We start from the raw sequence: 114114 nt of genomic DNA, 5'->3' as shown, positions 1-114114 counted from the left end.
TAGTGCAGCGGAACCTGCTGCCGCCTACCTCGACTTCCTCTTTGCCATCCACAGCGAGCATGTCGACATGCGCGGCAAGGGTGCCGCGAAACCGCGCCGGAGCGACGCCGCATTCCGCAACTTCGTCGATGCGCAACTGCTGTGGGACCGCGCGATGGCCGAAGCGCTGGCGCGTCCGCTGACCAACCCGGCCCGCGACGGCGCCGAAAGGCCGCTCGTCGTCGGCATCATGGGGAGCGGGCACATCCGCTTCGGCCATGGCGTACCGCACCAGTTGCGCGCGCTCGGGGTCCCCCGGATCGGGACCCTGTTGCCGCTGTCTGCCGCCACCCCATGCACCGAGATCCCAGCCGGACTGGCCGATGCCGTGTTCGCCGTGCCTGACCAGCCCGCGGTGCCGCCACCGCCACCGCGTCTGGGCATCGGCCTCGACGCGCACCGGGACGGCGTGCGCGTGGCCGAGGTGACCGCCGGCGGTCTTGCCGACACGACCGGCCTGCGCATCAACGACCTCATTGTCGAGGTGGCCGGCACCCCGGCGCATAAGGTGACCGCGCTGGTCGCCTCGATCCGCGGCCAGCCGGCCGGCACCTGGTTGCCGCTCAAGGTCAGGCGTGGCGCGGAAACGCTGGAGCTGGTGATCAAGTTTCCGGCGAAGTCATGATCGCCCGGTGCACGGCTGATCGCCCGCCATGCCGTGGGCTTGTCACGCTGGCCGTGGTGTTCCTGTTGGCATGGGTCGCGGCGCTGCCCGCACGCGCGGCACCCTTGCCCTCGATCGAGCTCGACATCGAGCTCGACCCCGCGACGCGCAAGTTCAGCGCGGTGGCAACGGTTCGGCCGGAGACCACGGACTTCCGTTTCGCGCTGCACGAGTCGCTCGCCGTCACCGCGGCAAGCTTCGACGGTCGGGCGCTGGCCGCAAGGCCCGCCGGGGGCGACGGCGTGCTCCGCGGCTGGCGGGTCAGGCTGCCTGCGCCCGGGCCGCTACGGCTGACCTATGGCGGAACCCTGCCCGCGCTCGACCGCAGCCTCGACCATCGCGACGTGCTGCGCCGGCTGATGCCGATGGCCGCGGCCGAAGGCAGCTTCCTGCCCGCGGGCGGGGCCTGGTATCCACAACCGGGAGCCTTGTTCACTTACCGCGTCACGCTGTCGGTGCCGGCCACGCAACGCGCACTGGTCGCCGGACGACTGGTGGCCGAGAGCTCACCCGAGGCCGCCAGCGGACGCTACCGGGCGAGCTTCGAGTTCGACCGGCCGGCCGACGGCATCGATCTGATGGCCGGCCCGTGGCAGATCCGCGAACAACTCGCCCCGCGCGCGAACGGCGCGCCGCTGCGGCTGCGCACCTACTTCAGCGCCGATCTCGACGCCATCGACGGTCTCGCGACCGCCTACCTCGACGACAGCCGGCGCTATATCGAGCGCTACAGCCGGACCATCGGGCCCTACCCGTTCGACGGTTTCTCGATCGTCGCCAGCCCGCTGCCCACCGGTTTCGGCATGCCGACGCTGACCTACATCGGCGCCGAGGTGCTGAAACTGCCCTTCATCCGCGCCACCTCGCTCGGTCACGAGGTCTTGCACAACTGGTGGGGCAACGGCGTGTTCGTCGACTATGCGAGCGGCAACTGGTCGGAAGGACTGACCACCTTCATGGCCGACTACGCCTACAAGGAGGATGAGTCGGCCGCGGCAGCGCGCGAGATGCGCCTCGGCTGGCTGCGCGATTTCGCCGCGGTGCCGGCCGCCGACCAGCAGGCGCTCGCGGCCTTCCGCTCGCGCACCCATGGCGCGGCGGCGGCGGTGGGCTATGGCAAGTCGGCAATGCTGTTCGTGATGCTGCGCGACCTGATCGGCGAAGACGCCTTCGGGCACGGGATCCGCGCGTTCTGGGACCGCCACCGGTTCGGCGTGGCCGGCTGGCATGAGCTGCGCGCCGCGTTCGAGCGTTCATCGGGGCGCGACCTGGGCGCATTCTTCGCTCAATGGCTGGAGCGCGCGGGGGGGCCGACAGTGCGCATCGAACGGGCGCGCGCGACGACCCGCGGTGCGCAGGCCCGCCTCATGCTGGACCTCGCCCAGGCCGCTCCGCCGTATGCGCTGCGGGTGCCGCTGGAGCTCGTTTTCGCCGACCGCCGCGAGACCCGGCAGATCGAACTGCAGGACGTGCGCCAACAGCTCACCCTCGATGTGGCATCGATCCCCGAGAGCGTGCGGCTCGACCCCGAACTGCGCCTGTGGCGCACGCTCGCCGCCGACCAGCTGCCCCCCATCCTGCGCCTGTGGATGACCGCACGTGCGCCGCGCATGGTGATCGCCGAACCGCCGTTCGACGGACACCCGGAGCGGAACGGCAGCACGCGCCCCGCTACCGGGGGCGTCGGCGTGGCCGCGCGGACGCTGGCGCAACGCATCTTCGAACGTCCGCCGCAGGAGATTGGAGCCGACAGCGTGGACCGTGACCACGGTCCGGTGCTGATCGTCGGGCTGCATGCTGCGGTCGATGCGGCGCTCGCGCGGGCCGGCCTGCCGCCACGGCCGGCCACGCCCGGGCTGGGTGGCAGCGCGCAGGTGTGGACGGTGATGCGCACCACCGGCACGCCGGTTGCGGTGATTTCGGTACGCGACCTCGACTCGATGCAGGCCTTGCTCCGCCCCCTGCCGCACTATGGTGGCCAGAGCTGGCTGGTGTTCGAGGGCAGTCGCGCCGTCGACCGTGGGGTATGGCAGGCACCGGGCGCCGGCGTCGCGGTGCGCCGCGACTGAGCACGGTGGCGGGCCAGCCCGACGGCGGCGCGGTCGCGGTGCCGAAGCTCGCCCGCCGGGAATCGGCGGGCAATGCGCTCGACCCGGGTTCAGGCCATGGCCTGACGGCGGCGGGCGCGGGCGGTGCGGGTCAGTTCGCCCTGCGCGTCGGTGAGCACCTTCGCCACGTAGTCGAGATGGTCGCTGGCGCAATGACGGGCATCGTCGGCTCGCCCGTCCATGATCGCGCGATACAGGTCCGCATGCTGCTGCATCAACATGCCCCGCACCTCGCTGCTTTGCGGATACATGCCGCCGATGTTGGTCACCACGTTGCGCTTGAGCAGTTCGAACAGGCTGCGGATGGTGTGCAGCAATACCGCGTTGTGGCTGGCCTCGGCGATCGCGAGATGGAAATGTGCATCGGCAGTGCCCTCCTCGGCCCGGCTGACCTTGCCCTCGCGCGCATAGCATTCGGCGAGGCGGTCGAACGCCGCGGTCAGGCGCTCGCGGTCCGGCGCGGTGGCGCGCAGCGCGGCATAGTAGGCGCACGAGCCCTCGAGCGTATGCCGGAACTCGATCAGGTCGCGCTGGGCCTCGGGGTGCTTTTCCAGTAGTTCGAGCAGCGGATCGCGAAACGACGAGCCGAGCGCGTCGGCAACGAAGGTGCCGCCACCGTGACGGCTTATCAGCAGACCACGCGCACCCATCTTCTGGATCGCCTCGCGCAGCGACGGCCGCGACACGCCGAACTCCTCCGCAAGCGCACGCTCGGCGGGCAGACGTTCGCCGGCCGCCAGCGTGCCCTCCAGAATCATGCTTTCCAGCCGCTCGACGATATCGTCGGACAGGCGACGCTGCTGCACTTGACCCGGCTTCATTGACGTTCTCCCCTTTCACCCGCACACGACGGTCCGCAGCGCCTTCGCGCCTCTCCCGCGGATCGCGGCGCGGCTATCCATTCATCGTGAGCGTACATCGCAACACGGACGCCCGCTTAATCCAGGCATCGAATTAATTGATCAAAACAATTGACAGCCCTGATGCGCTCTTCTAGCCTAAGCCATCAAATTGTCAATTGGTCTTACCACTTTAGACCAGTTCGAGACGCCAGATCAAGCCAAGGAGACCGAAGATGACTGTTTCGCCGCACCCGATCCCCACCCCTAGCGCGCCTCGAGCGCGATCCTGAGCGGAGTGCCCGCGATGCAAGCAGGTACCCTCGCCCTCCTGGCGTTCTCACCGATCCTTCTCGCCGCCATCCTTCTCGTCGGCCTGCGCTGGCCGGCCAAGCATGCGATGCCGGCCGTCTATCTGGTCACGGCGGCAATCGGACTGCTCGCCTGGGACATGAGCTTCAACCGCATCCTGGCCTCGACCCTGCAGGGACTGGTGATCACCGTCGGGGTGCTGTGGATCATCTTCGGCGCCATCCTGCTGCTCAACACGCTCAAGTACTCGGGCGGGATCAGCGCGATTCGCAGCGGCTTCGCGACCATCAGTCCCGATCGCCGGATCCAGGCGATCATCATCGCGTGGCTGTTCGGCTGCTTCATCGAGGGCGCCTCGGGCTTCGGCACCCCGGCCGCGATCGCCGCGCCGCTGCTGGTGGCGATCGGCTTTCCGGCGATGGCCGCGGTGATGCTGGGCATGCTGGTGCAGAGCACGCCGGTGTCGTTCGGTGCGGTCGGCACGCCGATCATCATCGGCGTCAATAGCGGGCTGGATACGGCGACGATCGGCGCGCAGCTGGTCGAGCAGGGTTCGAGCTGGCCGGCGTTCCTGCAGCTCATCACCAGCAACGTGGCGATCATCCACGCCATCGTCGGCACCGCGATCCCGCTGATCATGGTCCTGATGCTGACCCGCTTCTTCGGCAAGGAGAAAAGCTGGAAGGCCGGCTTCGAGGTGCTGCCGTTCGCGATCTTCGGCGGCCTCGCCTTCACCCTGCCCTATGCCGCGACCGGCGTCTTCCTAGGACCGGAATTTCCGTCGTTGCTCGGCGGCCTGGTGGGCCTCGCAATCGTGACCACGGCCGCGCATTACGGCTTCCTGGTGCCGAAGACGAAGTGGGATTTCGCCGACCCGAAGGACTGGCCGGCCGAGTGGCTGGGCACGGTCGAGATGAAACTCGACCAGCTGCCGCGGCATCAGCAGATCAGCGCCCTGCGCGCCTGGCTGCCGTATGTGCTGGTCGGTGCGCTGCTGGTGATCAGCCGCGTGTTCCCCGAAGTCGGCAGTGCACTCAAGTCGGTGGTGATGGTGTTCCCCGACATCCTCGGCGAGAAGGGCATCAAGGCCGACTTCATGCCGCTCTACCTGCCCGGCGGCATCCTGGTGACGGTGGTGATCGCCACCGTGTTCCTGCACCGGATGCATGCGCGCTCGCTGGTCAAGGCGGTAAACGAATCCTCCCGGGTGCTGCTCGGCGCCGGCTTCGTGCTGCTGTTCACCGTGCCGATGGTGCGCATCCTGATCAACTCCGGGGTCAATGCCGGGGCGCTGCCGAGCATGCCGATCGCGATGGCGCAGTGGGTGGCCGACAGCGTGGGCAACATCTACCCGCTGCTGGCACCGAGCGTCGGTGCATTGGGCGCCTTCATCGCCGGCTCGAACACGGTGAGCAACATGATGCTGAGCCAGTTCCAGTTCGGCGTCGCCACCAGCCTGGGCATCTCCGGCGCGCTGATCGTGGCGGTGCAGGCGATCGGCGCGGCTGCCGGCAACATGGTCGCGATCCACAATGTGGTCGCCGCCTCGGCCACCGTCGGCCTGCTCGGACGCGAAGGCGCGACCCTGCGCAAGACCTTCTGGCCGACGCTGTACTACGTGCTTGCCACCGGCATCATCGCGCTGCTCGCGGTCAACGTGTTCGGCGTGAGCGATCCACTGGTCGGCACGTGACGATCAGGCGCATCATTGGCGGACAAGAAATCGGCGGCCCCGTGCATGCGGGGCTGGTCGCGGTGTGCCCGCCACGGCGGCCGGCGCCCCCGGCGGCGGTGCCGGCCCAAAGACAATAGACAGACGGAGACAACGCCCATGAGCCACCTCCCCGCGGCCGACGCCGCCAACGCCACCCGCGTGGCCCCGACGCCCGCGCCGCCGCGACGCTATCCGGACCAGAAGCCGGGCGACGTCTACCTGTTCGGCACCTGTGTGCTCGACCTGTTCTTTCCCGATGCGGGCATGGATGCGATCCGCCTGCTCGAGCGCGAGGGCATCCGCGTGCATTTCCCGCAGGGCCAGAGCTGCTGCGGCCAGCCGGCCTACACCTCGGGCTACACCGACGAGGCGCGCGAGGTGGCGAGGGCGCAACTGGCACTGTTCGGCGGCGACTGGCCGGTGGTGGTGCCCTCGGGTTCCTGTGCGGGGATGTTCCGCCATCACTATTTCGACCTGTTCCGCGACGAACCGGACACGCTGAAAGAGGTCGCGTCCTTGTCCGAGCGCACCTTCGAGCTGGCCGAATTCCTGCTCGAAGTGTGCCGCATCCGGCTCCACGACAGCGGCGCGCCGGTCAAGGTGGCGCTGCATACGTCCTGTTCGGCGCGGCGCGAGATGAATACCCATGTGCACGGCCGCGCGCTGCTCGCGCAGCTCGGGCAGGTCGAGCGCGTCGACCACGATCACGAGAGCGAATGCTGCGGCTTCGGCGGCGCCTTCAGCGTACGCATGCCCGACATCTCCGGCGCCATGGTGCGCGACAAGACTGCGGCCCTGGTCGATTCGGGTGCGGCGGAAGTGGTGAGCGCCGACTGCGGCTGTCTGCTCAACATCAACGGCGCATTCGAGAAGCAGCAGGACACGCTGCGCGGCGAACACCTCGCCAGCTTCCTGCTGCGGCGCTCGGGCGGCGAGACGACGGGAGAACAATCATGAGCGCAGCGGCCGATACGCCCGCGATCCCGGTCAGTTTCAAGCGTCGCGCGCACGACGCGGTCCATGACGCCCAGCTGCGCAAGAACTTCCGCGGCGCGATGGACTTCCTGATGGCCAAGCGCGCGGCGCAGTTTCCCGACGGCGACGAGATGGAGCGCCTGCGCACCTTCGGCAACGCGGTGCGCGCCCGCGCGCTGTCCAAACTGCCCGAACTGCTCGAGCGTCTCGAGACCAACCTGACCCGCAACGGGGTCAGGGTGCACTGGGCCGAGACCGTGGATGAGGCCAACGCCATCGTCCATGACATCGTCCGCGCGCACGAGGCGAAACAGGTGATCAAGGGCAAGTCCATGGTCAGCGAGGAAATGGAGATGAACCATTACCTCGAAGGCTATGGCGTCGATTGCCTGGAATCCGACATGGGCGAGTTCATCGTCCAGCTCGGCAAGGAGAAGCCCTCACACATCATCATGCCGGCGATCCACCTCAACGCCGGCCAGGTCGCCGCGCTGTTCCACGACAAGCTCGAGGTCGATTACACCGAGGACGTCGACCGCCTGATCCAGATCGGGCGCGAAACCCTGCGACGCAAGTTTTTCGAGGCCGACATCGGCGTGTCCGGAGTCAACTTCGCGATTGCCGAAACCGGCTCGCTGCTGTTGGTCGAAAACGAAGGCAATGGCCGCATGTCGACCACGGTGCCGCCGGTGCACATCGCGGTGACCGGGATCGAGAAGGTGGTCGAGAACCTGCGCGACGTGGTGCCGCTACTGTCGCTGCTGACCCGCTCCGCGACCGGGCAGCCGATCACCACTTACGTGAACGTGGTCTCCGGCCCGCGCAAGGCCGAGGAACTCGACGGCCCGCAGGAGGTGCACCTGGTGCTGCTCGACAACGGCCGCAGCCAGGCCTTTGCCGACGGCGAGCTGCGCCAGACCCTGAACTGCATCCGCTGCGGCGCGTGCATGAACCACTGCCCGGTGTATACCCGGATCGGCGGTCACGCCTACGGCACCGTATATCCGGGCCCGATCGGCAAGATCATCACCCCGCACATGCTCGGCCTCGAAGAAACGCAGGATCTGCCCAGCGCCTCGTCGCTGTGCGGCGCGTGCGGCGAAGTGTGCCCGGTGAAGATTCCGATCCCTGCCATCCTGCGCCGCCTGCGCGAGGAGAACGTGCGTTCGCCCGACGCGGAACCGCATCACATGCGCGGCCAGGGCAGCAAGTATTCGCGCACCGAGCGCGCGGTGTGGAAGGTGTGGCGTACGCTCAACACCTCGCCCCGCCTCTATCGCGCCCTCGGTCTCGCCGCGACCCGGCTGGGCGGGCTGATGCCGGCGAAGATCGGTCCCTGGACCGAGCATCGCAGCGCCCCCAAACCGGCCACGCGCACGCTGCACGAAATGGCCCGCGACCACCTGGGAGACGAATGATGAGCGCCAGGGACAAGATCCTCGCCAAGCTCCGCGCCAGCCTCGCCGGCACCACGCCGCTGGCCGACAGCTACGACCAGGCTCTGGTCACCGAGCCATGGTCCTACGCGCCGGAGCAGCGCATTGCGCGCCTGCGCGAACTGCTCGAGGCGGTGCACGGGGAGACCCACCTCACCACCGCCGCCGGCTGGCCGGCGCTGGTCGCCGAAGCGCTCGCCGAGCGCGCCATCGACGAACTGCTGATCTCGCCGGAGACCGCGCACGGTCAGCAGTTTGCCGGCTACCAGGCACTGCACGCCGGCACCATCCGGCTCAAGGCCTACGACAAGCCGGTGGAGGCGTGGAAGGAGGAACTCTTCTTCGCGACCCCGGCGAGCCTGACCGGCACCCTGGGCGGAATCGCCGCCACCGGCAGCCTGATCCTGTGGCCGACCCCGGCCGAACCGCGGCTGATGAGCCTGGTGCCGCCGTTGCACATCGCGCTGCTCAAGGCGAGCGAGATCCACGACAACCTCTACCAGGTGCTGCAGGCGCAGCGCTGGGCGGAGGGCCTGCCGACCAACGCGCTGCTGGTGTCGGGTCCGTCGAAAACCGCCGACATCCAGCAAACCCTGGCCTACGGCGCGCACGGGCCGAAAGAACTGATCGTGCTGATCCTCGAAGACGCCTGACCGCTCGGCCGGCACCGTGCAACCGGAAGAGCCCTCCACCAGCGACTCGTGGCGGAGGGCGCCCTGGTCGACGAGGCGTGCCGGAGGCGCTCAGGCGATGCGATAGACCCGCGCCTCGAACGGCCGCAGCTTGCAGGCGTTGATGTCCGGATGCGGGGCCACGTCGTGGTTCGCCAGCACCAATTGGTCGTGGCGCAGCGCGAAGCCGCGATGCCGGTAACGCGCGTCCCGAGCGCTCAGATTGCAGATGATCATGAACGTGGCGCCATCGAGGTCGCGGGTATGGACGCACAGCTGCGGATGGTCCTTCAGCAGCATCCGATAGCGGCCATGCACCAGCGCCGGATGGGTGCGGCGAAGGGCGATGAGTTCGCGGTAGAAGTTCAGCACCGACCGCGGCTCGCTTTGCTGGCGGGCGACGTTGGTCTCGGGGTAATCGGGGTTGAGCAGCAGCCACGGCTTGCCGGTGGTGAACCCCGCGTTGGGGCCGTCGTTCCATGGCATCGGCGTACGGGCGTTGTCGCGCGCGGTCAGCGCCATCTCGGCCAGGATCTCGGAATCGCCCATGCCGGCGGCACGCATCCGGGCGATCCGGTTCTTTGCAAACACGTCGTCGAAGTCGCTCAGCTGCTCGAACCGGGCATTGGCCATGCCCAGTTCCTGCCCCTGGTAGATGAAGGGCGTGCCCTGCATCAGGAAGTACATCGCCGCCAGCGCGGTCGCGCTCTCGTAACGATAGCGGACCGGGTCGCCCCAACGCGACACTACGCGCGGCTGATCGTGGTTCTCGAGGTAGAGCGCATTCCAGCCGCGGCCCTCGAGCGCGTTCTGCCAGCGCGCGAAGATCTTCTTCAGGGCGCGCACGTCCAGCCCCGCGCGCGGGTTGCCCGACCACAGGTGCCAGTGCTCGAACTGCAGGATCATCGATAGCCGGCCGCGCGTGGTCCCGACCCAGGCCTCGGCCTGACGTGCCGACACGCCGTTGGCTTCGCCCACGGTCATGATGTCGCGATCGCGCCACGCGGCGCGCGCGAGTTCGTCGACATAGTCGAGCACCCCCTCGACCCCCATGTTGAAGGCGTGCCCGGGAACCTGCTCCAGTCCCTGCGGATTGGGTGCGTCAGGCAGACGGGGGACCTTTTTCAGGTGGGTGATGGCATCGATGCGGAAACCGTCGACGCCCTTGTCCAGCCACCAGCGCACCATGTCGTGGAATGCGGCGCGAACCGCCGGATTGTCCCAGTTCAGATCGGGCTGGCGCGCGGTGAACAAATGCAGGAAATACTGCCCGGTGCGCGCATCCCAGGTCCACGCCGGGCCCTTGAAGACGCTCTCCCAGTTGTTCGGCGGCCGGCCGTTGCGCCCATCGCGCCAGACATACCAGTCGCGGCGCGGGTTGGCACGCGAAGCCCGCGACTCGACGAACCAGGGATGCTCGTCGCTGGTGTGGTTCATCACCAGATCGAGGATCAGGCGCATGCCGCGGCGATGGACCTCGGCCAGCAGGCGGTCGAAATCGGCCATGGTGCCGAACTCCGCCATGATCGCCTGGTAGTCGCTGATGTCGTAGCCGTTGTCGTCGTTCGGCGACTGGAATATGGGACACAGCCAGATCACGTCGATACCCAGCCACTGCAGGTAGTCGAGCCGGGCGAGGATGCCGGGCAGGTCGCCGATGCCATCGCCGTTGGTGTCGAGGAAACTGCGCGGGTAGAGCTGATACACCACCGCGTCGCGCCACCATTCTCGTCCCATCATCGGGTTTCCTGTCGTCATGCCGGACACGACCGATTGTAGGCCCGGCGAGCGCGCAAAAAGGGCGCGACAGGCGTAATCTTTGACCCTGGCCGCGCCCGCTGCGAGGCGGACCGACAAGCACCCGGGGAGGTGAAAAATGGAAGCGACGGGAGTCAAATTGCGTGGCGTCAACCTGGGCAGCTGGCTGCTGCTGGAGCGGTGGATGGTGCCCAGCCTGTTCGACGGCCTGGAGGCCACCGACGAGACCACCTGGTGCGCCGAACTCGGTCCGGCGGCCACCGACAGGCTGCGCCGCCACTGGAACAGCTTCGTCACCTACGAGGATTTCGCCTGGATCGCCGAGCGCGGGCTCAATGCGGTGCGCATCCCGGTGGGGCACTGGATCTTCGGCCCGGACTATCCCTATCATCCCAAGTACGGCGACAACCGCCACCCCTTCGTCACCGGCGGCATCGATGTCCTCGACCGCGCGCTGGACTGGGCGGCGAAGCTCGGCCTGCGGGTCATGCTCGACCTGCATGCCGCGCCCGGCTGCCAGAACGGCTTCGACAACGGCGGCATCATGGGCGTGGTCGAATGGCACACCCGCCCCGAATACCTCGAGCACTCGCTGTCGGTGCTCGAGCGCCTGGCCGAACGCTACCGGTCCCACCCCGCGCTGCACGCGATCGAGGTGTTGAACGAACCGCGCTGGGACGTGCCCACCGACTACCTCAAGGCCTACTACCTCGCCGCCTACGACCGCATCCGCAAGCACTGTCCGCCGGACCGGGTGGCGGTCGTGTTCCACGACGGTTTCCGCTCCTATCGCGAATTTCTCGGTTTCATGCAGCCGCCGTTGTGGCAGAACGTGATCTACGACTACCACCGCTACCAGTGCTTCGACCGCCGCGACATCGACACCGACATCTATGGTCACCTGCACAAGGCGGGCGGCGAATGGCGCGACGAGGCGGACTCGATCAATGCCGCGCTCGGCCTGCCCGCGGTGTGTGGCGAATGGAGCCTGGGGCTGGACCTGCGGGTGGTGTCCTTGTGGGCCGAAGGGCCCTACAACCACGCACTGGAGCACATGGACGCATTCCAGCAGGATGTCGCCAGCCGGGGCTACGCGGCGGCGCAGATCCTCGCCTTCGAGAAGCTCTTCGGCTGGTTTTTCTGGAGCTACAAGACCGAGACCACACCGGCGTGGTGTTTCCGCGACTGCGTCGAGCGGGGCTGGCTGCCGTCACACTTCCGGTAGCACGGTCGGCTCGCCACGGGCGGCCGTCGCTTGTTGCCCGCGCTGCCGGTTGAGGCTGAGCTTGCGGTCGTAGAAGTGATCCACGCCGTTGTGGCGGCTGATGTTCAACAAGGTCGAGCTGGGCAGTTCATGGTGCAGCAACTCGATGGTGTCGACCTCGTCCTTCGAATCGAACGCATCGGTCGCCTCCTCGATGAACACCCAGCCCGGCTGCTGCAGGAACAGGCGGGCGATGCCGAGACGCTGCTGCGCACGGAGCGGCAGCGCCCGGCTCCAGTCCTCGTAGTCGTCCAGGCGCGGCGTGAGCCATGCAATGCCGGCACATTCCATGGCCCGGTGCAGGCAGGCGGTGCTGTAGTTCACGGCATCCTGCGGGTAGCTCAGCACGGCGCGCAGCGTGCCTTCGGGCAGGAAGGGACGCTGCGGGATGAACATCATGTCGCGCCCCGCCGGCAGATTGATCTCGCCGTGTCCCCACGGCCACAGCCCCGCCACCGCCTTGAACAGACTGACCGTTACCGCCGGATCGCCGGTGATCAGGATGCGCTCGCCGTGACGGACGCGCAGGTTGAATCCGTCGAGCAGAATCTGACCGGAGGGCGAAGCCAGTCGGAGGCCGCGGATGTCGAGTTCGGGGCGGCCCGACTGGTGGCGCTCGATGCGGAGTTCGCCGTGGCCGTGTTCGCGGTCTTCTTGCTCGAGCACCTGCATGTCCTCGTGCAGGGTCACGATGCGCTCGATCGAGGCGCGGCAGCGGGCGATCTCGCCCAGGTTGTCGATCGGCCACGACAGCGCCGAGGTCAACCGCTGAAAGGCCTGCGCCGCCTGCATCAGCAGCCCCAGACTCATCGCCCCGGCGATGTATTGCGGCGCAGCGATCAGGATCGGAAACACCGGCAGCAAGGCACCGTAGCCGGTGGAGAAGGAGACGATGCCGAGATAGGCCAGGGTCTGCCGATTCCAGCCGCGGCCGACGTCGGCGAACAGGCGGTCGGCATTGCGCCGCTCGGACGGCTCGCCATGCAGCAGCGCGATCGCTTCCGAATGCTCGCGCGCCCGCGCCAGACCAAAGCGCAGGTTGGCTTCGACCGATTGCAGCCTGTTGGTGGTGCGGATCAGCGGGCGCCCGAGCATCAGGCCGAACACGGTGCCCACGCCGGCGTACAGAAAAGCCATCAGCACCAGGTAGCCTGGCACCGCAATCGAGGTACCGGGCAGGGTTGCGCTACCGGAGACGCTGAGCAGGATCTCGATGAAACTTCCGAGCACCAGCAGTGAGAACAGCAGCGAATGCGCCAGCCCGATCGCCGCCTCGGTGGCGATCCGGATGTCCTCGGCGATGCGGCCGTCGGGGTTGTCATGTTCGCCGACGGTATATTGCAGACGATAGTGATGGGCATGGTCCATCCACTGATCGAGCAGCAGGCTGGTCATCCATCGTCGCCAGTCGAGTTGCAGCCAGCGCTTGATGTGCATGTGCAGCGCAGTGACCGCCATGGTCAGCGCAAAGATCAGCACGAAGGTCATCACCAGCCGCAGCAGTTCGGCCAGCGAGCGCGCTTCGAGGGCATCGAACAGTTCGCGGTGCCAGTAACTCACCCAGATCGCCAGCGCTACCTGCGCCACCGTGAGCACGACCAGCAGCAGCACCGCACCGCGCACCACCCACTTGCGCTCGCCGTTCCAGTAGTCGCGCGCCATGCGTACGAACTGCCGGCCGGATCGGCGGGGGTGGGTGGTGGGCATGGTCGGGGCGGATTGCATGAGGATCTCAGGCCGGCGTGCGCGTGGCCGGCGCGGCGACCGTGCCAGGCGCCGGAGCGGATCGTCGACCACCCCCTGCACCGGCCCGGGTCGGCCGGCACGGCGCCTGCCAAGGTTCGGCCGGCACCTCGACAGGCAATCGGCGCAACCGGAAATCGCCGCTGACGGCTGCCACAACGATCATCGCATCCTCGCCATCCACGCCTAAAGAATGTATCAGTGCTCAGGGTAGCGCAACCCGGCACTATTTCCGCACGCGCTGCAGATGGGCGGTTCGCGCCGCCCTGGGGCTGAAACGGCCCATGACGGACGGGCACGGTCGAATGCGATCGACCCTCCGCAACCACCCCGCACCTTGGTAACATGGCGGGCGCGCGGGGCGGCCCTGCCCGCGACCTCCGCCTTCGACCCGCGCCAGGACTACACCATGTTTTACGGCATCAGCGACATCACCACCTTCATTCTCGGCACCGTCCTGATCGTGTTGCTGCCGGGACCGAACTCCCTCTACGTGATGGCGGTGGCCTCGCGCTGGGGCGTGGGTGCCGGCTACCGCGGGGCGTGCGGCATCTTTCTCGGCGACCTGATCCTGATGGTGCTTTCCGCCTCCGGCGCAACCTCCCTGCTGAAGGCGACACCGGAGCTGTTCATGGCGATCAAGTACGCCGGGGCGGCCTATCTGGCCTGGATGGGGATCGGCCTGCTGCGGGCGGCGATCGCGATGTGGCAGGGCAAAGTCAAGGCCGGCGACGCCGGACAGCCGGTCCGCGATGCCTCGCGCCCGTTCCGTACCGCACTGCTGATCAGCCTGATGAACCCGAAGGCGATCCTGTTCTTCGTTTCCTTCTTCATCCAGTTCGTCGACCCGGGCTACGCTCACCCGGTGCTGTCCTTCACCATCCTCGGCGTGATCGTCCAGCTGTGCAGCGCGCTCTATCTGTCGGCGCTGATTTTCGGCGGCGCCCATCTGGCCCGACAGTTCCGGCGCCGGCGTCGGCTGTCGGCCACTGCAACCGGCGGGGTCGGAGGGCTTTTCATCGGGTTCGGGGTCAGGCTCGCGGATGCGACCCTGAGTTAGCGCTGCGCGTTCTCAATGCCGGCCGCCGGAACTTCCCTGGCGGTCGCATTCGTCGACGCTGCACCCGGCCTCGATTCCGGGATAATGCGCGACCGGGTGCATCCGCCCCGGGCACCGAGCATACTGATCCCGCCCCATGTCCGACACCGCACACGTCCGCACCATCCAGCGCAAGGTCGCCGTCGCCGCCTGCTTCGGCACTTTTCTCGAATGGTACGACTTCCTCACCTTTGCCACCCTGGCGACCTATTTCAGCGTGCTGTTCTTCCCGCCGGACGATCCGGTGACCGCGCTGCTGGCGAGCCTGGGGACCTTCGGCGTGGGCATGATCGTGCGCCCGCTCGGTGCCGCGCTGTTCGGCTCGCTCGGCGACCGCTACGGACGGCGCACGATCTTCCTCGTCACCATCATCATCATGGGGCTGTCCACCTTCCTCGTCGGCCTGCTGCCGACCTACGCCCAGATCGGCATCGCCGCCCCCATCCTGCTGCTCGTGCTGCGCATGCTGCAGGGCCTGTCGGTGGGCGGTGAGATCGGCGGGGCGGCGGTCTACCTGACCGAGCATGCGCCGGCAGAACGGCGCGGCATCTATACCAGCGTGCTGCAGCTGATGGGGCCGCTGGGCATGCTCGCCTCGATGCTGCAGATCGTCGCGCTGCAGTACCTGCTGTCGGATGCCGAGTTCCGCGAATGGGGCTGGCGGGTGCCCTTCCTGATTTCCATCGTGCTGCTGGCGATCTCGATCAAGAGCCGGCTCAACCTGCACGAGTCGCCGGTGTTCAGCCAGCTGCGCGCGCGCAACGGGCTGTCGAAGACGCCGCTGCGCGAGTGCTTCACCGACCGCCACACGCTGGGCCGCATGGCGCTGCTGTTCTTCTGCATCTCGGCCGGTGGCTCGCTGCTGTTCTTTTCGTCCCAGGTCTACACCACGGTGTTCCTGAAGAACGTGGTCAAGATCGACGCCCGCACCGCGAGCACGCTGGTGATGATCGCCACGATCGTGCTGTTTCCGCTGACCATCTGGTGCGGCTGGCTGTCCGACCGCATCGGCCGCCGCCCGGTGCTGCTCGGCGGACTGATCCTCGGCAGCATGGCGGTGCTGCCGGTGTTCCACGGCCTGCTCGCCTACGGCAATCCGGCGCTGGAGCGCTTCAACCGCGAGGTGCCGGTGATGCTCAGTGGCGAGGCCTGCCACTACGACCCCTTCACCGGCGTGCGCAACGACTGCGAACGCTATCAGGACCTGTTCGCCCGCCTGGGCGTGCTGCACCAACACGAGGAAGGCGCGCTCGCGGTACGGATCGGATCCGAGACCGTGGAAGGCTTCCATCCGGACCAGGTGAGCGCCGCCCTGATCGCCGCCGGCCGGCCCGAGCAGGCCGACCCGGCCACCATCAACCACGCCGCGATCGTCGGCCTGCTGCTGGTGCTGGTGGTGGCGCTGGCCTGCATCACCGGCCCGCAGACCGCCACTCTCGCCGAACTCTTCCCCGCCCGCACCCGCTACTCCGCGGTGGCCCTGCCCCACAACCTTTCGGCGGGCTGGATCGGCGGCATGTCACCGTTCATGGTGACCTGGCTCAGCGTGCGCGCCGGCGACAGCCTGGGCGGGCTGTGGTATCCGGCAGGCCTGTTGATCATGGCGACGATCATCGGCCTGCTGTTCCTGCCGGAGGTGCGCAACCGGGTGCTGGAGACTTAGTTCAGCGGCCGTTGCTGAACAGCGCCTTGAGCTGGGCGCCGTACTGCGGACTGGCCTGCTCGACCCCCTTCCAGCCCGCCTCGTAGGCCTGGGCGCGGAACAGGTTGACCTGCTCGGCCGGCAGCGCGACGGTTTCGATCCCGGCCTTGGCCTGGCGCGCCTTCTCTTCCCCGGCAGTCTTCAGGTCCTCGGCGGTCAGCGCTTCGGCCCAGGCGATCTGCTTGTCGAGGAAGGCACGCTGGCCGGCATCGAGCTTCTTCCAGGTGTTCTGGTTCATGAAGAAGCTGACCTCGACATTGTAGAAACCGGGCTCCACGCGGTACTTCGTCTTCTCCTGCCAGCCGAGGTCGAACACGCCGATCGACGGCCAGCCGTAGCCATCGACCACGCCGCGCTCGAGCGCGGTATACACCTCACCCGGCGGCACTTGCAGCGGGGCGGCACCCACCGCCTGGAAGAAGGCGCGGTACACCGGCACGCTGCGCAGCTTGAAGCCGGAGAAGTCGCTGCCGGCGGGCTTCTTGTTGGTATAGATGTGGTATTCGAGGCCATCCGACACCCGGCCCAGCCACACCATGTTGGCCTTTTCGCGGTGGATCCGGTCGAGCAGCGCGTAGCCGCCATTGGCACGGATCTCGGCCATCGGTTTCTCCGCCAGGGTCATTGCCAGCGCCTCGGGCACCAGGTTGGCATGAAACACGCCTGTGCTGTTGGACAGGTCCACCACCCCGGCGCGCACCGCATTGCCGACTTCGAACGGCGGCATCGACTCGGGGCCGCCGACCACCTGGATCTTCATGATCCCCTTGCCCTCGGCATTGACCTTGGCGACAAAGGCATTGAAGCGCTGCGAGAAGAAGGTGTCCTTGCCGAAGGCGGTGACCGCCTTGAGGGTGATCTCGGCGCCTTGTGCGCCAGACATGGCGAGGGCGAGGAATACGCCCGCGGCGAGCTTTCCGGTTGATTTCTGCATCTTGTTTCTCCGTGGGGTTGGGTACGGGTGAAGACTTCAGCCCATCAGACGCGGCAGGCCGACGGCGAGCCAGGGGATGGAAACGATCAGGCCCAGCACGACCAGTTCGATCGCGAGAAAGGGCACTGCGGACGCGTAGATCTGCTGCAGCCGGATGTGCGCCGGCGCGACGCTCTGCATGACCATCAGCAGCAGGCCGAAGGGCGGTGTGAGCAGGCCCATCTCCATCGCGATCAGCATCATCACGCCGAGCCACACCGGATCGATGCCGGCGGCGTTGGCCAGCGGCATGAAGAAGGGCAGCGTGATCATCATCATGCTCACCTGGTCGATCACGCAGCCCAGCACCAGCAACAGCAGCAACATGCCGAACACCAGCATCAGCGGCGACAGTTCGAGTTCGGTGATCAGGCCGAGCAGGCCGGTAGTGGCACCCGAAAAGCTGAGCAGCTGCGAGAAGGTGGTCGAGGCCACCAGCACGAACAGGATGATCACCGAGATCCGCGCGGTCTCGATCAAGGCCTTGTACAGGCCGTGCGCGCTCAGCACGCGATAGGCCGCGGTCGCCACCACCGAGGCGAGCGCACCGATCGCGGCCGACTCGGTCGGCGAGGCCCAGCCGGCGAGCATGCTGCCGACCACGGCGACGAAGATGCCGAGCAGCGGCACCACGTCGCGCACGAACGGCCACCATTTGGCCCAGCCGGTGAACGCCTGCAGGCTCTCGTCGGCGGGCGCGAGATCCGGATTGGCACGGCAACGCAGGATCACGTAACCGAGAAAGCCGATCGCCATGATCAGGCCGGGCAGGATGCCGCCGATCAGCAGCTGCGCGATCGAGATCCCCGCGAGGCTGCCGAGCATCACCGCCAGTGCCGAGGGCGGAATCAGCATCGCGATGCCGCCGACCGCCATGATCGGGCCCATCGCCAGGGTCGGGTGATAGCCGCGACGCAGCATCTCCGGCAACAGGGTGCCGCCCATCATCGCGGTGTTGGCGATGGTCGAGCCCGACAGCGCGGCAAAGGTGGTGCCACCGAGCACCGACACCAGCGACAGTCGTCCCGGCACGCGGGCGATCAGGCGCTCGATCGCCTCGATCGCACGATAGGCCAGGCCGGTATGGAACAGCACCTCGCCCATCAGCACGAAGAGCGGAATCGGGGTCAGCGAGAAACTGCTGATCGAACCCACCGAGTTGCGCACCAGCTGGCCGAGCCCCGCCTCGCCGCCGAGAAAGACCCAGGCCCCGAGCAGATTCACCCCGAGAAACGCAAACGCGACCGGCACCCCGACCAGCATCAGCGCGAACAGACTGCCCAGCATCAGGGCAAGTGCGGCCTGCCATTCCATGTCAGCGGCCCTCGGTGCGGAACAGCGCCCCATGCAGGCGGCGGACGAACTCAACCGCGAGCAGGATGCAGGCGAAGGCCATCGGCAGGTTCAGCCACCATTCGGGGAAGATCAGCACCTTGAACACCATGCCGCCCTGCGCGGACGCGTCGATCGCCACCGCCACGCACTGCCAGGCAAGCACCAGGCTGATCGCCAGGCCGAGCACATCGGTCGCCGCCTCCAGCCACCAGCGCCCGATCGGCGACACGGCGCGCAACAGGATGTCGATACGGATGTGGTCGCCGAGATAAAGGAGCCAGGGCGCGGCGACAAAGGTCGCGATCATCAGCATGTACTCGGTGACCTCGACGCTCCACGCCATCGTGCCCCAACCGAGGTTGCGCACCAGCACATCGGCACAGACCAGCAGGCCCATGCCGCCGAACAACAGCGCAGAGGCAAGTCCGCAGGCCGACATCAGGGCGTGATAGGCGCGATTACCGGGAGACCGGAACGAGGCGGAGGCGTGCTGCGTCGACATGCTGTCACTCCCGATATTTATTTACAACTAAACATATCAGCAGTGAACTTTTCTGTCCACGCATTTAGGTGCTTCAGGAAGACAACAAAACCCGCTTTTAGATCATGGTATTAGACCAGGCATGCAGCGCACGCACCGTACCGGTGCAAGCTCCGTGACGATGCACCATAACGAGCCGCCAAAAGACCGGCAATGCATTCATGCGGCATCGCACAAAAAGCGAAATTTTTGTTAAAAATCAAAAAGATATATGACAGACAGCGACTCGCCCGCAGCTGGCACGGTTGAAGCTTGAAAAACCCTGCCCCGGTTCGTTCGGCAGTCCGACACTGCATCCACCCGGCACCTGGAGTCGCCATTGCCATTCAGCGATGCGCGGCGTACTGGCGGGCCCACCGGTCGATCTTCCGCTTCCCCTCAATAACCAGCAGGAGACAGATCATGCCCAGCCGTCCGATTCATCAGGTCATTGCCGATCGAGATTTTGTCTGCGTACCGTTTGAAATGCCGGTACGTGAAGTCACCCGCCTCATGCTCCAGGCCCACCAGAGCGCAGCCCTGGTCACCGAGCACGGGGTGTTGACCGGCATCTTTACCGAGCGTGATGCCACGTTCCGGATTCTCGCCGCCGGACTGGATGCCGACCACACCCCGGTCGGCGCCGTGCTGACCCACAATCCCCAGGTCATCGGCGAAAACAAGCCCTTCGGCCATGCGCTGCACCTGATGTACGAGGGCGGCTTTCGCCATGTACCGGTGGTCACCCCCGACGGCAGGCCGCTCGGCGTCATCACCGCCCATGACGCCCTCGGGCTGGATGCAGTGGCGTTCAGCGAAGAGCTGGTGCGACGGGAAGAGATCACCGTCATTCTTTGAGCAAGGGCGAAAGCCCTTGCAATCGCACCGGGCTTCGCCGCATCACCGACCCAACCCGGTCCTGTCGAACCCGAACCGGCAGGAAACGGGCTTGCGCCGGCGAGTTGCGCTCCTGCTACCGGCAACTCGCGAACGACTGCGCGATCATTGGCCGTGGGCGAGGATCCAGTCGACCAGACGGCGCGCGTTGCCTTCGGTGATTGCCACCGCATTGGGCGGCATCGCAAGGCCGCTGACCTTGCCCTTCCAGTGGCTGCTGTACGGGCTCGATCCCTCCAGCACGATACGGGTCAGGAACTCGCTCGCGCCCGGCTTGCCGGCATACTGCTGCGCGACATCGTCCCAGGCGGGCCCGATCGGCGCCATGCCGTTGGGGCCCTTCTTGCCGGCCTCGACGCTGTGACAGGTCAGGCAACCACTTGCCGACGCCAGTTTCAACATCTCGGCGTCGGCCTTTGGATCCGCCGCGTGCGCGCTTGCGGTCAGTGCGACCATTGCGGCGCCGGCGAGTAGTCGAATGGAAATCATGATGAAACTCCTCTTGGATGAAAGGTCAAGTTAGCGAACGGGGTGTCGCCAGCCGTCCGGGTTCGTGCCTGGTACGGAGTGGGAAATGTGGGTGGTCGATGATGCTCTTGCTTCCGGTCAGGCGTGGATCTCGTGTGACATGCTTTCGTCTGCCGCGCGCCGCATATGCGGTGGACTCGACCGCCACGTCAGGGCCGTCATCGACGTCATCTGTCAGCCTCGGTCTCAAAGCAATCATCACGCCAGCAGGGTTCCTCGTCCAACCGGAGCGGGCGCCGACCGCTTCCCGCCGCGGGTACACCGTCCGCTTCACGCTTCCGCGGGCACGCTCCACCAAGCCAAGCGGCACACGCATCGATTCGAGTGTAGTCGTCAACATGGGACATCCGCTGAAAAATCCACCAATCCGTGGCGCCCCCCCAGGCGCAGGAGCTTGAAGTCGCCATCGGCCTCCAGCCTGGAACGGACAATCGTCCGGTGATTGAGGATGGTCTTGTGGCTCAGGTGCATTTGCGGACGGGGCGACTCAGCGGAATTCGATCAGTTCGAATCCGGGCAACGCCGGTCGCGGCTCGCCACGGGCAAGTTGCGCAAGCGCTTCCTCGAGTGGGCGCTCTGGACGCAACGCCCGATCCGCGGCCTGTCAGGGCGCCATGATCGAGCCCAGTGCGAACAGCAGTACGCCCAGCATGAGCGCCGCATCACCCATGATCCCGTCAAGCTCTCGCTGCCGGGGTCTGCGCGGATGACGACCGCGCTGTCCGCTCCGCGTTCGATTCGATGGGCCGGCGGCATATCACGATCGGCTCCGGCCACGCGGCAGGCCAATCCGGCAAGCTCCTCATGTGTCACGGAAGGGAGCGGGTGTCCCATATCTGAACGATCGAGCACGACATCGACATGGCGCAAGCGGTCTCCGGCGATCAGCTCGTCGACCCGCTTACTTCCCTGCCCGCGCACCTCTGAGCTGGGGGGACGACATCTCCAACGGTCATCAGAGCGCCGGCGACGGGCTGTCCTGCGGGCTCGGCCTGAAAGCGCAGCGACCCACCATGAAAAAACGGCACCGGCGCTGCCGCGCCGATGCCATTACCGTCTGCATGCCACCCGGCGGTTGCGGCCGGGCAGGTTTCAGATCAGGACTTGTGCAGCTTGAACACCCACACCGAGCCACCCTGCTCGAGGAAGTTCACGCGCTTGGCGACGTCGCCGCCCCACAGCGGAACCGCACCGCCCCAGCCGGACACCACGGCGATGTACTGCTCACCGTCCTCTTCCCAGCTGACCGGGGGCGCGATCACGCCGGAGCCGGTCTGGAACTGCCACACTTCTTCACCGGTGGTGGCGTTGACCGCCTTCAGGTAGCCCTCGGGCGTGCCGTAGAACACCAGGTTGCCGGCAGTGGTCATCACCCCGCCCCACAGCGGCGCGTTGTTCTTGACCTCCCACACGATCTTGCCGGTGACCGGATCGAGCGCGCGCAGCGAGCCGATGTAGTCATCATGCAGCGGCTTGATGGTGAAGCCTGCGCCCAGGTAGGCGGCGCCGCGCTTGTACGACACCGGCTCGTTCCAGATGTCCATGCCCCATTCGTTGGCCGGCACGTAGAACAGGCCGGTCTTCGGGCTGAAAGCCATCGGCATCTGGTTCTTGCCGCCGAGGAAGGACGGTGCGACGAACACGTCCTTGCCCTTCTTGCCGTCGCCACCGGCTTCGACGAACGGGTTGCCCGGACGGTTCTCGTCGATGGTGATCGGCTTGCCGGTCTTGAGATCGAAACCCTTGGCCCAGTCGATCCGGTTCACGAACGGATAGGCGCCGAGCAGCTTGCCATTGGTGCGGTCGTTGACGAAGAAGAAGCCATTGCGGTCGGCCTTGCCGCCGGCCTTGACCACCTTGTTGGTCTTCGGGTCGGTGAACTCGAAGGAGACGAATTCGTTCACCCCGTCGAAGTCCCAGCCGTCATGCGGCGTGCCCTGGAAGTGCCACACGATCTTGCCGGTATCCGGGTCGATTGCGAGGGTGGACGACGAATACAGGTTGTCGCCCGGGCGCAGCCAGCTGTTCCACGGCGACGGGTTGCCGGTACCGATGTAGATCAGGTCGACCTCGGGATCGTAGTAGGCAGCCTGCCACGGTGCCGCACCGCCGGTCTTCCACAGGTCACCCGGCCAGCTTGCATTGGTGGTGCCGGAAATGCCGTTGTCAGCCGCCTTGCCATCCTTGTCGAACTTCTGGCCCATATGGCCCTCGACCGTCGGCCGGGTCCATACCAGTTTGCCGGTCTTGGCGTCGCGCGCATCGACACGACCGACGATACCGAACTCGCCACCGGAGTTGCCGGTGATGACCATCCCCTTGACGATCTGCGGCGCCGCGGTGAAGGAATAACCGGCCTTGTAGTCCTCAATCTTCTCCTTCCAAACGACCTTGCCGGTGTCCTTGTTCAGCGCCACCAACTGGGCGTCCAGGGTGCCGAAGATCACCAGGTCGCCATACAGCGCGGCGCCGCGGTTGATCACGTCGCAGCAGGGCATGATGCCGTCGGGCAGGCGATGCTCGTACTTCCACAGCTTCGCGCCGGTCTTGGCGTCGAGCGCGTACATGCGGCTATAGGACGCGGTGACGAACATCTTGCCGTCGTGGATCAGCGGCTGCGACTGCTGTCCGCGCTGCTTTTCGCCACCGAAGGAAAAGGACCAGGCCGGAACCAGGTTCTTTACCGTATCGGCGTTGACCTGGGTCAGCGGGCTGTAACGCTGCCCCTTGGTGCCCATGCCGTGAGTGACCACCTGGGTGGTGTTGGTGGCGTCATTGACGATGTCGTCATCGGTCACCTCCTTCGCCGTCACCTGGGTCGCCCCCAACACCATCAGCGCGGCCGCCACAACGGTCAGCCTGCGCGGCATGGTCGAATTTCTTGTGATTTTGGTCATCCGTTTTCCTCCTGGGTCTCTCGGTATATGTGACATGCGACCTCCGCCGTGCAGCACCGGCTCGACGGAAATCCAGTCATCTCCTTTGCAAGCGGCATGCCATACCGAATGCCCCCTCGCCAGCTGAGGACACCGGTCGCAGCGCTGTACCAAACCGGTTCACATGCTCCACAAATGAACACCTGCTTGCGACAGGCACGCCGCAGGTCAGGTACGGTGCGCTACCCTGGAAGCAGTAGCGCACTGTTTACACCTTGGCACAGCGTTTGCATTATGCAAGCTCACAACAGGCGCGGCATGCACTGCGCCCCGAGGAGACGAGATGAGATTCACCCGGCTGATCGCGGGTGCCGCCCTGGCGCTCGCCCTGATCCCATTTGCAACGGCCACCCCGGGCGCGACCGCGACCCCTGATCCGCTCGCCTCGCCGCGCTGGGGCGACATGCAGCGCGAGTTTTTCCGCGACGCGCGGGTCGTGTTCGACGACCGGGTGAAGGTTTCCGCACCGACCACGGCCGAGGACGCGCTGAACGTGCCGGTCGCGGTCGATGCCAGCGCCCTTGCCGGGGTCGAGGAGGTTCTGGTGTTCGCCGACTTCAACCCGATCGTGAGGGCGCTCAGTTTCGAACCCGGCCGCGCCCGCCCCAGCCTCGGCTTCCGCCTCAAGCTGCAACAATCGACGCCGGTACGCGCGGCGGCACGCACCGCCGACGGCCTGTGGCATGTCGGCGGCACCTGGGTGAATACCACCGGCGGCGGCTGCACCCTGCCTTCCACCGGCACCGGCTCGCCGGCGTGGCAGCAGCGCCTGAACGAGGTCAGCGCTCGCCGCTGGGCGCGGGTCGACGGCGGCACCCGGCTGCGCCTGCAGATCATCCACCCGATGGATACCGGACTGGCGGCCGGCATCCCGGTATTCCATATCGACGAACTGAGCATCAGCGCCGCCGATGGCGACAGGCTGATGACGATCCATCCCGCCGAGCCGGTGGCGGAGAACCCGCTGTTCACCATCGACATCCCGCCGGGAATCATCGGCAGCGGGGTGCTCGGCGTCGCTGGCCATGACAACAACGGCAACCTCATCCGTGCGGAGGTCGGACCATGATGGCGCCCGGCCACCGCCGTCACCCCGTTCCCCGGGCGGCACTCCGCGCGCTGCGCGTGCTGCTGTTGCAGCTCCTGCTGCTGATCGCCGGCACGTCCGCCGGCGGCGCGGCCGACTTCGACTACCGCCTCGAGCCGCGCCGTATCGCCGACGGCGTATATGTGCTGACCGGCCTTAGCGAGGACTTTTCGTTCGCCAATGGCGGCAACATCGTCAACACCGGCTTCGTGGTCGGCACCAGCGGAGTGGTGGTGATCGACAGCGGCCCGTCGAAGCGCTACGGCGAGCAGATGCGCGCCGCCATCGCCCGCGTCACCTCATTGCCGGTGGCGCTGGTGATCAACACCCACCACCATCCGGACCACTTCCTCGGCAACCAGGCCTTCGCCGCCGGCACCCTGGCCGCGCTGTCCGCCACGACCGGCGCGATCGAAACCGAAGGCCCCGCCTTCCTCGACAATATGTACCGCCTCAACGGCGACTGGATGCGTGACACCGAGGTCGTGGTGCCGCAGCGCGCACTGGCCCCGGGCCTTGTCGACGCTGGCGGCCGGGAGCTCGAGCTGATCGTGCTCGCCGGCCATACCGCCGCCGACCTGGTCGTGCTCGACCGCGCCAGCGGCACCCTGTTCGCCGCCGATCTGGTATTCAACGGCCGGGCCCCGACCACGCCGCACGCCGACATCGCGCAGTGGCTGCAGGCCCTCGACCGGCTGGAGCGGATCGCCTTCCGCCAAATCGTTCCCGGACACGGCGAGGTCGCAAACGACAGCGCTCCGATCGCCCAGACCCGCCGCTACCTGCAGTGGCTGGCGCAGACCGTCGACAGCGGCGCCGAACACGGGCTGGACATGACCGAGATGCTGGCACTGCCGATCCCGCCCGCCCACGCCGGCCTCGCCGTCGTCGCCGCCGAGTACCGGCGCTCGGTCACCCACCTCTACCCGGAGGCGGAACAGGCGGCGCTGCGCAGCGCCGGTCGCCCCTGAACGACACCATCACCACACCACTCACGAGACCGCACATGAGCCCGATAAAAAAAAGTCATCCGCTCGACCGGCTGCCGGGAGCGCGCGCGGGCTGGATCGGCCTGCGCTATCGCTGGGGAGGCTGAACACCATGAGCGCACGCCGCAGCCTGCACGCCCGCCTCAGCCTGATCCTCACCGGTCTGCTCGCCGCGGCACTGCTCGCCGGTGGGGCACTGTGGCTGCGCGAAACCCGCAATGCGATCAGCGAGGAAGTCGAAGCCGCGGGCCGCGTCACCGAGCAATGGCTGAACGTGCTGGTGCGCGAAACGCGTCGCGATCCGGCCACCGCCGAAGCGCACCTGATGAGATCGCTGCGCGAGGTTGGCCGCGTCCGGGCCCACGTGCTGGAAGCGAGCGCGACCGGCGGCGAGGTGGTCTACGTCTCGCCCGCGGCCACCTACAAGGCGGGACGCAGCGCGCCCGACTGGTTCGTCGCCCGGCTGTCGCCGCTGTTGCCGGTGCGTCATCTGGATGCCGGCACCATGCAGCTGACCCTGCGCCCGGACGCATCACGCTCGGTGCTCGACGCCTGGGACGATCTCGCCGGACTGGCCGGCTGGGGGCTGGCGATGCTGATGCTGGCCTGGTTCGGCAGTCACGCCGCGCTCAACCGCGCGCTGCGCCCGCTGGGCGAGATCGACGCCGCCATTGCGCGCGGCGCCGACGGCCATTTCGATCGCCGCCTGCCCGCCCTCGGGGCTCCCGAACTCGATCGTCTGGCACGCAGCTACAACCGCCTTGCCGAACGCCTCGATCACACCCTGGCCGACAAGCGCAAGCTCGAGGACGAGCAGCGCTTCGCCCATGCCGTCCAGGAGCGGCTGGAGGATGAGCGTCGCGCCATCGCGCGCGAACTGCACGACGAACTCGCCCAGGGCATCACCGCGGTACGCGCCATCGCCGGTGCGATCCAGCAGCGCAGCGCCGACCAGCCCGGCATCCACGGCAGCGCCCAGGCCATCGTCGCGATGACCGGGCAGATGCAGGATGGCGTGCGCGCCATTCTGCACCGACTGCGGCCACCGATGCTGGCCGGCGGGCAACTCGATGAGGCCGTGCGCGACTGGTGTGCCCAATGGTCGGCGCTGTATCCACAGATCGAGCTTCACTGTCAAATCGATACCCGCCAGGTGGCGGTCGGCGATGCGATCCAGCTCACCGTACAACGCCTGCTGCAGGAAGGGCTGACCAACGTCGTGCGGCACGCCGGCGCAAGCCGGGTCGACATCGACCTGCGGTGCGCGGCACACGGGGTGGAGTTGCAGATCACCGACAACGGCCGCGGTCTCACCGCCGACGTCACCGATTCCCGCCCGCGCTATGGCCTCACCGGCATGCACGAGCGCACACTGGCCCTCGGCGGTGAACTGCGCTTCGAGGCCGCGCCCGAAGGCGGCCTCAGCGTGTACGCCCGCCTCCCCCTGAACCCCATTCCGGAGCCCGCAACATGAGCGCACTGAACGGATTGCGTATCCTGCTCGCCGACGATCACGCGGTCGTCCGCATGGGCTTTCGTCTGCTGATCGAGGGCGCCGGAGCCGCCGTGGTGGCCGAGGCCAACAGCGGCGAATCCGCGCTGACGCTGTATGCCGAGCACCGGCCCGATGTCCTGGTGATGGATGTGTCCATGCCCGGGCTCGGCGGCCTCGGCGCACTCGAGCGCCTGCTCGCCCACCACCGCGACGCTCGCGTGCTGATGCTCTCGGCCCACGAGGACACCCAGATTCCGTCGCGCACCCTGCAAGCCGGCGCCACCGGTTACCTGTCCAAACGCGCCCATCCGGACGAGCTGCTGCGCGCCATCGCCCAGGTTGCCCGCGGCCAGCGCTATATCGACCCCGAGCTCGCACCGCGTCTCGCCCTGGCGCGCCTGGGCAGCAGCGGCGATCCGGCCTCGACCCTCACCGGCCGCGAGTTCAACGTGTTCCTCCAGCTCGCCCGCGGCCAGTCGGTGGCCGAGGTAGCCGAAACGCTCAAGCTCAGTACCAGTACGGTCGGCACCCATCTCTATCACATCAAGCAGAAGCTCGACGCCGGCAATGCGGCCGAACTGGCGCTGATCGCGGTGCGCTCGGGCCTGGTCGAAACCTGAACGGCGCAATCCCCGCACGCACCACGCCGGCGCTCCGCCCCCCTGGCTGGCCGGCCCGCACGGCACCCGTGGGTGACGCTGCGGACCGCCGGCGCTGATCGCGGCCCCCATCAAGTTTGCGCCCGCGATGCCGATAATCGAAAACAGACGCGCCATCCGCGTCACCCCTCCACTGCGACCCACAAGAGAAGCTCATGGGACTGTTCGGAAAACGGGCTGCCAACGGCGCCGGCGTCACGACCTTCCAGGCCCGCTCGGCGGACCTCGGCGCCGCGCTCGCGCGGGCGTCGATCAAACCGACCTTCATTGCCGCCTACGTGTCACCCCACGTCGATCTCGACCGCGTGGCCGGCGAGCTCGGGCAACGTTTTCCGTCGGTGCCGATGGCGCTGTGCTCGACCGCCGGCGAATTGTGCGGCGAAGGTGACGGTGCGCTCTACTGCGACACCGGGAATAGCTGGGACCGCGTGGTGGTGCAGTGCTTCGACGCCAGCATCGTGGCGCATGCCGAGGTCGTCGCCATCCCGCTCGGCAGCGAGGACCTGCGCAACGGCGCCAACCCGGCCGACATCAACGAACGCATCGGACGGCTGATCGGCAACGTCCGCAACGCCCGCGTCGGGCTCGACATCGACCACCGCGACACCCTCGCCTACATCCTGTTCGACGGCTTGTCCGCCTCCGAATCCTTCTTCATGGAAGCGCTCTATGAATCCGGGCGTTTCCCCTGTCTGTTCGTCGGCGGCTCGGCCGGCGGCAAGCTCGACTTCAGCAAGACCGCCCTCCACGACGGCCGCCGCCAGCTCCAGAACCATGCCGTGATCGCCTTCCTGAAGACCGCGCCGGGAGTCCGTTTCGGCGTGTTCAAGAGCCAGAACTTCGAACCGGCCGGGCTCTCCTTCCACGTCCTCCACGCATCGCTGGAACGACGTCACGTGGCGCAGGTGATCACCGCATCGGGGCGTATCCTGCCCATGGTCGACGCCTTGTGCGAGGCGCTGAAATGTCCGCCCGCCGATCTCGAGCACAAGCTCGCCGATTATTCGTTCGCGATCCGGGTCGGGCAGGAGCTGTTCGTGCGCTCGATCTCCCGAATCGACCTGCAAACCCGCCTCGTCCATTTCTATTGCGACATCGCCTCCGGCGAGGAGATCGTGCTGGTGCGCCGGACCGGCTTCGTCGACAGCACCGAACGCGACCTGCGCACCTTCATGCAGGGCAAGCCGGGCAAGCCGGTGGCCGGCATCATGAACGACTGCATCCTGCGCCGCCTGTACAACCAGCGCGAGCTGGGCGGCATCGACCGGCTCGTGGCCGGCATCCAGATCGCGGGGTTCTCGACCTTCGGCGAGATTCTCGGCCTCAACCTCAACCAGACCCTGACCGCGATCTTCTTCTTCCGGGTGACACCGGGCACCGGTTTCGCCGACGAATATGTCGACAACTTCGTCGCCCACTACGGCGAGTTCAAGGCCTTTTTCCTGCGCCGACAGATCGGCAAGCTGGCGGGGCTGTCGCGGGTGATGTTGCAGCAGATCGAAGGCTACAAGGCGGAGCAGTTCGACGATCCGCTCGACCCGGCCGATTTCGACGGCAGCTACGCGCCGGTGGTGCACGGGCTCAACGATCTCGGCACCGCCCTGCAGCAGAGCCACGCGTTGCGCCAGGCCACATCGTGCCAGCTGGAGTCCTGTGCGACCGACCTCTACGCCTCGGTAGACGGCCTCACCCGCCAGCTCGGCGAGCAGGAAGGCGTCATCACCGGCGCCGGCACCACAGTGACCGAACTGACCCGCCAGGCGGGCACCGTTGCGGACAGTGCCCGCGACCTGTCGCACGCGAGCGGCCGCATCCAGGGCGTGGTGCAGATCATCCAGCAGATCGCCGACCAGACCAATTTGCTCGCCCTCAATGCCGCCATCGAGGCGGCGCGTGCCGGCGAGTCGGGACGCGGATTTGCGGTCGTCGCCGACGAGGTGCGCAAGCTCGCCGAGAAATCGCGCACCAGCGCGGGCGAAATCGGCACCAACATCTGCGCGCTCACCACCGATATCGGTCGCGTGGCGCAATCGATCGAACGCCAGTCGGCCGACGTCGCCAACCTGTCGGGCATGCTCGAGTCGATCCAGTCGTTCAGCGGCCAGAGCGCCCTCGCCGCCGGACATACCCGGGCCGTCGCCGACACCCTCCGCAACCTGACCCAGGCCGGGACGAAATAGGTCCCGGCATGCGCGGTCCGTCATCGACCGCATCGAGGTCGGCCGCCTGCCCGGGCGTCGAGGCCGGCCCTATGTGCGGCATCGAACGGACGCTCCGGTACGATGCGATCAGGATGCCACTTGCGGTCGCCGGGCTTGCTCCCATCCGGAGGCATTCGGGCCCGGACCGGTATTCCTCGCCGGAGACGATCAGGAGAACACCATGAAATGCGCAGCATCAGCCGCTTGGCAAGGTACGACCACGCCGGGCGTCGACGCGATGACTGCCGACTCCGTCACCTCGATTTTCGCGACCCTGATCCGGACCGCCCCGTTCGACTTTCTGAACCACTACCAGCTGCATGCGCTGATCGACGATGGCCGCGTCCTTCACTTCAGTCGCGATGAAGTCGTCACCCGCGGTCATGCGCTTGCCGAGCACATCTGGGTGGTGCTCGACGGCGAGGTCAAATGCTCACTGCTGTCAACCACCGGCGCCGAGAAGATCATGCAGATCGCCGGCGCAGGCACGATGTTCGGCGAAGAGGCCGCGCTGCTCCGTCGCCCCCAGCTGTTTACCGCCCAAACCCTCCGCGACAGCACTCTGCTGCTGATTCGCGACGATGCGCTGCGCACGGCAATCGCCGAGTCCCCTTCGTTTGCCAGTGCGATGACCCTGCGCCTGTCGTCCGCGATCTATGCACTGCTCGAGAACCTGCAATTGTGCCTGCAAGGCACCAGCACCCAGCGCGTTGCCCACTACCTGAGCCACCTCGCACATGACAGCGTCGAGTGCTGCGAGGTCCAGCTCGGGACCAGCAAGCAGAACATCGCCGCCCAGCTCAACCTGACTCCGGAGACGCTGTCGCGCGTTCTGGCGCGCTTTGCCCGCGACGGCATGATCCGCACCCAGGGTCGTCGCGGTCTGAAGCTCGACAAACTGTCGATGTTGCGCAGCTGCGCCGCGGGTCAGCAGCAGCCCGCACCGCCGTTCACGCCCATCCGAACTGCGGGGCCGCCACGCGGTGCGCAATGTACGCCGGCAAACAGACCTTGATCACGATCTGGAGGATGATGCACTGCATGATTCCACCGTGCGGTTTTCCTCGCGGCGGCGAACCGTACACGGGCCGTTGACGAGGCCCGGAGACCGTATCGATTTCACCAGGGAGCACCCGTGTTGACGCCGGCCGAAAGCCTTCCACCCAGCGCCGCAGACCCCGACACCTCCGCTGCAGTTCTTCCCGCTGTCGATGTCCCGCTGGAGCCGAAGCGCGCATCCCGCCACACGCCCCTGACCGTGGCCGTCGGCATCATCGCAGCCATCGCCATTGTCGCCGCGCTGTCGCTGGCCAGCGCCTTCTTCATTCCTTTACTGATCGGCATCCTGGTGAGCTATACGCTCCGCCCGATCGTCGACGGTCTGGCCGCATGCCACATTCCCCGCGCCATAGGCGCGGCGCTGGTACTGCTCATGCTGGTCGGGGGCACGTCGTGGGTCGCATTTTCGGTGGGTGACGACGTCACCACCATGGTCGAGAAACTGCCCGAGGCCGCGCGCAAGCTGCGGCAACGTCTGAGCGCGGAGCGAAAGGCCGGTCCGACAGCATTGCAGAGCATGCAGGAGGCCGCCAACGAGATCCAGGGCGCTGCCGCCGACGCGGGCGCGAGACCGGGCGCACGCGTGATCACCGCACGGGCGACCGAACCCACCGCCTGGTTGCGCGACTACGCCGTCGCCCAGTCCGCACTGCTGTTTGCGGTGGCCGGCCAGACGCCGATCGTCCTGCTGCTCGCCTATTTCCTGCTTGCGTCGGGCACCCACTTCCGACGCAAGCTGGTGCAGTTCGTCGGACCGTCGTTTGCGCGCAAGAAGGATACCGTGCGGATACTCGGCGAGATCGACGTGCAGATCCAGCGCTACCTGTTGTCCATCCTGGTGTCGAACCTTCTCGTCGGCATCTCGACCTGGCTGGCGTTCGAGGCAATCGGCGTGGAGAACGCCGGGGCCTGGGGCATCCTTGCCGGCATCCTGCACTTCATTCCGTACCTGGGTCCGCTGGTGGTGGCGATTGCGGCCGCAGTGGCCGGCTTCCTGCAGTTCGGCACGCCCGTGCATGCGCTCGCCATCGCAGGCATCTCGATCCTGATCTCGGGCGCCATCGGCATGGGATTCATGACCTGGCTGCAGGGCCGGTTCGCAGGCGTGAACGCCGCGCTGCTGTTCATCTCGCTGCTGTTCTTCGGCTGGCTGTGGGGGATCGCCGGCCTGCTGCTCGGCGCGCCGCTGGTCGCGATCGCCAAGCTGATCTGCGACCATGTCGAATCGCTGAAGCCGATCGGCGAATTGCTCGGCAGGTAGCGCGGGGCGTTTCGCCCGGGAATCGCTCCGTCACGACCTGCGGGCGGCCCGGCCATATGCTCCGCTCTGATCGCCAGCGTAGGGCGGCCAGGCAGAGACCTGCTGCGCGATGATGCCGGCGAATCGACATGGGCCACGACCCTTTCTGACACAGTGATCGTCCCTATGAACGGCACGTCAGAAAGGATCGTGGCGTGCCGACGGCCGGCTCAGGCCGGGCGTCGCCGCGATACCGTCACCCCGAGCACACCGACGCCGAGCAGGGCGAGCGTGCCCGGCTCGGGAAGCTGGCGAAGCGCAGTTGCCTGCAGTTCGGTCGAGCCTTCGGATAGCTGCACGGAGGTGCCGTATTGCTGCTCACTGGCAAAGTCGGTGTCCGCGACGCTTCCCGGCAAGCGCACCGCCAGCTCGGAGCGGCTGAGCTTGATATTGCCGCCGCCCACCGCCACGGTGCGGAAGAGTTGGAAAGTCAGCGTACCGGTGGTGAAGTCGAAGAACTCGCTGACGTCGAGATCGGTGACGGCGAAGGACGCGGCCTGGCCGGAGGTTTGCAGGGTGCCATCGAGGAACAGCGAAATCGTGTCATTCTGCGCGGCGGCGTTGGCCGACACATCGAAGCTCAGTGACAGCAGTACCTGACCGAACGCGCCTGCCGTGGTTTCGGAAAACGCCAGCGCGTGCGTGAACGTGCTGCCCGCACTGCTGATGTTGGTCCCGCCAACCGATTGCTCGAGCGAAACCGGTGCCGCCTGCCCGCCCGTGGCGAATGTCGCCAGCAGCGCGCCGGCCAAAATGGAACGAAGTGCTTTCACGATGTAGCTCCCCCAACCGGATGACGTTGTGTTCTTGTTGACCAGCTCCGATTTGAGCCTAAAGTACCGGACCCGGCCTGTCTGTGCGGTTTCACACACGGGATAACACGGTGATGCGGCGCTCCGGTCTGTAACTGGTATGCATATTGCTTTTCGATGACCACATTCACCTCGTCCAGGCGGCGACCGCGCCAAACAGCGACTCGGCCCGGCAACCCAGGCGAAGATCAACACCTCGCGCGGGCGGGCCTGCGCACCGAGGTGCTCGACCGGCATTCGCACGGGCTCGAGGCGCCGCAGCAGTGAGGAGCCGGCGCGCCGAATCGTTCGCCTATGCCGGCCAATGGATTGTGCCCCGCTCGAACCGCACGTCTATCATGATCGTGAGTACCCATCCGGAAGGAGTAGCCCGTGAAGCTCTTCAACCTCGTCGTCGCCGCCGCTTCACTGTTCGCGACCGCCGCGAGTGCCGACAGCGTGGGTTTCTGCGGACCGGACCATGCACCGGGAGATTACGTCGAAACGCCGAATGGCCGCCTGTATTGCGAAACATCCTGGTCGGGTGCGTGGAAGCTGGTTCCATGGGTGCTGGCAGCCATGAGCTCGCTTTACCGCACGGTCACCCAGTACGACAGCATTTGGGTCATCGGGATCGGATTTGCGGTCGGGTGGTACGGCGGGCGGCTCACGGGCAGCCGAGCGCGCGTCACCGGCACCTTGCACAATGGCTACCTGGACGGCACCTGGCATCCCCCCGTCGAGGGCAAAGCGAAGACCTTCGCGGGTCGACTGACCGGGGCCCTCATGCAGCTAGGCGCACTCGTCCTGGTCGTGATGGGCATGGTGTCGTGCGTCACCGGACACTGAAGGCGGATGCTCCGCGCCTGGTCGACCGTATCGAGTCACGACCACCAAATTTGCACAGCTTGACGCACACGACCCACGAGTTCGCCTTCGCCACCGGCGGGCATGCCGGAAGCTACTTCGGCCTCGCCGACACCGACGCGACGGTCGCCGAACTCAATTGCGCCTTCGGCAAGAAGGCACTGGTCGGCGTACAGCTCGCCAAGGTCGCGGAGCGGGTCCACATCGCGGCGGTTACGCCAACAGAACGACCGCATTGCGCCCGCCTTCCTTGGCTCGATACATGGCGGCGTCCGCATTCCGTGCGAGCTCGATCGCGTCGGCACCGTGATCGGGATAGAGCGCGATGCCGATACTGGCCGAAATGGAAAATGTGCGACCCTCGATGGTGAACGGGGCGCCGAGCCTGACACGGATCTTTTCCGCCACCACCAGCGCGTTATCGGCGTGATGAACATTGCGCAGCAGGACGACGAATTCGTCGCCGCCGATGCGTGCGGGAATGTCCGACTCGCGCACTGCCTGCCGCAATCTCTCGCTGACGGCCAGGATCAGCAGATCGCCGATGCGGTGCCCCATGGCGTCATTGACCTCCTTGAAGCGGTCGAGGTCGATGAACATCAGGCCGAATCGTGCCCCCTCCCGACGGGCCACGGCAAAGGCGGCGCTCACATGCTCGTCGAACAACACCCGATTGGGCAGGTCGGTAAGCGCATCGTGCTGGGCCATGTGGCGCAGGCGCTCTTCGGCCTTCTTGCGCTCGGCGATGTTGCGGCTGACGCCGTGCACCTCCACCTTGCCCGTTCTCGGATTCGTCACCCGCTTCATGACCACCTCGGTCCACACCGTCGAACCGTCTTTGCGCGCCTTGACGACGTCTTCGGTAATGACGTTCCCGAACCCTTGCTTTCGTGCCGGGAACTCTCGCAGCCGTTCCGCGAGCGTGGGCGTCAACGCAAGCTCGATCGGCAAGGCGATGATTTCCTCGGGCGTGTAGCCACGCTGCTTGAGGACCGACGGACTCACGTAGCGCAGGCGCAGGGTTTCGGCATCGAGCACCCAGACGACATCGTCGATGTTCTCGGTGACGTTCCGGTATTGTTCGGTCCTGAGCTGGAAACGGTGATGGACATGGATGATCAGCAGGCCAACGGTGACAAACACGACCATCTTGCCGACATGCTCGGGATTGTCGACGAGCAAGGAATGGGTGGGCGCCATGAAGAACCAGTCGACGAGCCCGATCGACAGCACCATGCAAATGCCGCCACCGACCCGTCCCCCGATCCAGCTGCTCAACACCAGCGCGGGATAGAACATTACAAACGGCAGGAACCGGGCCGGTTCACCGAGCTGGTTCTGCAGCGTCAGCGCGACAAATGGCACGAGGACGGCAAAGATCAGCTCCAGGCAGCGACGGGGAGAAACCACAACGGAAGGCATCGTTTTCGGGATGTCGCTCGGGCCAGATGACGTCAGGAGCCCGATTCTACCCGGCTCACTTGAGAAAACGAGTCTGTCGTTCGCTTGAAATCGGGCCCGGCTAACCTAGTCTGAATAGGATCATCCCTAATAGCCCTCGGGTGCGCTCGCATCTTCGGCAGGAGGCAGTCATGACGATCACGATCACGGCAACCTACGACAACGCCACGGCACTCGCCAACGTCGTCGATGAACTCGTCAACGACGGGATAGAACGCGAAAAGATCTACCGGGACGAGGACAAGACCCAGGTCAAGGTCATCGTCCCCAAGTCGATCGAACCGGCCGTCCTCGAGATTCTCGAGCGCCACGGCCCGCTTGCGATCACCTGACGGGCATGCCGCATCCGGCTGGCCCCTCAGTACCCGATTGCAACGCCTGATCAGCTCCCGGCCAGCGTCCTGAGCGCGGGCATCAGCGGATCGACCTGGGCGAGCGAACGCCGCGTGCCCGCCGGCGAGATACCGGCATACCGGGCCAGCGCATCGGCAGGAACGGTACCGGCGATGCGGTCGAGTTCGCCGAAGCGGAGTCCCTGCCGGACCAGATAGGCGATACAGGTGTGGCGTAGCGTGTCCGAAGTGATTTCGGCCGGTTCGTCGAGGCCGGCATCGTGGGCCGCACACAGCAGCCGCCGCTTGCATTCGTCGTCCGACGCCGGCATCGCGAATCCGGCCCCGTCGGAACTGTCCGGGCGCGCGCCGGCCGTTTCGAGCGCGGCAAACACGGCAGCCGGAACCACCAGCGTGCGGGCGCACGCGCCCTGCAGCCGGATACGGCCGGACTCGGGGTCGAGGTCCGCGCCGGCGATGCCCCGGATCTCTTCCGGCGTTGCGCCGCACAGCAGCAGGCCTGCCCAGATGCGGTCATCCGCCGGCATCGCCTCGAGCAGTTCGGCCACCTCGGACTGCGTGAGTTCGCGCGCTCCGGTCAATGCCGCGGGCAATTGGGCAGGGGCGGCGGCGAACCGGGGCAGCGGCGCCGATGGCATGCGGTTGCCGAGCGCCGGCGCCAGGTCGTGGCCCACGGAGATCCACGGCGGCGGCAGGATCACCGGCGCGGTCGACGGCGGCGGCGGGCGGTTGAATACTTCCACCACGGACATCGCCAGCAGCCCGAGGACGAACGCCGCGCCGAGGCTGATCCCGGCATCGCGCGTGTAATGCGGCCACCATACCTCGCCGGGCGTGGTTGCGGCTTCGATGACCTGGACCGAGGGCATGCGCGACTTTTCGCTGGTCTCGGTGCGCAACAGGCGTTCGGCCAGGCCGCGCCGGCCCGATTCCATCTGTGCGAGTTCGTCCTGCATCGATTTGAACGCGCTGAAGCTTCGCGAAAACGCATGCACCACCGCACGGTCTTCGGTGATCTGCCGCTGCAGCCGCTCCTGGACCTGTCGGGCCGCCGCCAGTTCGTCCTCCGCCTCTGCCAGTGCGGATTGCCCCATGGTGCCGCGCTGTTCGGCGATCTGGACATCGAGATCCGCCAGCCGCGAACGGATGCCGCGGATGCCGGGATCCATGTCCATGAATTGCGGCGTATAGGTGCGCTCCTGCTCGCGCAGCGACTCGCGCAGTTGCGAAGCGCGCGCTTCGAGCGCCGCCAGGGTGGGGTTGTCGCGTGCGCGCACCACCGACTTTCCGCTGGCAAGGGATGCGCGCAGCGACTGGACGCGACCTTCGGCCTGGGCGACCTTCTCGTTGGCCAGGTTCAGTGATGCGGACAGTCCCTTCACCCGCGACAGGATCTGGTTTTCGTCGCGTTCGCCCGAGACGATGTCGGCAGACTGCCGGAAGTCGTCGAGTCCCTTCCGCTTTTCGGCGAGACGCAGGTCCAGGCTCGCCAGCTCCTGACGCAGGGTTTCGATCTCGGTCGAAGCCGAACTGCTGTAGCTGTCGATGAGCTGGCGCGAATAGATGTCGATCAGCGTATTCAGGATCGCGGCGAGGTCCCCGGGCTGCAAGCCGGTTGCGCTCAGGGTGATGAAATCGGTGTTGGCGACCGGTTCCGCGTCGAGCACGGCCTGGATGCCCTGCACCGGGTCCGCGCCGAACTCCGCCAGTTCGACGCCTTGCTGCCGCAGCATCGGCAGCGCCGCCTCGATCAGCGGACGACTCGCCAACACCCCAGCTTCGGCCTGCAGGCTGCCCGCATTGGCGCTGCTCGCCGCCGTGGTCACGGTCGCCGACCCCGCTGCGGCGGTAACGGGCAAGGAGCGGACGGCCGCGGCGGTCTTGACCGCGATCGTGGCCTGCGCGCGGTATTCGGCGGGGCGCGAGTAGGTGTAAGCCAGACCGATCGCCAGACTGGCAAGGAATACCAGCAGGAATACGCGCAGACGGCGGCGATTGCCCCGCGCCGCAAGTTCGCCGGCAGCGTCGGACTCCCCCTGGCGGTTGGCGTTGACCAGGGTATCGAAGCTAGACATGGGAGGACTCCTCGACGCTCTGCCATACCGATCGCGGGGAAGCGCAGGGCGGACGGAAAGATACGGAACTCATTGGCATGGGCGGAGTATCCGGGGCGCGTGGACTCGCAGTCAATCCGCCATTTGTGACAAAGGACGGTAAACCGCCGGTCTGGCGCGGGCGCCACGGCGGCGGTGGCCGCGGCACCCGGGGGAGGAGGCAGGAACGGAAGGCATCCGCTATCCGGTACGGGCGTCGACGCCGACGGCCGCGATCGACCACGACGTGCGCCTGGTGGTCCACGGTCCGGTACTGCTGCGCTCGCTGGAGACACCGTCCGGCGTCGTGGATCGTGGACCTGCCTCACAGCCCCCCCGGCACCGAGCCGTTCGTGCGGAACGACAAAACGGCCGTTTCATGATTTTCATGAGGCCATTCCAGCCCTTCGACGGAGGCCCTGACGAGCGCACCCCGGGTAGAGTTCGGGTCATTCCCGGCGCGCAGCGAACTGCCGCCGTGCCGTCACGCGACACCAGGATCCATGCCATGCAAACCGTCCGCCCCCGATCCACTCCGCTCGCGCTCATGCTCGCCGCCATGGCAGCCGTACCGGCGGCCAATGCGCAGGAGCAGACCCTCAGTCCGGTGGTGATCACCGGTAGCCGGGTGGAAGTCTCGCCCTTCGACGTGCCCTATTCGATTGACGGCGTGCGACTGGACGAGAACGGTACCGAGGGCCTGCGGGTGAATGTGTCCGAAGTACTCGCGACGGTCCCCGGCGTGGTGGTGCAGAACCGCCAGAACTACGCCCAGGACCTGCAGATCTCGGTGCGCGGCTTCGGCGCCCGCGCCGCCTTCGGCGTGCGCGGGGTCAAGTTGATCGCCGATGGCATTCCGGCCTCGAATCCGGACGGCCAGGGTCAGGCCGCCACCTTCAATCTCGACACCGCCGAGCGCATCGAGGTCTTGCGCGGCCCCTTCGCCACCATCTATGGCAACCATGCCGGCGGCGTGATCCAGTTGTTTTCGCGCGACGGCAAGGGCACGCCGCGGGTGCGCGGCGGGCTGTTCGGTGGCGACCACGGCACGCTCAAGGTCGATATCGGCGCCGAGGGCGAGAAGAACGGCATCGGCTATGTGCTCGATGCCTCGCACTTCGAAACGGACGGCGAGCGCCGTTACAGCGCAGTCAAACGCGATCAGGGCTTTGCCAAGATCACCCTCGCGCCGGACGAGGACAGCAAGCTCACGCTGATCGCCAACGGCCTGCACCAGCCCGACACCGAAGACCCCCTGGGCATCACCTGGGACACCTACCAGCGCGACGAAACCGACGTGGAGCCCGTCGCCTTGCAGTTCCGCACGCGCAAGAGCATCGACCACATCCAGGGCGGGGCGGTGTACGAGCGCCGCTTCGGCGAGGACCGGCTGCAGCTGCAGGCCTATGCGGGAGAACGCAGCGTGATTCAGTACCAGTCCATTCCAACCGGCCCGCAGGGCGCGATCACCCACCCCGGCGGCGTGATTGCGTTCGATCGCGACTTCCACGGCGTGGGCGCGCGCTGGATCGCACAGCGCACGCTCGGCAGCGGCAAGCTGACGGTGACCACCGGCCTCGACTACGACCGCGCCGAGGACGACCGCCAAGGCTACCAGAACTTCATCGGCAGCACGCTGGGGGTCAAGGGGGCGCTGCGCCGCGACGAGACCGACACCGTGACCAGCCTCGACCCCTATGTGCAGGCGAGCTGGCAGCAGGGCAAGTGGGACTGGACGCTGGGACTGCGCCACAGCAACGTCGAGTTCGATGTGGACGACGCTTTCATCGTCGGCGCCAATGGCGACGACAGCGGTTCGGTGCGTTACCGCAAGACCACCCCGGCGATCGGCGTGCTCTACCGGGTGACGCCGCTGCTGAATGTGTACGCCAGCGCCGGCACCGGCTTCGAGACGCCGACCTTGGGCGAGTTGTCATACTCGCCGGCCGGCGGCTTCAACTTCGACCTCAAGCCCTCGACCAGCCGCCAGTTCGAACTCGGACTGAAGGCGTATACCGGCGAAACCACCCGGATCAATGCGGCGGTGTTCCAGATCACCACCGACGACGAAATCGTGGTCGCCGGTGCCGCCGGCGGACGCACCACGTATACCAACGCCGGCAAGACCCTGCGCCAGGGCCTCGAACTTGCCGCCGAGTCCGAACTGACCCGCACGCTCAGCGCGCGCGGCGCGCTGACGGTGATGCGCGCGGTGTACGACGAGGCCTTCGGCACGGTGCCGGAAGGCAAGCGCATTCCCGGCGTGCCGGCGGTGTCCGCTTATGCCGAGCTGGCATGGAAGCCGATGGCCGGTCTCACCACGGCGGTCGAGGCGGTGCATCGGAGCAAGGTCGAAGTCAACGACCTGAACAGCGATCACCCTGCGCCGGCTCACACCTTGGTCAACCTCCGCCTCGGCGCCGAACAGCAATCCGGCCCCTGGACTTTCAGCCAGTTGCTGCGCCTGGACAACGTATTCGATCGCAAGCACGTCGGCTCGGTGATCGTCGGCGACCGCAACGGCCGCTACTATGAGCCCGGACCGGGGCGCAGCGTGTATGGTGGAGTACGTGCCGCCTACCGATTCTGACCCCCTCCCCTTTCCTCTCCCCGCCGCCGGCCGGCACCGCCGCTTGTTGGCGGTACTGGCGGTACTGGCCCTTTCGCTGCCGCCGGCGCGGGCCGGCGACACGATGGTGATGGAGATACCCGCCGCATTCGACGACGTCGACGCGGCCCTGGTCGACGCGATTGCGGACGAGGGTATCGGGACGCCCTCGGTCAGTCATTTCGGCGCCATGCTGGCACGGACGGCGACGGATCTCGGCCATCGACCCGATCTCTACACCGAGGCCCGGATCTACACTTTCTGCAGTGCCGCCATCGCAGCCCGACTGGCAACCGAGTCGGCACACAACGTCGCCCTCTGTCCGCTATCGATCGCGGTCTATCGCGTCCCCGAACACCCCCGCGCAATTTATCTGAGCTATCGGCGCAGCACCGTCTCGGCTGGCGGACAGGCTGCGGACGCATTGATGCAGCGGATCGTCACGCGTACGGCGTTGGAGTTCGGCATCTCGTCTGCGCCGTCCCGCCGCTGAGCATCGAACCAGGCAATCCGCAGCGAGGATCCGCCCCCTTGCGGGACAGAACTACAACCGGACAGCAAAATGCAAAAAGGCCATCGTTCGATGGCCTTTTTGACGGGAATTTGTGGTCGGGGAAAGAGGATTCGAACCTCCGGCCCCTGCGTCCCGAACGCAGTGCTCTACCAGGCTGAGCTATTCCCCGACGGTATTTTTGTTGTTGATGCCTTTCACGCGAAGCCAGAAATAATATCAGTAATTTCTCGCAACTGCAAAGTCCGATAATTGTAGCAACGCATCCCTGAAAATGGAAGGGGGCAATATCGAAATTGCGTCAATCGCGCGTTGCGCTTCGTCCCGGGCGTGGCGGCGGGCCTCGTCCAGCGCGCCGGTGGCCTGAATCGCGGACAGCACTGCCGCGAAATCGTCACGGCCACCATTCTCGATCGCGCCGCGCACCAGGGCCGCCTGCTCGGGAGTCCCGTGCTGCATGACATGAATCAGCGGCAGGGTGGGTTTGCCTTCGGCCAGATCATCACCGAGGTGTTTGCCGGTCTCGGCCTCATCAGCTGAATAATCCAGTACATCGTCAATGATCTGGAACGCCGTGCCCAGATGCATGCCGAATGCGGCGAGATGGTTTTCGGTGGTGTCGTCCGCGCCACACAGGATTCCACCCAGGCGGGCGGCGGCCTCGAACAACTTGGCCGTCTTGTAGCGGATCACGCGAAGATAGTCTTCGACTTCGACATCGGCGTTGTGGCAGTTCAACAGCTGCAGCACCTCCCCCTCCGCGATGACGTTGGTCGCATCGGAAAGCACCTGCATTACGCGAATGTTGTCGACACCGACCATCATCTGGAACGCGCGCGAATAGAGAAAATCGCCGACCAGCACCGACGCCGCATTGCCGAACAGCGCGTTGGCGGTCTTGTTGCCGCGCCGCAGCTCGGACTCGTCGACCACGTCGTCATGCAGCAAGGTCGCGGTATGGATGAACTCGACGACCGCCGCCAGTTCGTGGTGCTGGGTACCGCGGTAGCCCATGGCACCGGCGGTAAACAGCACCAGCGCCGGGCGCAGGCGCTTGCCGCCGCTGTGGATGATGTACTCCGCGACCTGCCGAATCAGGACCACATCGGAATGAAGTCGCTGGCGGATGACGGAATCCACGGCCTGCATGTCGGCGGCGATGGGCGCAAATAGCTGCTGGGCGGACAAGACGGAATGCTCGCGGAAAAAACGGGATGGTATGGGGGCGCTGCAAGCGGCGTCAACACAGACCGCAGATTGTCCCGCCGACACAACAGGATCGGATCAGGCGGCTGACATGTCCGCCTCACGCACCCGGTCAGGTCGGTCGGTGATCACGCTGCCCACACCCTGCCGCAGCAGCTCGAACGCTCGTTCGGCATCGTTCTCGGTATACACCGCGAGCTGGTAGCCGCATGAACGCACCGACGCGATCTGGGCCGCGGTCAGCGTCCGCGAGCATGCGTGCATGGCATGCACACCGAGCGCTGCGGCACGACTCCGCCAGTTGTCGGGCAACGCCTCGACCAGGAGCCCGTAGGTTGCGCGGGGCAGCACCGCTCTGGCAGCCGCCAGTGCAACGTCCGAGAACGACGACAACACCAGTCCCGGCAGTCCGCCAAGGGGGATCGAAGCGAGCAAGTCTGCCACCGCGCGACCGGTTTGCGGCTCGTAACCGCCGGCCGGCTTGATCTCGAGATTGACCGCCAGCCCGAGTGCCATGCACCGATCGAGCGCGGCCTCCAGCGTCGGCAGGCCTTCGCCGGCAAAGCGGGGAGCAAACCAGCCGCCTGCGTCGAGCAGGCTCAGGTCTGCGAGCGTGGATTTCGCGACTGCGCCGTGACCATTGGTCGTGCGCTCGAGGAATTCGTCATGAATCAGAATGGCGTGCCCATCGGCGCTGAGCATGACGTCGAACTCGACCCCGCGGCAAGCGCAGGCCGCGGCTGCGTCGAGCCCGGCCAGCGTGTTCTCCGGTGCCAGCGCGCCTCCGCAGCGATGCGCCAGCACCCTGGGCAACGGCCAGGAGCGCATTGCGTCAGCTTCCGGATGCGCGAACCACGGCCTGATCGAGCGCTTCCTTGGCCGCCTTGCGATCGGCCCACACCGCGCCGAGCTCCTCATCCAGGATCCGCCGCACCTTCTGCCGTTCCACCGAAGGCTGCGATATCGAATCGCTGGTCGCCGGCTTGTTGGTGAGCTGGCCCACCGCCACATTGATGTTTTCCAGATCATTGCCCAGCAGTTCGCTGCGGGACGCGAGCAGGCCTGCCCGATTCAGTGGCAGATAACCGGTCTCGCGCTGCCAGGCGACCTGGTTCTCGGCCTGCAGCCAGAAACTGACGAACCGCGCCACGCCTTTGTACTCTGCCGCCTTCTTGCCGGCGGCGACCCACATTGCCGGGCCGTCGGCCAGCGTATTCTGCGGCGCGCCCGGGAAGTCGTCGTGATATGGCAAGCGGAGGACACCGACGTCCAGGGTCCCGTTGCGGCGGAAGTCCGTCCAGCTGTCGGAAGCTGCGGCAATGACGGCACATTCGCCGCTGCTGAAGCGTTGCTCGGCCTCGCCACCGCGGTCGAACATATGCAGGTAGCGCGCCCGGTGCCAACTGGCCATCATCGCCACATGCTTGACCTGGAACATGCCGTTGAACGAAGGCGCGAACGCCTTGCCGCGCATCGTGGCAACCGGTTCGTTGTGCCAGGCGCTCTGGTTCTCGACCATGACGCGACCGGGCTCGGAAACCGTGTACGGACACGTATGGCCACTGTCGGCCAGCCGCCCGAGCACACCCTGGAGTTCGAACCAGGTGGCCACACTGGTGGTTTCGGGGTTCATCCCGGCGCGGCGCAGGGCATCACGGTTCACATACAGCACCGGCGTCGACAGGCCGATCGGCAGTGCCAGCAGCTGGCCCTTCGCGTTTACTGGCGTGCGCGTCATCATTGCCGGCGGGCGCACGGTCTGGAGCGCTCCGCCCGACTCCTTCATCAGCGCGTGCAGCGGTTTGAAGCGGGGTTTGCCGACGAGGAAGTTCTCTTCGTCCTCGCCCTCGAGGATCAACAGATGCGGGGCATTCGGCGCGCGCCAGTCACGTTCGGCGACTACCACCTGGTAGTCCTTGCTCTGGGCGTTGAAGCGCTCGACCAGTCCGACCAGCGACGCCGCCCGCTCTGCCGGAAGGCGGTGAAACAGTTCGATCTGCTGAACCACCACCGGCTTGACCCGCGCGGCCGGGGCCGCCGCCACCGCGCCAGTGATCAGAGAAAGGACGGCCGCCGCACCCAGACTCAGGCCGACACGAAAACCCGCTTTCGAAACAAATGCATGCATGGAATGTAGCTCTCTCACGACCAGGATGAAGCCACGATCCACCGAAATAGCGATCGCCGGCAATAAAAGAATTATAGTCGCGCCCGGTGAGAACTTTGTGAAACCGCCGCCCGCTTCAGGCAATCGCAGGCGGGTTCAAGTTTTCCCACGGATTGACGTTAATCCTGACAACACCCACCCGACGCGGCTCCATCATGCGCAAGACCATCCGACTCGTGCTCCTTGCGGCCCTGCTTCCACTGACCGCCGGCTGCGACCAACTGGCGGAGCTGCTCGAGCTTCCCAACCCGGCACGGGATGCGGCCCGGGCCGAGGCCGAGGGTCAGGCGATCGGCGGCGCCTGCCGCCAATCCGGCCGTTCGCTCGAGGACTGCTATGTCCTCAATCCCGGCGCGCAGAAGGCCGCCGTGTTTGCCGGCTGGCGGTCGATGAACGACTACATGATGGAGCACAAGCTGGCCGAGGTGCCCTCACAACTGCAACCCAAGGGACAGGCCGCACACTCACCGGCAGAGGCCGAGATAGCTGTTGCCGCCATGCCGTCCGAAGCTCCGCGCAGGCCGACAGCGCGCTGAGATCGCAACGCTCAGGGCGCCGGATTGGACGAGCGCATATGGATCGCGTCGATCGCTTCGACGACTTCGTCCGACAGCACGACCGGCCAGGCGTCCAGATCTTCCTGCAACTGTGAAGCCGAACTCGCGCCGATGATGGTGCTGGCGACACACGCCCGCCGATAGACAAAGGCCAGCGCCAGTTGAGTCGGGCTCAGGCCGCGTGCTCGCGCCAGCGCCGCATATGCCGCCACCGCGGGCTGAACGCCCGGCTTGCTGTAGCGCTGGCCGAAGGCCTCGAACTCGGTCAGCCGCCCGCGCGCAGCGGGATTCGCCAGATACTTGCCGGTGAGGTGCCCGAACGCAAGCGGTGAGTAGGCCAGCAAGCCGACCTGCTCGCGATGGCAGACTTCGGCCAGTCCGTACTCGAACACCCGGTTCAACAGGCTGTAGGGGTTCTGGATGGTCAGCACGCGTGGCAGCCCGCACTCCCGCGCCAGCCGCACGAACTCCATCACGCCCCAGGGGTGTTCATTCGACAGGCCGACATGGCGGATCCGGCCCTCCTCCACCAGTTCCGCCAGCGCCTCGAGCTGGGCACGGATCGGCGTGCATTCGCGCTCCCTGGCCGGGTCGTATTGCCACTGTCCGAACATCGGCTGATTGCGCTCCGGCCAGTGCAATTGATAGAGGTCGATATAATCGGTCTGCAGACGGCGCAGGCTGCCATCGATCGCGGCACGGATGTTCGCCCGATCCAGCGCCAGTGGTCCGCCGCGTATCCACTTGAGACTGCGTGCCGGCCCCGCCACCTTGGTCGCCAGCACCACTTTTTCGCGCGCTTGGCGTGCCAGCCAGCGACCGATGATGGTCTCGGCGGCGCCGTAGGTTTCGGCGCGACTGGGCACCGAGTACATTTCGGCGGTATCGATGAAATTCACGCCGTGCTCGAGCGCCATGTCGAGCTGGGAGTGGGCGTCCGCCTCGCCCGTCTGCTGGCCGAAGGTCATGGTACCGAGGCACACCGCGGATACCCGCGGGCCGGTCTCTCCGAGCGTCCGATAGATCATTGCGTCACTGCCCATCCACGATTCTCCTGTTGATTCATGCCTGCGCGACTTATCATGCGTCGCTTCGCATCGCCATGATACTTCAGCGCATCCGCGCCCCCTGCCCATGTCCGACCCTACCCAGCCCACCAGTCTCGCCATCTCCGGCCTGCTCGCCTATTGCCGCTCCGGCTTCGAGAAGGAGATGGCGGCCGAACTCGACGACCTCGCCGCCGACGCCGGGCTGATCGGCTTCGTGCGCACCGAGCCCAACACCGGATTTGCCGTGTTCGAGGCGTTCGAGCCGGTTCCGGTCTCGACCCTCGGCGATTTTGCCGACTGGCGCAAACCGGTGTTCGCGCGCCAGCTGCTGCCGTGGTTCGCCAAGGTCGAGGATCTGCCCGAGCGTGATCGGGCCAGCCCCATCGTGGCGGCGGTCCATGCCTCCGGCCAGCGCTTCTCCGGCGTGGTGCTGGAGACCCCGGATACCGATCAGGCCAAGCAGCAGTCCGGCTTCTGTCGCCGATTTACCGAGCCGCTCGAGAAAGCGCTCGAGAAGGCCGGCCGCCTGCGCTCGAGCCGCACCGGCCTGCCCGCCCTGCACGTACTGTTCACCAGCCCCACCACGGCCTGGCTCGCCTCCGGCCTGCCCGGCATGTGCGCCCCCTGGCCGATGGGCATCCCGCGCCTGCGGATGTACTCCAACGCACCCAGCCGGTCCACGCTGAAGCTGGCCGAAGCGTTCATGACCCTGCTGTCGCCGGAGGAGCTCGAGAACCAGCTGCGCGCCGGTCAGCGCGCGGTCGACCTCGGCGCCGCTCCCGGCGGCTGGACCTGGCAGCTGGCCAATCGCGGTCTGCGCGTGATCGCGGTCGACAACGGGCCGATGAAGGACACCGTGATGGCCACCGAGATGGTCGAACACCTCAAGGCCGACGGCTTCACCTGGCGCCCGCAGCGCGCGGTGGACTGGATGGTGTGCGACATGGTCGAGCAGCCCAGCCGGATCGCCTCGCTGGTGGCCGACTGGATCGGCACCGGCCGCTGCCGTCATTCCATTTTCAACCTCAAGCTGCCGATGAAGCGCCGGCTCGAGGCCGTCGAGCAGTGCCGCATCCTGATCCAGAAGCGGCTGGCCAGCGTGGGGCCGTACGACCTGAGGATCAAGCAGCTCTATCACGATCGCGAGGAAGTCACCGCCTACCTGTCGCTGAAGCGCTGATTCCGGGCTCGTTGCCGACGGCAGGGACGCGCGAATGCCGGGCCGGGAGCACGCCGACACAACGGAAGCACTTGTCACAGAACGCTTTTCGGCCCTTGTGTATAATCACGCACTTTACAAGTACCCGGCCTGCCCCGCCCGCCTGAGACCCCGAAGGGCTCTTCCCGGGCGCATGTCCGGCTTCTCACCCCCGGGTGGAGGCGGAACATCGCGGCAGCCGCCACAACCAGAAAGGCGCCCATGAGTTTTGCCGACCTCGGCCTCATCCCGGAACTCCTGCAAGCCGTCGCAGACACCGGCTACACCGAACCCACCCCGATCCAGCGCCAGGCAATCCCGATCGTGCTTGCCGGCCACGACATCCTGGGCGGCGCCCAGACCGGCACCGGCAAGACCGCCGGCTTCACCCTGCCGTTGCTGCAGCGTCTCGCCCGCCATGCCAGCACCAGCACCTCGCCCGCCCGCCACCAGACCCGCGCGCTGATCCTGACGCCGACCCGCGAACTGGCGATGCAGGTGTACGAATCGGTCAAGACCTACAGCAAGCATGTGCCGCTGCGTGCCACCTGCATCTATGGCGGCGTGGACATGAAAGCCCAGGTGCAGGAACTGCGCCGTGGCATCGAGATCGTGATCGCCACCCCCGGCCGACTGCTCGACCACGTCCAGCAAAAGACCATCCAGCTCGGCCAGGTCGAGATGCTGGTGCTCGACGAAGCCGACCGCATGCTCGACATGGGCTTCATCCCCGACATCAAGCGCATTCTCGAACTGCTGCCGGCGAGCCGTCAGAGCCTGCTGTTCTCGGCCACCTTCTCGGAGGAGATCAAGCGACTCGCCGACCAGATGCTGAAGAACCCGCAGCTGATCGAAGTCGCACGGCGCAACATGGTGTCGGAAACCATCACCCACGTGGTGCACCCGGTCTCGGCCGGGATGAAGCGCAACCTGCTCGCCCACCTGCTGCGCCATCAGCCCGACACCCAGGCGCTGGTTTTCGTCGGTACCAAGATCGTGTGCGGACGGCTCGCCCACTTCCTCGAGCGCAGCGGCATCTCGGCCGACGCCATCCATGGCGACAAGGGCCAGCAGCAACGCACCGAAACGCTGGAGGCATTCAAGGCCGGCAAGCTCCGCGTGCTGGTGGCGACCGACGTCGCGGCGCGCGGCATCGACATCGACGAATTGCCCAACGTCATCAACTTCGAGCTGCCGCACACGGCCGAAGACTACGTGCACCGCATCGGCCGCACCGGACGCGCCGGCCACAAGGGCAATGCGGTGTCGCTGGTCTGCGCCGAGGAAAAGCACTGGCTGGCCGACATCCAGAAGCTGATCAAGCTCGAGATCCCGCAGGAGATCGTGCCCGGCTTCGACCCCGACCCCGAGTTCTTCGAGGCCGGCACCCGCCACCGCGGCCGCCGCAGCGGGCCGGCCACGGACTCCGTCTCGATGCCGGCAGAGGCGCGCCGCGCTCCACCGTCGACGTCCGAGTCTCGCCGTGCCGCGCCCTCGACTGCGGAACCGCGCGCGGCCAGGAGCAGTGCGGGCAGTCGCGGCCGTTCGCCACGCTCGACCATCGCCGCCGACGGCTTCGATTTCAGCAAGCCCTACGAGTCCACCAAACCGGTCGCCGCCGCTGGCGAACTGCCGCCAAACGGTGAAAATGCAGCCCCGCGCCGTCCGCAGCGCCCGATCGCCGTACTGCTCGGCGGACTCGGGCGAAAATAGGCCCGCGTCCCCCGGCTATTCGACCGATTTGGCGACCAGGCTTCGAGTATGCTGAGTCCACGCCGACCCATGGCTTGGACCCTTGAACATGCTGCCGCCGAATCCCGCCGGCCCCTCACGGGGCAATGAGAATCCTGAAGAGCCCTTCGTCCCCGACCTGTCGGAAGGGGCCGAGGCCGGCGTGTATCTGGCCCTTCTCGAACTGATCGACGAAGGCTTGATCATCACCGGCGACGAACGCATCATCGACGCCAACAGCGCCGCCTGTCGCCTGCTCGAGCGCGATTACCGCCAGGTTGCCGGGCAGCCGCTCGCCGATCTGTTCGTCGGCGAACGCGCCTTCCTCGACGCCCGTGCCCGCTTGTTGATCCAGGGCGAAATGCGCGGCAGCCTGCGAATTGCCCTGCCTGGCGGGCGCCAGCGCGACTTCCGCTTTGTCGCGGCCGCCCGGCTGCGCCCCGGCATCCACGCCCTGATCCTGAGCCCCGACCTGCCGGCCGAAGCCGCCGACCCCGGCGGCAAGCAGGAGGAATCGGCATCCGCCGCCGACAACGTATGGCCACGGCTGGCCGCCGCGCTCGCACAACCGGTGATGGTGATCGACGATGGCGACCGGATCACCGCGGCAAACGCGGCCGCGCTCGCCGCGCTGGGCATGCGCCGCGATCAGTTGATCGGCCAGGATGCCGTCGATTGTCTGAACATCTGCTGGCCGGCAGGCGATGCGCCGCCGCTGGCACGGCTCGTCGCCCCGGGCCGGATCCACCCCCTCCATGCGCGCGTTCTCGCCGGACCCCGCGCCGGCTGGCGTTTACTGGTGCTGCCCCCGGGCCCGGCAGAACCCGCGCACGCGAACACGCCGGCTGTCCGCTCACAACCCACATCGGCCCGGCCCGCCCCGCTCCAGCCGCCAATCGAAAGCACCCAGCTCGAACTCCACTTCCAGCCGCTGATCAACGCGCGCAGTGGGGCCATTCATGCCGGTGAGGCGCTGATGCGTTGGCATCACCCCCTTCTGGGGCTGATCCCTTTTCACCGCTTTGGCGCGGCGGCGCGCGATGAAGGACGGCTACCCGAACTCGGCGGATGGGCACTGCGCACGGCATGCCGTGCAGCCAGCAGATGGCCGGCGACCCAGGGGCGATCTCCAACGGTCACGGTCAATATCGCGATCGAGCAGATTGCGCACGGGGCACTGGTCCAGCAGGTCACCAGCGCGCTGAGCGAGAGCGAGATCGACCCGCACCGCCTCGAGCTGGATCTCGACGAACAGGTGCTCGCTGCGGCCGACGACGACATCGCGCTCACCCTCCAGGCACTGAAATCCCTGGGGGTCCGCCTCGCGATAGACGACTTTGGTCATGGGCTGATGTCGATCCGCCGGCTCAATCGCTATCCGGTCGGGGCACTGAAGCTCGCGCCGGAACTGGTCGGCACCATCGGCAAGGACGACGCAAGCGACGCCATGGTCGAGGCCATCGTGTGCATGGCCGCCCCCCTCGGCATCAAGGTCCTTGCCCGCGGGGTGCAGACCGAGGCACAGCAATCCTTCCTGCTCGCGCTCGGCTGCGATCTCCAGCAAGGCCCGCTGTTCGGGCAACCGATGACGGAAACCGTGTTCGCGGGTTTTCTCTCCGGGCAGCTTTTTTGTTAGCATCGATGCGTACCGGGCCTGAAACCCACTCCCTCTCCGCGGCAAGGCACCCCCACGATGCTCGACAAGGCACGCTACATCGTTGTTGAAGGCCCGATCGGCGCGGGCAAGACCTCGCTGGCGCGCCGCCTAGCGGAGCGCCTGCAGGCGGTCACCCTGTTCGAGCAACCGGAGGCCAACCCCTTTCTCGCGCGCTTCTATCAGAATCCGGAGCGGTGGGCGATGCCGGCCCAACTGTCCTTCCTGTTCCAGCGCATCGACCAGCTCGCCGCGCTGGCACGCGATACGACGGACGATCAGCGCATCGTGGCGGATTTCCTGCTGGAAAAGGATCCGCTGTTCGCCGACCTCAACCTGAGCGCAGACGAACGCGTGGTTTACCAGCGCGTATTCGATGCGATGAGCCCGCCTGCGCCGCCGAAACCCGACCTGGTGATCTATCTGCAGGCACGCGCAGACACCCTGGTGGAACGTATCCGCAAGCGCGGCATGGAAGCCGAGCGTCGCATCACCGAGGCCTATCTCGAACGGGTGGCCGATCGTTACGCCCGTTTTTTCTACCAGTACGAAGCGGCACCGCTGTTCATCGTCGATGCCGGCGTACTCAACCCGGTCGACAACGAAGCAGACTTCGAACTCCTGATCGATCGCCTGCGCAATATGCGCGGATATCGCGAATTCTTCGGCTACGCCGGCTGATTTCCGCGCGCCACGGCGATCCCGCTTGTGCATTGCACCAGTTTGGTGAAAACTGCCGCCTCCGCTGTGGAGCGAACAATGAGCTACCTTCAGGACAACAAACCGATCACCCTGTTCGAGTTGGGCAAGATGCGCGCCGACGGCCGCAAGATCGCCATGCTCACCTGCTACGACGCGAGCTTTGCCGCGCTGATCGAACGCTGTGGCGTCGACGTGGCGCTGGTGGGTGATTCGCTCGGTAACGTGCTGCAGGGCCAGAAATCGACTTTGCCGGTCACCATCGAGCACATGGTGTATCACACCGAATGCGTCGCCCGCGGTTGCAACCGGCCTTTCATCGTCAGCGACATGCCATTCGGCAGCTACCACGAGAGCCCGGCACAGGCGATGCGCAACGCCGCCCGCCTGATGGCCGCCGGCGCGCAGATGGTCAAACTCGAAGGCGGCGAGTTCATGGCCGAAACGGTGCGCTTCCTGGTCGAACGCGGAGTTCCGGTATGCGCACACATCGGTCTGACCCCGCAATCGGTGCACCAACTGGGCGGTTATCGCGTCCAGGGGCGCAACGAGGCCGGGGCCGCACGCCTGAAGTCCGATGCGCTCGCACTCGAACAGGCCGGGGCAGCCTTGATGGTGATGGAAATGGTGCCGGCCACGGTGGCCGCGGAGATCACGGTCAGTCTGGGCTCGATGGCCACCATCGGCATCGGTGCCGGGCCATCCTGTGACGGCCAGGTCCTGGTGCTGCACGACCTCCTCGGCGTGTATCCGGGCAAGACCGCGCGTTTCGTGCGCAATTTCATGACCGGCGCCGCCAGCATCGACGCCGCAGTTGCCGCCTATGTCGCCGCAGTCAAGGACGGCAGCTTCCCGGCGCCGGAACACTGTTACTGAGCCGCCAGGCTTGCCGAATCAAGAGATCCGTCACCATGCAGATTCATCACTCGATCGAGAGCTTGCGCAAGGCGCGCGCCACCGCCGGCCGGGTCGCCCTGGTACCCACCATGGGCAACCTGCATGACGGCCATATCGCGCTGATGCGCCAGGCGGGCGAACACGCCGACTGCGTGATCTCCAGCATCTTCGTCAACCGTCTGCAGTTCGGCCCGAGCGAGGACTTCGACAAGTACCCGCGCACCCTGCAGGCCGACTGCGAAAAGCTCGAAGCTGCCGGCGTCGGGCACCTGTTCGCGCCGGACGAGTCGGTGATGTACCCGGAACCGCAGCGCTATCACGTCGATCCCGCGCCGGCGCAGGTCTCCATCCTCGACGGGGAGTTTCGTCCCGGCCATTTCCGTGGCGTGGCCACCGTGGTACTCAAGCTGCTGAACATCGTGCAACCCGACGTCGCGCTGTTCGGCAAGAAGGACTATCAGCAGTTGATGGTGCTGTCGAACATGGTGCGCGAGCTGGCGCTGCCGGTGGAGGTGCTGCCAGGCGAGACCGTGCGTGCGCCCGACGGACTCGCGCTGTCGTCGCGCAACGGCTATCTGTCGGAGGCCGAGCGCAACGAGGCGCCCTTGCTGTACCGCCTGCTCACGCGCATCGCCGCTGCGGTTGGCGCGGGCGACCACGACTTTCTCAAGCTCGAGACCGACGCCATGGACGAGCTGTGCGCCCGCGGCTGGCAGCCGGACTATATCGCCATCCGCCGGCGGGCCGACCTCCAGCCGCCGATTCACGCCGATGACCCGCTGGTCGTGCTGGCCGCCGCCCGCCTGGGCCGGACGCGGTTGATCGACAATCTGGAGATCTGAACGGGCGACCGGGATCAGGGTTCGCCCACGCTTGCATCCTGCGCCGGATCATTCCAAGCTATTGAAAAGAACACCGCCCGCCGCGGGCGGACCATGCAACCGAAACCGACGAGGGGTACAGGGATGACGACAACAGTAGGACAGATACTTGCGGAAAAAGGCAACAAGGCCATGTCCGTGGCGCCGGACAATTCGGTGTTCGATGCGCTGAAGGTCATGGCCGAGTTCGATATCGGCGCGGTCCTCGTGACTGAAGGCGACCAGCTGGTCGGTATCTTCACCGAGCGCGACTATGCGCGCAAGGTCGTCCTGAAGGGGCTGGTGTCGCGTGACGTGAAGGTCCGCGAACTGATGACCGCACACCCATTCACGGTAACACCGTCCAATACCGTGGACGAAGTCATGCAGACCATGACCGAGAAACGTTTCCGCCATCTGCCGGTCATCGATGACGGCAAGATCGTCGGTATCGTCACCATCGGCGACATGGTCAAGCGCATCGTCAGCGAACACGAGGCAACCATCCAGCATCTGTCGAACTACATCGCCGGCGACCTCGAAACCTGAACGCCGGCTTGCCGGTCCCTCCGCGGCGGAGGTCCGGCAAGCATCGCGCGGAGCACTCAGCCCAAGGCCTTGCCGACCACCTCGGCGACATCCGCCGACAGTCCCTCGGCCGCCAGTATGCGTTCCAGATGCGGGCGGATGCTGGCCTGGAGTGCGGGCGTATAACGCCGCCAGTTCTCCAGCGCGCGCGCCATGCGCGAAGCCACCTGCGGATTTCGGACATCGAGAGCGATCACCTGGTCCGCCCAGAACGCATGGCCGCTGCCGTCCGCGGCATGGAACTCGCCCGGATTGGCACGGAAGAAGGTCCCGAGCAAGGCATAGACCTTGTTCGGATTGGACAGGCTGAAGGCCGGGTCGGCCATCAGCATCCGCACCCGCTCCACGGTCGGTACGGCCGCCTCGCTCCACTGCCAGGCCCCGGCCTGCAATGCAAACCACTTGTCCAGCACCAGCGCATCATCGCGATAACGCTGGTGGAACGCGGCCAGCGCCGCCTCGCGGGCGGGGCTGGTGCTCTGCACCAGCGCGGCAAGCGCACCGAACCGCTCGGTCATGTTGCCGGCGGCTTCGAACCGGGTCTGCGCAAGGGCCAGGCCCTGAGCATCGCCGGCCGCGGTGAGGTAGCGCAGCGCGAGGTTGGCGAGCGCACGCCGCCCGGCGTCGGCCGGATGGTAGCGATAGGCGCCCCCCACCTGCATCGTGTCGCAGACCGTGCGCAGATCCTCGCCCAGCACCTGACCCAGGTCGTGCATCAACGCCACCAACGCCCGGCGCAAGGCAGCCGGATCGGCCGGTGCCATGCGTTCGAGGAGATAGCCCTCGGCCGGCAGTGCCAGAGCCTGGGCGCGGAAGGCGGGGTCCAGCGTGTCATCGTTGAGCAGCGTACGGAAGGCCCCGACAAAGGCCGACGGCACCGCATCGGCAATCCCCGACGCCAGCGCGAGCACAATCCGCTCGCTGTAACGCTGCGCGGCATCCCAGCGGTTGAACGGATCGGCGTCGTGCGCCATGCGGAATGCCAGCCGGGCATCATCTTCTTCCAGTTCGAGGATCACCGGCGCCGAGAACCCGCGCAACAGCGAAGGCACCGGTTCGGCGGCGAGCCCGACAAACGTGAATGTGTGCTCGGTGTCCCTGAGCGCCAGCACGCGGGTGGTGGCACCAGGTTGCGGCTCACCGTCGAGTTGCAGCGGGCAGTCACGCCCATCCGGCCCGATCAGGCCGAGCGCCACCGGGATCACCAGCGGCAGCTTCTCGTCCTGACCCGGCGTGGGCGGCGTGTGCTGACTCAGCGTCAGGGTATAGCAGCCGGCGGCGCCGTCCCACACCCCGGCCGCCTGCAGCCGCGGCGTGCCGGCCTGGCCATACCAGCGCATGAACTGATCGAGGTCGCGACCATTGGCTTCCGCCATTGCATCGACGAAGTCGTCGCAGGTCACCGCACGGCCATCGAAATAGCTGAAATACAGATCCATGCCGTTGCGGAAACCCTCCGGCCCGAGCAGGGTGTGCAGCATGCGGATGACCTCCGCGCCCTTCTCGTACACCGTGGCGGTGTAGAAATTGTTGATCTCCTGGTAGCTGTCGGGCCGGATCGGATGTGCCATCGGCCCGCCGTCCTCCGGAAACTGCGCGGCGCGCAACACGCGTACGTCATCGATGCGCTTGACCGCCCGCGCCGAGGCCGCCCCCGCCGGCCCGGCAGCGCGCGCGAGCATGTCGGCCGAGAACTGCTGGTCGCGGAACACGGTGAGGCCTTCTTTTAGGGTTAGCTGGAACCAGTCGCGGCAGGTCACGCGGTTGCCGGTCCAGTTGTGGAAGTACTCGTGGGCGACCACGCTCTCGACGTTCTCGTAATCGATGTCGGTCGCGGTGTCCGGTTTGGCGAGCACGAACTTGGTGTTGAAGATGTTGAGGCCCTTGTTCTCCATCGCTCCCATGTTGAAGTCCGACACCGCGACGATCATGAACCGGTCGAGATCGAGTTCGAGGCCAAACACCTGTTCGTCCCAGCGCATCGAGTGCACCAGCGAGTCCATCGCGTGCCCGCAACGGTCGAGGTTGCCCGCTTCGACCCAGACCTGCAGCAGCACCTTGCGCCCGGACGCGGTTTCGACTTCACGTTCGAGCACCTCCAGCTTTGCCGCAACGAGCGCGAACAGGTACGAGGGTTTCAGGAAGGGATCCTCCCACTTGGCGAAGTGGCGCCCCTCCGGCAAGTCGCCCTGGGCCAGCAGGTTGCCGTTGGACAGCAGCACCGGGCAGGTTGCGCGATCGGCATCGAGGGTGACGGTATAGCGCGCCATCACGTCGGGACGATCGGGAAAATAGGTGATCCGGCGAAAGCCCTCGGCCTCGCACTGGGTGAAGAATCCGCCATTCGACAGGTACAGCCCGGAGAGTGTGGTATTGGCCCGGGGGTCGATCCGGGTCACGATCTCGAGCACCACCTGCTCGCCAGACGCATCGATTTCGAGCACATCGCCCCCTTCGCGCAGACTGCCCGCGTGCGGGACGACACCATCGACGGTCAGCGACAATCGCTCCAGCCCCTCGCCCCACAGCTTGATCGGGCCGTCACCGCCATCCGCGGTGCGTACGCACACCATGCGGTTGGTGACGACGGTGGCGGTCGGATCGAGGCGAAAATGGAGGTCGATGCGCTCGACCGTCCAGGGCAAGGGCCGATAATCGGCACGTTGTATCGTGGGGGCGTGTTCGGTTCTCATTTTTTGATGGCTCCAGCAGGCGCAACGACGCGTGGCGAAACCGGAAGTGTAAGGCGCGCGCGTACAGAAGCCCAACCGCTTGCGGAACAATCCACCATACGGTGGCATGGACCGCCCTCCACGACAGGGCATCGGACCGGATCGCCCGCTGCGAACTCAGGAATACTCGCGGTCGGTCACCAGAACATCGCCCACCGACTGGGTGAGAATGTGCTTGGTGACGCTGCCCAGCAACCTCTCTTCCAGCATCCCCAGTCCACGCTTGCCGATCACGATCAGATCGCAGTCCTGCTCCTGCTCCTGGGTCAGCAATATCGTCGGTGCGTCGCCATGCAGCACGATACGGCGCAGCGGCGCACCGCTCAGCCCCGCCGCATGGACCAGTGCATTCATCTTCTCTACGGCTTCGCGCTTGGCGGTCACGCGCAGGGCGGTCAGCGCACTCTCGTCGACCCCAGCGTAACGCAGCTTGCCCTCGAACGGCACCTCGAAGGCGTGCACCAGGATCAGATCGGCCAGCGGCGCAACGGCACGGGCAATCCGCAGCGCATCGAGCGAGCGCGCCGAGAAGTCGACCGGCACCAGCACCCGTCGGTAACTCTCGTGTGCCATCTGCTTGACCACCAGCATTGGCCGCCGGCTCTTGCGCAGCAAGCGTTCGGTGGTCGAGCCCAACACCCATTCGCGCATCGGGCTGCCGCCCCGTGCACCGAGCACGAGCAGGTCGGCATCGATCGCGTCCGCATGCGAGCACAGCTCCGACAGCACCGAGCCCACGGCAAGGTGAACGTCGATACCCACCGGATAACGGGCACCGATCTCGTCTGCGAGTTCGCGAACTTCGCCCCGCACCTCGTCGAGCAGGCGTTCGCCGATATCGCCGGTACCGCCATCGAACAGATGGCGCAGGACGTCGAGCCCCCCGCCGCTCACCACATGGGTGAGCGCCAGCCGGGCGCCGACGTCGGAGGCCACCAGCGCCGCGCGCGCAACCGCGTGACGGGCATGCGCGGAAAGGTCGCTTGCGGCAAGCAGGGTCCGAATCGGGCTCATTTCACGTCCTCCCTCGTCTCGTTGTGGCGCGCCGCCGCAAGCTCGGCGGCAAAGGTCCGGGCGGCATGATCGGCCGCATCGTTGAAGGGGTTCAACACCCGCTCGACACCGGCAGCGTCCATCGCGTCGCCATGCGCCTCGTCGCGCACCACCCCGGCCACCTTGCCGCCAAAACCCGCCTGACGCAAGGCGTGCAGGAATGCACGGTTCGACTCCCACTGCGGAAAGGTGGTGATCACCCAAGGTGCGTGCCGGAGCGGCAGGGTCTCAAGAAAGACCGGATCCTCGCCGTCACCGAAATCAACGATGCAGGCGATCAGCACCGGTTGGCGCATACGCGCTGCGACCGCGCCTGCCAGTGCCGAGATGATCAGAAACAGGGCGAACACGGCATCGTGCCCCCGGCTTGAAGCACTTCGATCATTTCCCGCCTGCCCCCGCTTACGCTTGAACCGCGCGACTTTCAAGGCCGCGCAGCAAGCACTTCTCGGCCTCGACCAATAGCAGCACGGCCACGCCAAAAGCAAGGATACGCAAGCACACGTCGGGCCCCAGCGCCTCGGTACCGAACAGGCCGTGCATCGCCGGCAGATAGGTGAACAGTGCCTGGCACACGAGCAACAAGGCAATCGCGAGCAGCACGTAGCGGTTGCCGAAGAAGCCCTCGACATTGAGGATGGACCCGGAGAAGCTGCGCACATTGAACAGGTAGAACACCTCGCCGATGAGGATCGCATTGACGGTGGCGGTGCGCGCCGCCTCCAGGCTCGCCCCGCGTTCAAGCTCCCACAGGAACAGCCCCATACCGCCGGCCACCAGCAGCAGGCCGACGAACACGATGCGCCAGGCGAGAAATCGGGTCAGCAGCGGTTCGGCCGGGTCGCGCGGCGGTCGCCGCATGATGTCGCGCTCGGGCGCCTCGAAGGCGAGCGCTAGCGACAGCGTGACCGCGGTGATCATGTTCACCCACAGGATCTGCGCCGGCGTGATCGGCATGGTCAGGCCGAACAGCACGGCCAGCAACACCATGCAGCCCTGGCCGATATTGGTCGGCAGGATGAACACGATTGCCTTCTTCAGATTGTCGTACACCCGCCGCCCCTCTTCCACTGCGGCCGCCACCGAGGCGAAATTGTCGTCGGCGAGCACCATTTCGGCCGCCTCCTTGGCCGCCTCGGTGCCTTTCAGGCCCATGGCCACGCCGACGTCGGCGCGCTTGAGCGCGGGCGCATCATTGACGCCGTCGCCGGTCATCGCCACCACCTCGCCCTGCGCCTGCAGCGCCTTCACCAGGCGCAGCTTGTGCTCGGGACTGGCGCGGGCAAAGATGTGGACCTCGCCGACCACGCGGGCAAGCTGGGCGTCGTCGAGCATCTCGACCTCGGCCCCGGTCATTGCCTTCACCGCGGGCGCAAGCCCCAGCTGCTGGCCGATCGCGCGTGCGGTGGCCACATGATCGCCGGTGATCATCTTGACCCGGATGCCGGCCGACAGACAGTTCGCCACCGCCTTCACCGACTCCTCGCGCGGCGGATCGGAGAGCGCGAGCACCCCCAGCAGGGTGAAGCCGCCGCGCTCGATATCGTCGAAATCCAGCGCGCTCAGACCGTCCACGCCGTAGCGCTCGGCGATGGCGAGCAGGCGCATACCCTCTGTGGCGGCAGCGTCCATCCCGGCCTGCCAGTCGGCCACCTGCAGGGGACCTTCCTGACCGCCTTCACGCTGGGTCGCGCACAGGTCCAGCACCCGCTCGGGCGCCCCCTTGAGCAGGATCAGGCCACCCCGCCGGTGATCGTGATGAAGCGTGGCCATGAAGCGGTGCTCGGACTCGAACGGAATCACATCGACACGCGGCAGTGACTCCCGCTCGAAGCCGGCATCGAGTCCGGCCTTGGCCGCCAGCGTGAGCAGAGCCCCCTCGGTGGGATCGCCGACCAGCGTCCACACTTCATTCTCGAGCGTCAGCGTGGCGTCGTTACACAGCAGCGCGGCACGGCCGATATCTTCCAGACCCGGACATTCGCTCACCTCGAGCTCATGCTCATCACGACTGAAGCCCCCATGCGGTGCATACCCCGCCCCGGAAACCGCCAGGGCCCCCTCAGCGGTCATCACCCGCTGCACGGTCATCTCATTGCGCGTGAGCGTGCCGGTCTTGTCGGAGCAGATCACCGTCACCGAGCCAAGCGCCTCGACCGCCGGCAGCCGGCGGATGATCGCATTGCGTCGCGCCATGGCCTGCACTCCGATCGCCAGCGTGATCGTCATGATTGCCGGCAGACCTTCGGGTATGGCTGCAACCGCCAGCCCGACCGCGGCGAGGAACATCTCGCCCGACGGGTAGCCACGCACCACCACGCCGAACACATAGGTAATCGTGGAAATGGCCAGAATGGCCCAGGTCAGTATCCGGCCGAATCCGGCCAACTGGCGCAACAACGGCGTGGTGAGCTCTTCCACCGCGTTGAGCATCGCGCTGATGCGACCGATTTCGGTAGCTTCTGCGGTGGCGACCACCACCCCGGTGCCCTGGCCATAGACCACCAGGGTGCCGGAGTACGCCATGCAGGTCCGGTCGCCCAGCGCAGCGTCGGCATCCACCGGCTCGGTCCGCTTCTCGACCGCCAGCGACTCTCCAGTGAGCGCCGCCTCCTCGATCCGCAGGCTGCGCACGTCCACCAGGCGCAGGTCGGCCGGCACCTTGTCCCCCGAGGCGAGAAAGACGATGTCGCCCGGCACCAAGGTGTCCGCCATCACCTCCTGGCGCCTGCCGTCGCGCAGCACCTGGGCGTGGAGCGAGAGCATGTCGCGGATCGCGTCGAGCGCCCGTTCGGCCTTGCCCTCCTGCAGGAAACCGATGATCGCGTTGATCAGCACCACACCGAAGATCACTCCGGAGTCGATCGCATGCCCGAGCAGGGCCGTCACCACTCCGGCCGCCAGCAGCACGTAGATCAGCACGTTGTGGAACTGCAGCAGAAAACGCATCCACGGACCACGCCGGCGCGGTGGCGGCAAGGAATTGGGACCGTAGCGGGACTGGCGGTGGACGAACTCATCCGAATTCAGCCCCTCGTGCCGGCTGACCTCCAGTTGCTGCAGTACGTCGGGTGCCGCACGAGCGTGGTGATCGACGTCGCCGGTGATAACGGCAGGAGCGGGTCTGGCGGTCATGGCAAGGATTCCCTGAGCGAATCTGTTATTGCATGCGAGCATGCTTTCATTCTTTTACCGCGGATCGCCGCAATGGTTCCGGAATAAGCACTTCGGCACCGCTGCAAAGGCGTCGGCGGCTGCCGCAGGTGCCGGCCACGGTTGATCCAGCGCATTGCCAAGCGGCTGGCACAGGTGGAAACTTGAGCCACCAAACCCCGGAGAGAGTGCAATGACACCGAACTCGGTCCACGATATCCGCAACCTCAGCCTGTTCGGCCATACCGGTAGCGGCAAGACCACGCTGCTCGAAGCCCTCCTCGCCGCTGCCGGCGCCATCACCAGCAGCGGCAGCGTGGAACGGGGCGATACGGTCTCCGACCATGATCCACAGGAAAAGGCGATGGGGCACTCGCTTGCGGCCACCCTGACCCACCTCGAATGGGCGGGGCACTGGATCAACCTGCTCGACACCCCGGGGCTGCCGGATCTGGCCGGTCGCGCGCTGGCCACCCTGCCCGCGGTGGAAACGGCTGCAATCGTGATCAATGCCGCGGCCGGCATCGAGAGCGGGACCCGGCGGATGATGGCCGCAGCGAAGGGCAAGTGCCGCCTGATCGTGGTGAACAAGATCGATGCGGCCAGCGCCGACTGCGCCGCGCTGACCGAAGCGATCGTTGCCGAGTTCGGCCGCGAATGCCTGCCGGTGAACCTGCCTGCCGCAGACGGCAGCAAGGTCGTCGATTGTTTTTTCGCCCCCGATGCGGCCACCGCGACCGCGTTCTCGAATCCGGACACGGCACACGACGCGATCGTCGATCAGGTGGTCGAACTCGACGAGGCGCTGATGGCGCGCTATCTCGAGCAAGGCGATTCGCTCGACCCGGAACAACTGCACGCGCCGTTCGAGCAGGCACTGCGTGACGGACACCTGATTCCGGTGTGCTTCGTGTCGGCACGCACCGGCGCCGGCATCCGCGAATTGCTCGACATCCTCGGACGCCTGATGCCCGACCCGACCGAGGGCAATCCACCCGTCTTCCTCAAGGGCGAAGGCGCTGGCGCGGCGCCGGTGGCACTCAGCCCGGATCCGGCTCGCCACGCCGTTGCCCACGTGTTCCAGATCAGCAACGATCCCTACCGGGGCAAACTCGCACTGTTTCGCGTCCATCAGGGGCAGATCACCCCCAACAGCGCACTTTTCATCGGCGACGCGCGCAAGGCATTCAAGGTGACCCATCTGCTGCGTCTGCAGGGGCGCAATACGGTGGAAACGCCGCTCGCGGTACCGGGCGACCTGTGCGCCGTATCGCGGGTTGACGACCTGCACCGCGACGCCGTCTTGCACGATTCGCACGACGAGGACCACTTCCATCTGGTTTCACCCACCTATCCGCAGCCGGTGTTCGGCCTCTCGCTGATCGCGCGCAAGCCGGCCGACGAGCACAAGCTGGCAGAGGCCCTGGTGCGACTGACCGACGAGGACCCCTGCCTCGAGGTCAGCTACGACACCCGCGGCCGCCAGACCGTGGTCCGCGGTCTGGGCGAACAGCATCTGAAGATCGTGCTCGATCAGCTTGCCAGCCGCTGGAACCTCGAACTCGACACCGCGCCGCCGGCCATCCCCTATCGCGAGACCATTTCGGTCACCGCGGAAGCGCGCTACCGGCACAAGAAGCAGAGCGGAGGTGCCGGCCAGTTCGGCGAGGTCGCATTGCGCGTGGAGCCGCTCGGGCGCGGCGAGGGGCTGCAACTCGCCGACGAGGTGAAAGGCGGCGCGATTCCCACCCACTTCATGCCGGCGGTGGAAAAAGGCGTGCGCCAGGCATTGACCGAGGGCGCGCTCGCCGGCTATCCGATCCACGACCTGCGGGTTGTCGTCACCGATGGCAAACATCATGCGGTGGACTCGAACGAGGTGTCATTCGTGACCGCCGCGCGTCACGCCCTGATCGAAGCCGTGCTCGCCGCCCGCCCGCAGATTCTGGAGCCGATGCTCGACGTCACGGTCAAGGTGGCCGACGAGCGCTTCGGCGAAGTCAGTGCCGAGCTTGCCGGCCGACGCGGTCACCTGACCGCCACCGACAGCCCCGCCAGCGGCTGGACGGTGATTTCGGCGCGCGTGCCGATGGCCGGGATGGATGGCTTTGAAGCACGACTGAAGGCGATCTGCGCGGGCGAGAGCGAATTCGTGATTGCCGCCGGCGGGCACGAAGTGGTTGCGGGCGAGATGCAGGCCCGCTTGCTGCGGGAACGTGCCGGGCAATAGTTCATCCGCAATGGGCCGACCGCTGCGCACGGCGCAGCCGGTGCATCCCGTCACCGGGCTCAGGCTGGTACAGCCCGGGTCCAACCTCTATCGGCCATGAACTTGTAACAGTGGACACATGGAACTGACTGCTCGTCACCGCCTGTACTGGCGGCGCAACCTATGGCTTACCGCCACCCTGCTGACCATCTGGTTCGTCGGCACCTTTGTCGCCGGGTACTACGCGAGCGAACTCAACACAATGAGTTTCATGGGCTTTCCGCTCGGATTCTACATTTTTGCCCAAGGCACGCTGATCGCCTACCTGATCATCATCGGCATCTACGTGCGGATCATGAACCGGCTCGACCGCCACCACGGGGTCTCGGAGCATCGTTCGCACTCCGACTGAGCACCGGCGCCCGTCGCCCGCCTGCGAGCGCGCATCACTGGCCCGACTTGTCGACCGCAGCGTCGGGCTTGGCGCGCTTCTTGATCACCATCGGGTGAGCATGCCGGCTCAGGATGAAGTCGGCGATGACTTTGCCCCAGATGGTGACACCGGCAGTCGCGCTCCAGGTCTCGTAGTCGTAGTGACCGCCGACCACTCCGACGATCACGGCCAGTACGATCGCGGCGCCGACCAGGTTGATGGCTGCCGCGTAGGGGGCGAACTTTGCCTGGTTCGGTGGCGCCTCACCACGCTTGAGCGCAACTTCGGAAAAATCCTTCTTGATCACGATCCGCCACGCCCGCCGCAACCAGAAATATGCGATCGGAAACAAGGCGAGGAACAGGATCCAGGTCAGGGCAACACTGATATCGAAAGCCATACACTACTCCAGTCGGATCGGACGCCAGGCTCGGCATCGATCCCCGCAAGGTGCCACAAAATAAAAACCCCGCCAATGATACCGGCGGGGTTTCACCCGCACCGCCCGCCCCGGAGGGCGAACGACGCAAGGCTGACTGTTTCTGCTTCTTAGTGGGCGCCGTCGACCGCTTTCGCACCGCGCGGGATACGAACGCTTTCGACCAGGGCCTGGATATGCTCGGGCGGCTCCTTCGTGACCTTATCCACTGCGAAGGCGACGATGAAGTTGAACAACGCACCGATTGCACCGAAGGCTTCCGGCGTGATGCCGAAGAAGGAGTTCGGGCCGCCGATCAGATCGACGAACTCGGTACCCTTGATGAAGAAGATGCCCTTGTGTGCAAACACGTAGAACAGGGTGACGAACAGACCCGAGAGCATGCCGGCGATGGCGCCTTCCTTGTTCATCTTCTTGGAGAAGATGCCCATCATGATCGCCGGGAACAGCGAGCTGGCTGCAATACCGAAGGCCAGGGCCACGGTACCGGCGGCGAAGCCCGGGGGGTTCAGACCCAGGTAGCCGGCCAGCACGATCGCACCTGCCATCGAGATCTTGCCCGCCATCAGCTCACCCTTGTCGGTGATGTTCGGGTTGAACACGTTCTTGACCAGGTCATGCGACACCGCGGACGAGATCGCCAGTAGCAGGCCGGCAGCGGTCGACAGCGCCGCGGCCAGACCGCCCGCGGCCACCAGCGCGATCACCCAGTTCGGGAGCAGCGCGATTTCCGGGTTGGCGAGCACGATGATGTCGGCGTTGACCGTCAGCTCGTTGCCCTTCCAGCCGGCGGCGTCGGCCTTGGCCTTGGCGTCGGCATTCTTGGTCGCGTCGTTGTAGTACTGGATACGCCCGTCGCCGTTCTTGTCCTCGAACTTCAGCAGACCGGTCTTTTCCCAACGCTTCATCCAGTCCGGACGCTGTTCGTAGACCAAGCTAGCCTCGGTTGCGTAAGCATCGGCAGCGGCAGTGATCGTCGCCGGATTGACAACCATCTTGCCCTGCGCGTCCGGCTCCAGACCCACCGACGAATTCACCGTGGCGTGCAGGTTCAGCTTGGCCATCGCGGCAACAGCCGGGGCCGTCGTGTACAGGATGGCGATGAACACCAGCGCCCAACCAGCGGAGGAGCGTGCGTCCTTGACCGTCGGAACGGTGAAGAAGCGCACGATCACGTGCGGCAGACCGGCGGTACCGATCATCAGCGAGACGGTATACACGAACATGTTGAGTGTGCTGCCCGGCAGCGACGTGGTGTACTCGCTGAAGCCGAGGTCGGTGACAACCTGGTTGAGCTTGAACAGCAGCGACACGTCGGTACCGGCGATGCTGGAGCCGAGGCCGAGCTGCGGAAGCGGGTTGCCGGTGAGCTGCAGCGAGATGAAGATCGCCGGGATCGTGTAGGCCAGGATCAGCACCATGTATTGCGCCACCTGAGTGTAGGTGATGCCCTTCATGCCGCCGAACACCGCGTACATGAACACGATGGCCATACCGATGTAGATACCCATGTCGTTCGACACGCCGAGGAAGCGCGAAAACGCCACGCCGACACCCGTCATCTGGCCGATGATATAGGTGATCGACGCGGTCAGCAGGCAGGCCACGGCTACCGTGCTGGCCGTCTTCGAGTAGAAGCGGTCGCCGATGAACTGCGGCACGGTGAACTTGCCGAACTTGCGCAGGTACGGTGCCAGCAGCATCGCCAGCATGACGTAGCCGCCGGTCCAGCCCATCAGGAACAGGCCCCCACCGTAACCCATGTTGGCGATCAGGCCGGCCATGGAGATGAAGGACGCGGCGGACATCCAGTCGGCTGCCGTCGCCATACCGTTGGTGATCGGGTGTACCCCGCCGCCGGCAACGTAGAAGTCGCTCGTGCTACCGGCACGGGCCCAGACCGCAATCCCGATGTAGAGCGCGAAGGAGGCGCCGACAAAGAGGTAGGTGATAGTTTGCAGATCCATTTGTCGTCCTCTTATTCTTCGTGCACGTCAAATTGGCGATCGATATCGCCCATTTTCTTCGCGTAGTAGAAGATGCATGCGATGAAGATGTACATCGATCCCTGATGGGCGAACCAGAAGCCCAGCGGATAACCGCCCAGGTGGATGTTGTTGAGCATCGGCGCAAAGAGGATGCCGGCGCCGAACGAGACCAGGAACCATACAATCAGGATCTTGGTCAAGAGTGCCAGCGTCGCCTTCCAGTAGGCTGCACTGTTGTTATCCATAACGTCTCCTCTCGATTAGTTATTGCGTGCTTTGCGGCGACACCGGCCGAAGATCGGCCAGCCGACAAAACTGCAGGCGGATTATAGGAGTGCGGAGCTTACTTCTGCCTTACAAAGCGAAACATGATTGTCAGGCTCTTCAGGAAGGGGGCGTCCTGCCCGATCAGCGGCGCGCGTTGCGGTCGCGGCCGCTTACAGGAAAACGCCGATGCCCCGCGGGGTGACGCAATGCTAGGCTTGCGGGGATTTTCTTTCCGCCACAGGAGCCATGATGTACAAGCACATCCTCATTGCGATCGACGACAGCACGACGTCGTCCAAGGCGCTGGACGAGGCGATCGCGCTGGCGCGCCTTCACGGCGCGGTACTCGAGATCGCACACGCGGTGGATGAATCCCTGCTGCAGTCGTTTTCCAATCATGGCGCGCTGGTAGACGCCGGGAAGATGCAGCACGCCCTGCTCGACAGTGGTCGAACCACGCTGAAAGAAGCCGTAGACAGGGCACGGGACGCGGGGATGACGCCAAGGGAGCGCTTTCTCGCATCGGAGGACAGCCACGCGGCAGACCAGATCGCTGCGGCAGTCACCGACTCCGGCGCCGACCTGCTGGTCGTCGGCTCGCACGGCCGCCGGGGCTTCCAGCGCTTGCTGCTGGGGAGCGTTGCCGAGAATCTGGTGCGCAAGGTCGATGTATCGGTGCTGATCGTGCGCGGGAAGGACTGAGGCCCGGCGCGCGGGCGACACCGACAAAAAACCCCGCGTCCATACCGGAGGCGGGGTCTTTTTTTGACTGGCCAGCGCGCGGCGCCGGACCCGTTGCTGCCCGAGGCAGCTTACATGCGGGCAATCATCGCATCGCCGAACGCCGAGCACGACAGTTCGTTGGCGCCTTCCATCAGGCGGGCGAAATCGTAGGTGACCTGCTTGTCGCCGATCGCAGCTTCCATCGACTTGATGATCAGGTCGGCCGCCTCGGTCCAGCCCATGTGACGCAGCATCATTTCTGCCGACAGGATCAGCGAGCCCGGGTTCACCTTGTCGAGACCGGCATACTTCGGCGCGGTGCCATGGGTGGCCTCGAAGCAGGCGTACTGGTCGGAGATGTTCGCTCCCGGGGCGATACCGATACCGCCGACCTGTGCGGCCAGGGCATCGGAGATGTAGTCGCCGTTCAGGTTGGTGGTCACGATGGTGTCGTATTCGGCCGGACGCAGCAGGATCTGCTGCAGGAAGGCGTCGGCAATCGCGTCCTTGACGATGACTTCGCGACCGGTGCTCGGGTTCCTGAACTTGCACCACGGGCCACCATCGATCGGCTCGGCACCGAACTCTTCCTGCGCCACCTTGTAGGCGGTGTCACGGAACAGGCCTTCGGTGAACTTCATGATGTTGCCCTTGTGCACGATGGTCAGCGACTTGCGGTCGTTGGCAATCACGTACTTGAGCGCAGCGCGGACCAGGCGGGTGGTGCCTTCGATCGAGATCGGCTTGATGCCGATGCCGGAGGTTTCCGGGAAGCGGATCTTCTTGACCCCCATCTCGTCCTGCAGGAACTTGACGATCTTCTTCGCCCCTTCGGACTGGGCCGACCATTCGATGCCGGCATAGATGTCTTCGGTGTTCTCGCGGAAGATGACCATATTGGTCAACTCCGGGTTCTTCAGCGGTGAAGGTACGCCCTTGAAGTACTGGACCGGACGCACGCACTGGTAGAGATCGAGCTCCTGGCGCAGGGCAACGTTGAGCGAACGGATGCCGCCGCCGACCGGGGTCGTCATCGGCCCCTTGATCGAGACCGAGTACTCCTTGAGGGCGTCGAAAGTTTCCTTCGGCAGCCACTCGTCGGGCCCGTACAACCGGGTGGACTTCTCGCCGGCATAGACTTCCATCCAGTGGATCTTCTTCTTGCCGCCGTAGGCTTTGTCGACCGCGGCATCGATGACCTTGATCATCACCGGGGTGATGTCCACGCCGATGCCGTCACCTTCGATGAAGGGGATGATCGGGTTGTCCGGCGTTGCCTGACCGGGAATAATCTTCTGGCCGCCGGCAGGCACCTTGATCTTGGATTCGCTCATTCCTGCTCCCTCACTGGACTCTGGTTGGCATTGCAATGGTGCGATCGTAGCTGGACGACCGGGACGGGCGGACCGGCTCGTCGAATCTCGATCCGCCGCATTACCGGTCGAGGATTATCGCCCAAATCCGGCGGGTTCGAAAGGCGAGCCAAAGTCATCCGCGCTCGGTGGCGAATGCTAAAATTTGGCGGCAGCCTGGATCACCGCCCGCCACGGGCCATGCACGACAGCAGGGGAGATCTTCGCGATGGAGGGATCGATGGGTGAGAATCCGGTCGCGCAGGCGATCGCGCAAACCTTGATCGAGGGTTTCAACAAGCACTACCGGATCTTCCGCGAGACCTCCCGTCGGGCCAAGGAGTTCTTCGAGGCGGGCGAATGGCAGGCCCAGCTCGATGCGGTTCGCGAACGGGTGCAGTTCTATGACGACCGGGTGGACGAGACCGTCCTGCGCCTGCACGGCGAGTTCGATGCCGACTCGCTCGACGACACCACTTGGCAACAGGTCAAGCTGCACTACATCGGCATGCTGATCAGGCACAAGCAGCCCGAGCTGGCAGAAACCTTCTTCAATTCGGTGTGCTGCAAGATCCTGCACCGGACCTATTTCAACAACGATTATATTTTTGCCCGTCCGGCGATCTCGACCGAGTACATCGACTCCTATCCACCGGTGTATTCGAGCTACTACCCGCAGGACGGTGGCCTGCGCAGGACGGTCAGGCGGCTCATCGAGGATTTCGACTGGCAGCGCCCGTTCGAGGATCTTGACCGCGACGTCGATTGCATCGTGCGCTCGACGCTGGCCCATCTCGGCGAATGGCCCGACATGGAGGTCAACTGCCAGATCCAGGTGCTGTACTCGGCGTTCTATCGCAACAAGACCGCCTACATCATCGGCAAGGCGGTCAACGGTTACCAGGAAATTCCCTTTACCATGGCGGTGCGCCACAACACCGCCGGCAAGCTCTATATCGACACCTTGCTGCTCGATCCATGGCGGATTTCGGTACTGTTCTCGCTCTCGCGCGCCTACTTCATGGTCGACATGGAGGTGCCGTCGGGCTATGTGCAGTTTCTGCGCTCGATCATGCCCAACAAGCCGCGCAGCGAGCTCTACACCATGCTCGGGCTGGGCAAGCAGGGCAAGACCATGTTCTTTCGCGACCTGGTCTCGCACCTGCGCCACTCCAACGACCAGTTCATCATCGCGCCCGGTATCCGCGGACTGGTGATGCTGGTGTTTACGCTGCCGTCCTACCCCTACGTGTTCAAGATCATCAAGGATGTGTTCGGCGCGTCGAAGAACATGGATCGGGCCACGGTCAAACGCAAGTACCTGATGGTGAAGCATGTCGATCGGGTGGGCCGGATGGCGGACACGCTGGAGTTCTCCAACGCCGCACTGCCGCTGTCGCGCTTCCACCCCGATCTGCTCGACGAACTGCGCATGCTCGCACCGACCTCGTTCGAGATCGAGGGCGACTCGGTCGTCATCAAGCACCTGTATATCGAGCGTCGCATGACGCCGCTCAACATCCATCTCGAACGCGCGGCCGACGAGGACGTCGAACATGCGGTACGCGAATACGGCAATGCGATCCGCGAACTGGCCATCGCCAACATCTTTCCCGGCGACATGCTGTGGAAGAACTTCGGGGTGACACGCTATGGCCGTGTCGTGTTCTACGACTACGACGAAATCGAGTACATGACCGACGTGAACTTCCGCAAGATTCCGCCGCCCCCGTACGAAGACGCCGAACTCGAAGGCGAGCCGTGGTATTCGGCAGGGCCGATGGATGTCTTTCCGGAGGAGTTCGCCACCTTCCTGCTCGGCGCGGCGCGGGTCCGCAAAGCCTTTCTCAAGCATCACCGCGACCTGCTCGAGCCGAAGTTCTGGCAGAACGCCCAGGAAAGCATCCGCAGCGGCTATGTCGAGGACTTCTTCCCCTACCCGCTCGAGCTGCGCTTCTGCAACCTGTATCCGACCGGCGAGGCATCGGCGCCGGCCAACGCCCTGTCGGCCTGATCCGGCGTCGGCACTGAAATGCGCCAGGGCTGGCGAAGCAGGTCAGCCCTGGCGCATGAGGACCACATCATGATGATGAGGCCCGGGCGCGCCTCAGCGAGGGCTCACGCCATGACCCCCGGATTGGCGTCGATCCCCTTCAGCGTCGGCAGGTTGAGCGGGCGCTGGGTGATGACTTTCTGTGCCCGCAAATACCCGGCCACCACGTCCCACACCGCCGGACCGGAGTCCTTCGCCTCTTCCGACACCGGCGCCCAGCCGGCAACCTTGTAGGTCTTGCCCGCTTCGATGCGCTTGCCCTTGAGCATCATGTTGTCGATGCGCTTGCCCATCGCGGCGGTCGGATCGCAGCTGTACTGCAGACCGCCGACCCGCACCATGTCGCCACCCTGCTGGTAGTAGGGATCGGCATTGAACAGATTGTCGGCGACATCCTCGAGGATGGTCTTGATCATCTCGCCGCTCATGTTGGTGAGCGTGGTCCATGGATAGGTGATCGCAGTCTGGTCGAGCAGATGCTCCATGGTGATGGTGTCGCCCGGCAGCAGCGAGGTGCCCCAGCGGAAACCGGGGGAGAACGCGATCTCGGCATCCTTCTCGGCGATCAGCGCATCGACGATGAGCTGATCCCACGATCCGTTGAAGTTGCCGCGGCGATAGAGCATGCCTTCCGTCACCGCGAGCTTCTCGGACAGCTTCTCGATGAAGGGAGCGCGCACCTTGTCGATGAAGGCGGCCATTTCCTTGTCCGCCGGCAGCAGATTGGCGAACACCGGCAACAGTTTGTAGCGGAAGTCCGCCACCTTGCCGTTGCGGACATCGAAGTCCATCACGCCGAGGAACTTGCCGTTGGATCCGGCATTGGTCACCAGGGTCTTGCCGCCCGGGTTCTCCACCACGGTCGGCGCGGGCATGCCGTCGTGGGTGTGGCCGCCGAAAATGGCATCGATACCGGTGACGCGGCTGGCCATCTTCAGGTCGACGTCCATCCCGTTGTGCGACAGCACGACCACCACCTGCGCGCCTTCGGCACGCGCCGCGTTCACCGCCTCCTGCATGCCCTGCTCCTGGATGCCGAAGCTCCAGTTCGGCGTCTGCCAGCGCGGGTTGGCGATCGGCGTATAGGGAAAGGCCTGGCCGACGATCGCGACCGGGATGCCATTGATCTTCCTGATCACATAGGGCTTGAACACCGGGTCTTCGAAGTCGGTGGTCCTGACGTTCTGCGCAACGATGTCGATCTTGCCCGCGAAGTCCTTCTCCTCGATCTCCTTCACCCGCTCGGCACCGTAAGTGGACTCCCAGTGCAGGGTCATCACATCGACACCGAGCAGCTTGCATGCATCGACCATGTCCTGCGCGTTGGTCCACAGTGCGGTACCGGAGCCCTGCCAGGTATCGCCACCGTCGAGCAGTAACGCACCGGGGCGACTCGCCTTCATGCTTTTGACCAGCGTGGACAGATGGGCGAAACCGCCAACCTTGCCATAGGTGCGCGCGGCCTCGACAAAGTTGAGGTAGGTGAAGGCATGGGCCTCGGCACTGCCCGGCTTGATCCCGAAATGCTTCAGGAAGCCCTCGCCGACCACGTGCGGCGCCTGCCCCAACATGCTTCCGACACCGAGATTGACGTTGGGCTCACGGAAATAGATCGGCAGCAACTGGGCATGGCAGTCGGTCATGTGCAGCAGGCTGACATTGCCGAATTTCGGCAGCTCGTAGAGCTTGTTTGCAGCCGCTTCGGCGCGGGCGATGTCGCTGTGCAAGGTCATGCCACCAGCCGCGGCGACGGCCAGGACTTGGAGGAATTCGCGGCGGTTCATGCTCATGATCTGAATCCTTGAGTCGCGGATAAAGTGGAATATCGACAGATATTGATGGACGAAGGCGGAAAAAAGGCCCGGTCCGATGGTCGGCCCGGGCCTTTGCGAGCAGCGCTTACTGCTTGTTGACCGGCGATTCCGGGTCGAACAGATAGGCCATCAGATGGCGAATCTGCGTTTCGGTCAGGATCTTGCCGAAGCCGTTGCGCGGCATATCGCTGCACGCGTTATAGGCCTTGGCATTCCACAGCTTGCCCCAAGTGTACTTGACGATCGGCTCCGAATTGCCGCGCAGCCGGCCATAGCCCGCCAGGCTCGGGCCGATGGTGCCGGCAGAGACCTCCTTCGGGTCCATCGCATGGCAGTTGTAGCAGCCGCCGCCATTGTTGTCGGGCGACTTGTCGGTCCAGGTCAGGCCGCGCCCGCTGATCGCGATCTTGGCTCCCTCCTTCCAGTCGCCCCCGGTGTAATCGCCACCTTCAGGCCACTTGATGGTCGCCAGCTGGGCTTCCTCGAGGCGCTTGGCGGTGGCGGCGTCGGGCGGGTTCGGGCTGGAACACGCCTTCTGCACCTCGTCCTGGACCTGACGATCGAGCGAGGCAATGCCATTGGCCTTGAACGAGGTCTTCATCATTTCCGCGACCCGCGCATCCACATCGGATGCCAGTGCGACGGAGGCGAACAGCGCCAGGGGCGCCAGCAATAGATTCTTTCTCATGTGCATGCTCCCTATCAGCGCTTCACACCGGGCCACACGACCTCATGGCCATTGCCCTTGCCCGCCATGTACGTCGACAGCGCGATGGTCACGTCCGAAGCGAAAATCGGCTCGGCCGTACGCTGCTGGCGGAAGCAGTCCCACAGGCGATGCTGCATGGTCCAGAACTGCGAGTTCGACACCCGGTAGGCCGGCCACGAACCCCAGCCCTCAGCAGCCCCCTTGGTGGTGGTGATGTTGGGCAACTGGGTGGCACGGATGCGCTTGCCGTCCTGACTGTGACACGACGAACAGGCGAAATCCATCGCCCCGGTACGGTAGAAAAAGGTCTTTTCACCCATCGCGTACATCTCCTTCATCTTCGGATGGGAGAGGTCGACCTGGATCGGCTTGCCCTTCGACTGCCCGGCCACATAGGCCACCAGAGCAGCCACCTTGGCACGCTCGCCCTTGAGGAAGCTGCCGTTGACGATCTCTGCGGACGGAATGCCCTGCAGCGTATCCATGCAGTGCATCAGACGCGACTCCAGATCCTGCACCTTGTCGGTGTCGGCGAAATAGCGTGGCATCTGCGCGGCTGCACCCGCAACGACATTCACCCCGAGGCCGAGGTCGCATTTTTCCAGGGTGGCGTTCTTCGGCCCACGCGCGGTGGTCCACAACGCTTCGCCTTCCATCTCAAACAGCTCGGCAGGATTGCCGTCGGCCAGCATCTGCCGATAGGCGTCGAAGTTCAGCTCTTCGGCGTATGCCTGTGGCGCGGTCAGAACGGCTACTGCACCGATGGCTGCCGCCATGATGTTCTGTTTCATCGTCTCTCCTCCAAGAGCGGGTATCGGACGCCGCAACGGCCGGCATAGCCCTGCCACGACACCGAACTGCCCATTGTTTTGTCACCCCCATGCAGCGGCCTGTTGGCCGCCGCATCAGGTTCAGGCGACCTGAACTTCGTCGGTCCGGCTGTCACCCTTGTTGTCGGTCCAGCTCACGGAGACCTTGTCGCCTTTCGCGCCACCGTTGAACTTGAACGCCAGGTAGGGGTTGGTCGATACCGACGGACCAAACTGTGCATTGAGCACGACCTTGTCGTTGTGCTTGGCCACCAGTTCGGTGATGAAGTGCGCCGGAATGGCCGCGCCGGACGAGTCCTTGCGCTGACCGGTTTCCATCACGTGGGACATCAGCACGCGGACTTCGGTCACGCCTTCCTTGGCCGCAGCACGGATACGCATCGGATTTGCCATCGAATTCTCTCCTTGATTTCGTAACGGTGGTCAGCCGCCGCAGCCGCCGAGGGTGACCTTGACTTCTTTCTTGGTCATGTAGAACTTGCCGCCAGCCTTGACAACTGCGTAGACATCGGACGTCTGGCCCATCTTGACCCGGGTCTGAATGTCGGCCAGGGTGCCGGCCGGAATCTCGAAGCTCGCAGCCAGCGCGGCCGGATTCTTCTCGATCATGATCGCGATGCTTTCGGTATTGGCGAGCTTGCTCACCACGCCGACCGGCACCACCGCGCCGTTCTCGGCGATATCCGGCGCGGTGATCTGGATGTCGGCACTTTCAGCCGGCTTGCCAGCGCCGAGTGCAGCGAGCGCATCGTCCATCTTGTTCGCGTCGAAAGCGCCCTTGTTCCAGGCGGCCTGCGCCATTTCCGGCTTGATCAGGCCGGCGGCTGCCAGCAGTCCAAGCACACCCAGACCACTTCCCGCCTTCAGGGTTTCCCTGCGTTGATGATTCATCCCGTCTCTCCTCGTAGTGTGTTACTGCGCTTTCGCGCCTTCCAGAATCCACTGGACGAGTTGCTTGAGTTCCTCGTCCTTCACGTGGCTTTGCGGCGGCATCGGCACCGCCCCCCAGACACCCTGCCCACCCGCCTTGATCTTGGCGATCAGCTTGGCCTCGACGCCGGCCTGCCCCTTGTATTTTGCAACGATCTCGTTGTAACCGGGCCCGACGATCTTGCTTGCCACGCCATGACAGGCCATGCACCCCTTCTCGCCAGCCAGCGCCAGCGCGGTCGCAGCCGCAGACGGCGTGGCGGCGCCGGCCGCTGCACTCGGTTCGCCGGTCTGCTTGCCGCGGGTCTGGCCCACCGGGCGGTTCTGCTCGGCGAGGTTACCGTGCGCGTCCTGAGCGTAGTCGGGCAGCGCGGAAACAATCTGAACGTCCTGCTTGCAGTCCTTCATGCAGGCGACGTTCTTGGTGTCCGGTTTGCCCCCGTTGCCGATTCCGCCCTTGGCGGCCGAGGCCCCCGGCCACATTCCATGTTCGGTGGTTACGCCGTTGCGATTGGGCATGCGGGCCTGCACTTCGCCGATGTTCTGGTCGCTCAACTCGTAGTCGGCAGGTACGATCTCTGCCAGATTGAGCAGATAGGCCAGAATGGCATAGACCTCATCGGGCTTGAGCGATTTTGGCGCCGTCCATGGCATTGCGCGCTGAATGTAGTCGAACAGCGTTGCCACCGTCGGCACCTTCATCAAGGTGGTGCGCTGCGGCGAAGAGCCGGTCACCAGTGACTTCACATTTCCGCTCTTGATGTCCTCCAGGGTCGTGCCGCCGACGAGCGGGGTGAACACTTCGTTCGATTCGCCGAAGGCACCGTGGCAACTCGCACAATGCTGCTCCCACAACTCTACGCCCTGATCCACCGTGCCCTTGCCTTTCGGCAGCCCGACGAAATCCGGACGGACATCGATATCCCAGGCTTGGACCTCGGCGGCAGTCGCTGCCCGACCGACGCCCTGATACCGATCGACAGCCGCCGCCGGCGTGACCATCGAGGTCGCCACGCCCGCGACCATCAGCGCCATGAGCGTCTTAGAGAACCTGGACATTGCTCACCTCTCCCGACTCGACCACCTTCCACGACTGGATGGCATTGTTGTGATAGATCGACTTGGTACCGCGCACCGCACGCAGTTGGCCATAACCGGGCTGAACGAAACCGGTTTCGTCCACCGCACGCGACTGCAGGATCGCCGGCTTGCCGTCCCACACCCAGTCGATGTTGAAACGGGTCACTGCCTTGGACAGCACCGGGGTCTCGAGCCGGGCCTGGCGCCAGTTGATGCCGCCGTCGGTCGACACGTCGACCCGGGAGATCTTCCCGCGCCCCGACCAGGCCATGCCGGAAACATTATAGAAACCGTTGTCGAGCAGGATCTGACCGCCGGACGGGGTCGTGATCACCGACTTGCACTCCTGTATCGAACTGTACTGGCGATGCTGACCATCGGGCATCAGGTCGATATAGTGCACCGCCTCGTCCTTTGCGCCCCATGGCTTGTCGCCGACTTCGATGCGGCGCAGCCACTTCACCCAGCTCACGCCCTGCACCCCCGGCACCACCAGTCGCAGCGGATAGCCGTTTTCCGGGCGGAGCATCTCGCCATTCATGCCGTAGGCAACCAGCACCTCGCCTGATTCGACCATCTCCATCGGAATGGTGCGGGTCATCGACGAGCCGTCGGCGCCCTCGGCGAGGATGAAGCGCCCTTTCTTGTAGTCGGCGCCGCACATATCGAGGATGGCCTTGAGCGGGACCCCGGTGAACTCCGAACAGGACAGCATGCCATGGCTGTACTGCACCGTCGGCACCGCGACGTTGCCCCACTCCATGCCGGTATTGGCGCCGCACTCGATGAAGTGGATGCGCGACACCGACGGCAGGCGCATCAGGTCGTCCATGGTGAACACCGAGTTGGTCTTCACCATGCCGTTGATCATCAGACGATGCTGCGAAGGATCGACGTCGTGCCAGCCCTGGTGATGGCGCTCGAAATGCAGTCCCGACGGAGTGATGATGCCGAACAGCCCCTGCAAGGGCGTAAACGATACCGACGATCCCCCCACGCGGGTCAGACCCGGGCTTTCGCGCCGCACCAGACCGCGCTCGTACCTGGAGGGAAGACCATAAGGGTTGGTTGCGACCGGCAGCCCCAGACTGGTCGTCCATGCCGGCAGATTGAGGATTGCAGGATCCCCCTCTCCGGCTGCACGTACGACAGCGGGTGCCATCATCGCCGCGCTGGCGCCGAGAAACGCCTTGCGCAAGAAATCACGCCTGCCTTCCTTGACCGACTGGATGTGCTCGTCGGTCAGAAAGTTCTCGGGCGCAGGCCGGACCCGGCCGAGCCGGAACTCACTGTTTGCCATGCGTACGCTCCCCCATCGTTTTCATCAGTTCTTCCTGCTGGCAGAAATTCAGTCCCGCGCACCGAGATCCTGCTCGAGCCGGAGCAGGACTTCCCTGCGCGGCGCAGCCAGATCACTGCGTGACGCGATGCTCACGCACACCGTGCGACACAAGTCGGTGAAGTTCGGATCGATGATCCGGTAGATCACCTGGCTTCCATCACGCCGACGATCCACAACCCCTGCCCGGTAAAGCAGATTGAGGTGGCGCGAGGTGTTGGCCTGCGTCAACCCGACCCCCTCCATCACCTCGTTGACCGCGCGTTCGCCGTCGCACAGGCAATGCAGAATCTTGAGCCGGGTGGGCTCGGCAAGCAGCCCGAAGTACTCGGCAACGCTCTCGAAGACCTTGTTCAGCTCGTCCATGGGCTTTTCAGTGTTGTGCATTAGTGAAGAACTCTATAACCATACGCGCATATGGTCAACTACTAATATTTGTGCAGTGCGCAATCCGTCCTTGTTGCGATCGACCCGGATGTTCATCAAAAATCAATCGATTGCGAGGCAAACGTGGTGCGATATACTGATTTGGCGAAATACGCCCCGCTGCGCCGGGAACGAACAACAACCACTCCGGACTGACTTGCGGGAAGTGTTCACGCACAAATCAAACAATGAAGAGGAGGAAGTCGTGAACGTCAAACTAGCGCTCGCCGCCCTGTGCCTGACCGGCTTTGCCGGATTCGCCCAGGCGAAGGATCCGAACCTGGCGCGCAATCTTGCCGCCACTTGCACCGGCTGCCACGGCACCAATGGCAAGAGCCTGGGTGGCATGGAAAGTCTCGCCGGCGAACCCAAGGAAAAACTGCTGCAGAAGTTGGCGGACTTCAGGTCCGGGGAGAAGCCTGCTTCGGTCATGCATCAGATCACCAAGGGCTACACCGACGAACAACTCGACATGATCGCCGCGTATTTCGCGGCGCAGAAGTAAGGCGGGGGACGAGACAATGCTGAACAGACGCGATTTCCTGAAGTCGACCGGCGCGGTGGCGGCAGGTGCATCCCTTGTCGGACTGGCCGGCTGTGCCGGCATGGGCAAGGGTTCCGGTGGACATGTGGTGGTGGTGGGCGGCGGCTACGGTGGCGCCACGGTCGCCAAATACCTGCGCATGTGGAGCAATGGCAGCGTCAATGTCACACTGATCGAACGCAACACCACCTTCATCTCCTGCCCGATCTCCAACCTGGTGATTGGCGGGGTCAAGGAGATGAAGGACATCACCGTCAGCTACGACAACCTGAAGTCGAAGTGGGGCGTACGGGTCATCACCGACGAAGTCCTCTCCGTCGATGCGGCCAAGCGCACCGTGACCACGGCGAAGAACGACACCATCGCCTACGATCGCATCGTGCTCTCCCCCGGCATCGACTTCATGATCGACAGCGTCGCCGGCCTCGCCGGCAACCAGGACGCGATCCCGCACGCGTGGAAGGCCGGCCCGCAGACCGTGCTGCTGCGCAAGCAACTCGAGGACATGAAGGACGGCGGGGTATTCGCGATTCAGGTCCCCAAGGCGCCCTATCGCTGTCCGCCCGGACCTTACGAGCGTGCCTGCGTGGTGGCCAACTACCTGCGCCAGGCCAAGCCCAGGTCCAAGGTCCTGATCCTCGATGCCAACCCTGAGATCACCTCGAAGAAGCCACTGTTCACCAAGGCCTTCGACAGCTACAAGGGCATGATCGAGTATCGCCCCAACAGCGAACTGCGCGCTGTCGACGCCAGGACCCGCACGGCCGAACTCGAGTTCGACAAGGTCCAGGCCGACGTGCTCAACGTCATCCCGCCGATGCGCGCGGGCGACATCGCCACCAAGTCGGGACTGCCGCTGGTGAACAACCGCTGGGTCGACGTCGATTGGATCACCTACGAAGCCAAGGGCGTGCCCGGCGTGCATGTGATCGGCGACGCACTGTTCCCGGCGCCGATCATGCCCAAGTCGGGCCACATGGCCAACCAGCACGGCAAGGTCGTCGCGGCCGCGATTCTCAACCTGCTGGCCGGTGAAGCGCCCAATCCGTCGCCGGTGGTGATGAACACCTGTTACAGCTTCGTCGATGCCAAGAACGTCATCCACGTTGCCTCGGTGCACCAGTACGACGCGGAGAAGAAGCAGCCGATGCCGGTTGCGGGGGCGGGCGGCGTCTCGGTCGCCGCCAACGAGATCGAGGGCAAGTTCGCACTCGCCTGGGCACAGAACATCTGGGCCGACATGCTGGCCTGATTCTCTTTGACGACCTGCCACGCAAACGGGGCCCCGAGGGCCCCGTCTGTTGGTGGCAACCGGGTGGCGTCCGGCCGGCGGAACGGACGCAGACCCGGCCTCAGTCGAGTGTACTGATATACAGCGCCACCGCCTTCACTTCCAGTTCGGTCAGCTTCGATGCGATCGAGTGCATCACGTCGTTGTCGTTGGTGCGCTCCCGCTGATTGAACGACTTGAGCTGAACCTCGATGTACTTCGGCACCTGCCCGGCCAGGCGCGGCAGGCGGTCCGTACCCAGGCCCTTGTCGCCGTGACAGGTCGCACAGGAGGCGACGCCGGAGAATTCATTACCCCGATGGAACACGAAACGCCCGACCGCAACGAGATCCGCATCCCGGGCCTCCCTGGGCTTGGTCGGTTTCTTTTCGAAGTACACGCCCAGCGCCAGCATCTCTTCCGGCTTCAGGTCGGCTGCCATGTTGCTCATGGTGTCGCTCTTGCGGCGCCCCGACTGAAAATCAGCGAGCTGCTTGGCAATGTACTGGTGATGCTGCCCCGCAAGTCGAGGATATAGTGCCGACGCGCTATCCCCGTCAGGCCCGTGGCACAGGAAGCAACGCCCCATGTTGATTTCTTCTGCCCGCTCGAGGTCGACCACCGGATAATCGGCGGCCATCGCAGCAGAAGACAACCCCAGGCCGGCCAGGCCCGCTACGAGCACACGTATCCAGCGCTTCATCCCTGTCTCCCCAGTCTTGTCGTAGGCTGAAGACAGAAGACTATCAGAATCCGTTAATACGCCAAACCGTCCCGCTCACTCACCCGCAGGCCAACCCAGTTCGCGCACCCACGGCCCATCTCCGGCCTCGAGCGCACTCCGTACGTAGGGCACCAATGCGGCCGGCAGGCCGGTCCGGGGAAACCAGTCCAGCCGATCGCACTTGCCGGGTTCGCATATCGACGGCACCCCGCACCACGCGCTCGCACGGACAAAAAAATCGATCCGATTGGTGTCCGACATGCGGTGTACCACCCCGAGCCATTCCAGCGCATCAGGGGCCACCTGAAGCCCGGTCTCTTCTGCCAACTCCCGGGCGGCGGCCTGACGGACCGACTCTCCGGGTTCGACATGCCCACCCGGCAAGCTGTACAGCCCGTCGAAAAACCCGGTACCGGCGCGCCGCATCAACAGCACACGCCCGGCAGACTCGCACAGTACATGTACTCCGGTCGGTATGCCTGGATGCCCCATCCGCGTTCAGTGCTTGCCGGTGCTGCCGAACCCGCCCGCACCGCGCTCGCTGACAGCAAAATCGTCCACGATATTGAACCCGGCCTGCAGCACCGGCACGATCACCAACTGGGCGATGCGCTCCATCGGCTGGATGGTGAAGGCTTCACGCCCGCGGTTCCACACCGACACGAAGATCTGCCCCTGGTAGTCGGAATCGATCAGTCCGACCAGATTGCCGAGCACGATTCCGTGCTTGTGCCCCAAGCCGGAGCGTGGCAACACCATGGCTGCGAGCCCGGGATCGGCCAGATGAATGGCAAGTCCGCTCGGCACCAGCGTGGTCTCGCCCGCGTGCAGCACCACGGGCGTCTCCAGACAAGCCCTGAGATCTAGCCCGGCCGCGCCAGGCGTTGCGTACGCCGGCGGATGATTCTTGAGGCGCGGGTCAAGCAATTTGACGTCAATACGGTGCATGGATGCTCCTCTGTTCGATCAGTGCTTTCCGGCACCGGGGGCCGGCAGCAGGTTGGCCAGGTGATCGACGATCTGTCGCGCGACCGCCTGTTTGGATGCCCGCGGCAGGGGATGGCGGCCGGTGTCGTCGTACACGATGACAGTATTGTCGTCCCCACCCAGACCGTCAGCGACGAGGTTCCCCACCAGCATCGGCAATTTCTTGCTCCTGCGTTTGCCCTCGGCGTAGGCATCGAGCGCTCGACTCTCGGCGGCGAAGCCGACGCAGAAAGGCGCATCGGGGCGCGCGGCAACCTCGGCAAGAATATCGGGATTGGGAGTCAGTTCGATCGACATCGCCTCCCCCGACTTCTTGATCTTATGCTCGGCGGTCAGCAGCGGGCGATAGTCGGCCACTGCGGCAACCCCGATGAAGACATCGGCCCCGGACAAGGACTGCAGTACCGCAGACCGCATCTGCAGCGCGCTCTGCACCCCGACGTGCTGCACCCCTGCAGGCACCGGCAGCGCCACCGGTCCGCTCACCAGCGTCACCTCGGCACCGGCGCGAGCGCATGCGGCAGCGATCGCGTAACCCATCTTGCCCGAGCTGGTGTTGGTGATGCCACGCACCGGATCGATCGCCTCGAAGGTCGGCCCGGCAGTCATCACCACCCGTCGCCCGGCAAGACGCTTGGGAGTGAAAAATGCGATGACTGCTTCGAGCAGTTCTTCCGGCTCCAGCATCCGCCCCATGCCGATCTCGCCGCATGCCTGATCACCGGCCGCGGGACCAACGATCGCCACACCATCAGCTTGCAAGGTCTGGACATTGCGCCGGGTCGCCGCATGCTCCCACATCTGCCGGTTCATCGCCGGTGCCACCAGCAGGGGGCAATCTCGCGCAAGGCACAGCGTGGTGAGAAGGTCATCCGCCCGTCCCTGTGCCAAGCGCGCCAGGAAGTCCGCCGAAGCCGGCGCAACCAGCACAGCGTCGGCATCCCGACTGAGGTCGATGTGTGCCATGTTGTTATCCATGCGCGCATCCCACAGGTCAGACCACACCGGATTTCCGGAAAGCGCCTGGAAAGTCACCGCCGTGACGAAACGCGCTCCCCCCGCAGTGAGAATCACGTGAATATCTGCCCCTGCCTTGCCCAGCAAACGCACCAGTTCGGCCACCTTGTAGGCCGCAATGCCGCCCGTCACACCGAGAACGAGTTTCCTGCCGTGCAATTCATTCATGACATTCAGGTTAAAATAACAACCACATTGGAATAGAAAGGATTGCCATGGCAATCACCGACTGGCCCGAACACGAGCGCCCTCGTGAAAAGCTGTTGGCGAGCGGCGCCGACGCCCTGAGCGACTCCGAGCTGCTCGCGCTTTTTCTGCGCGTAGGCATCCGCGGACAGACCGCGGTAGACCTCGCCCGCAGCCTCATCTCCCGCTTCGGCTCGCTCACCCGGCTATGCAACGCCAGCGCCGACGAATTCGCCAGCGTACCCGGCATGGGGCTGGCGAAGTATGCACAACTGCAGGCGGTGATGGAACTGGCGCGCCGCGCACTGTCCGAACAGATGAGTGAGCGCGATCTGTTCGACTCCCCCACTTCGGTTCGTGACTGGTTGCAACTGCATCTCGCCCACCTGCCCCACGAAACCTTCTGCATCCTCCTGCTCGACGCGCGAAATCGCCTGATCGAGGCCGTCGACCTGTTCCGTGGCACCCTCACCCAGACCAGCGTATACCCGCGCGAAGTGGTCAAGCTGGCACTCGAACGCAATGCTGCGGCGGTCATTCTCGCCCACAACCATCCTTCCGGCGCATCCGAGCCGAGCAGCGCGGACGAACTGCTGACGCGCACGCTACGCGATGCCCTCGGCCTCATCGACGTTCGGGTACTCGACCATTTCATCGTCCCCGCCTGCGGCAAACCACTGTCCTTCGCCGAGCGCGGTCTGATGTAGTTCCGGCGACGATGCATCGGGGGATGCCCTCACCATCGAAAACCGTCAATCCACTTGCCTTGACCCCGCCACTTACGCTATCCTCCTTCGTTTTCGCAATCCGAATTCCCTGGAGCATCGTATGGCTCGCGTCTGCCAAGTGACCGGTAAAGCACCGATGGTGGGAAACAACGTTTCCCACGCTAACAACAAAACCAAGCGTCGTTTCCTCCCGAACCTGCAAAACCGCCGGTTCTGGAGCGAATCCGAGAACCGCTGGATTCGCCTGCGCGTGTCCAATGCCGGTCTGCGGACCATCGACAAGAAGGGCATCGACGTTGTCGTTGCCGAACTTCATGCCCGCGGCGACAAACTCTAAGCCCTGGCTTTAACCCTGCGGCCCTGGGCCGCACGAACTGAATGGAGATCGCCATGGCAAAAGGCGGCCGCGAAAAGATCAAGCTGGAGTCAACCGCCGGCACCGGACATTTCTACACCACGTCCAAGAACAAGCGCACGACCCCGCAAAAGCTTGAGTTCAACAAGTACGACCCGGTTGCGCGCAAGCACGTCGCGTACAAGGAAATCAAGCTGAAGTAAGTGCACGGCGGGCAGCGGCCCGCCTGCTGCCGATCCGCGGATCGAGAGCCAGCATGCTCCAGAAATAACAAAGGCCACCCGACTACGGTGGCCTTTCGTCTTTCAGCTGCGCGCTGCAGTCAGACTGCAGTGCAGCCCGGATCCATCAAGCCCGCTGAATGTTCGAGGCCTGCTTGCCCTTGGGGCCCTGCGTCACCTCGAAGGAGACCTTGTCGCCTTCCTTCAGAGTCTTGAACCCGCTCATGGTGATGGCGGAAAAATGCGCGAACAGATCTTCGCTGCCATCATCGGGCGTAATGAAGCCAAAACCCTTGGAGTCGTTGAACCACTTAACAGTGCCAGTTGCCATATTGCCTTAATCCTTCAAAGTGACTTGGTACAGTCCGGGCCCCTCCCGGACGGCGCATCAATCAGACATCCGGACCACCGAACCTCGACAAATTTGTCGCGAAACCGACAATCCATCGGCAAGCAGGCTGTCCGATTGCGCATGACCAACGCACGGTTGGTTTTTTACGCACTTGTGCGCACAGCGTCAACGGTTAAATTCAACGGAAAAACGCGCTGCAACGCAGCAAATCGGGGGAAACATCGGCCTCGGGGTGGCACGCTTCTGGCTTTGAAATTGGTGTAACTGTGGAACAGCACCGTTGCACCGGACCCTTGATAAGTCCTTCGACGAACCCCACTTTGGCATGCAGTGAGTCAGTTGCACTCTGCTTCGAGATGATTAGAATGGCCTGCATGGCCACTCAGAAACAAGACGGATTCGTACTGGAATCGAAGCGGACGAGCACCCGTCCGCCTCCGCTCTACAAGGTGCTTCTGCTGAACGATGACTTCACGCCGATGGATTTCGTGATCAGCGTCCTGCAGAAATATTTCGGCATGGACCGCGAACGTGCCACGCGGGTCATGCTCCAAGTCCACAGAGAGGGCATGGGGGTGTGCGGCGTCTTTCCCCGAGACATCGCATCGACCAAAGTGGAACAGGTTGTTTCCCACGCTCGACAGCACCAACATCCGTTGGCATGCGTGATGGAGGAAAATTGAATGATCGCGCAAGAGCTTGAAGTCAGCCTGCACATGGCCTTTGTCGAAGCCAGACAGAAGCGCCATGAATTCATCACGGTGGAGCACCTGCTGCTCGCACTGCTCGACAACCCCTCGGCGGCGGAGGTGCTGCGCGCCTGCGCTGCGAACATTGATGAGTTGCGTCGCGAGTTGACCAACTTTATCGGTGAGCACACGCCCAAGGTCGAAGGCACCGACGAGATCGACACCCAGCCCACACTTGGCTTCCAGCGCGTGATCCAGCGCGCGATCCTGCACGTGCAGTCCTCGGGCAAGAAGGAAGTGACGGGTGCCAATGTACTTGTCGCCATCTTTGGCGAGAAGGACTCCCATGCGGTGTATTTCCTTCAGCGGCAGAACATCTCGCGCCTCGATGTGGTGAATTTCATCTCCCACGGCATCGCCAAGGCGCCCCAAAGCGGTGCAGGCACTCCGAACCGCAGCGAGCCCGAACACAACGAGCAGGAGCAGGAAGAGAAGCAGGCTGGAGGTGCACTGGAGAACTACACCCAGAACCTCAATCAGCAGGTCCTGGTCGGCAAGATCGATCCGCTCATCGGCCGCGACAAAGAAGTGGAGCGCGTCATCCAGACCCTGTGCCGCCGGCGCAAGAACAATCCGCTGCTGGTCGGCGAAGCCGGGGTAGGCAAGACCGCCATTGCCGAAGGGCTCGCCCATCGCATCGTCGAGGGCCGCGTGCCCGAGATCCTGGAAAACGCCCAGGTGTTTGCGCTGGACATGGGCGCCCTGCTGGCCGGAACCAAGTACCGGGGCGACTTCGAACAACGCCTCAAGGCGGTGCTCAAGCAATTGCTCGAGAACAAGGACGCGATCCTGTTCATTGACGAGATCCACACCCTGATCGGGGCCGGCGCTGCTTCGGGCGGCACCCTGGACGCATCCAACCTGCTCAAGCCTGCGCTGTCGTCCGGTCAGCTGAAATGTATCGGCGCCACGACCTACAACGAGTTCCGCCAGATTTTCGAGAAGGACCACGCGCTGTCGCGCCGGTTCCAGAAGATCGACGTCGTTGAACCCTCGATCGCCGAAACGGTGGAGATCCTCAAGGGCCTCAAGACCCGGTTCGAGGAACATCACGGCATAAAGTACTCGGCGTCCGCCTTGACCAGCGCCGCCGAGTTGTCGGCCAAGTACATCAACGACCGCCACCTTCCGGACAAGGCCATCGACGTGATCGACGAGGCCGGTGCAGCGCAGCGGATCCTGCCGAAATCGAGACAGAAAAAGACCATCGGCAAGAACGAGATCGAGGAGATCGTGGCCAAGATCGCCCGGATTCCGCCGCGCACCGTTTCCAACGACGACAAGGCCTCGCTCAAGACGCTCGAACGCGACCTCAAGAACGTGGTGTTCGGGCAGAACGCGGCGATCGATGCGCTGGCCAAGGCGATCAAGATGTCACGCTCGGGCCTGGGCAATCCGCAGAAGCCGATCGGCTCCTTCCTGTTCTCCGGACCGACCGGTGTGGGCAAGACCGAGGTCGCCCGTCAGCTGGCCTACACCCTGGGCATCGATCTGGTGCGCTTCGACATGTCGGAGTACATGGAACGCCATGCGGTCAGCCGCCTGATCGGCGCGCCACCGGGCTATGTGGGCTTCGACCAGGGCGGACTGCTTACCGAGCAGATCACCAAGAAGCCGCACTGCGTGCTGCTTCTCGATGAAATCGAGAAGGCGCATCCGGATATCTACAACATCCTGCTGCAGGTCATGGATCACGGCACCCTGACCGACAACAATGGCCGGCAAGCCGATTTCCGCAACGTGATCGTGATCATGACGACCAACGCCGGCGCCGAAACCATGCAGAAGTCGGTCATCGGCTTCTCGGCCAGACGCGAGTCGGGTGACGAGATGGCCGAGATCAAGCGCATGTTCTCGCCCGAGTTCCGCAACCGGCTGGACGCTACCATCTCGTTCAAGGCGCTCGACAGCGAGATCATCCTGCGGGTAGTGGAGAAGTTCCTGATGCAGCTCGAAGCCCAGCTCCACGAGAAGAAGGTGGAGGCCCACTTCACCGACCAGCTCAAGGCCTGGCTGGCCGAACAGGGTTTCGATCCGCTGATGGGCGCGCGCCCCATGGCACGTCTGATCCAGGACACCATCCGCTCGGCACTTGCCGACGAGTTGCTGTTCGGCCGACTCGCGAGTGGCGGCAAGGTCACCATCGATCTCGACGAGGACGACAAGGTCAAGCTGGTATTCGACCAACCTGAAGTCGCCACCGTCTGACCCGGCGGATCCAGTGACAAGCGGCCCTTCGGGGCCGCTTTTTTGTGTGCCATGTATGCATCCGCGTCGCTTCTCGGCGCACGCTGGCCACTGGCTGCAAACGGGAACCGTCGTCTATCATTCCCCTCCATGCCGAACCTGCCAGTCCCCATTCAGTCCATAAGGAGTTCCCATGAGCATACAGACTGCAGACCTTTGCGACGCTCACGAAGACAAGGTGAGCATCGTCACGCCGATGTTCCGCAGCTTCGGCGGCCGCCCGTCCTTCGGCGGCCCGATCACCACGCTCAAGCTGTTCGAGGACAACTCGCTGGTGCGCAAGGCGCTGGAGTCCCCGGGCAACGGTCGCGTGCTTGTCATTGACGCAGGCGGATCGATGCGCTGCGCGGTGGTGGGCGACCAACTCGCCGAACTCGGAGTAAAGAACGGCTGGGATGGTATCGTCGCCTATGGCTGCATCCGGGATTCCAAAGCCATCGGCCTGATGGACATCGGCGTCTTCGCCCTTGGCACCCATCCGAAGAAAACAGTGAAGCGGAACGTCGGCGAGGTCGACATCGTGGTGACTTTCGGTGGCGTGAACTTCGTCCCGGGACACTACGTCTATGGCGATGAGGACGGCGTTATCGTCTCGCCCACGCCTTTGCTCTGAAATTCCCGTTTGCCCGCTGCCGACACCAGGACGGTACAGGTTGGACCGATGGACGAGAATTCCCTGTGCGTCGCAACAGGAGATTCTCGTCTTTTCATTTCATCAGCCCGTTTATCGTTTCACGATACGGCATTAAACTCGCATCTTACTGTTTAATAAAAACAATATATTTTCTTATGTCTTATATAAGACATATTGCTGCTACGCGGAATGCCCCCTATACTGCTGTTCATCCGACGCAGCTTTCTCCCTCGAAGGTGCGCCGGCAACTTGATCGGTTTTCCGGTTCCTGATCCCGGCAAACCAGGATTGACCCCTTCTCAAACAGACAAGGAAGCATCATGACCCAGACCCGCGAACAGCAGATTGCAGCCCTCGAAAAAGACTGGGCCGAAAACCCCCGCTGGAAAGGCATCAAGCGCGGTTACTCCGCTGCCGACGTCGTCCGTCTGCGCGGCTCCTTCCAAATCGAGAACACCCTGGCCCGTCGTGGCGCCGAAAAGCTGTGGAGCCTGGTCAACAACGAACCGTACGTCAACTGCCTCGGCGCGCTGACCGGCGGTCAGGCCATGCAGCAGGTCAAGGCCGGCATCAAGGCCATCTACCTGTCCGGCTGGCAGGTTGCCGCCGACAACAACGAATATGCCGCCATGTACCCGGACCAGTCCCTGTACCCGGTTGACTCGGTGCCGAAGGTTGTCGAGCGCATCAACAACGCCTTCAACCGCGCCGATGAAATCCAGTGGTCGAAGGGCATGAACCCGGGCGACAAAGGCTACATCGACTACCATGCGCCGATCGTGGCTGATGCCGAAGCCGGTTTCGGCGGTGTGCTGAACGCCTACGAACTGATGAAGGCGATGATCCGCTCCGGCGCCGCCGGCGTGCACTGGGAAGACCAGCTGGCGTCGGTCAAGAAGTGCGGCCACATGGGCGGAAAGGTGCTGGTCCCGACCACCGAAGCCGTGCAGAAGCTGATCGCTGCCCGTATGGCGGCCGACGTTTACGGCGTGCCGACCCTGGTGATCGCCCGTACCGATGCCGAGGCAGCCGACCTGCTGACTTCCGACTACGACGAGAACGACAAGCCCTTCCTGACCGGCGAGCGTACTGCAGAAGGCTTTTACAAGACCCGCAAGGGTCTGGACCAGGCCATCTCGCGCGCCATCGCCTACGCACACTACGCCGACCTGGTGTGGTGCGAGACCGGCACGCCGGATCTGGAATTCGCACGCAAGTTCGCCGAAGCCGTGCATAAGGTCCACCCGGGCAAGATGCTGGCCTACAACTGCTCGCCGTCCTTCAACTGGAAGAAGAATCTGGACGATGCCACCATCGCCAAGTTCCAGCGCGAACTCGGTGCCATGGGTTACAAGTACCAGTTCATCACCCTGGCTGGCATCCACTCCATGTGGTACAACATGTTCGATCTGGCGCAGGACTACGTGGCGCGCGGCATGTCGGCCTATGTCGAGAAGGTTCAGGAGCCGGAATTCGCTGCCCGCGACCGTGGCTACACGTTCGTCTCGCACCAGCAGGAAGTCGGCACCGGTTACTTCGACGAAGTCACCACCGTCATCCAGGGTGGCAAGTCGAGCGTGACCGCGCTGACCGGTTCGACCGAAGAAGAGCAGTTCCACTAAGTCGACCGCACCGGGGGCGGCCCACCCGCCCCCGGATCCAACGACGAGAAGCCGCCCGGAGGCATGCCTCCGGGCGGCTTTGTGTTGGAGATCCGCTACCCGAGTCTTACGACGCGGCGGTCAAGCCATCGTCGCATCGCCGTCGGTCTCAGCCGCGTCCGCGGCCCATTCCGCCGCCGTCATGCATGCCACGGCCATGGCCCATGCCGCGCTCCCCCATGCCATGACGTCCCTGCATCTGGCTGAACTCGGCATCGAACACCGTCTTCTGTGCATCGGACAGCTTGCCGTAAAGGGCTTCCACCGCTTTGCGCGTCTCACCCATCTCGGTCTGGCGCAGCTTGCTCATTTCTTCCATCCGCTCCATGCGTTCGATGGCGGTTTTCGGCATCGCGGCGTCACGACGGCTTTCCATGTGCGCCGCCATGCGGTCTGCGCGCTCCTTCATCGAGCCCTTGAACGCCTCCCAGTCCGCTTTCTGCGCCGGGGTCAGCGCCAACGCCAACTCGAGGCGCGCCAGGTGGACCTCGGCACGCTGTGTCATCCTCGCCTTCATCTGCTCCGGCGCCATGCTGTGCCAGCCGGCCTTGCCCCCCTGCGGGCCGTCGCAGTCGCCGCCACGGGCCAGCACGGCGGTACCCAGGGCGCTGGAGGCAATGATTGCAGCGGCGATCGAAGTCTTGATCCAGGTTTTCATGGTGATTCTCCTCGTTGATTCGTGTCGGTCATGCACCCAAACGTTTGGGCGACGGAGCCATTTGAACACCGGGATGTAAGCGGTACATGTCTGCACGGGGCCGTTTTGCAGTCTCATGTCTCCCAACCCCATCCGGATACGCTGGGATACAAAGCCGCGACTTGGCAGGCTTAAGATACGGGCCATGGAGAATGCAAATGGCTAACCAGCAAGACCACATCCTGATCGTTGACGACGACCGCGAAATTCGCGGTCTGCTTGCCGACTACCTGGAAAAGCAGGGGCTGCGCTGCACCACAGCAGCCGACGGTCGCGAAATGAAATCGGCACTCGAGCATCACCGCGTCGATCTCATCGTGCTCGACGTGATGATGCCGGGTGAGGATGGCCTCACCCTGTGCCGTAACCTGCGTGCCGGTGGCGGCGCCCACGCCAACACCCCGATCCTGATGCTCACCGCCCGCGGCGAGGACATGGATCGCATCATCGGCCTAGAGATGGGCGCGGACGACTATCTGCCCAAGCCGTTCGTTCCACGTGAACTCTATGCACGCATCCGGGCCATCCTGCGCCGCGCCCGTGCGCTTCCGCCCAACCTCGATGCAAGCCCGTCGGCCAATGCGCGCGAACTGCACTTCGCCCACTGGCGTCTCGATACCGTCAACCGTCACCTGCTCGATAGCGACGGTACGGTGGTGGCGCTGTCGGGTGCGGAATACCGCATGCTGGGTGTCTTCCTCGCTCATCCGCAGCGCGTCCTGTCGCGCGACCAATTGATGGAACTCACCCAGGGGCGTGAGGCGGACGTGTTCGACCGGTCGATCGACCTGCTGATCAGCCGCCTGCGCCAGCGCCTCGGCGATAACGCCCGCGAGTCCGCCATCATCAAGACGGTCCGCAACGAAGGCTATGTGCTTGCCTGCGAGGTCACCCCGGCCGGGCCGGCCGGGGCGCCCCCCTCATGAAGCTGCCATGGCCACGCAGCCTGTTCGCACGCCTGATGCTGATCTGGCTACTCGGCATCGCACTGGTGCTGGCAGTGAGCTTTGCACTTTTTGTCGGCGAACGCGACCGCGTCGGCCGCGATGCGCTGTTCGAAGGGATCGCCCAGGAGATCGCGGCGACCGCAGACGTCCTCGATCGCCTCGAGGAGAACGAGCGCGCACGCTGGATCGACGATCTGGGCCGGCGCCGGTTGCGCCTGAGCCTGCGTCCCCTGCCCGAGCACCTGCGTCCCCTACCGTCCGACCACCCCTTGCTCCCGGCACTGAAGCGGGCAATGCCGGGCCGCGAGATCGCCCTTTACGCCCATCATCGCGGCGACGGACCACACCCGGCCTTGCTCGTCTCCGTTCGCCTCACCGACGGCGCACGACTCAACATCCGTCTGCCGGGCATACCGCCGATACCGGTCATGCACACCCCGCCACCCGGACAGCTGATCTCGGCACTGCTGGCACTCGTGGTCGGTGTCAGCCTGCTGATCTGGTTCAGCGTTCGCATCGCCACCCGACCGTTGTCGCGCATGGCCGCCGCGGCACGCGCCCTGGGAGAGGACCCCGAACGTGCCCCGATGAGCACCCGCGGGCCCTTGGAGGTCGCTCAGGCCGCAGCCGCGTTCAACCAGATGCAGCAACGGATCGGCGAACACGTGCGGGAGCGGACACGCATCCTGGCCGCCATTTCGCATGATCTGCAGACCCCGATTACCCGCCTGCGCCTGCGCGCGGAACTGGTGGACGACGACGGCCTGCGGGACAAGATCCAGTCCGATCTCGACGCCATGCAGACCCTGATCAAGGAAGGTCTCGCCTACGCTCGCAGCATGGAAGCGAATCAGGAGACGCAACCCATCGATCTCAATCGCCTTGCGGAAGCACTGCGTGACGATGCCACCGACATGGGTTGGACCGTGCGCCTGGAAGGCCAGGCCTCGACGCCCTTTTACGGCCACCCCAATGCCTTGCGCCGGGCGTTGTGGAACCTGATCGAAAACGGCGTGAAGTTTGGCGAACGGGTCGACGTCGTCGTCAACGAGTACCCGGACCACCACCAGATCCGGATTCGAGATCACGGCCCGGGACTTCCCGCCGACGAGCAGGAAAAGGTCTTCGAGCCCTTTTACCGTACCGAAAGCTCGCGCAATCGTGAAACCGGTGGCACTGGCCTGGGTCTGGCAATTGCGCGCAACCTGTTGCGTGCCCAGCGCGGCGAGGTCGCAGTCGCCAATCACCCCGAGGGCGGCCTGATCGCGACCGTAAGCCTGCCACGTCCGCGCTGACCCGCCTGGTGTTGCGCCTGGATGTCCAGCGACGCTACCCGATCCAGCGCAATGACAAGGTCCGGCTGCGCGCAACCTGGGCAAGCAGTCCTCGCCGCTGTCGAAAGTGAGCCTGGCCCGGCGTCGCCAGACCGAACGCCCGCTTCAGGGCGCACTCGTCAGCCCAGATACTGCGTCGCCAACTGGCTGAAACGGGCACGCTCCGCCTCCACCCAATCCGCATCACGACCGAGCTCTTCGGCGAGTATCGCGGCAACGGCGGGTGCGGCGCGAGCGGCCAAGGCCGCATCGAAGAACAGCGCCCGATGGCGGCGGGCAAGCACATCTTCCACCCCACGGGCAAACTCGGCACGCGCCGCATAGCGGACCTCGGCCTCGGTCAGTGCGAGCCCGTCGAGCAACGCACATCCGGCCCCCGGCAACGCGTCCACCGCGTCGCGATCGGTGCCATACACATCGCCTTCGTCCTCCGCAGGGGCGCCGTGCAGGCGCAACCCGGCGGTCGCCGCGTCACGGCGCGGAAGACGGGCGACCGACTGCGCGGTGTCGATCGCATCCTCGGCCATCATCCGATAGGTCGTCCACTTGCCGCCCAGCACACTGATCAGCCCTTCCGACGACACATCGACCAGATGCTCGCGCGACAGCTGGCGGGTGAGCAGGCGGTCTCCCCCTCCGATCAACGGTCGAAGTCCGACGAAGGTGCTGAGCACGTCGTCCCGGGTGGGAGCCCGCACCAGATAGCGCGCAGCAGTCTCGAGGATGAAGTCGACCTCGCCCGGCAAGGGTCGCGGCTCCAGCGGCAGGTCGGTCCGTGGCGTATCGGTGGTGCCGAGCAGGACCCTGCCCTGCCACGGGATCATGAACAGCACCCGCCCGTCATCAGTGTGCGGAATCAGCATGGCGTCGTTTCCGGGCAGGAATCGATGCCCGACCACGAGGTGCAGCCCCTGACTCGGACTCAGCAGCGAGGCAGCGCCCGGTTGCGCCATACGGCGTACGCCATCTGCCCACACGCCGGAGGCATTGATCACCACGCGCGCGGTGACGCGAAAAGTCGCGCCGGTCTCGGCATCACGCAGCTCGACGCCCCGCACCCGCCCGCTGTCGACCATCAGGCCGGTCGCGACGCAATGATTGACCGCAAGGCCACCAAGATCGGTGACCGTGCGTGCGAGCGCGAGCGCAAGGCGGGCGTCATCGAACTGGGCATCCCAGTAGGCGATGCCACCGCGCAGTCCGGATGGCCGGACCGTGGGCAAGGCGGCTATCGTCCGGGCCACATCCAGCACCCGGCTGCGCGCGATACCGCGGTGACCGGCCAGCAGGTCGTAGGCCCCCAGACCGGTGGCGAGCATGGGCTTGTCGCGGAAACGGTAGGCCGGGACCACGAAGCGCAATGGGCGCACCAGATGGGGCGCGTTGGCGAGCAGGCGGGCCCGCTCCACGAGCGCCTCCCGCACCAGTGGCAGATTGCCCTGGGCAAGGTAGCGCACGCCACCATGAATCAGCTTGGTCGCGCGCGAGCTCGTACCCTTGGCAAAATCCTCGGCGTCGACCACCAGCACCGAATGCCCGCGCGCGGCGGCATCGACCGCACAGCCGAGGCCGGTCGCGCCACCCCCGATCACGACGACATCCCACTGCCGCGGTTCGGACAAGCGTGCAAGCAGGGCGAGCCGGACCCGTTCGGCCAGCCCCTGTGCCGCCATCCCGCTCATGCACTCCGCCAGCTGCGGGCAGCGGCGATCGCGCGCGCCCAGTTCGCCCGGCGGGCCAGGCGCTGATCCTCCGCCAGCGTCGGTTCGAACACCCGCTCCACCTGCCACTGGCCGGCGAGCGTGGCGGTGTCCGGCCACACGCCCACGCCCAGACCAGCGAGATACGCCGCACCCAGCGTGGTGGTCTCGAGCATCCGCGGACGGACCACCGGCACCCCGAGCAGGTCGGCCTGCATCTGCATCAGCAGATCGTTCGCAGCCGCGCCGCCATCGACGCGCAACTCGCGCAGCGCGTGGGCACCATCCATCTGCATCGAGTCAACCAGATCGAGCGTCTGCATGGCAATCGCCTCGAGCGCAGCACGGGCGACATGGGCGGCTCCCGTACCCCGGCTCAGCCCGAACAGGGTACCGCGTGTGTTCGGATCCCAGTACGGTGCGCCCAGCCCGGTGAAGGCTGGCACCATTACCACCCCGCCACTGTCTGGCACGCTGGCGGCCAGAGCCTCGATCGCGGCGGATTCCGGAATCAGCCCGAGTGCGTCGCGCAACCACTGCACGATGGCACCGCCCATGAACACGCCACCTTCGAGTGCATACACCGTGGGCCCCGCACCGGTCCACCCGATGGTGGTCAACAGCCGGTGGGTCGAGGCGACCGGGACGGTGCCGGTATTCATCAACAGGAAGCAGCCGGTACCGTAGGTATTCTTTGCCATCCCCGGGGTGAAACAGCATTGCCCGAAGGTCGCAGCCTGCTGGTCGCCGCCGATGCCGGCAATGGGGATCGCGGCACCGAACACGGCGGGATCGGTTTCGCCACACACGCCAATGCTGTCGACCACGCGCGGCAGCACCGAGGATGGAATGCCGAAGCGTGCGAGCAGGTCGACACTCCATTCCCGCGCGTGGATATCGAACAACAGCGTGCGCGCCGCATTGCCAGGGTCGGTCAGGTGCAGGCGACCACCGGTCAGATGCCACACCAGCCAGCTGTCGATGGTGCCGAACGCAAGCTCGCCACGTTCGGCCCGTTGCCGCGCCAGCGGCACGTGATCGAGCAGCCAGGACAACTTGGTGGCGGAGAAATAGGGATCGAGCTCGAGCCCGGTGATGGCGCGGACCTCGTCGCTCCAGCCGCGCGCCCGCAGCGCCTCGCACAACGCAGCGGTGCGTCGATCCTGCCAGACGATGGCCGGCGCGAGCGCGCGCCCGCTTGACCGCTCCCACAGCACGGTGGTTTCGCGCTGATTGGCGATACCGATGGCGGCGATGTCAACCGCGCCGAGCGCCGCATCGGCGATCGCCCTGCGTACGCAGTCGAGCTGGGTGTCGAGGATTTCATGCGGGTCATGCTCGACCCAGCCCGGTTGGGGGAAATGCTGAGCGAACTCGCGCTGCGCGCTTCCGCACACCTTGCCGCCAGCGTCGAACACCATCGCCCTCGAGCTGGTGGTGCCCTGATCGAGGGCGAGAATGTAAGCCATATGCGACTCCCGGGGCAGCATTCAGCCCAAGGGTAGACGCTTCCGGCCAAACTCACCAGTCATCGCGCCGCGGCGGCATGAGCAATTGTGGTTCAATGCGGGGCTCGCCTACCGCATCGCACCATCGACCTCATGCCCGCCCTGTGGATGATTATTGCCAGTCTCCTGTTCGCCTGCATGGGGGTATGCGTGAAGCTCGGTGCGGCACGCTTCTCCACCGGAGAGCTGGTGTTCTACCGTGGCTTTATCGGCCTCCTGCTGATGACCGTGATCGCACGCACGGCGGCCATCCCGCTGGCCACGCCACACTGGCGCCTGCAGCTGTCGCGCAGCGTTTCCGGCTCCCTCGCCCTGATGTGCTACTTCTTCGCCATCGGTATCCTGCCACTGGCGACCGCTGCCACCCTGAGCTACACCTCGCCGATCTTCGTCGCCATTTTGCTGATGCTGTTGTTTGGTGAGCGTTTTCAGATCCCCGTTGCAGTTGCGGTGCTGACTGGTTTCGCCGGCGTCGTGCTGCTCCTGCGCCCGACGCTGCAACCCGGTCAGTGGCTGGGGGCAGTGAGCGGGCTCGGGGCGGGGATGATCGCCAGCCTGGCCTACATCAGCGTCAGGGAGCTCGGCAAGGCGGGCGAGCCCGAGGTACGCACGGTGTTCTGGTTCTCGAGCGTCACCAGCCTGCTCGGTGCCAGTTGGGCATTGACCGGTGACCTTCATCGCCCCGATGCGGCCGGACTTTTCATTGTGCTCGGTGTCGGCCTGTTCGGCGGCCTCGCCCAGCTGGCGATGACGCGCTCCTATCGTCTCGGCAAGACGGTCGTATCGGCGGCCTTCAGCTACAGCACCGTCATCTTCGCCAGCATGTTCGGCATGCTGCTGTGGGATGAAACCGTGCTGCCCTCCGCATGGCTGGCGATCGCCCTGATCATCGCCAGCGGCGTGGTGGTCTCGCTGGCTTCGCTGCGGCCGGTTGGCGATTGAGCACGACACCGACGAGGACTATAGTAGGCACATCGAGGTAACAGTACGGAGGCCGTCATGATCACCACCGACCACACGGGCAATCTGGTAGCAATCACCGTCTTCGGCGAGTTCACCCTTGCCGACTACCGCGAGTTCGAAGAGCTGGTCAGTTACAAGATCAAGTTTGGCGGGCAGGTGGATCTACTCTTCGACCTCCGGGAAATGGCCGGGTTCACCTTCGATCTGGCGTGGGAGGAGATCAAGTTTTCGCGTCAGCATGCGCATGATTTCCGGCGGATCGCCATCCTGACCGAAGACCAGTGGGTAACGTGGAGTGCATGGGTTTCCCAGCTCTTTGTCGATGCCGAAGTAAAGGTGTTCGAGGCCGAGGACGAGGCACGCGCGTGGCTCGGCGCAGCAATGGAAGCGGCCTAGTGAATGCGTCCTTCTCGACCCTGATCGGCGCACATGAGCTCGCTGAGCACCTGGACGATCCGGACTGGGTTCTGTTCGATTGCCGCTTCGATCTCGCCAATCCGCGATTCGGTCCGGACGCCTACGCGCGCGGCCACCTTCCGGGGGCGTTCTTCATGGATGTCGACAGGGATCTTAGCGGTCAGAAGAACGGGCGCAATGGGCGTCATCCCCTGCCCGATCCGGCGGCGCTGGTGTCCCGTCTGGAGGCCTGCGGCGTCGGCAATCACACCCAGCTGATCGCCTACGACGACGCAAACGGCATGTTCGCCTCACGTCTGTGGTGGTTGATGCGCTGGCTTGGCCATCGTCGGGTTGCGGTGCTCGATGGCGGCCTGCAGGCGTGGGGGCGCGAGACGCGGGTACTTACCGAAAGCGTTCCCGAGGCCCGTCCCGGCACCTATACCCTGTGCCTGCAACCGCAACGGGTCGACGTCGATTCGGTGGTGACCCACCTCGGCAAGGCCGACATGCTGCTGATCGATGCAAGAAGCCCCGATCGCTTCCGCGGCGAAAACGAAACGCTCGACCCGGTCGGCGGTCACATTCCCGGCGCGATCAATCGCTATTTTCGTGACAACCTTGCCGCCGACGGCTGCTTCAAGCAGGCCTCGATACTGCGCGAGGAGTTCGGCGCCCTGCTCCACGGCGTCGATCCGCACTCGGTGGTGCACCACTGCGGCTCCGGCATCACTGCTTGTCACAACCTGCTTGCAATGGAGGCTTCAGGCCTGTCCGGTTCACGGCTGTATGCGGGATCCTGGAGCGAATGGTGCGCCGATCCCAAACGTCCCGTGGCCACCGGGCCGGCCTGAAAGATACGCTACCAGTCGATCCGCTCCACCACCCCGAGCGACCGGCCCAGAAAACGCTCGCCGATGGTCTGGAAGCGTAGCGGCACGTCGGTAACAATGTAGCGATAGCTTGCAGGCAATGTTCCGGTGTGTGCCAGTCCCGCGTGGTGCAAACATCGGGCGGCCAGTTCGGCGGTGGTAACCGCCGAATCGATCAACCGCACGCCCGGCCCGACCACCTCGCGCAGCAAAGGCTTCAGCAGCGGATAGTGGGTACAACCGAGAACGAGGCTGTCCACGTCTTCGACCAGAACCGGCCTGAGGTATTCCTGTGCCGTCATTCGGGTGACCGGATGATCGAGCCAGCCCTCCTCGACCAGCGGCACAAACAGGGGGCAGGCCTGGGAGTGAATGCGAACTCCCGGATCCAGCGCATGCATCCGTCGCGCATAGGCATTGCTGTTGATCGTGGTCGGCGTACCGATGACGCCGATCCGGCCACCGGGCGATTGCTCGACCGCGGCCTGCGATCCCGCCTCGATCACGTCGATCACCGGAATGCCGGCGGCCCGCTCAGCGACCACCCGGGCCGCCACCGCGGCCATGGTGTTACAGGCGATGATCAGCATCTTCACCTCCTGCTGCAGCAGGAAGTCGGTGATCTGCGCGGTGTAGTGCTCAATCGTTGCGACCGATTTCACCCCGTAGGGCACACGGGCGGTATCGCCGAAATAGACGATGCTCTCGAGCGGCAGACGCTCCATCAGCGCCCGCACCACCGTCAGTCCACCGACCCCGGAGTCGAATACGCCGATCGGCCTTGCGCTGCGCGTGCTCATACCACGGCCCGAGCGACGAACGGCTGGCGCAGCGCCCGCGTCATTCGAGCACCACTGCCGCGAACTTGCGTTTGCCCACTTGCAGGACCACGGTCCCCCCCGCCGTCAGCAACAGCCCCTTGTCCTCGACGCGCTCGCCGTTCAAGCGGACCGCTCCCTGCTCGATCATGCGCAAGGCTTCCGACGTCGTCCCCGTCAGCCCGGCCTGGCGAAGCACTTGAAACACGGGCAGTCCGTCGCCTACCGCGACCCTGACTTCGGGCAGGTCGTCCGGAATCGCATTGCGTTGAAAGCGTGCCTCGAAATCGGCCAGTGCCTCCTCGGCCGCCCGCCGCCCGTGGAAGCGGGCGACCAGCTCCTGAGCCAGCATCACCTTCACATCACGCGGGTTGCGTCCTGCCTCGACCGCAGCCCGTAGCGTCGCGATCTCGGCCGACGAACGGAAGGACAGCAGCTCGAAATAGCGCCACATCAGCGTATCGGACACCGACATCGTCTTGCCGAAGATTTCCTTCGGCACCTCCGCGATACCGATGTAGTTGCCGAGCGACTTCGACATCTTGTTTACGCCGTCAAGCCCCTCGAGCAAGGGCATCATCACCACGCATTGCGGCGCCTGACCGTAGTGCTTCTGCAACTCGCGTCCCATCAGCAGGTTGAAGCGCTGGTCGGTACCTCCAAGCTCGACATCGGCCTTCATTGCCACCGAGTCGTAACCCTGGCACAACGGATACAGAAACTCGTGGATCGCGATCGACTGGTTGCTGGCGTAGCGCCTGGAAAAATCGTCGCGCTCGAGCATGCGGGCAACTGTCTGCTGAGCAGCAAGACGGATCATGCCGGCCGAGCCGAGCCCTTCCATCCACGCCGAGTTGAAACAGATCTCGGTCCTTTCCGGATCGAGGATCTTGAACACCTGGTCCTGATAGGTCTTGGCGTTGTCCATGATCTGCTCGCGCGACAAGGGCGGACGGGTGCTGTTCTTGCCACTCGGGTCGCCGATCATCCCGGTGAAGTCACCGATCAGGAACATCACCTGATGACCGAGCTCCTGGAAATGGCGCAACTTGTTGATCAACACCGTGTGGCCGAGATGCAGGTCAGGTGCGGTCGGATCGAAACCGGCCTTCACCCGCAACGGACGCCCGCTGTTGAGCCTTTCGATCAGCTCGGCCTCGATCAACAATTCGTCGGTACCACGCTTGATCAACTCGATCGCGGCCTGCACTTCAGTCATTACATTTCTCCAATCACTTGTTCACCGGACAGTGTGAAATCTTTGATAGACTCGCAAAAGTTTTTGCCCGGGCCAAACCATGCAGGTCAGACAAACCAAGATTCTAGCCGAACTGCCGTCCCGGCTCGTGAGCCGTAAGCGTCCGTGGCTCATCGCAGGCGTCGCGAGCATCTCACTGCTCAGCGTCGTGGCGGCAACTGCAGTTGTCCCGCAGGCATCGCCGACTGCGCCGTTCATTGTTCATCCGGTCGTCGAGGCGCTCGCGGTGGCACCGGTCAGCATCAGCGCAACGGGTGATCTGCCGTTTGTGCACAATGACCGCATTCTCCCGGGAGACACGCTCCCTGCCATCTTTCGGCGCCTGGGCATCAGCGATGCCGATGCGCTCGCCTTCATCCAGACCGACTCCGAAGGCAAGCAGGCCCTGCGCCAGATGCGGGCCGGCCACTCTGTCACCGCGATGGTCGACGGCGATGGCAAACTCCTATCGCTGAGCCTGCCACTGGCTCAGAGTGGAACCCGCTTCGCGATCGAACGCGACCAGACGCTGCAAACATTCCGCATAACGGCCCCGGAAAGCGCCGCACTCGAGACCGTCATCGAAATGCGTACCGGCGCGATACGACACTCGCTTTTTGGCGCCACCGATGCCGTCGGCCTTCCGGACAACGTCGCCACCAAACTGGTGGACCTGTTCGGCACCGAAATCGATTTTCACACCGATCTGCGCAAGGGCGACACCTTCAGCGTGGTGTACGAAATGATCCATGATCAAGGTTCGGCAGCACGTAGCGGTCGAGTGCTGGCAGCCGAGTTCATCAATCAGGGCAAGCGCTATGTAGTGGTCCTGCATGAGGGCCCCGAGGGCAAGGAGCAGTACTACTCGGGTGATGGCCGCAGCCTGCGCCAGGCCTTCCTGCGCTCGCCACTGGAATTTTCGCGTGTCACCTCCGGCTTTGGGCGTCGACTACACCCGATCCACAAGCGTTGGCGCAGTCACAATGGCGTCGATTTCGCAGCCCCGACCGGTACCCCGATCAAGGCCACGTCGGACGGAATGGTGACATTCGTGGGCAAACAGGGCGGATACGGCAATATCGTCATCCTCCGCCACCGGGGCAAGCTGACGACCGCCTACGCGCACCTGAATGGTTTTGCCCGGAGCATCCGGCCGGGAATGTCCGTCGATCAGGGCGATGTGATCGGCTATGTCGGTTCTACCGGCTGGGCGACCGGTCCCCATCTGCACTACGAAGTTCGTGTGGACAACGTTGCCCAAGACCCGCTGCGGATTGCCCTGCCGACAGCAGACACGCTGGAAGGAAAGCAGCTCGCGCAATTCAAGGAAAACGCCGCCCCGCTGCTGCAACGTATCGCGCTGTTGAACTACGGCACGACGACCACGCTGGCCAGCCGTTGACCACGCATCGGCGACGATCGCCGCCGAGCAGAAAATGAAACGGGGCGCACTGCGCCCCGTTTTTTTACCTTGCGAGAGTCAGGCCGAGAATGAAGATCCGCACCCGCAGGTGCTGGTCGCATTCGGGTTGCGAATGACGAATTGCGAACCCTCCAGCCCTTCCGAGTAATCGATCTCCGCGCCCACCAGATACTGATAGCTCATCGGATCGACCAACAAGGTCACGCCGTTTTTCTCGAACGCCGTGTCATCGTCGTTCACTTCCTCATCGAAAGTGAAGCCGTACTGAAAACCGGAACAGCCACCGCCACTGACAAACACGCGCAGTTTCAGGGCCGGGTTACCTTCCTCTTCAATCAGCTCGCGCACCTTGCCGGCTGCACTGTCGGTAAATACAAGGATTTCCGGGGTTTCAACTTCAGCGTTCATGTTCTCTCCTCTATCGGGGGTATGGGCCAATAATGCGCCATCTGCCCCATTGCGTCAAAATCAGATCATGGCCCGTCGTACAAGTTCCCTTACGGGCTGACCGGAACGATGTCGAGCCCCAGATGCTCGTCCAGCCCAAACATGATATTCAGGTTCTGCACCGCCTGTCCGGCTGCGCCCTTGACGAGATTGTCGATCACCGAAAGCACCACCACGGTATCCCCGCCCTGCGGACGGTGGACCGCGATCCGGCACAGATTGGAGCCACGCACGGAGCGTGTCTCGGGATGGCTTCCCCTCGGCATCACATCGACGAATGCCTCGCCGGCAAACCGATCCTCGTAAAGTGCCTGCAGATCCAGCTCGCGCGTCAGGCGGGCATAGAGCGTCGCATGGATGCCACGGATCATCGGCGTCAGATGTGGCACGAAGGTCAACCCCACCGCCTGACCGCTCGCCATCCCGGACAATCCCTGACGAATCTCCGGCAGGTGGCGATGCCCGCCCACGCCGTAGGCCTTGAAGCTGTCCGCCGCCTCGGAGAACAATGCAGGAACCTCGGCCTTGCGCCCGGCACCGGATACACCGGATTTCGCATCGGCAACGAGGTGGTCGAGCGCGACCACCCCGGACTCGATCAACGGCAGGAAACCCAGCTGCACGGCCGTCGGATAGCAACCCGGATTGGCAAGCACCCGCGCCTTCCGGATCAGCTCGCGATTGACTTCCGGCAGACCATAGACCGCTTCGGCAACCAGTTCGGGGGCCACATGACTCATCCCGTACCACTTCTCCCACTCGGCAACGTCACGAATCCGGAAGTCGGCCGCAAGGTCGATAACCCTGACGCCGGCGGCGACGAGCTCGACAGCCTGCTTCATTGCAATACCGTTGGGCGTGGCAAAGAACACCACGTCGCATCGCTCCAGCGCTGCGTCCTGCGGCGTCACGAACCGGAGATCCACCCGGCGACGCAAACTCGGAAACATCTCCGCCACCGGCATTCCAGCTTCGCCGCGCGAGGTGATCGCAGCAAGCTGCACGCCAGGATGACACGACAGCAGGCGGAGCAACTCCACTCCGGTATATCCGGTTCCGCCAACGACACCAACCTTGATCATCTCTTCTCCTTTCCCGTCCGGTGATCGAGCGCTCGATTATCGCACTACCATCGGCAGGATTTCACCACGCCATGATGACGAGCACACAAGTGCAAAAAGCCGCCCCGAGGGACGGCTTCTCGTACTGACGGCAAATGCGATCAGCGCTTCGAGAACTGCTTTGCGCGACGCGCCTTACGCAGACCGACCTTCTTCCGCTCGACTTCGCGAGCATCGCGGGTCACGAAGCCGGCAGTGCGCAACTCCGGCTTCAGATCTTCACTGTAATCGATCAGAGCACGGGTAATGCCATGGCGAACGGCACCGGCTTGACCCGATTCGCCACCACCGACCACGTTCACCATGATATCGAACCGGCCTTCGTTACCGGTGAGCACCAGCGGTTGACGGACGATCATGCGGCCAGTCTCGCGGGAGAAGAATTCGTCGACCGGCTTGCCGTTCACGACGATGTTGCCGGTACCCGGCTTGATGAACACACGGGCTACCGCAGTCTTGCGGCGACCGGTACCGTAGTTGTAAGTCACAGCCATCGATGGCTCCTTCAGATCTCGAGAACTTTCGGCTGCTGGGCGGCATGCGGGTGCTCGGCACCGGCGTAGCACTTCAGCTTCTTAATCATGGCGTAACCCAGCGGCCCCTTGGGCAGCATGCCCTTCACCGCTTTTTCCAGCACGCGCTCGGGAAAGCGTTGCTGCAGCTTGGCGAAATTGGTCTCGGAGATACCGCCCGGGTAGCCGGAGTGGCTATAGTACTTCTTGTCCAGCGCCTTGTTGCCCGTTACGCGCAGCTTCTCGACGTTGACGATGACAATGTAGTCACCGGTATCGACGTGCGGCGTGTAGATGGTCTTGTGCTTGCCACGCAGGCGGCGGGCCACTTCGGAGGCAAGACGGCCAAGCACCTTGTCCGTGCCGTCGACAACGAACCAGTCGCGCTGTACTTCGTGCGGCTTGGCAGAAAACGTTTTCATTTGAAACCTCGATCTTGTCGGGCCTGGCGTGCCGGCCACCAAACGGAAAGCTCGAAATCTTATAGCTTCCCATACCCTGGTGTCAATGAGCACATGCGAAAGAATCGCGGACGCAGACTCCGGCCGCACACAGGCAAAAAAAAACGCAGTCCTTGAGGGACTGCGTTAAATCCACACCAAAGGAGGAGGGTGGAGGAGACACCGTTTGGATCACCGGCTGTTTTCGCAGCGCGTTTCCGATCCGACTGAGATGAATTATCCACAAACGACTTAGGCGGGGCAAGTGTTTTTTGTGCGCTGCACTACAAATGTTCTGATCAAATAATAAATATGCTTTATAAAAGATCAAGATCATGTTTTGTAATGATTTATTTCTTTTCATTGACCCTTCTCACTCCCGCAATGGACCCGCCGCAATGGGGCATCCGACCATCGATACTGCACCGCAACAATATCGACCGTCGGGCATGTCGGCATCTGCTTGCGGGCTTGGGTAGAATCCTGTGCTGACCGTATGCGCGAATCGTCACACCCCCCTTTTCACTGGAGAACATCGAGCAATGGAATGCATCATCAAGTGGACAGACGGCATGACCTTCATGGCCGAAACCGGTAGCGGCCACCTCGTGACCATGGACGGCGCACCCGAGGCCGGTGGCCGCAACCTTGCACCGCGACCGATGGAGCTGATGCTCGCCGGCGCCGGTGGATGCACCGCTTTCGATGTCGTGCTCATCCTCAAGCGCAGCCGTCAGGACATCCGTGACTGCTCGGTGAGACTCGAGGCCGATCGCGCCGACACCGACCCGAAGGTATTCACCCACATCCGTTTCCACTACACGGTGACCGGCAAGAACCTCAGGCCGGATGCGGTCGAGCGGGCAATTCACCTGTCGGCGGAGAAATACTGCTCTGCGTCGATCATGCTCGGCAAGACGGCCACCATCACCCATGAATGGAACATCGTCGAAGTCGACTAGGCTTCGCTCGGGCGGATCTTGCGTTCCAACAATCGGAACCGCCGGTTCAGAGGCGATAGGCGGTCCGCGTCATGACTTTCGAGAACAATTTCATGACCCCCTTGACCGGTGCCGGAAGTTCGTCGGCCCCTAAGCGCACCGCCGTTTCGGCGTGATTGATCTCGTCGACCTTCATTTGCTCGACGATCGCACGTGACTTGCGATCCTCTGCCGGCAGGCTTTCAAGATGGCTGTTTAGGTGTGCCTCGACCTGGCGTTCGGTCTCGGCAAGAAATCCGAGATTGATCCGGTCGCCGAATTTTCCGGCCACCAGACCGACGATGAGCGAACTGCCATACCACAGCGGGTTGAGCAGGCTCTTGCGCCCACCCAGTTCGGCAATACGTTGCTCGGTCCACGCCAGATGCTCGGTTTCTTCATTTGACGCCCGCTCGAGCGACTTGCGGATCGATTCGTCCTTCGACATCAGGGCCTGTCCCTGATACAAGGCCTGCGCACAGATCTCGCCGCAATGATTGACCCGCATCAGGGCCGCCGCATGGCGCTTCTGTGCATCGTCGAGCGGAGCATCGGGCAGATCGTCGCCCGGCACCGAGCGGACCGACCGCGCCGGCGCAAACACGGTGCGCAGCGCACGGTCGAACTGAATGATGGCTTGATCGAACATCAGCGCCCTCCCCGCAACGGATCGGTGAAATCCACGATACCGTCAAGACGTCGCAATACTTGGCCACGATCACGCGGGGGCGCCGGTCCGTCGCAGAACACATCCTTCGCCAGCGCAGCGCGAGGCCGGTTGTACGAGTTGTGCACGATCGGCGCCCACGCACTGTTCTTCATCGCTACCCAGGAACCATCCTTGCGGCCACTGGCATAAATCCGTCGCTCACCGGTGTTGCAGCGGATACCCTCGAAGGTCACGCTCTCGGCGCCTCCGGGCGTGCGTATCACCAGCACGTAACGAACCACGCCGTCGCCGCCGATCGCCAGCGTTGCCACATCGAGCAGAAACTGGTTCGGCGTGGCTTCACTGACAAAGAACGGCCGCAGCGAACCTTCCTGGGGGGGCGCGGGCAGGACATACGCGTCCTCGCGCCAGTCGGGATCGGCGTCGACCAGCAGGCCGGCAGACGCAGCACCGGACACGAGGGCCGGCAAAACCAGTCCGACCGCAAAACGTCGCACAAACGGCGCAATCAAGAATTCTTCTCCACGCGGGATGAATTCACCCCGCAACTAGGCAAATGCCAGGGCACACCTGCTCACAACGCATCAGGCCGGCGGCGTTGCATCGGGACGATAGGCGTCGGGTAACTCAAAGGGCCGGGCTCGGAACAACACCCTCGCCAGTTCAGCCAGTGCCAGTTGGTAGACTTGGCGCTTGAACTCGATGACGGCATCGAGAGGGACCCAGTAATCGCTCCATCGCCATGCGTCAAACTCCGGGTGATTACTGGCGCGCAGACATACATCCGAGTCACGTCCGACCAGCCGTAGCAGAAACCAGATCTGTTTCTGCCCACGATAGGTGTTGCGCCACTCCCGTTTTACCCAATGCTTGGGAACGTCATAGCGCAACCAGCCGCGTGTGCGACCGAGGATTCTGACATGCTCGGGACGCAGGCCGACTTCCTCGAACAATTCCCGATACATGGCCTGCTCCGGCGTTTCGCCGTGCTTGATGCCGCCTTGGGGGAACTGCCAGGAATGCTCACGGATGCGCTTGCCCCAGAACACCTCATTTCGCGTGTTGACCAGGATGATGCCGACGTTCGGGCGGTAGCCTTCACGATCGAGCATGATCAAACCTTCAATTTCGCTTGGTTGTGATGGATTTTTTCACACTTGCGGACACTTTGAAAGCTCGCCTCGCACGCGGTTCCCCAAGCTGGTGCAAAGGGCCACCCGCCTCCGGGTGAGCTCATACGCTAGAATCGCACGATTCGACAACCCAATCCGATTCCATCTCCATGCGCGCCAGCCAGTTTCATCTGTTTACCCTCAAGGAAGCTCCCTCCGACGCCGAAGTCATCAGTCAGCAGCTGATGCTCCGTGCCGGCATGATCCGCAAGGTCGCCGCCGGCATCTATAACTACATGCCCATGGGGCTGCGCTCGATCCGCAAGGTGGAAGCCATCATTCGCGACGAACTCGACCGCGCCGGCGCCATGGAACTCGCAATGCCCCTGATTCAGCCAGCCGAGCTGTGGCAGGAAACCGGGCGCTGGAACACGATGGGCGCGGAAATGCTACGGATCAAGGATCGTCACGATCGTGACTTTGCCCTGCAGCCGACGTCCGAAGAAGTGGTGACCGACATCGCCCGTCAGGAACTCAAGAGCTACCGCCAGCTGCCGAAAAACTTCTACCAGATCCAGACCAAGTTCCGCGACGAGCGCCGGCCGCGCTTCGGCGTGATGCGCGGACGCGAATTCCTGATGAAGGACGGCTACTCCTTCGATCGCGACGTGGAAGCGGCCGGCCGCAGTTACGACGCCATGTACGCCGCCTACGGCCGCATCTTCGATCGCATCGGCCTCGAGTATCGCGCCGTAGCGGCCGACACCGGCGCAATCGGCGGCGATCGTTCGCATGAGTTCCAGGTCATCGCCGACACCGGCGAGGATGCCATCGTCTACTGCTCCGACTCCGACTACGCCGCCAACATCGAGCTGGCCGAGGCGGTCGCATTACTGGCCGAGCGCGGCGCTGCAACACAGCCGCTCGAGAAGACCGCGACTCCGGACAGATCCACCTGTGGCGCCGTTGCCGAACTGCTGGGGGTGCCGCTGCAGACAACGGTGAAGTCGCTCGTGCTGGCCAGCGACGAAGTCGACGCCGCCGGGACCATACTCAAGAGCACGATCTGGCTGCTGCTGGTGCGCGGCGACCACGACCTCAACGATGTGAAGACGGGCAAGATCGACGGATTGAAGACCGGCTTCCGCTTCGCCACCGAGGCGGAGATCGTCGATCATTTCGGCTGCAAGCCGGGCTATCTCGGCCCGATCGGGCTGAAGAAACCGGTCCGCATCATCGCCGACCGCACGGTCGCGATGATGGCCGATTTCATCTGCGGCGCCAATGACCAGGACTTCCACTACACCGGCGCCAACTGGGGCCGCGATCTGCCCGAACCCGAGCTCGTCGCCGACATCCGCAATGTGGTCGAGGGCGATCCCTCACCCGACGGCAAGGGCGTGCTTGCAATCCAGCGCGGAATCGAAGTGGGACATGTGTTTTACCTCGGCAACAAGTACTCGAAGTCCATGAACGCCACCTTCCTCGACGTCGACGGCAAACCCAAGCACTTCGAAATGGGCTGCTACGGCATCGGCGTCACCCGTATCCTGGGTGCGGCGATCGAGCAGAACCACGACGAGCGCGGCATCATCTGGCCGGCGGCGATCGCCCCCTTCGAAGTCGTGATCTGCGGCGTCGGCTGGGGCAAATCGGAAGCGGTGCGTGGTGAAGCGATCCGGCTTTACGATGCACTCAAGGCAGCCGGCGTCGATGTGATTCTCGACGACCGTGACGAGCGTCCGGGGGTGATGTTCGCCGACTGGGAATTGATCGGCGTTCCGCATCGCGTGACGATCGGTGATCGTGGTCTGAAGGAAGGCGTGGTCGAGTACCGGGCCCGGCGCGAAGGCGAGCAAATCAGGCTTGCTCCGGACGCCATTGCCGCCCACGTCATCCGTTGCGTGCGAGCCTGAACGGACGCAGGGCGACCAACGCCATGTCGCGCAAGGCATCCCTCCGGAGCCGGCTGGTCGCTGCGATGCTGTTCGCCCTCGGCAGCAGCGGCGCAGTGGCGGGCGCACAGCAATACCAGCCGCTGGCAGCGAGCGTGCGCGCTGCGCTGCATCAGGCGATCAGCGATGCCGCCGCGCCCGCGCTGCCCATCCCGGACGCCAATGAACGTGGCCAGTGGCTCGGCGAAATGTCTCGCCGGCTGGAGAAGCGCATTCCGGATCCGGCCTACCGTACCGAATTGCTCACATCGATCCATTACGAGGCCACCCGTGCCGGACTGGATCCCCAACTGGTCCTCGGTCTGATCCAGATCGAGAGCAACTTCCGCAAATACGCGATCTCGACCGCAGGCGCGCGCGGCTACATGCAGGTCATGCCGTTCTGGATCAAGGTGATCGGGCGCGAGGATGACAACCTCTTTCACCTGCGGACCAACCTGCGCTACGGCTGCACCATCCTGCGCCACTACCTCGATATCGAGAAAGGTGACCTGTTTCGGGCGCTTGGGCGCTACAACGGAAGCCTGGGCAGGGCCGACTACCCCAATCTGGTACGAGCCGCCTGGGAACGCAGTTGGCCCTGGACGCCCGCGCGCCTCGCCGCCGGCGACGGCGTGCCGAGACCGAACTGAGGGCGACCCCGCCCCGGTTACCTAGCCTGCAACGGCGGTCAGCGGCCTCAGATCCTGGGTGAGGGACTTTTCCTGCGTCCGCCGCTGATCCTTGTCGGCCGCAGCCAGCGGCTGGACATCACCCGACACCTCACCGCCTTCCTCGATCAGGATCCTGCCGTAGCGGATCTTGCCGCTCACCCGTCCTGTGGCGTGGATGATCAGTTGCTGGCGCGCGGTCAGTTCGCCTTCGAACAGGCCGTGAATCTCGGCCACATCGATCCCGACCTTGCCACTGAACGCCCCCGCCTCGGCGATGCGGATAACCCGGCTGTCCATCGTGGCCTCGACTCGACCCTCCACCACCAAGGTATCGCAATCGAGAATCTCTGCACCCTTGAGCTTGACGTCCGGCCCAACGATCAAGCGGCTGCCGCTGCTCGCAGACTCGATCGGCAATGTCTCCTTCGATGCGGGCGCCGACGTGACGGATGCGGACGACATGTCGGGCACTCCCGACACTCCGCCCGTGGCCATATTCGTCGCGACACCCCCGGCCAGCCCCGGCGTGGTCAAGCCGCCGGGCCTGGAAGTACGGGTAGCTGAGGGATCCGGGGTTTTTGGGGACAGGTTGGGCTTGTTGAACATGGCATCTCCTGAACGATCTCGGCACTCCGAAATGAAGCACCAACAGAGCCCTTGGCAAAGCGCGTGCCATACCGGAAAAGATTGCTACGAAACAGCAGCTTGACCAGTTCAACCGGTTCCGGCCGACAGATTCCGCACGCGCATTCCAACCAGAACGTCGCCATATCACGACAGCCGTTCCCCAACACATCGCGCAAACCATTGCTGCAAATGGAGTTTCGCTTGTCGTTGAATGGCAACACCCCAGCTGGTGAAACATAGTCTTGCACTTGCTTACCGCACCCGGTCCGCACGGCGCCTAGACTTCTTTTGATATGCCTTTCAATCCAGAAACAGCACATCGACCGCGGCCCATGCACTTCGAACAACCGCACGAACACCTGAACTCGCGCCATCCTCCTCTCACCCGGCCATCCGCCCCGCACGCGCCGTCCAGCAGGGCGCCTGCCGTACCGGGCATCATCAGCCGGAGCGAATGCATGCAGGCGCTACTGGAGGACGCCCGACTGCTCGCGAGCAGTGACGCGAGCGTGCTGATCCAAGGTCAAAGCGGAACCGGCAAGGAGCTTCTGGCGCGTTTCATCCATCAGGCCAGTCCGCGTGCGACAGCCCCTTTCATTGCCATCAACTGCAGCGCCATTCCGGAGAATCTGCTGGAATCCGAGCTCTTCGGACACGTTCGCGGTGCGTTCAGCGGCGCGACCAGTGCCCACACCGGACTGTTCGAAGCCGCCCACGGCGGCACACTATTCCTCGACGAGATCGGCGATATGCCGCCCGCCCTGCAGGCAAAGCTGCTGCGCGTGCTGCAGGAGCGGACGGTCCGCGCAGTCGGGGCAACCTGCAGCCGCGCGGTCGATGTCCGCATCCTGTCGGCAACCCATCACGACCTCATGGCCGCACTGGCAAGTGGCCGGTTTCGTGACGATCTCTATTACCGGATCAACGTGGTCAGTCTGGCCCTGCCTTCGCTCAACGAACGCCGCGAGGACATCCCGTTGCTTGCAGAACACTTCCTGAGCGAGATCGGCCGCCGCGACGGCAAGCGCCTGCGCGGTTTTTCGCGCCAGGCACTGCAGGCGCTGAGTCTCGCGGACTGGCCGGGAAACGTCCGGGAATTGCAGAACGTGGTGGAACAGGTCTGCGCCCTGAGCACGACCGCGCAGGTTCCGCTTGCCCTGGTCGAACGCGCACTTCGGGTACCACCGGTCAAACGCTTCAGCTACGCGGAAGCCAAGACCCGCTTCGAACGCGACTACCTGACCCAGTTGCTGATCCTGACCTCGGGCAATGTCTCCGAGGCGGCACGGATCGCAGAACGCAATCGCACCGAATTTTATCGGCTGCTACAGCGCCACAGCCTCGACCCCATCCTGTTTCGCTGCGACCGGGGCGATGACGCCACCGCGTGATGCCGCGCCGGCGCGTGTTGCGGGCGCCAGGGGCTGCGTCACACCGCGACGACCCCGAGCTGGTCGCGAAAGCGCTCGACACAGCGCTCCAGCTGGACGCGCGGTGTTCGTTGCACGGCAAGCAGCAATTCGAGACTGAGACCCGCCAGGCAAAAACGCTGCGCCAGCGTCTGGCTCAGGTGCAAGAACAGATTGGCTGTGGCCTCCGCGTCGGCCAGGGCGCGGTGATAGCGGCCGGTGGCCGGTAGCCGTAGCGTGCTGACCAGGGTGGCGAGCTTGTGATTGGGGGCCTCGGGGACGAGGCGACGCGACAACAGCAGCGAACAGACGAAATCCGCTGCACTGCGCCGGCCCACGCGCTGCAACTCCGCATTCCAGAACTTGCGATCGAATGCCGCATTGTGGGCAACCAGCGGGTAGGCGCCGACAAAGTCCGCGGCCTCGCGCATGACCTCCTCGGCCGGCGGTGCGCTGCGTATCATGGCGTTGGTGATACCGGTCAGCGCCTGGATCTCGTATGGAATGAAGGCACCGGCGTTCATCAGGCTCTGATAGCGGTCGACCACGCAGCCATTGTCCACCAGTACGACCGCGACTTCGGTCGCCCGGGCGCCGAGCGCGGGCGACATACCGGTGGTTTCGAAGTCGATGACGGCATAAATACTCAAATCTGCTTCCTTTTCCGACTGGTGGACTGACACGCATCGCGGGAGGACGCGGCCCCGTCGATCACCTCTGGGGCCGGAGACGCGTGACCGGTGGGGTAGGCTCGCTCAGCCCGTGCCACCGACCGTCAGCCCGTCGATCCTCAGCGTCGGCTGGCCGACTCCGACCGGCACGCTCTGGCCATCCTTGCCGCAGGTTCCCACGCCGGGATCGAGCGCCATGTCGTTGCCGATCATGCTGACCCGGGTGAGCACATCGGGGCCATTGCCGATCAGCGTGGCACCCTTCACCGGGCGGGTCACCTTGCCGTTCTCGATCAGATAGGCCTCCGCGGTGGAGAACACGAACTTCCCCGACGTGATGTCGACCTGGCCGCCGCCGAAATTGACCGCATACAGGCCCTTCTTGACCGACTTGATGATCTCGGCCGGATCCTTGTCGCCGTTGAGCATGTAGGTGTTGGTCATGCGCGGCAGCGGCAGATGGGCATAAGACTCGCGGCGGCCGTTGCCGGTCGGCGCCATGCCCATCAGGCGTGCATTCATGGTGTCCTGCATGTAGCCGGTCAGGATGCCGTCTTCGATCAGCACCGTGCGCTCGGTCGGGTTGCCCTCGTCGTCGATGGTCAGCGAACCGCGCCGGTCGGGAATCGTGCCGTCGTCCACCACGGTCACGCCCCGGGCCGCCACCTGCTGGCCGATCATGCCGGAAAAGGCCGAACTGCCCTTGCGGTTGAAATCGCCTTCGAGACCGTGCCCGATCGCTTCGTGCAGCAGGATGCCCGGCCACCCCGGACCGAGTACGACCGGCATGGTGCCGGCGGGCGCCGGACCGGCGCTGAGGTTGACACTGGCCTGATGGACCGCCGCACGCGCATAGTCGTGCAGACGGTCGTCACAGAAATAACCATAGTCGTAGCGCCCGCCACCCCCCGCGCTGCCTTGCTCGCGCTGGCCTTTGTCTTCCATGATCACGCTGATCGACACCCGCACCAGCGGACGCACGTCGGCCGCCATGTGGCCGTCGCTGCGCGCCACCAGCACCACCTCCCACGAGCCGGCAATGTGTGCCATGACCTGGGTGACGCGCGGATCTTCCTCGCGGGCAAAACGCTCGAGGCGCTCGAGCAGGCTGACCTTGGCGGTATCGTCGAGCGAATCGAGCGGATCGTCGGCCCGATAGAGCCGGGTGCGCGATTTGTGCGGCGCGATGGCCATCGTGCGCCGGCGACCGGCGCCAGCGATGGCCCGGGTGGCGGTCGCGGCATCGACCAGCGCGTCTAGAGAAATGTCATCGGAATAGGCAAACGCGGTCTTCTCGCCACTGATCGCGCGCACTCCGACGCCTTGCTCGATATCGAAGCTGCCCGACTTGACGATGCCCTCTTCGAGGCTCCAAGCCTCGGAGCGGTGATACTGAAAGTAGAGATCGGCGTAATCGATGTCGTGCCGCATCAGCTTGCGAAACACTTTCTCGAGTTCGGCCTCGCCCAGCGCATAGGGCGACAGCAGGTAACGATCGGCAACTTTGAGGGCGTTCTGGCTTTTACTCATCATGTGTCCAGTATGGGCGCTGCCGGTTTGACCCGGCCAGCGCAAATTCGATCGGTTCTTGTTGCGCCGCTTACGCGAGGCAACGGTGGCGCAGTGCCGGAAGGCTGTCGCGGATCGATGCCATGCGGGCGAAATCGAGTTCGCCCGTAACTACGCCCGGCCCGCTGTCCACACACGCGACCACCTCCCCCCAGGGGTCGACGATCATCGTATGCCCCCAGGTCATGCGCCCGCCCGGATGCTCTCCACCCTGCGCAGGCGCCATTACGTAACACTGATTCTCGATCGCGCGCGCACGCAGCAGCACTTCCCAGTGCGCACGACCGGTGGTGTAGGTGAAGGCCGCGGGCAGGATGATCAGGTTGACCGCAGCCATGGCGCGGAAGAGCTCCGGAAAGCGCAGGTCGTAGCATACCGACAGGCCGGTGCGGCCGACCGGCGACTCGAAGGTGACGACCTCGCGGCCGGGCTCGATGGTCACCGCCTCGTCGTAGCGCTCGGCGCCACGCTGAAAGCCGAACAGGTGGATCTTGTCGTAACGTGCCACCTGTTCGCCGCGGTCGTCGAATACCAGCGTGCTGTTGCGCACCTTGTCGTCCGCGTCCGCCACCAGCGGCAGCGTTCCGCCGACCAGCCAGACACCGTGGCGCCGCGCGGCCGCGCGCAGAAAATCCTGGATCGGCCCCTCGCCCTCGCGCTCTCGCACCCGTACCTTGGCCGCTTCGTCCGGGGTGATCAGCGCAAAGTATTCGGGCAGGGCAATCAGGCGGGCGCCCTGCGCAGCGGCCTCCGCAATCAGTACCGCAGCACTGTCCAGGTTGGCACCGACATCCGGACCGGAAACGGTCTGGATAGCGGCAATCTTGACGTTTGCGGGCAGGGTGGCGGGATTGTCGGGCATCAGCCGGTTTTCCTCATTGTGTGGCGCCGGCCGGCGGCGGACTGGCGGGCGGGCTGGGGATCAGTCCACCCACCGGCGAGGCCAGCTTCTCGACCACCGGATCGCTCCAGCTGCCGGTGATCGCGTAATCGTAGGCGAACAGTTTCTCGATCGGGTCGCTCAAGGCTTTCTGTGCGAGATAGGTCACCACCCCGGCCACCGGATTGATCAGCCCCGCCGCCGCACCGATCGCGATCGATTCCGACAGCGTCGGCTGCACGGTGACCCGCAGGTTTTGCGTTTCGGCCGCAATGTCCGCGGTGCCACGCATCAGCACACGCGCCGCGGGCCCACGAATCTCGAGGGTGTCGCTGTGCATCACGCCGGCCGCGACATCGATGCTACCGGAAATGC

105 protein-coding genes, 1 tRNA gene and 1 pseudogene (2 of these 107 only partly in view) are annotated in these 114114 nt (G+C 64.8%); 52 read left to right on the top strand and 55 right to left on the bottom strand.

From position 1 onward, the window contains the following. Together AC3A35_RS05310 and AC3A35_RS05305 are read left to right on the top strand one after the other, a co-directional pair. A protein-coding gene (locus tag AC3A35_RS05310) for a ChaN family lipoprotein (protein ID WP_487434874.1) crosses the window boundary here: on the top strand, positions 1 to 664 show its 3' portion. Its footprint begins 563 nt before the window's first position; only the last 664 of its 1227 coding nucleotides appear in the window; its start codon lies beyond the left edge, outside the window; the stop codon is at positions 662 to 664. Further along, positions 661 to 2772, top strand: a complete 2112-nt coding sequence (locus tag AC3A35_RS05305; protein WP_487434873.1) for a M1 family metallopeptidase — start codon at positions 661 to 663, stop codon at positions 2770 to 2772. Before AC3A35_RS05310 ends, AC3A35_RS05305 begins: the two co-directional genes overlap by 4 nt. 89 nt (positions 2773 to 2861) lie before the next feature. Here AC3A35_RS05305 and AC3A35_RS05300 read toward each other — a convergent pair whose 3' ends face one another. Continuing rightward, positions 2862 to 3632 carry a GntR family transcriptional regulator gene (locus tag AC3A35_RS05300; protein WP_487434872.1) on the bottom strand — a complete coding sequence of 257 codons (771 nt, stop codon included), beginning with the start codon at positions 3630 to 3632 and terminating at the stop codon, positions 2862 to 2864. Positions 3633 to 3957: 325 nt separating this feature from the next. Here AC3A35_RS05300 and AC3A35_RS05295 point away from each other — a divergent pair, with 325 nt between their 5' ends. From AC3A35_RS05295 to AC3A35_RS05280, 4 genes are all read left to right on the top strand, one after another. Continuing rightward, positions 3958 to 5655 (top strand): L-lactate permease, encoded by a 1698-nt coding sequence (locus tag AC3A35_RS05295; protein ID WP_487434871.1) that lies wholly within the window; start codon positions 3958 to 3960, stop codon positions 5653 to 5655. Positions 5656 to 5793: 138 nt separating this feature from the next. Beyond that, the gene (locus tag AC3A35_RS05290) at positions 5794 to 6633 is read left to right on the top strand and encodes a (Fe-S)-binding protein (protein WP_487434870.1); all 840 of its coding nucleotides are present in this window, start codon (positions 5794 to 5796) and stop codon (positions 6631 to 6633) included. Continuing rightward, positions 6630 to 8069, top strand: coding sequence for a LutB/LldF family L-lactate oxidation iron-sulfur protein (locus AC3A35_RS05285; protein WP_487434869.1), 1440 nt, complete (start codon positions 6630 to 6632; stop codon positions 8067 to 8069). Before AC3A35_RS05290 ends, AC3A35_RS05285 begins: the two co-directional genes overlap by 4 nt. After that, positions 8069 to 8740, top strand: coding sequence for a LutC/YkgG family protein (locus tag AC3A35_RS05280; RefSeq protein WP_487434868.1), 672 nt, complete (start codon positions 8069 to 8071; stop codon positions 8738 to 8740). The genes AC3A35_RS05285 and AC3A35_RS05280 overlap by 1 nt, the downstream gene beginning before the upstream one ends. A 90-nt stretch (positions 8741 to 8830) precedes the next feature. On the opposite strand, the gene AC3A35_RS05275 is transcribed toward AC3A35_RS05280, so the two are convergent. Further along, positions 8831 to 10495, bottom strand: a complete 1665-nt coding sequence (locus tag AC3A35_RS05275; protein ID WP_487435369.1) for a glycoside hydrolase family 13 protein — start codon at positions 10493 to 10495, stop codon at positions 8831 to 8833. Between the two features lie 139 nt (positions 10496 to 10634). Here AC3A35_RS05275 and AC3A35_RS05270 point away from each other — a divergent pair, with 139 nt between their 5' ends. Next, positions 10635 to 11741: a glycoside hydrolase family 5 protein gene (locus tag AC3A35_RS05270; RefSeq protein ID WP_487434867.1), complete on the top strand. Its 1107-nt coding sequence runs from the start codon at positions 10635 to 10637 to the stop codon at positions 11739 to 11741. Here the strand turns inward: AC3A35_RS05270 and AC3A35_RS05265 are convergent. After that, the gene (locus AC3A35_RS05265) at positions 11727 to 13505 is read right to left on the bottom strand and encodes an ABC transporter ATP-binding protein/permease (RefSeq protein WP_487434866.1); all 1779 of its coding nucleotides are present in this window, start codon (positions 13503 to 13505) and stop codon (positions 11727 to 11729) included. The two genes, AC3A35_RS05270 and AC3A35_RS05265, sit on opposite strands and share 15 nt — an antisense overlap. 427 nt (positions 13506 to 13932) lie before the next feature. Between AC3A35_RS05265 and leuE the strand changes: the two genes are divergently transcribed. Both leuE and AC3A35_RS05255 read left to right on the top strand, forming a co-directional pair. Further along, a complete protein-coding gene (gene leuE / locus AC3A35_RS05260; RefSeq protein ID WP_487434865.1) occupies positions 13933 to 14583 on the top strand; it encodes a leucine efflux protein LeuE in 651 nt (216 codons plus the stop codon). Positions 14584 to 14719: 136 nt separating this feature from the next. After that, complete coding sequence (locus tag AC3A35_RS05255) at positions 14720 to 16285, top strand: MFS transporter (RefSeq protein WP_487434864.1); 1566 nt, start codon at positions 14720 to 14722, stop codon at positions 16283 to 16285. Between the two features lies 1 nt (position 16286). Here AC3A35_RS05255 and dctP read toward each other — a convergent pair whose 3' ends face one another. The 3 genes from dctP to AC3A35_RS05240 are packed head-to-tail and all read right to left on the bottom strand — an operon-like array spanning position 16287 to position 19134. Beyond that, a complete protein-coding gene (dctP, locus tag AC3A35_RS05250; RefSeq protein WP_487434863.1) occupies positions 16287 to 17258 on the bottom strand; it encodes a TRAP transporter substrate-binding protein DctP in 972 nt (323 codons plus the stop codon). Between the two features lie 36 nt (positions 17259 to 17294). Continuing rightward, positions 17295 to 18611 (bottom strand): TRAP transporter large permease, encoded by a 1317-nt coding sequence (locus AC3A35_RS05245; protein ID WP_487434862.1) that lies wholly within the window; start codon positions 18609 to 18611, stop codon positions 17295 to 17297. Position 18612: 1 nt separating this feature from the next. Next, on the bottom strand, positions 18613 to 19134 hold the full coding sequence (locus AC3A35_RS05240) for a TRAP transporter small permease (RefSeq protein WP_487434861.1): 522 nt from the start codon (positions 19132 to 19134) through the stop codon (positions 18613 to 18615). Positions 19135 to 19575: 441 nt separating this feature from the next. Between AC3A35_RS05240 and AC3A35_RS05235 the strand changes: the two genes are divergently transcribed. Beyond that, on the top strand, positions 19576 to 20010 hold the full coding sequence (locus AC3A35_RS05235; RefSeq protein ID WP_487434860.1) for a CBS domain-containing protein: 435 nt from the start codon (positions 19576 to 19578) through the stop codon (positions 20008 to 20010). Between the two features lie 144 nt (positions 20011 to 20154). On the opposite strand, the gene AC3A35_RS05230 is transcribed toward AC3A35_RS05235, so the two are convergent. Together AC3A35_RS05230 and AC3A35_RS05225 are read right to left on the bottom strand one after the other, a co-directional pair. Then, positions 20155 to 20538 carry a c-type cytochrome gene (locus tag AC3A35_RS05230; protein WP_487434859.1) on the bottom strand — a complete coding sequence of 128 codons (384 nt, stop codon included), beginning with the start codon at positions 20536 to 20538 and terminating at the stop codon, positions 20155 to 20157. A 1136-nt stretch (positions 20539 to 21674) separates the two neighbouring features. After that, complete coding sequence (locus AC3A35_RS05225) at positions 21675 to 23474, bottom strand: PQQ-dependent methanol/ethanol family dehydrogenase (RefSeq protein ID WP_487434858.1); 1800 nt, start codon at positions 23472 to 23474, stop codon at positions 21675 to 21677. 322 nt (positions 23475 to 23796) lie between these two features. Here AC3A35_RS05225 and AC3A35_RS05220 point away from each other — a divergent pair, with 322 nt between their 5' ends. The 7 genes from AC3A35_RS05220 (at position 23797) to AC3A35_RS05190 (ending at position 32264) form a co-directional block, all read left to right on the top strand. Beyond that, positions 23797 to 24582, top strand: a complete 786-nt coding sequence (locus AC3A35_RS05220; RefSeq protein ID WP_487434857.1) for a quinoprotein dehydrogenase-associated SoxYZ-like carrier — start codon at positions 23797 to 23799, stop codon at positions 24580 to 24582. After that, positions 24582 to 25571 carry a quinoprotein relay system zinc metallohydrolase 1 gene (locus AC3A35_RS05215; protein WP_487435368.1) on the top strand — a complete coding sequence of 330 codons (990 nt, stop codon included), beginning with the start codon at positions 24582 to 24584 and terminating at the stop codon, positions 25569 to 25571. Before AC3A35_RS05220 ends, AC3A35_RS05215 begins: the two co-directional genes overlap by 1 nt. A 130-nt stretch (positions 25572 to 25701) precedes the next feature. Continuing rightward, the gene (locus AC3A35_RS05210; protein ID WP_487434856.1) at positions 25702 to 27063 is read left to right on the top strand and encodes a histidine kinase; all 1362 of its coding nucleotides are present in this window, start codon (positions 25702 to 25704) and stop codon (positions 27061 to 27063) included. Continuing rightward, the gene (locus AC3A35_RS05205; RefSeq protein WP_487434855.1) at positions 27060 to 27704 is read left to right on the top strand and encodes a response regulator; all 645 of its coding nucleotides are present in this window, start codon (positions 27060 to 27062) and stop codon (positions 27702 to 27704) included. Before AC3A35_RS05210 ends, AC3A35_RS05205 begins: the two co-directional genes overlap by 4 nt. Positions 27705 to 27898: 194 nt before the next feature. Further along, on the top strand, positions 27899 to 29923 hold the full coding sequence (locus tag AC3A35_RS05200) for a methyl-accepting chemotaxis protein (RefSeq protein ID WP_487434854.1): 2025 nt from the start codon (positions 27899 to 27901) through the stop codon (positions 29921 to 29923). A gap of 202 nt (positions 29924 to 30125) precedes the next feature. Next, entirely contained in the window at positions 30126 to 30959 is an 834-nt protein-coding gene (locus AC3A35_RS05195) for a Crp/Fnr family transcriptional regulator (protein ID WP_487434853.1), read from the top strand. Between the two features lie 120 nt (positions 30960 to 31079). Continuing rightward, entirely contained in the window at positions 31080 to 32264 is a 1185-nt protein-coding gene (locus AC3A35_RS05190) for an AI-2E family transporter (protein WP_487434852.1), read from the top strand. 209 nt (positions 32265 to 32473) lie between these two features. Here AC3A35_RS05190 and AC3A35_RS05185 read toward each other — a convergent pair whose 3' ends face one another. Then, positions 32474 to 33076: a PEP-CTERM sorting domain-containing protein gene (locus AC3A35_RS05185; RefSeq protein ID WP_487434851.1), complete on the bottom strand. Its 603-nt coding sequence runs from the start codon at positions 33074 to 33076 to the stop codon at positions 32474 to 32476. Between the two features lie 411 nt (positions 33077 to 33487). On the opposite strand from AC3A35_RS05185, the gene AC3A35_RS05180 reads away from it, so the two are divergent. Beyond that, entirely contained in the window at positions 33488 to 33943 is a 456-nt protein-coding gene (locus AC3A35_RS05180) for a hypothetical protein (RefSeq protein ID WP_487434850.1), read from the top strand. A gap of 35 nt (positions 33944 to 33978) precedes the next feature. Here the strand turns inward: AC3A35_RS05180 and AC3A35_RS05175 are convergent, their stop codons facing one another. Together AC3A35_RS05175 and AC3A35_RS05170 are read right to left on the bottom strand one after the other, a co-directional pair. Beyond that, positions 33979 to 34197 (bottom strand): hypothetical protein, encoded by a 219-nt coding sequence (locus AC3A35_RS05175; RefSeq protein WP_487434849.1) that lies wholly within the window; start codon positions 34195 to 34197, stop codon positions 33979 to 33981. After that, positions 34175 to 35371, bottom strand: a complete 1197-nt coding sequence (locus tag AC3A35_RS05170) for a diguanylate cyclase domain-containing protein (RefSeq protein WP_487434848.1) — start codon at positions 35369 to 35371, stop codon at positions 34175 to 34177. Before AC3A35_RS05170 ends, AC3A35_RS05175 begins: the two co-directional genes overlap by 23 nt. A gap of 182 nt (positions 35372 to 35553) precedes the next feature. On the opposite strand from AC3A35_RS05170, the gene AC3A35_RS05165 reads away from it, so the two are divergent. Beyond that, on the top strand, positions 35554 to 35754 hold the full coding sequence (locus AC3A35_RS05165) for a hypothetical protein (protein WP_487434847.1): 201 nt from the start codon (positions 35554 to 35556) through the stop codon (positions 35752 to 35754). A 50-nt stretch (positions 35755 to 35804) separates the two neighbouring features. Here AC3A35_RS05165 and AC3A35_RS05160 read toward each other — a convergent pair whose 3' ends face one another. Further along, complete coding sequence (locus AC3A35_RS05160; RefSeq protein ID WP_487434846.1) at positions 35805 to 37850, bottom strand: hypothetical protein; 2046 nt, start codon at positions 37848 to 37850, stop codon at positions 35805 to 35807. Between the two features lie 526 nt (positions 37851 to 38376). Here AC3A35_RS05160 and AC3A35_RS05155 point away from each other — a divergent pair. Both AC3A35_RS05155 and AC3A35_RS05150 read left to right on the top strand, forming a co-directional pair. Further along, a complete protein-coding gene (locus AC3A35_RS05155; protein ID WP_487434845.1) occupies positions 38377 to 40458 on the top strand; it encodes a TonB-dependent receptor family protein in 2082 nt (693 codons plus the stop codon). A gap of 43 nt (positions 40459 to 40501) precedes the next feature. Beyond that, positions 40502 to 40969 carry a DUF302 domain-containing protein gene (locus tag AC3A35_RS05150; protein ID WP_487434844.1) on the top strand — a complete coding sequence of 156 codons (468 nt, stop codon included), beginning with the start codon at positions 40502 to 40504 and terminating at the stop codon, positions 40967 to 40969. 113 nt (positions 40970 to 41082) lie between these two features. On the opposite strand, the gene AC3A35_RS05145 is transcribed toward AC3A35_RS05150, so the two are convergent. From AC3A35_RS05145 to AC3A35_RS05130, 4 genes are all read right to left on the bottom strand, one after another. Continuing rightward, a tRNA-Pro gene (locus AC3A35_RS05145) sits at positions 41083 to 41159 on the bottom strand. Positions 41160 to 41206: 47 nt separating this feature from the next. Beyond that, the gene (gene ispB, locus AC3A35_RS05140) at positions 41207 to 42175 is read right to left on the bottom strand and encodes an octaprenyl diphosphate synthase (RefSeq protein WP_487434843.1); all 969 of its coding nucleotides are present in this window, start codon (positions 42173 to 42175) and stop codon (positions 41207 to 41209) included. Between the two features lie 96 nt (positions 42176 to 42271). Continuing rightward, entirely contained in the window at positions 42272 to 43021 is a 750-nt protein-coding gene (gene ugpQ / locus AC3A35_RS05135) for a glycerophosphodiester phosphodiesterase (protein ID WP_487434842.1), read from the bottom strand. Positions 43022 to 43025: 4 nt separating this feature from the next. Next, entirely contained in the window at positions 43026 to 44444 is a 1419-nt protein-coding gene (locus AC3A35_RS05130; protein WP_487434841.1) for an extracellular solute-binding protein, read from the bottom strand. Positions 44445 to 44515: 71 nt separating this feature from the next. Here AC3A35_RS05130 and AC3A35_RS05125 point away from each other — a divergent pair, with 71 nt between their 5' ends. After that, entirely contained in the window at positions 44516 to 44896 is a 381-nt protein-coding gene (locus AC3A35_RS05125; protein ID WP_487434840.1) for a hypothetical protein, read from the top strand. A gap of 11 nt (positions 44897 to 44907) precedes the next feature. On the opposite strand, the gene AC3A35_RS05120 is transcribed toward AC3A35_RS05125, so the two are convergent. Beyond that, positions 44908 to 45945, bottom strand: a complete 1038-nt coding sequence (locus AC3A35_RS05120) for an aldo/keto reductase (protein ID WP_487435367.1) — start codon at positions 45943 to 45945, stop codon at positions 44908 to 44910. Positions 45946 to 46051: 106 nt separating this feature from the next. Here AC3A35_RS05120 and rlmM point away from each other — a divergent pair, with 106 nt between their 5' ends. The 7 genes from rlmM (at position 46052) to AC3A35_RS05085 (ending at position 53554) form a co-directional block, all read left to right on the top strand. After that, a complete protein-coding gene (rlmM, locus tag AC3A35_RS05115; RefSeq protein ID WP_487434839.1) occupies positions 46052 to 47146 on the top strand; it encodes a 23S rRNA (cytidine(2498)-2'-O)-methyltransferase RlmM in 1095 nt (364 codons plus the stop codon). Between the two features lie 240 nt (positions 47147 to 47386). Further along, positions 47387 to 48877 (top strand): DEAD/DEAH box helicase, encoded by a 1491-nt coding sequence (locus tag AC3A35_RS05110; RefSeq protein WP_487434838.1) that lies wholly within the window; start codon positions 47387 to 47389, stop codon positions 48875 to 48877. 88 nt (positions 48878 to 48965) lie between these two features. Further along, on the top strand, positions 48966 to 50531 hold the full coding sequence (locus AC3A35_RS05105) for an EAL domain-containing protein (protein ID WP_487434837.1): 1566 nt from the start codon (positions 48966 to 48968) through the stop codon (positions 50529 to 50531). A gap of 57 nt (positions 50532 to 50588) precedes the next feature. Then, positions 50589 to 51230, top strand: coding sequence for a deoxynucleoside kinase (locus AC3A35_RS05100; protein WP_487434836.1), 642 nt, complete (start codon positions 50589 to 50591; stop codon positions 51228 to 51230). A gap of 78 nt (positions 51231 to 51308) precedes the next feature. Further along, positions 51309 to 52124, top strand: coding sequence for a 3-methyl-2-oxobutanoate hydroxymethyltransferase (panB, locus tag AC3A35_RS05095; RefSeq protein WP_487434835.1), 816 nt, complete (start codon positions 51309 to 51311; stop codon positions 52122 to 52124). Between the two features lie 35 nt (positions 52125 to 52159). After that, a complete protein-coding gene (gene panC / locus AC3A35_RS05090) occupies positions 52160 to 52987 on the top strand; it encodes a pantoate--beta-alanine ligase (protein ID WP_487434834.1) in 828 nt (275 codons plus the stop codon). A gap of 123 nt (positions 52988 to 53110) precedes the next feature. Next, positions 53111 to 53554, top strand: a complete 444-nt coding sequence (locus AC3A35_RS05085; protein ID WP_487434833.1) for a CBS domain-containing protein — start codon at positions 53111 to 53113, stop codon at positions 53552 to 53554. Positions 53555 to 53610: 56 nt separating this feature from the next. Here AC3A35_RS05085 and pepN read toward each other — a convergent pair whose 3' ends face one another. The 4 genes from pepN to AC3A35_RS05065 form a co-directional block, all read right to left on the bottom strand. Next, the gene (gene pepN, locus AC3A35_RS05080) at positions 53611 to 56286 is read right to left on the bottom strand and encodes an aminopeptidase N (protein ID WP_487434832.1); all 2676 of its coding nucleotides are present in this window, start codon (positions 56284 to 56286) and stop codon (positions 53611 to 53613) included. A 156-nt stretch (positions 56287 to 56442) separates the two neighbouring features. Next, the gene (locus tag AC3A35_RS05075) at positions 56443 to 57339 is read right to left on the bottom strand and encodes a universal stress protein (RefSeq protein ID WP_487434831.1); all 897 of its coding nucleotides are present in this window, start codon (positions 57337 to 57339) and stop codon (positions 56443 to 56445) included. Continuing rightward, on the bottom strand, positions 57336 to 57728 hold the full coding sequence (locus AC3A35_RS05070) for an NAD-binding protein (RefSeq protein WP_487434830.1): 393 nt from the start codon (positions 57726 to 57728) through the stop codon (positions 57336 to 57338). The genes AC3A35_RS05075 and AC3A35_RS05070 overlap by 4 nt, the downstream gene beginning before the upstream one ends. 52 nt (positions 57729 to 57780) lie before the next feature. Then, the gene (locus tag AC3A35_RS05065; protein ID WP_487434829.1) at positions 57781 to 60513 is read right to left on the bottom strand and encodes a cation-transporting P-type ATPase; all 2733 of its coding nucleotides are present in this window, start codon (positions 60511 to 60513) and stop codon (positions 57781 to 57783) included. Positions 60514 to 60724: 211 nt separating this feature from the next. On the opposite strand from AC3A35_RS05065, the gene fusA reads away from it, so the two are divergent. Beyond that, on the top strand, positions 60725 to 62761 hold the full coding sequence (gene fusA / locus AC3A35_RS05060; RefSeq protein ID WP_487434828.1) for an elongation factor G: 2037 nt from the start codon (positions 60725 to 60727) through the stop codon (positions 62759 to 62761). 118 nt (positions 62762 to 62879) lie between these two features. Further along, positions 62880 to 63152 carry a DUF4212 domain-containing protein gene (locus tag AC3A35_RS05055; protein ID WP_487434827.1) on the top strand — a complete coding sequence of 91 codons (273 nt, stop codon included), beginning with the start codon at positions 62880 to 62882 and terminating at the stop codon, positions 63150 to 63152. A gap of 34 nt (positions 63153 to 63186) precedes the next feature. Here AC3A35_RS05055 and AC3A35_RS05050 read toward each other — a convergent pair whose 3' ends face one another. The 3 genes from AC3A35_RS05050 to AC3A35_RS05040 form a co-directional block, all read right to left on the bottom strand. Beyond that, positions 63187 to 63573 (bottom strand): hypothetical protein, encoded by a 387-nt coding sequence (locus AC3A35_RS05050; protein WP_487434826.1) that lies wholly within the window; start codon positions 63571 to 63573, stop codon positions 63187 to 63189. A 149-nt stretch (positions 63574 to 63722) separates the two neighbouring features. Beyond that, positions 63723 to 65579 carry a sodium:solute symporter family protein gene (locus AC3A35_RS05045; RefSeq protein ID WP_487434825.1) on the bottom strand — a complete coding sequence of 619 codons (1857 nt, stop codon included), beginning with the start codon at positions 65577 to 65579 and terminating at the stop codon, positions 63723 to 63725. 11 nt (positions 65580 to 65590) lie between these two features. Beyond that, on the bottom strand, positions 65591 to 65845 hold the full coding sequence (locus AC3A35_RS05040; protein ID WP_487434824.1) for a DUF4212 domain-containing protein: 255 nt from the start codon (positions 65843 to 65845) through the stop codon (positions 65591 to 65593). 268 nt (positions 65846 to 66113) lie between these two features. Between AC3A35_RS05040 and AC3A35_RS05035 the strand changes: the two genes are divergently transcribed. Continuing rightward, on the top strand, positions 66114 to 66569 hold the full coding sequence (locus AC3A35_RS05035; protein WP_487434823.1) for a universal stress protein: 456 nt from the start codon (positions 66114 to 66116) through the stop codon (positions 66567 to 66569). Positions 66570 to 66679: 110 nt separating this feature from the next. Here the strand turns inward: AC3A35_RS05035 and icd are convergent, their stop codons facing one another. After that, the gene (gene icd, locus AC3A35_RS05030; protein WP_487434822.1) at positions 66680 to 67924 is read right to left on the bottom strand and encodes an NADP-dependent isocitrate dehydrogenase; all 1245 of its coding nucleotides are present in this window, start codon (positions 67922 to 67924) and stop codon (positions 66680 to 66682) included. Positions 67925 to 68171: 247 nt separating this feature from the next. Here icd and aceK point away from each other — a divergent pair, with 247 nt between their 5' ends. Continuing rightward, positions 68172 to 69956, top strand: coding sequence for a bifunctional isocitrate dehydrogenase kinase/phosphatase (gene aceK, locus AC3A35_RS05025; protein WP_487434821.1), 1785 nt, complete (start codon positions 68172 to 68174; stop codon positions 69954 to 69956). 104 nt (positions 69957 to 70060) lie between these two features. Here aceK and soxB read toward each other — a convergent pair whose 3' ends face one another. The 8 genes from soxB to AC3A35_RS04985 form a co-directional block, all read right to left on the bottom strand. Further along, positions 70061 to 71785: a thiosulfohydrolase SoxB gene (gene soxB / locus AC3A35_RS05020; protein ID WP_487434820.1), complete on the bottom strand. Its 1725-nt coding sequence runs from the start codon at positions 71783 to 71785 to the stop codon at positions 70061 to 70063. Positions 71786 to 71894: 109 nt separating this feature from the next. Next, positions 71895 to 72497: a sulfur oxidation c-type cytochrome SoxX gene (gene soxX / locus AC3A35_RS05015; RefSeq protein WP_487434819.1), complete on the bottom strand. Its 603-nt coding sequence runs from the start codon at positions 72495 to 72497 to the stop codon at positions 71895 to 71897. A 14-nt stretch (positions 72498 to 72511) separates the two neighbouring features. Next, on the bottom strand, positions 72512 to 73309 hold the full coding sequence (gene soxA / locus AC3A35_RS05010) for a sulfur oxidation c-type cytochrome SoxA (RefSeq protein WP_487434818.1): 798 nt from the start codon (positions 73307 to 73309) through the stop codon (positions 72512 to 72514). 120 nt (positions 73310 to 73429) lie between these two features. Continuing rightward, complete coding sequence (gene soxZ / locus AC3A35_RS05005; protein ID WP_487434817.1) at positions 73430 to 73741, bottom strand: thiosulfate oxidation carrier complex protein SoxZ; 312 nt, start codon at positions 73739 to 73741, stop codon at positions 73430 to 73432. 30 nt (positions 73742 to 73771) lie between these two features. Next, complete coding sequence (gene soxY, locus AC3A35_RS05000) at positions 73772 to 74239, bottom strand: thiosulfate oxidation carrier protein SoxY (RefSeq protein WP_487434816.1); 468 nt, start codon at positions 74237 to 74239, stop codon at positions 73772 to 73774. Between the two features lie 21 nt (positions 74240 to 74260). Continuing rightward, entirely contained in the window at positions 74261 to 75337 is a 1077-nt protein-coding gene (locus AC3A35_RS04995) for a c-type cytochrome (protein ID WP_487434815.1), read from the bottom strand. Continuing rightward, positions 75321 to 76658 (bottom strand): sulfite dehydrogenase, encoded by a 1338-nt coding sequence (gene soxC, locus AC3A35_RS04990; RefSeq protein ID WP_487434814.1) that lies wholly within the window; start codon positions 76656 to 76658, stop codon positions 75321 to 75323. Before soxC ends, AC3A35_RS04995 begins: the two co-directional genes overlap by 17 nt. A gap of 48 nt (positions 76659 to 76706) precedes the next feature. Next, positions 76707 to 77063: an ArsR/SmtB family transcription factor gene (locus AC3A35_RS04985; RefSeq protein WP_487434813.1), complete on the bottom strand. Its 357-nt coding sequence runs from the start codon at positions 77061 to 77063 to the stop codon at positions 76707 to 76709. A 265-nt stretch (positions 77064 to 77328) separates the two neighbouring features. Between AC3A35_RS04985 and AC3A35_RS04980 the strand changes: the two genes are divergently transcribed. Both AC3A35_RS04980 and AC3A35_RS04975 read left to right on the top strand, forming a co-directional pair. Further along, positions 77329 to 77628 carry a c-type cytochrome gene (locus AC3A35_RS04980; RefSeq protein ID WP_487434812.1) on the top strand — a complete coding sequence of 100 codons (300 nt, stop codon included), beginning with the start codon at positions 77329 to 77331 and terminating at the stop codon, positions 77626 to 77628. A gap of 16 nt (positions 77629 to 77644) precedes the next feature. Further along, entirely contained in the window at positions 77645 to 78919 is a 1275-nt protein-coding gene (locus AC3A35_RS04975; RefSeq protein WP_487434811.1) for an FCSD flavin-binding domain-containing protein, read from the top strand. 100 nt (positions 78920 to 79019) lie between these two features. Here AC3A35_RS04975 and AC3A35_RS04970 read toward each other — a convergent pair whose 3' ends face one another. From AC3A35_RS04970 to coaBC, 4 genes are all read right to left on the bottom strand, one after another. Then, the gene (locus AC3A35_RS04970; RefSeq protein ID WP_487435366.1) at positions 79020 to 79577 is read right to left on the bottom strand and encodes a c-type cytochrome; all 558 of its coding nucleotides are present in this window, start codon (positions 79575 to 79577) and stop codon (positions 79020 to 79022) included. Between the two features lie 138 nt (positions 79578 to 79715). Continuing rightward, the gene (locus tag AC3A35_RS04965; protein WP_487434810.1) at positions 79716 to 80153 is read right to left on the bottom strand and encodes an NUDIX hydrolase; all 438 of its coding nucleotides are present in this window, start codon (positions 80151 to 80153) and stop codon (positions 79716 to 79718) included. Positions 80154 to 80159: 6 nt separating this feature from the next. Beyond that, positions 80160 to 80609: a dUTP diphosphatase gene (gene dut / locus AC3A35_RS04960; protein WP_487434809.1), complete on the bottom strand. Its 450-nt coding sequence runs from the start codon at positions 80607 to 80609 to the stop codon at positions 80160 to 80162. 18 nt (positions 80610 to 80627) lie between these two features. Beyond that, positions 80628 to 81833 carry a bifunctional phosphopantothenoylcysteine decarboxylase/phosphopantothenate--cysteine ligase CoaBC gene (gene coaBC, locus AC3A35_RS04955; RefSeq protein ID WP_487434808.1) on the bottom strand — a complete coding sequence of 402 codons (1206 nt, stop codon included), beginning with the start codon at positions 81831 to 81833 and terminating at the stop codon, positions 80628 to 80630. A gap of 47 nt (positions 81834 to 81880) precedes the next feature. Here coaBC and radC point away from each other — a divergent pair, with 47 nt between their 5' ends. From radC to rpmG, 3 genes are all read left to right on the top strand, one after another. Further along, entirely contained in the window at positions 81881 to 82558 is a 678-nt protein-coding gene (gene radC / locus AC3A35_RS04950) for a RadC family protein (RefSeq protein WP_487434807.1), read from the top strand. 121 nt (positions 82559 to 82679) lie between these two features. After that, a complete protein-coding gene (rpmB, locus tag AC3A35_RS04945; protein ID WP_487434806.1) occupies positions 82680 to 82916 on the top strand; it encodes a 50S ribosomal protein L28 in 237 nt (78 codons plus the stop codon). 53 nt (positions 82917 to 82969) lie between these two features. Beyond that, positions 82970 to 83137 carry a 50S ribosomal protein L33 gene (rpmG, locus tag AC3A35_RS04940; protein WP_487434805.1) on the top strand — a complete coding sequence of 56 codons (168 nt, stop codon included), beginning with the start codon at positions 82970 to 82972 and terminating at the stop codon, positions 83135 to 83137. 145 nt (positions 83138 to 83282) lie between these two features. On the opposite strand, the gene AC3A35_RS04935 is transcribed toward rpmG, so the two are convergent. Beyond that, on the bottom strand, positions 83283 to 83486 hold the full coding sequence (locus tag AC3A35_RS04935) for a cold-shock protein (protein WP_487434804.1): 204 nt from the start codon (positions 83484 to 83486) through the stop codon (positions 83283 to 83285). A gap of 395 nt (positions 83487 to 83881) precedes the next feature. Between AC3A35_RS04935 and clpS the strand changes: the two genes are divergently transcribed. The 4 genes from clpS to aceA all read left to right on the top strand — a co-directional run bounded on the left by clpS (position 83882) and on the right by aceA (position 88759). Then, positions 83882 to 84190 carry an ATP-dependent Clp protease adapter ClpS gene (clpS, locus tag AC3A35_RS04930; protein WP_487434803.1) on the top strand — a complete coding sequence of 103 codons (309 nt, stop codon included), beginning with the start codon at positions 83882 to 83884 and terminating at the stop codon, positions 84188 to 84190. Further along, entirely contained in the window at positions 84191 to 86464 is a 2274-nt protein-coding gene (clpA, locus tag AC3A35_RS04925; protein WP_487434802.1) for an ATP-dependent Clp protease ATP-binding subunit ClpA, read from the top strand. A gap of 172 nt (positions 86465 to 86636) precedes the next feature. Then, positions 86637 to 87116 carry a ribonuclease E activity regulator RraA gene (gene rraA / locus AC3A35_RS04920; RefSeq protein WP_487434801.1) on the top strand — a complete coding sequence of 160 codons (480 nt, stop codon included), beginning with the start codon at positions 86637 to 86639 and terminating at the stop codon, positions 87114 to 87116. 341 nt (positions 87117 to 87457) lie between these two features. Next, the gene (aceA, locus tag AC3A35_RS04915; RefSeq protein WP_487434800.1) at positions 87458 to 88759 is read left to right on the top strand and encodes an isocitrate lyase; all 1302 of its coding nucleotides are present in this window, start codon (positions 87458 to 87460) and stop codon (positions 88757 to 88759) included. 148 nt (positions 88760 to 88907) lie between these two features. Here aceA and AC3A35_RS04910 read toward each other — a convergent pair whose 3' ends face one another. Further along, the gene (locus AC3A35_RS04910) at positions 88908 to 89456 is read right to left on the bottom strand and encodes a Spy/CpxP family protein refolding chaperone (RefSeq protein ID WP_487434799.1); all 549 of its coding nucleotides are present in this window, start codon (positions 89454 to 89456) and stop codon (positions 88908 to 88910) included. Positions 89457 to 89653: 197 nt separating this feature from the next. Between AC3A35_RS04910 and AC3A35_RS04905 the strand changes: the two genes are divergently transcribed. Both AC3A35_RS04905 and AC3A35_RS04900 read left to right on the top strand, forming a co-directional pair. Further along, positions 89654 to 90421: a response regulator gene (locus tag AC3A35_RS04905; RefSeq protein WP_487434798.1), complete on the top strand. Its 768-nt coding sequence runs from the start codon at positions 89654 to 89656 to the stop codon at positions 90419 to 90421. Further along, positions 90418 to 91737 (top strand): sensor histidine kinase, encoded by a 1320-nt coding sequence (locus AC3A35_RS04900; protein ID WP_487434797.1) that lies wholly within the window; start codon positions 90418 to 90420, stop codon positions 91735 to 91737. The genes AC3A35_RS04905 and AC3A35_RS04900 overlap by 4 nt, the downstream gene beginning before the upstream one ends. 158 nt (positions 91738 to 91895) lie before the next feature. On the opposite strand, the gene AC3A35_RS04895 is transcribed toward AC3A35_RS04900, so the two are convergent. Both AC3A35_RS04895 and glpK read right to left on the bottom strand, forming a co-directional pair. Next, complete coding sequence (locus AC3A35_RS04895; RefSeq protein WP_487434796.1) at positions 91896 to 93458, bottom strand: glycerol-3-phosphate dehydrogenase/oxidase; 1563 nt, start codon at positions 93456 to 93458, stop codon at positions 91896 to 91898. Next, positions 93455 to 94945 (bottom strand): glycerol kinase GlpK, encoded by a 1491-nt coding sequence (gene glpK, locus AC3A35_RS04890; RefSeq protein WP_487434795.1) that lies wholly within the window; start codon positions 94943 to 94945, stop codon positions 93455 to 93457. Before glpK ends, AC3A35_RS04895 begins: the two co-directional genes overlap by 4 nt. 132 nt (positions 94946 to 95077) lie before the next feature. On the opposite strand from glpK, the gene AC3A35_RS04885 reads away from it, so the two are divergent. Genes AC3A35_RS04885 through AC3A35_RS04875 form a run of 3 tightly spaced genes read left to right on the top strand, consistent with a single transcriptional unit; the run spans position 95078 to position 97197 of the window. Beyond that, complete coding sequence (locus AC3A35_RS04885; protein WP_487434794.1) at positions 95078 to 95926, top strand: DMT family transporter; 849 nt, start codon at positions 95078 to 95080, stop codon at positions 95924 to 95926. Between the two features lie 57 nt (positions 95927 to 95983). Continuing rightward, entirely contained in the window at positions 95984 to 96343 is a 360-nt protein-coding gene (locus AC3A35_RS04880; protein ID WP_487434793.1) for a SpoIIAA family protein, read from the top strand. Then, complete coding sequence (locus tag AC3A35_RS04875; RefSeq protein WP_487434792.1) at positions 96343 to 97197, top strand: sulfurtransferase; 855 nt, start codon at positions 96343 to 96345, stop codon at positions 97195 to 97197. Before AC3A35_RS04880 ends, AC3A35_RS04875 begins: the two co-directional genes overlap by 1 nt. Before the next feature lie 8 nt (positions 97198 to 97205). Here AC3A35_RS04875 and murI read toward each other — a convergent pair whose 3' ends face one another. Together murI and tyrS are read right to left on the bottom strand one after the other, a co-directional pair. Further along, positions 97206 to 98015, bottom strand: coding sequence for a glutamate racemase (gene murI, locus AC3A35_RS04870; RefSeq protein WP_487434791.1), 810 nt, complete (start codon positions 98013 to 98015; stop codon positions 97206 to 97208). A gap of 40 nt (positions 98016 to 98055) precedes the next feature. Then, positions 98056 to 99252, bottom strand: a complete 1197-nt coding sequence (gene tyrS, locus AC3A35_RS04865; protein ID WP_487434790.1) for a tyrosine--tRNA ligase — start codon at positions 99250 to 99252, stop codon at positions 98056 to 98058. 79 nt (positions 99253 to 99331) lie between these two features. On the opposite strand from tyrS, the gene AC3A35_RS04860 reads away from it, so the two are divergent. Beyond that, positions 99332 to 100672, top strand: a complete 1341-nt coding sequence (locus tag AC3A35_RS04860; RefSeq protein WP_487434789.1) for a peptidoglycan DD-metalloendopeptidase family protein — start codon at positions 99332 to 99334, stop codon at positions 100670 to 100672. A 78-nt stretch (positions 100673 to 100750) separates the two neighbouring features. Here AC3A35_RS04860 and erpA read toward each other — a convergent pair whose 3' ends face one another. The 4 genes from erpA to rplM form a co-directional block, all read right to left on the bottom strand. Then, positions 100751 to 101101 carry an iron-sulfur cluster insertion protein ErpA gene (gene erpA / locus AC3A35_RS04855; RefSeq protein WP_487434788.1) on the bottom strand — a complete coding sequence of 117 codons (351 nt, stop codon included), beginning with the start codon at positions 101099 to 101101 and terminating at the stop codon, positions 100751 to 100753. Between the two features lie 89 nt (positions 101102 to 101190). After that, positions 101191 to 102222 carry an N-acetyl-gamma-glutamyl-phosphate reductase gene (gene argC / locus AC3A35_RS04850; RefSeq protein ID WP_487434787.1) on the bottom strand — a complete coding sequence of 344 codons (1032 nt, stop codon included), beginning with the start codon at positions 102220 to 102222 and terminating at the stop codon, positions 101191 to 101193. 140 nt (positions 102223 to 102362) lie between these two features. Beyond that, positions 102363 to 102755 carry a 30S ribosomal protein S9 gene (gene rpsI, locus AC3A35_RS04845; protein WP_487434786.1) on the bottom strand — a complete coding sequence of 131 codons (393 nt, stop codon included), beginning with the start codon at positions 102753 to 102755 and terminating at the stop codon, positions 102363 to 102365. 11 nt (positions 102756 to 102766) lie between these two features. Beyond that, positions 102767 to 103195, bottom strand: coding sequence for a 50S ribosomal protein L13 (gene rplM / locus AC3A35_RS04840; protein WP_487434785.1), 429 nt, complete (start codon positions 103193 to 103195; stop codon positions 102767 to 102769). A 560-nt stretch (positions 103196 to 103755) separates the two neighbouring features. Here rplM and AC3A35_RS04835 point away from each other — a divergent pair. Next, entirely contained in the window at positions 103756 to 104175 is a 420-nt protein-coding gene (locus tag AC3A35_RS04835) for an OsmC family protein (protein ID WP_487434784.1), read from the top strand. A 46-nt stretch (positions 104176 to 104221) separates the two neighbouring features. Here AC3A35_RS04835 and coq7 read toward each other — a convergent pair whose 3' ends face one another. From coq7 to AC3A35_RS04820, 3 genes are all read right to left on the bottom strand, one after another. Next, positions 104222 to 104842 (bottom strand): 2-polyprenyl-3-methyl-6-methoxy-1,4-benzoquinone monooxygenase, encoded by a 621-nt coding sequence (gene coq7, locus AC3A35_RS04830; protein ID WP_487434783.1) that lies wholly within the window; start codon positions 104840 to 104842, stop codon positions 104222 to 104224. Further along, positions 104842 to 105372, bottom strand: coding sequence for a CNP1-like family protein (locus AC3A35_RS04825; protein ID WP_487435365.1), 531 nt, complete (start codon positions 105370 to 105372; stop codon positions 104842 to 104844). Before AC3A35_RS04825 ends, coq7 begins: the two co-directional genes overlap by 1 nt. 75 nt (positions 105373 to 105447) lie before the next feature. Next, positions 105448 to 105975, bottom strand: a complete 528-nt coding sequence (locus tag AC3A35_RS04820) for an RNA pyrophosphohydrolase (RefSeq protein WP_487434782.1) — start codon at positions 105973 to 105975, stop codon at positions 105448 to 105450. Positions 105976 to 106145: 170 nt separating this feature from the next. Here AC3A35_RS04820 and AC3A35_RS04815 point away from each other — a divergent pair, with 170 nt between their 5' ends. Together AC3A35_RS04815 and AC3A35_RS04810 are read left to right on the top strand one after the other, a co-directional pair. Then, a complete protein-coding gene (locus tag AC3A35_RS04815; RefSeq protein ID WP_487434781.1) occupies positions 106146 to 107891 on the top strand; it encodes a proline--tRNA ligase in 1746 nt (581 codons plus the stop codon). Between the two features lie 23 nt (positions 107892 to 107914). Beyond that, a complete protein-coding gene (locus AC3A35_RS04810; protein ID WP_487434780.1) occupies positions 107915 to 108562 on the top strand; it encodes a lytic transglycosylase domain-containing protein in 648 nt (215 codons plus the stop codon). Positions 108563 to 108583: 21 nt separating this feature from the next. Here the strand turns inward: AC3A35_RS04810 and AC3A35_RS04805 are convergent, their stop codons facing one another. Then, positions 108584 to 109189, bottom strand: a complete 606-nt coding sequence (locus tag AC3A35_RS04805; RefSeq protein ID WP_487434779.1) for a bactofilin family protein — start codon at positions 109187 to 109189, stop codon at positions 108584 to 108586. A 425-nt stretch (positions 109190 to 109614) separates the two neighbouring features. Here AC3A35_RS04805 and AC3A35_RS04800 point away from each other — a divergent pair. Beyond that, positions 109615 to 110601 (top strand): annotated as a pseudogene (locus AC3A35_RS04800) (sigma-54 interaction domain-containing protein); the annotation flags it as partial. A gap of 38 nt (positions 110602 to 110639) precedes the next feature. Here AC3A35_RS04800 and AC3A35_RS04795 read toward each other — a convergent pair. The 4 genes from AC3A35_RS04795 to AC3A35_RS04780 all read right to left on the bottom strand — a co-directional run. Then, positions 110640 to 111269, bottom strand: a complete 630-nt coding sequence (locus AC3A35_RS04795) for a 3'-5' exonuclease (RefSeq protein WP_487434778.1) — start codon at positions 111267 to 111269, stop codon at positions 110640 to 110642. Between the two features lie 105 nt (positions 111270 to 111374). Continuing rightward, positions 111375 to 112820 carry a metalloprotease TldD gene (tldD, locus tag AC3A35_RS04790; protein ID WP_487434777.1) on the bottom strand — a complete coding sequence of 482 codons (1446 nt, stop codon included), beginning with the start codon at positions 112818 to 112820 and terminating at the stop codon, positions 111375 to 111377. 70 nt (positions 112821 to 112890) lie between these two features. Continuing rightward, entirely contained in the window at positions 112891 to 113721 is an 831-nt protein-coding gene (locus tag AC3A35_RS04785) for a carbon-nitrogen hydrolase family protein (protein WP_487434776.1), read from the bottom strand. Between the two features lie 13 nt (positions 113722 to 113734). Next, positions 113735 to 114114, bottom strand: partial view of a YhdP family protein gene (locus AC3A35_RS04780; protein ID WP_487434775.1) — the 3' end only. Its footprint extends 3526 nt past the window's final position; 380 of the gene's 3906 nt are visible here — the last part of the coding sequence; the start codon falls outside the window, past its right edge; it ends in the stop codon at positions 113735 to 113737.

It is taken from the genome of Azoarcus sp. Soil_N_20 (assembly GCF_057656155.1).
This window is presented reverse-complemented; position numbering and strand designations above follow the sequence as displayed.

Bases quoted from the DNA above. Each gene is read 5' to 3' on its own strand.
- AC3A35_RS05305 (WP_487434873.1), top strand. From the start codon at position 661: ATGATCGCCCGGTGCACGGCTGATCGCCCGCCATGCCGTGGGCTTGTC.
- AC3A35_RS05300 (WP_487434872.1), bottom strand. From the start codon at position 3,632: ATGAAGCCGGGTCAAGTGCAGCAGCGTCGCCTGTCCGACGATATCGTC.
- AC3A35_RS05295 (WP_487434871.1), top strand. From the start codon at position 3,958: ATGCAAGCAGGTACCCTCGCCCTCCTGGCGTTCTCACCGATCCTTCTC.
- AC3A35_RS05290 (WP_487434870.1), top strand. From the start codon at position 5,794: ATGAGCCACCTCCCCGCGGCCGACGCCGCCAACGCCACCCGCGTGGCC.
- AC3A35_RS05285 (WP_487434869.1), top strand. From the start codon at position 6,630: ATGAGCGCAGCGGCCGATACGCCCGCGATCCCGGTCAGTTTCAAGCGT.
- AC3A35_RS05280 (WP_487434868.1), top strand. From the start codon at position 8,069: ATGAGCGCCAGGGACAAGATCCTCGCCAAGCTCCGCGCCAGCCTCGCC.
- AC3A35_RS05275 (WP_487435369.1), bottom strand. From the start codon at position 10,495: ATGGGACGAGAATGGTGGCGCGACGCGGTGGTGTATCAGCTCTACCCG.
- AC3A35_RS05270 (WP_487434867.1), top strand. From the start codon at position 10,635: ATGGAAGCGACGGGAGTCAAATTGCGTGGCGTCAACCTGGGCAGCTGG.
- AC3A35_RS05265 (WP_487434866.1), bottom strand. From the start codon at position 13,505: ATGCAATCCGCCCCGACCATGCCCACCACCCACCCCCGCCGATCCGGC.
- leuE (WP_487434865.1), top strand. From the start codon at position 13,933: ATGTTTTACGGCATCAGCGACATCACCACCTTCATTCTCGGCACCGTC.
- AC3A35_RS05255 (WP_487434864.1), top strand. From the start codon at position 14,720: ATGTCCGACACCGCACACGTCCGCACCATCCAGCGCAAGGTCGCCGTC.
- dctP (WP_487434863.1), bottom strand. From the start codon at position 17,258: ATGCAGAAATCAACCGGAAAGCTCGCCGCGGGCGTATTCCTCGCCCTC.
- AC3A35_RS05245 (WP_487434862.1), bottom strand. From the start codon at position 18,611: ATGGAATGGCAGGCCGCACTTGCCCTGATGCTGGGCAGTCTGTTCGCG.
- AC3A35_RS05240 (WP_487434861.1), bottom strand. From the start codon at position 19,134: ATGTCGACGCAGCACGCCTCCGCCTCGTTCCGGTCTCCCGGTAATCGC.
- AC3A35_RS05235 (WP_487434860.1), top strand. From the start codon at position 19,576: ATGCCCAGCCGTCCGATTCATCAGGTCATTGCCGATCGAGATTTTGTC.
- AC3A35_RS05230 (WP_487434859.1), bottom strand. From the start codon at position 20,538: ATGATTTCCATTCGACTACTCGCCGGCGCCGCAATGGTCGCACTGACC.
- AC3A35_RS05225 (WP_487434858.1), bottom strand. From the start codon at position 23,474: ATGACCAAAATCACAAGAAATTCGACCATGCCGCGCAGGCTGACCGTT.
- AC3A35_RS05220 (WP_487434857.1), top strand. From the start codon at position 23,797: ATGAGATTCACCCGGCTGATCGCGGGTGCCGCCCTGGCGCTCGCCCTG.
- AC3A35_RS05215 (WP_487435368.1), top strand. From the start codon at position 24,582: ATGGCGCCCGGCCACCGCCGTCACCCCGTTCCCCGGGCGGCACTCCGC.
- AC3A35_RS05210 (WP_487434856.1), top strand. From the start codon at position 25,702: ATGAGCGCACGCCGCAGCCTGCACGCCCGCCTCAGCCTGATCCTCACC.
- AC3A35_RS05205 (WP_487434855.1), top strand. From the start codon at position 27,060: ATGAGCGCACTGAACGGATTGCGTATCCTGCTCGCCGACGATCACGCG.
- AC3A35_RS05200 (WP_487434854.1), top strand. From the start codon at position 27,899: ATGGGACTGTTCGGAAAACGGGCTGCCAACGGCGCCGGCGTCACGACC.
- AC3A35_RS05195 (WP_487434853.1), top strand. From the start codon at position 30,126: ATGAAATGCGCAGCATCAGCCGCTTGGCAAGGTACGACCACGCCGGGC.
- AC3A35_RS05175 (WP_487434849.1), bottom strand. From the start codon at position 34,197: ATGCGGTCGTTCTGTTGGCGTAACCGCCGCGATGTGGACCCGCTCCGC.
- AC3A35_RS05165 (WP_487434847.1), top strand. From the start codon at position 35,554: ATGACGATCACGATCACGGCAACCTACGACAACGCCACGGCACTCGCC.
- AC3A35_RS05160 (WP_487434846.1), bottom strand. From the start codon at position 37,850: ATGTCTAGCTTCGATACCCTGGTCAACGCCAACCGCCAGGGGGAGTCC.
- AC3A35_RS05155 (WP_487434845.1), top strand. From the start codon at position 38,377: ATGCAAACCGTCCGCCCCCGATCCACTCCGCTCGCGCTCATGCTCGCC.
- ugpQ (WP_487434842.1), bottom strand. From the start codon at position 43,021: ATGCGCTCCTGGCCGTTGCCCAGGGTGCTGGCGCATCGCTGCGGAGGC.
- AC3A35_RS05125 (WP_487434840.1), top strand. From the start codon at position 44,516: ATGCGCAAGACCATCCGACTCGTGCTCCTTGCGGCCCTGCTTCCACTG.
- AC3A35_RS05120 (WP_487435367.1), bottom strand. From the start codon at position 45,945: ATGATCTATCGGACGCTCGGAGAGACCGGCCCGCGGGTATCCGCGGTG.
- rlmM (WP_487434839.1), top strand. From the start codon at position 46,052: ATGTCCGACCCTACCCAGCCCACCAGTCTCGCCATCTCCGGCCTGCTC.
- AC3A35_RS05110 (WP_487434838.1), top strand. From the start codon at position 47,387: ATGAGTTTTGCCGACCTCGGCCTCATCCCGGAACTCCTGCAAGCCGTC.
- AC3A35_RS05105 (WP_487434837.1), top strand. From the start codon at position 48,966: ATGCTGCCGCCGAATCCCGCCGGCCCCTCACGGGGCAATGAGAATCCT.
- AC3A35_RS05100 (WP_487434836.1), top strand. From the start codon at position 50,589: ATGCTCGACAAGGCACGCTACATCGTTGTTGAAGGCCCGATCGGCGCG.
- panB (WP_487434835.1), top strand. From the start codon at position 51,309: ATGAGCTACCTTCAGGACAACAAACCGATCACCCTGTTCGAGTTGGGC.
- panC (WP_487434834.1), top strand. From the start codon at position 52,160: ATGCAGATTCATCACTCGATCGAGAGCTTGCGCAAGGCGCGCGCCACC.
- AC3A35_RS05085 (WP_487434833.1), top strand. From the start codon at position 53,111: ATGACGACAACAGTAGGACAGATACTTGCGGAAAAAGGCAACAAGGCC.
- pepN (WP_487434832.1), bottom strand. From the start codon at position 56,286: ATGAGAACCGAACACGCCCCCACGATACAACGTGCCGATTATCGGCCC.
- AC3A35_RS05075 (WP_487434831.1), bottom strand. From the start codon at position 57,339: ATGAGCCCGATTCGGACCCTGCTTGCCGCAAGCGACCTTTCCGCGCAT.
- AC3A35_RS05065 (WP_487434829.1), bottom strand. From the start codon at position 60,513: ATGACCGCCAGACCCGCTCCTGCCGTTATCACCGGCGACGTCGATCAC.
- fusA (WP_487434828.1), top strand. From the start codon at position 60,725: ATGACACCGAACTCGGTCCACGATATCCGCAACCTCAGCCTGTTCGGC.
- AC3A35_RS05055 (WP_487434827.1), top strand. From the start codon at position 62,880: ATGGAACTGACTGCTCGTCACCGCCTGTACTGGCGGCGCAACCTATGG.
- AC3A35_RS05050 (WP_487434826.1), bottom strand. From the start codon at position 63,573: ATGGCTTTCGATATCAGTGTTGCCCTGACCTGGATCCTGTTCCTCGCC.
- AC3A35_RS05045 (WP_487434825.1), bottom strand. From the start codon at position 65,579: ATGGATCTGCAAACTATCACCTACCTCTTTGTCGGCGCCTCCTTCGCG.
- AC3A35_RS05040 (WP_487434824.1), bottom strand. From the start codon at position 65,845: ATGGATAACAACAGTGCAGCCTACTGGAAGGCGACGCTGGCACTCTTG.
- AC3A35_RS05035 (WP_487434823.1), top strand. From the start codon at position 66,114: ATGATGTACAAGCACATCCTCATTGCGATCGACGACAGCACGACGTCG.
- icd (WP_487434822.1), bottom strand. From the start codon at position 67,924: ATGAGCGAATCCAAGATCAAGGTGCCTGCCGGCGGCCAGAAGATTATT.
- aceK (WP_487434821.1), top strand. From the start codon at position 68,172: ATGGAGGGATCGATGGGTGAGAATCCGGTCGCGCAGGCGATCGCGCAA.
- soxB (WP_487434820.1), bottom strand. From the start codon at position 71,785: ATGAGCATGAACCGCCGCGAATTCCTCCAAGTCCTGGCCGTCGCCGCG.
- soxX (WP_487434819.1), bottom strand. From the start codon at position 72,497: ATGAGAAAGAATCTATTGCTGGCGCCCCTGGCGCTGTTCGCCTCCGTC.
- soxA (WP_487434818.1), bottom strand. From the start codon at position 73,309: ATGAAACAGAACATCATGGCGGCAGCCATCGGTGCAGTAGCCGTTCTG.
- soxZ (WP_487434817.1), bottom strand. From the start codon at position 73,741: ATGGCAAATCCGATGCGTATCCGTGCTGCGGCCAAGGAAGGCGTGACC.
- soxY (WP_487434816.1), bottom strand. From the start codon at position 74,239: ATGAATCATCAACGCAGGGAAACCCTGAAGGCGGGAAGTGGTCTGGGT.
- AC3A35_RS04995 (WP_487434815.1), bottom strand. From the start codon at position 75,337: ATGTCCAGGTTCTCTAAGACGCTCATGGCGCTGATGGTCGCGGGCGTG.
- soxC (WP_487434814.1), bottom strand. From the start codon at position 76,658: ATGGCAAACAGTGAGTTCCGGCTCGGCCGGGTCCGGCCTGCGCCCGAG.
- AC3A35_RS04985 (WP_487434813.1), bottom strand. From the start codon at position 77,063: ATGGACGAGCTGAACAAGGTCTTCGAGAGCGTTGCCGAGTACTTCGGG.
- AC3A35_RS04975 (WP_487434811.1), top strand. From the start codon at position 77,645: ATGCTGAACAGACGCGATTTCCTGAAGTCGACCGGCGCGGTGGCGGCA.
- AC3A35_RS04970 (WP_487435366.1), bottom strand. From the start codon at position 79,577: ATGGCCGCCGATTATCCGGTGGTCGACCTCGAGCGGGCAGAAGAAATC.
- AC3A35_RS04965 (WP_487434810.1), bottom strand. From the start codon at position 80,153: ATGGGGCATCCAGGCATACCGACCGGAGTACATGTACTGTGCGAGTCT.
- dut (WP_487434809.1), bottom strand. From the start codon at position 80,609: ATGCACCGTATTGACGTCAAATTGCTTGACCCGCGCCTCAAGAATCAT.
- coaBC (WP_487434808.1), bottom strand. From the start codon at position 81,833: ATGAATGAATTGCACGGCAGGAAACTCGTTCTCGGTGTGACGGGCGGC.
- radC (WP_487434807.1), top strand. From the start codon at position 81,881: ATGGCAATCACCGACTGGCCCGAACACGAGCGCCCTCGTGAAAAGCTG.
- rpmB (WP_487434806.1), top strand. From the start codon at position 82,680: ATGGCTCGCGTCTGCCAAGTGACCGGTAAAGCACCGATGGTGGGAAAC.
- rpmG (WP_487434805.1), top strand. From the start codon at position 82,970: ATGGCAAAAGGCGGCCGCGAAAAGATCAAGCTGGAGTCAACCGCCGGC.
- AC3A35_RS04935 (WP_487434804.1), bottom strand. From the start codon at position 83,486: ATGGCAACTGGCACTGTTAAGTGGTTCAACGACTCCAAGGGTTTTGGC.
- clpS (WP_487434803.1), top strand. From the start codon at position 83,882: ATGGCCACTCAGAAACAAGACGGATTCGTACTGGAATCGAAGCGGACG.
- clpA (WP_487434802.1), top strand. From the start codon at position 84,191: ATGATCGCGCAAGAGCTTGAAGTCAGCCTGCACATGGCCTTTGTCGAA.
- rraA (WP_487434801.1), top strand. From the start codon at position 86,637: ATGAGCATACAGACTGCAGACCTTTGCGACGCTCACGAAGACAAGGTG.
- aceA (WP_487434800.1), top strand. From the start codon at position 87,458: ATGACCCAGACCCGCGAACAGCAGATTGCAGCCCTCGAAAAAGACTGG.
- AC3A35_RS04910 (WP_487434799.1), bottom strand. From the start codon at position 89,456: ATGAAAACCTGGATCAAGACTTCGATCGCCGCTGCAATCATTGCCTCC.
- AC3A35_RS04905 (WP_487434798.1), top strand. From the start codon at position 89,654: ATGGCTAACCAGCAAGACCACATCCTGATCGTTGACGACGACCGCGAA.
- AC3A35_RS04900 (WP_487434797.1), top strand. From the start codon at position 90,418: ATGAAGCTGCCATGGCCACGCAGCCTGTTCGCACGCCTGATGCTGATC.
- AC3A35_RS04895 (WP_487434796.1), bottom strand. From the start codon at position 93,458: ATGAGCGGGATGGCGGCACAGGGGCTGGCCGAACGGGTCCGGCTCGCC.
- glpK (WP_487434795.1), bottom strand. From the start codon at position 94,945: ATGGCTTACATTCTCGCCCTCGATCAGGGCACCACCAGCTCGAGGGCG.
- AC3A35_RS04885 (WP_487434794.1), top strand. From the start codon at position 95,078: ATGCCCGCCCTGTGGATGATTATTGCCAGTCTCCTGTTCGCCTGCATG.
- AC3A35_RS04880 (WP_487434793.1), top strand. From the start codon at position 95,984: ATGATCACCACCGACCACACGGGCAATCTGGTAGCAATCACCGTCTTC.
- murI (WP_487434791.1), bottom strand. From the start codon at position 98,015: ATGAGCACGCGCAGCGCAAGGCCGATCGGCGTATTCGACTCCGGGGTC.
- tyrS (WP_487434790.1), bottom strand. From the start codon at position 99,252: ATGACTGAAGTGCAGGCCGCGATCGAGTTGATCAAGCGTGGTACCGAC.
- AC3A35_RS04860 (WP_487434789.1), top strand. From the start codon at position 99,332: ATGCAGGTCAGACAAACCAAGATTCTAGCCGAACTGCCGTCCCGGCTC.
- erpA (WP_487434788.1), bottom strand. From the start codon at position 101,101: ATGAACGCTGAAGTTGAAACCCCGGAAATCCTTGTATTTACCGACAGT.
- argC (WP_487434787.1), bottom strand. From the start codon at position 102,222: ATGATCAAGGTTGGTGTCGTTGGCGGAACCGGATATACCGGAGTGGAG.
- rpsI (WP_487434786.1), bottom strand. From the start codon at position 102,755: ATGGCTGTGACTTACAACTACGGTACCGGTCGCCGCAAGACTGCGGTA.
- rplM (WP_487434785.1), bottom strand. From the start codon at position 103,195: ATGAAAACGTTTTCTGCCAAGCCGCACGAAGTACAGCGCGACTGGTTC.
- AC3A35_RS04835 (WP_487434784.1), top strand. From the start codon at position 103,756: ATGGAATGCATCATCAAGTGGACAGACGGCATGACCTTCATGGCCGAA.
- coq7 (WP_487434783.1), bottom strand. From the start codon at position 104,842: ATGTTCGATCAAGCCATCATTCAGTTCGACCGTGCGCTGCGCACCGTG.
- AC3A35_RS04820 (WP_487434782.1), bottom strand. From the start codon at position 105,975: ATGCTCGATCGTGAAGGCTACCGCCCGAACGTCGGCATCATCCTGGTC.
- AC3A35_RS04815 (WP_487434781.1), top strand. From the start codon at position 106,146: ATGCGCGCCAGCCAGTTTCATCTGTTTACCCTCAAGGAAGCTCCCTCC.
- AC3A35_RS04810 (WP_487434780.1), top strand. From the start codon at position 107,915: ATGTCGCGCAAGGCATCCCTCCGGAGCCGGCTGGTCGCTGCGATGCTG.
- AC3A35_RS04805 (WP_487434779.1), bottom strand. From the start codon at position 109,189: ATGTTCAACAAGCCCAACCTGTCCCCAAAAACCCCGGATCCCTCAGCT.
- tldD (WP_487434777.1), bottom strand. From the start codon at position 112,820: ATGAGTAAAAGCCAGAACGCCCTCAAAGTTGCCGATCGTTACCTGCTG.
- AC3A35_RS04785 (WP_487434776.1), bottom strand. From the start codon at position 113,721: ATGCCCGACAATCCCGCCACCCTGCCCGCAAACGTCAAGATTGCCGCT.